We start from the raw sequence: 111,903 nt of genomic DNA on the forward strand, positions 1-111,903 counted from the left end.
GCAATCACTGAGCGGGGTCCTGTTGCCAGCTTTCTGGCGACGACACCTGAGTCGGGCAGATTTCCCATACGCAATGAGATATCAATACCTTCAGCAATCAGGTCGATCACTCGGTCATCCAGGATCACGTCCACATCCAGTTCCGGATGCTCATCAAGGAACGCCGGAAGGCGGGGAATGATATGCAGCCGTGCAAAAGTGGTTGCGGCTGAAATCCGCAGCTTTCCGGACAGGCCTTTTCCTGCTCCCCGGGCGGCCAGTTCAGCCTCTTCGGCTTCCTGCAGGGCGGCCCACGCACGCTCATAATAGCGCTGCCCGGCCTCGGTGGGCGTCAGGCCGTGGGTCGATCGGGTCAGCAAACGGGTCTGTAATCGCGACTCCAGCTGAGCAACAATTTTGGAGACCGCAGGCTGGCCCACGTTTAGCTGTCTGGCAGCTGCAGAGAAGGAGCCTGTATCCACAACACGAATGAAAGTGGCCATTGCCTGAAAGCGATCCATTTTATTCCTCTGAAGAATAGATGTTATCCGTTGAGCATATCTACCATTCCTGTCTCATGCCAGCCATTATCATTTCCAGCTTGCCGGGGCTGGCCCGGCAAACCTCTCAGCAGGAAATGATCATGATTGATATTCATGCTTTCGCCACGCCTAACAGCATCAAGGTGCCTGTCGCTCTCGAAGAACTCGGTTTTGAATATGTTTTACACCCGGTGAACGTCCGTAAAGGGGAACAGAAGTCAGCTGAATTTCTGGCCTTAAACCCCAACGGCAAAGTCCCTGTGCTTGTTGATACTGATGCCTTATCTGAGCCGCTGGTACTGACGGAGTCGGCCGCCATCCTTATCTATCTTGCTGAAAAAACGGGGAAGCTTTTACCGGCGTCAGGCCCGGCCAGGTCACGGGTATTTGAGCAGCTGTTCTTTCATGCTTCAGGACTGGGACCGGCTTTCGGTCAGGCAGGTTTTTTCCAGCGTCAGGCATCCGAACCACAGCCGCTGGCAATTCAGCGTTTCACTACTGAAGCAGACCGCACCCTTAAGGTGCTGGATACCCTTCTGGCTGACCGCCAGTTTGTTGCCGGAAAGGAATACAGCATTGCTGATATTGCGCACTTCGGCTGGCTGTGGCGTCGGGAGTTTGCCGGGGTGAGTTTTGAAAACACACCCAATGTGGCTCGCTGGTTTGATGAAATGATTAACCGGCCCGCCGTACAGCGCGCCACAGAACGCATTAACGCGCTTGTCCCCCGGTAAGTGACTGTTGTAAAGCCGCCCGGAAATTAAGAGATCACCCTAAATAACTTTTCAGAGAAAACATCATTATGCTGCAGGCAAAGCTTGACGCTTTTAAGGCGGATTTTGAAGCAGGTAAGCCCCCCTATAATATCCCTCAACCGGTGGCGGAAATCATGCGCCGCGCGACGGATGAACTGATTCAGTCCGGCGCCGCTACGCATGCGCTTAAGGCGGGAGATAAGGCGCCTCTGTTTACGTTAAACGATCCGCAGGGCCATGCCGTTTCCTCTGCCGGATTGCTGTCAAAAGGTCCACTTGTGCTGAGTTTCTACCGTGGCATCTGGTGCCCTTATTGCAATATGGAACTGCAGGCGCTCAATGAAGCGCTTCCCGCATTTCAGGCGCTGGGCGCAGCGCTTGTCGCCCTCTCCCCCCAGACGACGGCTAACAGCCGTAAATCCATGCGTCACAATAACCTCAGCTTTCCGATTCTGTCTGACCCACACAACAGCGTGGCGGATGCCTTTGGGCTGCGTTTTAACCTGCCGGATTATCTGATTGAACTGTACAAAGGACTGAAGAACGACCTGCCTCTATTTAACGGAGATGAGAGCTGGACGCTTCCTATGCCTGCCCGCTATGTCATCGATCAGGAAGGCACGATTATTTATGCTGAAGTGAATCCCGACTATACGCGCCGGCCGGAGCCGGAAGAGATGCTGCCCTCACTGCGTCGCATCCGCAGCATGTGAAATCATCGTGACCTCTCGCAAAAAAATGCCGGGGCGAATTAACAGGAGTCAAAAATGAAGAGAACATTTTTAATCACAGGCGCCAGCAAAGGCATCGGGCTGGCGCTTGCCCGCCGTCTCGCCGGGGCAGGTCATGAGGTGGTCGGTATAGCACGAGGTTCCCGGGACGATTTCCCTGGCACCTTAATCAGCGCAGATCTTTCCAACGCCAGGCAGACACAACAGACTTTCAAAGAGTTAAGTCAGCGATTCGCATTTGACGGGATCGTCAACAATGTGGGTCTGGTTAAACCTCAGCGTCTCGGCGATATAGATTTAGCGACTTTCGAAGAGGTTATACGCGTCAATCTCTATCCCGCTGTACAGGGAACACAGGCCATTCTCGCCGGCATGAAAGACCGGGGCTGGGGGCGAATCATCAATATTTCCAGCCTGACGGTGCTTGGCAGTGTTGAACGGACAGCTTATGCCGCTGCAAAAGCGTCTCTAATCAGCTTCACCCGTAACTGGGCACTGGAACTCGCTCAGACAGGTATTACGGTGAACGCGGTGGCGCCGGGGCCGACTGAAACAGAGCTTTTTCGGGCGAATAACCCGCCAGGCAGCGCAGGTGAAGAGCGCTATCTCAGGGGAGTGCCAATGAGGCGATTTGGCAAGCCAGACGAAATTGCGGCTACTGTTGCTTTTCTGATGTCACAGGACGCCGGCTTTATAACCGGCCAGACCCTCTTTGTCGATGGCGGGGCGTCAGTGGGTCAGCAGCTTTTTTAACGCGACAGTCATCGCGGATTTACTTTCCTGTGGCTCCTGTAGCGGCAGTTAAATGTCCGCGCCTGAAAACCAGGCGTCTCAGCCCTGGCTCAGGTGGGAAGCGGACATTTATGCCTGTTTTCACTGTTTAACCATGCGCGACATGCATTCGGGTAACCCCACAATGCGCAGGGATGACAAAACATGTTCCGGTCAGGAACAGAGCGCGGTGCAACAGACGATCTGATGAAAGACTGCCGTTGAAAGTGCCCCGGCGTTTACACATCAGGCAGCTTGCGTCATTCACCAGCGCTCAAACTTACCATGGCAGCGTTTTGCCCTGGTAATTGAGGAAAGCAATACCTCGCTGATTAAAGCGTGTCATGAGCATGTCTGTCACGCCGCGAGTGCTGGTTTCGACATCCAGTAGCGCATCCGGACCGCCCATTTCAGTCCGAACCCACCCCGGCGCGACCGCCGTGAGTGACCAGGGCACCTGCGGATTTTCAGCGATAAAACTTCGCATTGACTGATTCAGTGCTGATTTACTGGATCGATAAGGCTCCCATCCTCCCTGCACATTATCCGCAATACTAGCCAGTTCTGATGACATGACAGCAACCACCCCGTCTGCCCGAACCAGAGGTGAAAAAATACGTAATGCCGACATGGCCCCCGCTACATTGGTAAGCATGACAGTGAGTAAACGCTGAGCGAATGATTCATCGGGCGACCCGGCCGTTCCGGCATTCACCAAAAGTAGATCCAGTGTTCTTCCCGTCAGCCTGCCGCTCAGGGTTTTTAGAGACTCATCGCTGGTCATGTCGAGCGTTTCAACTGATAACAGAGAATTACGCCCGGCGAGCTCGCGAAGGTGGGAGCGGGAAGCGCCGTTGCGCTCAGTAGCAATCACCTGCCAGCTACGTTCCATAAACCGTTCTGTCATTCCCAGCCCCAGACCGCGACTGGCACCAATAATTAACGCGGTAGATTTATTTTCCAGCATGGTTTTACCTCGGGTTGTGCAGTAATCATTGCTTTCTCAGGCCAGCCTGGCTCTGCCACCTGTATTACATGCCTGTTAAAGCCGGGTATTAAATGCTTTAAAACCCTCATGTCCTGAGCAGGCCTGACCTGCAGGATATTCATGAAAGTGAACATTTACCGGAAGGCTTGAGAGGATGAAAAAAAGTTTATGGCCTCTTGATTCATTAATCCATATCATGAACGTCATAACTCAAGTGACAAAAAGTCATTAAACGATGGCGTTCAGGCTGCTAACCTGTTTGAACGAGAAGAGAGGGGAAAATGCTCAGCCTTCGAGGCAAAAACTTCTCTTTCTGAATTTGTGTAGAGGTGCAAGCATGGCATTTGACGAGCGGATGCTAAAGGGTATGGGGGTATTAACCGCTGTGGTGAAAGGGGGAAGTTTCGCCACAGCAGCGGAAGCATTGGATATGTCACCTTCAGGTGTCAGCCGGGCAATTGTCAGGCTGGAAAATCGTCTGGGTATCCGGCTGTTTGAGCGAACCACCCGATCTATCGCGTTAACGGACGAGGGGCAGCGATTTTACACGCAAATCGTCCCCTTACTGGCGGGGCTTGAGGAAGCTACTGCGTGTGCGATTGATGGTCGCAATTCCGTTCGTGGTCGTCTGCGGGTCAATGTTCATCCGTTTTTTTCGAGGCTGATACTTGGCCCACGGTTAGGACAGTTTTTGAAGCAACATCCTGACTTACAGGTTGAACTCTCCACGCGTGAAGAGTTGGGCGATTTAGTTGCAGAGGGGTTTGACCTGGCCATTCGCTTTGGCGAACATCGGTCGTCAACGCTGGTTGCACGTAAGCTTCTGGACACCCGTATTCTCACAGTTGCTTCGCCAGCATATATCACAGAGCATGGCAAACCCAGGTCACCAGACGAACTTTCCTCACCTCGACATACATGCATTCAGTTTCGTTCACCTGAAACGGGCAAGCTTTTCACCTGGGAATTCCAGCGCGGAAATGAGATCAAATCGCTAAATTTACAGGGACAGCTAATTGTAAACAATGTCGGTACCCTGCACGGCACCTGTCTTGCGGGATATGGCATAGCGCAGATTATGGAACTGGGTGCTGAGCAGTTATTAGCTGAGGGTAAACTGATTGATTTGTTTCCGGAGTGGCCCGACGAAAGGTTTCCGCTTTATGCGCTCTATCCTTCACGCACCTATCTGCCGGCAAAAATATCTGCTTTTCTGAATTTTGTTTCAGCGATTGTCACCGAACCTGATGCACGTCTATAACGACGTGACGACAGCGCAATAGTCCGGTCACGGGAAGAAGGCGAAAGATTAAAGGGAAATTTAGCGACGTCCACAGGCGGCTTGCCTTACATAGAAAGAAACAATGAATTTTCCGCGCAGCAGCGATCCTGCCTGTAAGCAGGAAACTGAATAAAAGTGTCTCCTTAGAGCGAGGAACGGACATTGAGACATCCGTTCATAATCAGGAAAAAAAGATAATGCGTATAATGACCAACCTCGGTTTAGGTCAATATTATTATTAGTTAATACTAAAGAAACAAATCTCCAACTTCCTGCCAATTATTAACACGTTTATATCCTTCCACATAGATATTATGTGGAGCGGTAAAAATGATGCCCTCGCCACAAAACGCATGGAAGTGTCGACTATTATCATCAATAAGATAATCTGCATTAAGTATGCTTTTGCTGCTACAGAAGACGATGTTCATTGGGCTAATAAAAGGAAAATGCTGTTTTAGCCATTCAAACTTGGCAGTAAATGAAAGAGGAAACTCCATAGCTGCCGTAGTGATGAAAACTTCATGTTTTTTAGCCATAGGTAGCAGAACATCCTGGCTTCCTGGCATTACTGGAAGGTCAGAAAAGAAATCGTTTTCACCAATCATGGTATCGATGTCATGGGCCAACTCTGGCCAACGTTTCTGAGCAGAAAATCCCTGTAAATCAGTTAATTTGACATTCATTTCGAAAAGTTTATTGAATGATTTGATGAATTTTTTATTGAAATCCGCGATAACCTCATCCATGTCTACTGCAATTCTGGCCAAATTACTCTCCGGTAAAGATCAAAGGTTATGGAAAACATAAGCTTATGTAGTAGGTTGTTTTATCAGTTCCTGCCACTGTACTTCGAGTGAGGAGGGAAAGCTCATCTTTTCATAAATTTATGATGTCCGCTCTTGGCACAGGGCTGCTGTTGCAGCCCTCACAAATTAAACTTCAATAGACTCAGCTATCTCCAGAGCATCATCCACTTCATTACCGAGATAACGGACTGTACTTTCGAGGTTTTTGTGACCTAACAGTAACTGGATCACTCGAAGATTCTTCGTTTTTTTATAGATCAGATATGGCTTGGTTCTTCGCATAGAATGCGTACTGTACAGAGTCTCGTCGAGACCCAGCTTATCAATCCATCCATGAAAAATACGGTTATATTGCCTGGTTGAGATATGTCGTGAAGAACCGACGCGGGACTGGAACAGATAGTCGCTACTAAGTAGATGAGCCATTTTGATCCACGCTGCCACAGCCTCTCTGGTTCCCTTAGTCAGTTCAAACTGAACGGGGCTTCCCGTTTTTTGCTGCAGCACTGTCGCTCTGCCCGAAACAGAGTGCCCATAGGCCACATCAGAAACCTTCAGCTTTACCAGGTCACAGCCCCGAAGTTTACTGTCCAGAGCCATGTTAAACAGAGCTAAATCGCGTACTTTTCCTTCCAGCTCAAATCTGATACGGATTCCCCAGATATGAGAGATCTGGAGAGGCCGTTTCTGGCCAATAATACGGCCCCTGTTCCATGGGAATGTTGTCATGCTTAATCTCCATTAGATCAGGAGATGTGATTATGGATGTCCTATATGAGCGAGAAGCGGGCTTCAAATGATGGCCACGGGGAAGCTCTGCCATATTAAACATAACAACCCCGACACGTAGTGCCGCTGAGCCGTCAGAATGGGATTTAGGAATGTGCGCACTGTATAACAAACGCCGCTAAATTCTGATGTTCTAATCTGAAATATTGCTTTTCTTCGACCATAGAAGCCCCAAGCGACAAGTAAAATTCGGCAGCTTTCGGGTTGGTTGTTTCAGCAGTCCAGTCAAAACGTGTGCAGCCATGCTCAACTGCGAAAGTCGCGATAAATCGCATTAGTGATTTACCGACTCCCAGGCCTCTCACCGCCGCTAAAGTGAAGAGATCTTTCATGTACGCCTGCCCGGAGCACTTTGGCGCAGGAAACATCAGCGTGAACGTAGCAAATCCGACGAGCTTCCCATCTTTCCATGCCCCCAGGACGGTCACACCCGAATAGGCGGAGAAAACACGGTTGGTCAGATAAGAGAGCATTTCGTTATAGCTGGCAGCCTCACTCCCAAAGTAATACGATTCCATTTTGACAAAAACTCTCGCCAGCTCCGGAATGCCCGCATCCCCGCAGATCTCGATTTTCATACGTTTCCCTTTATTTTTACAGTCGGCGCATCGCACCTATTTACCATAACACTACTGTTGAACCCTTCGTTGGCGTTATAGCAGCGTTACCTTAAAGGAGCTCTTTGCGCATAAAAACACTTAACGAATCTGGTTTGTACGGGGGGAATGCATCGCATATCTCGTACCCGCATCTGCGATAAAGCGCTATAGCCGGTTGCTGGAGAATACCTGTTTCAAGCTGCAATAGCCGCGAATTCCTTTCTAAAGCAATCCCCTCGATTGCACTGACTATCTGCTCTCCGAGCTTCCTGCCCCGGTATTCCGGTCGAATATAAACCCGCTTAACCTCTGCTGAGCCATCTTCGTGAAAGAGCAAAGCACCACAACCTGCAGGTGCATCCTCTTCATCACGTACTATCACGCACCGGAGCTGCTCGTCACTAACTGTTGAAAGATCCAGGCAGTGGTTACTTTCTGCAGGGTACAGTTCGCTCTGAAAGGCATCGAGCTCGCTGATCAACCGCGCCAGGTCAGAATCCCCTTTATCAACTTCTGAAATGTTGAACATTCACTATCCTCAATCCAGTTTTAGCGACTGAATCTACCATACCTGTTCCGACTATGACGTCTATCCATATTTAATATAAGACTACCTTCGTGCCCATCTAACGAGCGCTTGAGCGTGGTCCTGTCGCGAGCGGCTCGTTTCAAGCACCTTTTACTCTTCATATCACTGAAAAATGCCCCTGATGATTCCGGCGAGACTGCATGGCTACGCAGTAAGAACTGTTATCCACCGGTTAGTGCATGCCGATGGTGGAAATGTCCGCTTCTGGAATAGAGCAGGCGGACGTCAGGCTAATGTCCGCTATGAGCGAGGAGCGGACCTTACGATCCTGTCTTTAAACTCCTGAGCCCATTAATCCATGGCTATCCAGTATATTGAAACAGGCAACTCAGCGTACTAATGCACTAACTCATAAAAAAGATATTTACAATTAATGTGATACCCGAGTAAAAATTTATTAAATTATTGGAAAAGTCGCATAAATAGGAGAGGTATGAAGATTTCAAAAGAAAATGCAGAGCATTATGTCTGGGGCGAGGATTGCGACGGTTGGTATCTGGTAAACCGACAAGACATGTTGGTCATTCATGAAAAAATGCCGTCGGGTACTGCTGAAAACCGACACTGGCACTCCATCTCAAGACAGTTTTTCTTTGTCCTCAATGGTGTTTTATCTATGGAGTTAGAGGGTGAAATGCACGATATTAAGCCCCTGCAAGGATTAGAGATTCCCCCGGGGGCAAAACATCAAGCCAGAAACGACACGGAGTCTCCCGTGGAATTTATTGTGATTTCGCATCCCACGACACGAGGGGATCGCACTGACCTTCTTTAATCCTGCTGCGAACTCACGAAAAATGGCTACGGCTTGTCATAACGTAGGTGACGCGAACGTATCTGGGTATTGGCAACGTCCACTTCTGGGACAAAGCGAACATTCTGCCTGAGTTTTCCTGAATGAGCTTTAACGTCAGGCCATCAATGCGTAAGCAAGCTGACACTCTGCGCTTCCCTCACTTTCTCCTCACTTTATCCCTCACTTTTTGCTCCTCACTTTTTCCGCACCTGTTTTTCGGGAAAATCGCTCCGAAGCCAGTCATATCAGGGGTTTCCACACCTTCCCTCACTTTTTCCGTATATATACATGAAAAGTGAGGAGCGGAGGTTAACTTCCGCACTCCCTCCTCACCGCTCCTCACTTTATCCCTCACTTTTCCGGCAGCTGATGATTGTTATTTCTTCATCGTTGACTGTTACCATCCCGTGGCTTTCAAGCTTGGCCAGCCAGCGACTGAAGTTTTTGCTGACATCGATACCCATGGCTTTCATGTCATCACGCAGTAATGTACGGGTACAGGCATCCCCGTTTTCAGTCCGGCTGCGGATAAGCGCCCAAAGAGTGGCATGGTTTTCACTCAGGTTCGGGATACTGGATAAATGCGGGTCATGCTCATCAGCCTCCCGGGCGACATCCCGCACGGCCAGTGAATGGATTTCCTCTCCCTCTTCGTCCGTGAACAGCCTGACCGGCTGCAGGTCGTACGCCCGGCGCTTCGGCTCCTCAGCGTCCTTCATTTTGGTGCAGGTCAGAATCAGGGCGATGTTCTCATCCTCGCGCCTCACCTGAAACTCAGCGTCCAGCGCCGCGCGGAACGCGCTGGAGCCCCGCGCCCCTTTGGCCTCGTCTTTTCCTGAATGGTGAACCACCAGCACCGTGGCGCCGGTCTTACGCTTAATGTCGTCACAGCCCTCAATGAACGCTCCCATATCGCGGGCGTCGTTCTCATCGTTGCCGCCAAAGCAGCGCGCCAGGGTGTCGATGACAATCAGCCGCACCGGCAGACCGCCCTCTGACGCAATCTGCTTCGCCGCCAGGATGACCTCCTGCACCTCTGACTGACGCACCGGAAAGACGGGGCGGTTTACCAGCCAGACGTTTTCCACGCGCTGCTGATAAACCTGCTCCCAGGCGCGGATGCGGCGCGGCACGCCGATGCCGCCCTCACCCACGATATACAGCACCGCGCCGCGGTTAACCCTGTGGCCTGCCCAGGGGAGGCCCGCCGAAATATGGCAGGCCCAGGAGACGGCGAGAAAGCTTTTGAATGAGCCGCTGGGGCCGTAGATGCTGCACAGCGCCTGCGCGGGCAGGATGTGCTTCATCACATAGTCCTGCCGGGCGTCGAAGCCCTCAGAGCCGCGCGACAGCGGCAGCCGGGTCCTCGTCGCGTCTGCCGCAGGGAAGACGCGCTGAATGCGCCCGTTGTCGCGCAGGCAGGCATCCAGCGCCTCCGTGCCGAGGATTTCCGCCACGACCGAGCGGCGGAGCGCCTTCACCTGCTCAGCGTCCGTGCCCAGATAGCCGGCGTCGCACAGGTCTTCGTAGGTCATGCCGTGCAGCTGCATCAGCCGCACCACCAGCTTTCCGCAGCGGGTTGCCGGGTCGTGATGCTGGCGGGCGGCCTTTTCCAGCTCAAAGCGGCTGCAGGGGCGTCCGTGCGCCCACAGATAGACGCAGGCAAAGAGCGCGTCGGAAAGCGGCTCGGTAAGCCGCAGGGGATGGCTCATTTCGGCAGGCCTCCGCTCATCTGGAATTTGCCAATCAGCGGGTGGTACCAGTACGCCGAGCCGTACTTCCGTTTGGCCGCACGCAGCACCAGACGGGCCGCCTCACGGAATTTCCCGTCCGGCACCAGATAGCCTCCGGCCCTGTGCCGCACCAGCATCACGCCGGCGTTTTTTGCCAGCTCCTCCGCCTTTTTGGTCGAGATGCCAAACTCCGCCGCCAGCGTGCTGACCGGCGCTATGCCGGGCGGAATGGTGCCGCCCTGCGAATCCACCAGCGCGTTCAGGCTGGCCTCCAGGTCCCCGACGCGCGCAGTGAGCGCCTCCACCCGGCCGGCCAGCTCGTTAAACTTCACGTTACTGATCATGGTGCTTTCCTCCGTCAGCCCTGAGCGCGCGGTAAATCTCAAAGTTGATGTCGCAGGCCAGGCTGATGAGGTGCCGCAGCTGGGGCGAACACTCCTGGCAGGCCTTGTCCATAATCACCTCAAACAGCGAGGTGGCCATCTCGGCCTGGAATTCAGCCTGATCCAGGTCCATGGGCTCACGCATTTTGGACCTCCTGAACGGGCAGCGGGCCCGCGGGAGAGAGGGGAAGGCAGCGGATATCCTGCTCTGAGCCGGCGCCGGTGCAGAGACGGGACGGGGGTACAGACCGGTCCTGACGGGAAATGGTCAGGAAGCGGTGCTGATATTTGGGACGAGTTTGGGTATGCTTGTTCATAGCCATAACTGTTACTCCTGTTAACGGTTTGGTTAGACGCCTCGGTAGTGGGTCCAAGCACTGCTGAGGCGTTGCCTTTTTTACCAACTGTATGTAATGTGTCACTACACATAAACACAGTACAACCGGTGTAATTAACGTGTCAACACACAAAAATGAAAGACGTGGTAATCCTCCTTTCCAGTTTCGGCTTGATCCCGAATTGAGAGACATGATGGAGCAGGCGCAGCAGAAAGATGGCGACGAATCTTTAGCTGCCTGGATAAAGCGCATCATTCGCAAAGAGCTCCAGTCCAGAGATATTGAACCCAAAGGCTGACCCTGACAGCAAACACCAGCAAGTGCGTATATCCCGAAGCCATAACAAACTTATCCTGGATCATCTCAACGTTTGCTGAGACAGCTCTGGTACATTCACGCGGTTTGAGTAAGGCGAAGACGTCAGAATTGCATCTAAACCTGACTGAACAGGTAAGGTTTCGCCAGACATAATGTCGGAGTATGCGAAAAGATTTGTATATTCACTGCACACATCCATTTCTCTGCCGAAAATAGCTTTAAAGATAGGAGTGCGCAGATGAAGCATAATGAGAACGACAGTGAATTACCTGGAAAACCCGTAAACACCGATAACAGTAACAGAACAGGCCCGCAGCACGTCGAACAGGATAATGACTGGCTTTCAGAGCTGGAACACGAGATGAAGGAGATGGCAAAAAAATGGCCTGGATCAGGCCAGGCTTAATGATCTGCAGACGTAAAAGCCGGTCGTTTTGAGTTGCAGAACACATAATCTCACGCGTTGAAAAACAGAGTAATATTCCCTAAGACGAGCAGCCTTGTGTGGTCAGAAAAATACGCGGTTTCACCACCTCGGTTGCCTGTGAACGCGCTCTGCCCCTACCCCACAGTGCCGGAATGCCAGGCTTCTACCAAAGTGCCACGAAATGGACATGCATTATGTGAAAGTTTCGATAATACATGTCCAATGGTATGGCTGATCTGAACGGGAACGTTTTGTCTGACAATAAGGTATGTTACCGTTAAAAGTCTGGCTAATCAGGCACACCGCCCCCCTTTATTGAAGGGTTTCAACATGGCCTTTTTGACATCACTGAGACTTAAGCCACGACGCTGGGATATATACCAGACGATCAGTTCATTATTATTTTTTGCACCGAGCTTTCGCATGATTCTGCGCTTTAAATAACTTACCGATTGATGTCTCATACCGACGCGGTACGCGATATACTCCAGCTTTAAGCCCGTCATGATAAACCAGATGACGATAGTTTCTACGTCACTAAGTACCACGCTTTTTCCATGAATCCCTTTTACGATAAGCAAAACACCCTCACTTAAACTGAAAGTTTCTTAAATATTTATTTATAACAACGCCTATAATATGACTTTGTTGCTTTTTAACTGATAGTTGTAGTCGCTGACGCTCACTATATTGAGATGCATGCCATGAAGTAACTGACCGGAGGACGCAGAACACATTTCTTCACCCGGTAATACGTAGGATTTCTTAAACGTCACGGTGATGTGTTTTTCATCCGAATTCATCGTCGGAACAAAACGAAAAACTTTGGCACTGGGATTTTGTATACATAGCTTCCCCTCATCGAGACGGTACTTCACGATCTGCCACATATCTTTTTGTTCAATGTTTTTTCTCAGGTTGACCACAACCGGAAGATCCTGCCCGATAAGAATTTTTATCTTACCTTCACTGACCTCATCCTGAGGGGGCAGACCGGTGAAAACGACCCGGGCAATATGCTCATGACTGTCAGGGGAGTTGGTCCGGTAAATGATGCGAATACTTTGTGTATCACCCGGCGCCACAAGAATAGCCTGCGGTTCGGTAAACAGGGTGCCATACGCCAGATCATCATCGGGTAGCTTTCTGATTTTACTGTAAAGCAGTACACTTTTATTACCGTTATTTTTTATATCGATAGAGGCTTCATTCTTACCCGCTTCAATAATCACAGCGGAGGATGAAGGTGTAATTTCAGCCAGGGCGGAATGGGACAGAACCGCTGCCGTTAACGCCGACGCAGCAAGGCTACGCGCCATTACAATTGAAGATAACATCATTGATACTTTCCTGTTTTTTCAGATTAAATCTTGTTAGTCTGCACTGCACATTTATTCTGGCTGGTGAATACATACCTGACTTCTGAAGCTCGTTGACATCATTTTCATTAATCAGAAGAATGTCCTTATCAATAAACCGGGCTATCAGTTTTCCGGCAGCATCGTAAAATAGATCGTCCTGTTGTATCCATGCAGGTTTACTTTTCCAGCGCATTAATAAGGAACGGTTGTTTACCACATGAAAATCAAAAAAAGGTACTGCCCCCCGCTCAGCAGAAAATTCCCTGACGTTATTTTTAATAATAACGCCAGGCGGCAATCCTTCCGGATATACGCGTATAAAGTCAGCACTGCCTGCCGCCACAGAAGTAATGATTGCTTTTCCGTCATGATTCGTCACAACACTGTTTCGGAGCGACGACACTTTCAGATATCGATGCACACCAGTATCCACCACGGCCCAGGTGTCACTGATTCGCCCCGGAGAAAAGATAACGCCTTTCCTGCTCATTGCGATGGATCCCGACAGAGATACCGCGGTCATCCGGGATGAGTTCCCACTGTCGTTGCCCTGTGACAGTGAAACATCCGCTGCGGTATAGGGCGTACTGACGTTATTGTCCAGCATGTAAGACTCGGATCGCGTCCTCCCGGATACCCGCTGGTGGCTGGCAGTGACGGTATATCGGTCCGTAACCTGTGCACTCAGTGAGTTCGAGAATCGGCTTCTTTTCGCGTAGCTGTAATACTGGCTACGCCAGTTTGCACTGTGTTTTTTAAAACTAAACGGAATACTGAGTGACAAATTCGTACTGACTTTATTCCTGACAGAACGGCCTGCCACAGGGGACATATACGACAGCCCTATTCCCAGTGAAGCCATACCAGCGGAGTAGTTCAGACTGGCCGAAACTGCATCATTGCTGTGTGCACGATAAAATCGATAATGCGTAAGTGAGACACTCCCCGTTATCCTGTCTGATAAGGGCTGAGTTTGTGTAAGGCTGATGCTGCTCCGCCCGGAACGGTAATGTGCCTGTTGCGCCTCTCCCACATAGCTGAAGTGACGACTGTTAACGCTATAGCTCAGACTGGTATTTTTATGGTTGGTTGTAACGTTCAGACTCAGACTGCGCTGCCCTCTTTCATTCTGTACTCCCGTCAGCCACATCGTGGAGAACAATCCCTTGTAAAAAGTTGTGTTGCTGACTGCCAGGCCCCGGTACTTTCCCGATGTAACCATGGCCACAGAGGGAGCCATATTTTTTCCCAGTGCCTTGCTGAACCCCACGCCATTCACTATCCGTCGGGACCCACTCACTGCACGCCCTGAAAAGGCGTAGTAGCCGGTCATGCCGTATCTGTTTGTGGTAATCTGGCCGCGGGAAATTATCTGTGAATAGATAACCTGATCCTGACGCTTAACCAGCACCGTAACATCACTGCTGAACCCGGCAACCGGAATATTACGCAGTTCAGCGTGCCCCTTCTGAATGATTTGTTTCCAGAGAAGCAAATTGTTTTGCCAGAACTCCACCGTGAGGACTTCAGGGGCATCATAGGAAAAATTAATATATGCAGACGCGTTTCCCTCGGCAGAAGAAACGATTGCACCATCAACGTAACCTGTTCCGAATCCACCGTCATTGACTATTGTACGTCCAGCACGAATTCTCACACGGTTAAAATCCCGTTCAATATAGCCATCACGCACCTGGTTGACTGAAGACGATACGTTTTTACTCCGGTACTGACTGTAGTTTCCATGCACCCGAATTATCGCATTATTCACGTTGCCTCCTGCCTCATAGTCGGCATTAAGACTGCTGAACATTCCGGAAACGCTGGAATAGCGATAGGCGTAGGTATTGTAGTTGATGAAAGCGCCGCGCCCTCCACGAAATCTCGCTTTATCAGCAGGCTCTTCAAGCAAATCAGCCGGCACAATGAGGCGCAAAGCGTTATCAGAGCGGTCGAATTTATAGCGAACCCTCTCATCCAAAAAATAACCAGCCTCGCGCTTACCCCTGACGTATTTCCTCCATGCACTATCTTTAATCCTCAGCTTTGATTTCACTGCGCGTGTAAATATCAACAACCCGCTCGTCGAATGAATTCCTCCTGAAGCGATGTAAAATCCATTTATGTAAACCTCAACCTTCCTGTAACCTTCAGGTAAAACATAGCGATTTAACGCGTCATTTAGTTGCTCAGAGGATATGCCGTTTGCAGCAATAAGATTTTCGTCAAAATGTAAAACGTCACCCCAGGCGTTGGCATCCCAAAGAAAGCAGGCACAAATATAAATAGATAGAAATTTATTAGGCATTTTAATATAAGGCATCCCTTGAAGAGATGCCTGCGTTCTTTAATTCGACCAGTCAGAAGTAACGCACGTTAACCTGCGCTGTTCCCTGCCACTCTATCTTCTGCGCATTGCTAATCAGCTCACCTTTATTCAGTTGTGGCTCGATGTCCAGCAACCACGAAATTGACTTACCCACCGCAGGCTTATTAGCCGCTTCATCCCATGGCGTCCAGTCCTCAGCTTTACTGTAACTCCATTGTGAACTCAGAATTCTTGAGAAAATAGAATTATTGTGTGAACCGCTGACCTGATATCCGACTGAGGTGGAGTTAGTCACACCGTCGACTGTCGAAGAAACCGGAGAAAGGGTGAAGTTTCCTATCTTATTTTGGGTTACAGGATCCAGGCCCAGCCCAAAAACACGCAATTTGGCGATGTGACCTACCTTTCCAGAAGTATCCATTCCCTCCAAGGCGCTATTTTCGTTAGGATCTGTAGCCCAGAAAGCGACACTCTGCGCTGATGGACAGCTTACCTGCAACGTAACCTGCTTTTTTGGCAAAGTATTAAAATCATGCTGTTTAAGATTCTCATGCTGAGTCGTTGCCCAGTCCAGAGAATCACCGCCAATGATACTGGCTGTACAGGCATTTGGCGAAATAGCACCATGAACATTGATATCCATGGCGGCAAAAGACGAATTAGCAAATAAGAAGCTACCTGTAACACTAAAAGCAACGAACCGTTTTAAACACATAATGACAATGACCCCCTGTATTTTCCTGCAAGTGTATTCCTGCAAGTTGATTTCAGGGAGGACTTTAACCGGCTGGGAGAACTGAGAGTAGTTATAATATATTCATAAAAATTAAATAAAATAAAACAATTAAATTCAATAGGTTACAACCAATTTCTCTGTTAAAAAATGTAGTTTTCAGAACGTGATGAAGTTATTTAAGAGGCGCCCCATGACTGTACGAGAAAATTTTTCTGTCAGGGGCCCCTTCGTTAATCAATGTATCTTTTCGCAAACAAAAAGCGGTGTTGTACTGGTAAAGATTAGTGAGCTATGGTGAGTGACAGGACGAGAAGTCCAGACAAGCGTTTGCCCCACATCATAAAAGAAAGAGGGGAACCATTCCTTTTCCACTTCCCGGCTAAGCGACATCTGAGGTGAAACGGAAATGACCCTGGATGTAGCAAGATAAACATTATCTTTTTTTTCATAGGAAAAACTGATTGTCTTGCTGATGTAGCCCACCGTTTTTCCCCTTTTAGACAAAACCCCCGAAACAGATACTGTGCCAACCCCGGAAAAGAGATGCTGAAATGTCACCAGGTTGAGTTTGTCGTCACCTCTTATGAAAGAAAATTCCGCATGACATTTTTCCGGTACAAAATGGCTTCCACCATACGACATACAAAAGAAGGTCGCCACTCCCGAAACCACGAAGAAAATTATCTTTTTCATTTCCGCATATCCTCAATGTAGTATAAGGAGTAGCATTCTGAGGGTATTTTATCATTTAAGGGATTTCGGCAGATAACCAGTGAAACTCTATCGGAAAACCTGTAACTGGTGAGGTAAGCATAACGGTTATTTTCACACCTGAGATTGAGGTCATCAACAAGCCTGAACATTTCACCCCCTTCGAAATCATTTTTATTATTAGAGTAAATGACACACCCTTTGTAATAAACCGGATTTTCAGAGAATACAGGAGCAACGTGCATGTTTAAATCTGTATAATAGGTGATTCCCCCGATAACCATCCCTGACAGACACGCTAACATCCACCCCACTTTACTGTTCCTGCACATTACAACATGACTTTCGCTCTTCAATGGCAGAACAGTTTTCGATGGTTCCATTTCAGCGACAACATTAAAATTTATAAAATCATCCTTTTCTTTTTTATCTTCTATGGTCATTTCTTTAGCATTAACATCATCAACCACAATCCATTCTGGTTCTGTCCGGTTAATTTTCGTCAGGGGAGATAAAAGAAATCCTCTTCGCGGCATCGTTCTGATTATATCCTGCTGCAGACCGGCCTTAATGAGCGACTTACGCAGTGCTGAAATATTCTGATAAAGAGATGTTGAGGTTGGTTCCATACCAAATCGTCGCCAGGCATAATCATAGAACTGATCGTGCGTTACCAGTTCCCCGACATTATTAATAAGAAGTTCAAAACATAGTGCAGCCGAGGCGCTCAGACTGGATGTTCCCTTTTTACCCGAAATTCTTTTTTTCTCCGGCTCGAAATCCACCACACTATTAATAATGATTTTCCTGCTCATCCCTCCTCCTCTGGAAAAAAACCTCACTAAGCTTTAACTCCCACGCTGCAGGTTGCGTCAGTTTCTGATGACGAATCCTTACGTCTCCCGCAGGCATATCAACGTGGCCATAGCGTCATTATTTTCTCATAGAACAACATCACATAAAATAAAAAGGAGTATCTAAATAAGTCAGAATTATGCTACCTATAAGAAACGAATTTTATATTCATCCTAAAGACACAGGTAATATCGTGACTACATAGTGGTTCAATCATTAATTTAAGGTCGCCCCACCCCCTTCATCATGCGTATGTCCATTACGTCAGGCTGTATACCATGCGCAGAGAAGTAAATTTTCCAAAAATTGAATTGGCAGGCGTCATTAACGATGAAGTAAAGGGCTGGCAGGCGGCGATTTTACTGCTCTGAGCAGGCATCAATGCCTAAACGGAACGGAAGATACAGACCGATCGTTTCGGGATGTCGCCACCACAAATGATAATGACTGACTTACAGAAACTGAAAAGCAGAGGGAGGAGAGAGAAAAATGCCCTGAATCAGGAAATGTTCACCGAATCGAAGATGCATAAGCCGGTAGGATTGCACTGCTCATCACGCAACGCAGTAGGCCAGAAACACGGTGACACGAAAAAAATAGCAGAGTCAGCCTAATTATTACAGGAGATACAAGTGGCACCGCCACGCCTGTTTCACTGATGCATTATGCTGCACCACCTGATCCTTCAGGCGCGGTTTTGCAGCAGCTGAGTTTTTCCTTTTCTTTATCCGGTCGCTCCTGAAATCATTATGTATACCTGACGCACCACCTTAAGGTCGTGCAGGAAATGGATGACAAATCAGGAATTCATGGACTTACACATTTCCCCTTCATCTGCAGGCTGCTGCCCCAACAAAGAAAGGATAAAGTAGGGGGCCAGAATGCGGCGGGCTTCCTGTTCTGAATCCGCCACAATACAAAGACGGAACGGGAGAGCGGACCGGTCCTCGCGTGAAGCAGCCAGAAAGCGATACTGGTACTTAGGGTGCGTCTGGGTAGGTTTGTTCATAACCACAACGGTTGCTCCGGTTAACGGTCGGACAATTGGCCTGATGGCGATGGCCATACCTGCAAGCGTCACTGTTTTGAATCACATGAACTGCGTTTATGGTAGCGACTCCCTGGCATAAAATCATCCCAGTTATCACCCCCCCGCGGAAGTCAAAAAAAATCAGACGCACGTTGCTGATTCGGACAGGACTGAAACAATGCGGTCTGATGATGCCATGGGTGCAAATCGATGCGGGTTTCCAAGGCATTGCTAACATCAGGCGCTAGCACAGGGGTAATAGTGATGACGGTATCGCACAGATCCTATGGAATGTAACAGATCCTGCCAACAGTTATGTTAAAGGGATCCGTCTCTTCACGCGGGCACCCAACTGATGCGTGCTCGCTTATCAACGGGGCTTAAGAACAGCGCCTTGACAGTGCAGCCAGCCAATCATTCACGAATTAGCCAGATATTGTACGACGATCACCCAAATGATAATTAACCATAGGGGTGAATATCTATCTCCTGAGAGTCCGGTTATAGTTTACGGTCGTGCCGTTAAAGGTTGTTTCCACATGCGCCGATAATGTAAGTCACATCACCTGAACGTATAGCGTGCTACAACTCACTCTCACTCATCACTGCGGGTAGAAAGTACGGCTGCAAGAGTGAGTAAACAGAATGCAGAATACGCCATTGCTCCTGCCGGAGCGTCACATAACGAAAACCCCTCCCGCTCTTCCCATCTGGTTTTCGGGGCAGCAATGCGGGTTACCGACGGCGGCACTGACGGAGATTGAGCGCGTTTAGTTTCGTCAACAAACATCGGAGACGATCACCTTGGACACTGTTATTACATCAACTTTTTCCGCTGTTTGGACCACGGACGACCAGGGCGTTTGCATTACCAGCCAGGAATACCCTGAAGGTTTGATACCTGCATTGAAAGGAGTCACCCTCAGCGCATGGCTGAAGTTTGCGCAGGCAGACGATGATGCAAAAATTGCACAGCAATTGACGGCTGCGCTTGAAGGCGTAACCCCGTTTCATATTGAAGTACCGATCCGTTGTCTCGATGGAAAAATGCGACGGGTGATTTTTTCTGGCCTGCCACATTGTCAGCCTCCGCCTGATTGCTCTCATTATCAGGGGTTTATTCTGGATATCAGCGGTCAGCGTAAAGCGCTTGAGGACGCACTGCGCACGGCAGCGGAATACCGCCTGTTAATTGAAAACAGCACTGACCTTATCGCCCATTGTGATGCCAGCGGCAGGTACGTATCCGTCTCACCGTCATACAGCGCAATGATGGGCTGGTCAGCAGATGAAATGACCGGGCAGCGGGTAATTGATTTTCTGCATCCTGACGATCGGGGCCCCGCGACAGAAGCGCTGGAGCACATCTTCAGTGGAGGTATCCTGCCAGACGTGGTGGAAGTCAGAAAACGGCATCGGGATGGTTATTATCTTACCCTTGGCACCAAAGCCTGCGGTGTCAGTAACCCTTCGACGGGCAAGAACATCGGCGCAGTGCTGGTTTCACGTGATATCACTCGCGATAAAGAGCGGATGGAAAGGCTGGAGAAAATGGCAACCCGCGACATGCTGACCGGGTTACCCAATCGTGCGTGGATCAATACCCGAATTGAGCAGATGCTCGCACAGCATGAAGATGCAGACTACACAACCGTCCTTTTTCTTGATCTCAATGGATTCAAGGCAGTCAATGACACCATGGGGCACGCCGCGGGCGATACGTTATTGCAACAGGTCAGTAAGCGACTCGATCAATGCATGCGTCCGGGCGACACTGTGGCGCGCCTGGGCGGCGATGAGTTTGTCATAGCCGCGAGGTGCACTAACCGCAAGGCGGCATCCTCCATTGCCCAGCGTATTAGTGAGAGCCTGGCAGAACCTTTCACTATCAATAAAATGGAAGTGCGCGTGGGTGCCGCAATTGGCATCAGCCTTGCGCAATTCGGCACGGCATCCGCCAAAACGTTACTGGATAACGCCGATGTCGCGATGTACCAGGCGAAAGCACGCCGTGATGGGTCTTATCAGTTTTTTGATGCTGCGCCACAGATTACGAATGTGCTGAAGTCAGACTGACATCCCTGATTCATACCTGCCACTCAGCTCCTCTGCAGAAGAGCCCTTTCGCAACGTACAAGCAACAAGACGGCGAGAAAACGCGTTGATTTAACTACGGGGGGCACGGTGACCTCCCGCCTCCTGTCTTAACAATGGTGGTTAACACACTCTTAATGCACAGACAAAACCAGGATAACCCACCAGCCGGGCCTGCCATAGCTGGCCCTTAATTATCACAGCATCACGTTGATACGGGGAAACGTCTGACTGAATGAACGGCATAACAGGTGAATGTTGCGATAATCATCCGCCCCCCTGTCCGGGCTGGGGCGAATAGTAGGCGTTTAATGTGGCAGGTGGGAGTGAAAATCTTCAGCGTAAAAACAGGCAGCGCAAAAAAAACCCGCGCTGAGCGGGCTGTAAAGAGAGTACTGAAGGTCCATCATGCTTATCACTGCGGCATGGTATCTGAATAATAGTTCATGCATGAAAACTGTCCAGTGTTGTCCCCCGAATGCCGCCATACCAGTACTCGCCGGGCGCGCTCGCTTATTCACGATTTTTCATACGTCCTGCTTTTTTTCTGGGACAGAACACCTAAAAAAGTGCCGGATTTTAAGCGGTAACGCAGGTTCAGACATTCGCTGTGTGCCGGACCAGTAGTATGTCCGTTATCTGGCCATCGCGATGACATCATTTATGCTCATGTCCCTCTCAGCTTTGATGATTCCTCTCCTCCGCCATAATAACCCGCCTGCCGTAATGGACGCATTTTTTGCTCGCCTGACGCATCAGCCACTGGGGGATGAAAACGCAGATTCAGGGCGAATTGCGGTAAGTGGGGGATTGTCAGAAATCAAATTTTCTCTAGCTTTCAGTTTTTACTTTCATGAACTGATGGCAGGCCAGTGGCCCTGACCTTCCGGGACAACGGCTTTATGGCCGGTATGCTCCTGAATCTGGCAACGTGTATTACGCCTTGCAGTGAGGGGGACTGGAGGCAAAAAAGGCCCGCCAGGGGCCGAAGTGGGGTGAAACATATTTTTTTTTGCCTTCACCGTTCATTCTTGCTGAGTTATTTATTATGACAAGCGTAAGCGGTAAAAAAATGCGATTCAACGTTCACTTTGTCATGCTGAGCGCCGTCAGTTATGTTCAGCCCAGGTCAACATCGCATAACTCTTTCCTGTGGTGCCTAATGCCGGTTCATTACATTTGCAAGCTTAATCAGCGCAGATCTTTCCAACGCCAGGCAGACACAACAGACTTTCGAAGACGTTATACGCGTCAATCTCTATCCCGCTGTACAGGGAACACAGGCCATTCTCGCCGGCATGAAAGACCGGGGCTGGGGGCGAATCATCAATATTTCCAGCCTGACGGTGCTTGGCAGTGTTGAACGGACAGCTTATGCCGCTGCAAAAGCGTCTCTGATCAGCTTCACCCGTAACTGGGTACTGGAACTCGCTCAGACAGGTATTACGGTGAACGCGGTGGCACCGGGGCCGACTGAAACAGAGCTTTTTCGGGCGAATAACCCGCCAGGCAGCGCAGGTGAAGAGCGCTATCTCAGGGGAGTACCAATGAGGCGATTTGGCAAGCCAGACGAAATTGCGGCTACTGTTGCTTTTCTGATGTCACAGGATGCCGGCTTTATAACCGGCCAGCCCCTCTTTGTCGATGGCGGGGCATCAGTGGGCCATCAGTTCTTTTAACGCGACAGTCATAAGGATTGAGTTTACTAAAACGCTTAAGGTGAGAAATGGCACCTGAAACTTTAGACGTTGCCGTTTACATCAGTCTCTAAGCTGGCTGACACCTAAGGCCTCTGATATTCGTAAAATTCAGAGCAGCAACGTTTTCAAACGCACGAAAAAAAAGAATAGTGGTTTAAGTGTTCACCTGTTCACCTTTGCTGTTTTTATATTGCTTATCAATAAATTAAATGGTGAATGCTTTGAGTAATAGTATTCACCGAGTGTTCACCCTGGTGGTCACCCTGGAAGGCATAAAGGTGAACAGGTGAATACCTGGTGAACACTTAAAGAAAAAGTATTCACCCTTTAATATTATGATAAATAAATATTTTTCTACAGAGTGAACACTGGTGAACACTTTTTTAATTAATTTAATTTTTCTCCTGTTTTACCAGTACAATGAGGCAACCATTCTTCAGCCTCGGGGGTAAGCGTAAGGTTTGAGCGCATGCCCTGCTTTGTCCTTTTCTTCTCATACAGTTTTCCATGTTCGGCAAGGGCGCCAGGCATGTCTGTGCCAAACCGCATGAGCGATACCGGCTTGCTCAGCGCGTTCGCCCGCATGTAAGCCATGTAGGCATGATAGAGATAGCGACGCGGGCTGAACGGAACAATTTCTGCGTTGCCGATAAACATGCCGTCACACTGCGGTGAAGCGGTCAGGTAACCGCAGAAATCCACCAGCGAATCGCACTCGCGCTTGATGGTCAGGGCCTCCTCAGACGTCTGCTGTTCAGACAGCAGCTGACGCGCCTCCTGCTGGTCCGTAAAGCGGGTAAGAAGGTGGCGGATGATGACCGGCAGCTCAGCCTCTATCTTTGCCGTCATCAGCGGATCGCGTTCGTCTTCCGGGATGACCCGTGAAAAGTTAAAAATGACCCGGCGCCGCGATATGCCCCCGCTGCGATCGCTGAAGGTCATGGCATTATTGTTGACGGCCAGAATGACGGCCGGGATGCGCGTGGAGTACGGCGGCTTGTGCTTGGGGTCGATCGCCACCTTGTCCCCGCCCGTAATGGCCTTGATGCCGGCACCGTCGCCGGCATAGCGGGTCATGTCCGGCATGATGATGAGCGAGTACCCCACGATGAGCGCGCGCTCGCGCGGGTTCTCCAGCGCGGCCATGCTGGCTGAGACGGTGTTGCCCTTCCCCGCCAGCATGGTGCAGATTTCGGCCATCACGCTTTTCCCGCTTCCCCCCGCCCCCGTGACCTCAAGGAACAGCTGCCAGTCGTAGCGGTTGGCCATCACCATATAGAGGGCGGCCAGTATCCGGTCGGCCTTGCGCGGATGATGCCCGGCGCACCCGTTCAGCCACTGCTGAAAAACAGGCGCGTGCCCGGCCAGCGTCTCGTTCTGCACCGCCGCCGTGAAGGTGACGTCGCTGGCGATAAGCAGCCAGTCACCGGGGTCGTGCGGGCGGAAAATCCCCTGCCGGGTGTCGAACACTCCGTTACGGAAACCGACAAGATGGCGGGACGGCGCTCCCATCACCGGCAGGCTCAGCTTCATGGCGTCGACGGCATTCTTCATGGCCGGCATGGAATAGGCCGTTTCGCTGTCGATAAAAATGGCCGCCATCTGGCGCGCCAGCGCCCGGTCGCTCAGCGGCTGCCAGACGATGCCGTTATAGTGATGCACCACGTCTGAATCAGCATCCAGCGCCAGCTGCCCGCTGTAATGCTCAAGAAGCACCCCGCCGCGCTGGCTGGGCCCCATCTGGGAAAGGGACAGCCCCGCCTGGCGGGGAGCTGCCGGCTGCTCTTTACCGGCGGGAAAAAGGCGGTTGATACGTTCTGAATCACACAGCAGCGCCTTGACGGCCTCCCCGCCGGTGTAACCGGCAATCAGGTTCATCCGCGTCTGACGCTGCTTCCTTTCGTCTGTCTGGCAGAAGCCTGCCTCACACAGGGCTTCATAGCTCATGCCGCTGCCCGGCACAAAGTCCTTCATTTTCTGCGCCAGCCGGCCGTAGCAGGAATGTTTATCGCGGTGCCGTGAGGCGGCCTCACGGGCCGCTTTTTTATCAACGGGATGACCATTCACCCACAGGTAGATGCAGGTGAACAGCGCGTCAGACAGGGTTTCCGTCTCCGTTTCCGTCACGCTCATTTCGGTATCCCTCCGCTCATCTGGAATTTGCCAATCAGCGGATGGTACCAGTACGCCGAGCCGTACTTCCGTTTGGCCGCACGCAGCACCAGACGGGCCGCCTCACGGAATTTTTCGTCCGGCACCAGATAGCCTCCGGCCCTGTGCCGCACCAGCATCACGCCGGCGTTTTTTGCCAGCTCCTCCGCCTTTTTGGTCGAGATGCCAAACTCCGCCGCCAGCGTGCTGACCGGCGCCATGCCGGGCGGAATGGTGCCGCCCTGTGAATCCACCAGCGCGTTCAGGCTGGCCTCCAGGTCCCCGACGCGCGCAGTGAGCGCCTCCACCCGGCCGGCCAGCTCGTTAAACTTCACGTTACTGATCATGGTGCTTTCCTCCGTCAGCCCTGAGCGCGCGGTAAATCTCAAAGTTGATGTCGCAGGCCAGGCTGATGAGATGCCGCAGCTGGGGGGAACATTCCTGACAGGCCTTGTCCATAATCACCTCAAACAGCGAGGTGGCCATCTCGGCCTGAAATTCCGCCTGATCTAAATCCATGGGCTCACGCATTTTGGGCCTCCTGAACGGGCAGCGGGTCCGCGGGAAAGAGGGCAAGGCAGCGGATATCCTGCTCTGAGCCGGCGCCGGCGCAGAGACGGAGCGGGGATACAGACCGGTCCTGACGCGAAACGGTCAGGAAGCGATACTGATATTTGGGGCGAGTTTGGGTATGCTTGTTCACAGCCATAACTGTTACTCCAACTAACGGTTTGGTCAGACGCCCTGACAGTGGTTCCAAGCACTGTCGGGGCGTTGTCTTTTGGTATGCACGTGTCATACACTTACTAACACTTAAAAAGTAACCAGGTGTCAGACAAGTGTCAACCAAAGATATTAAAGCCAAGGGTAACAAGCAGATCGCGCTACGTGTTGAACCCAATTTAGAAGATGGGATCAAACAGGCAATCAAATTGGATGGCGATGCGTCTGTATCTGCATGGATAAAGCGCATCATTCGCAAAGAGCTCCAGTCCAGAGGTATAGAAACCAAAGGCTGACCAGTTATGGCAATGGCCGCCTTGATAACTGCAATGTTCTCTGCTCTGTCCCCCGGAGCCGCCTTATGGCTGGATGAAGGGTGAGTCTGGGCACTGCCAGTTAAGGCAGTCATTTTTTTACCAATCATTTCTGTTACTCCGAATCAGTCTTTAATCAGAGCCGCCGCGACAGCGAGGGTGATAGTGCAATTAATCCATCGCAAGAGCGCGCAAGTTATTTTCATTCTGATTTAGAAGAGGCTTTGTATGCATTTGCGCTCCCGTTGTGTTGGGTTTTATCGGCGTTTAAAGATGGTGTAGCTGAGCGTGACGCATTGATGCGTTCTTCAATCCACGCATCGATCTCGCTTTCGATAAACGCAATCGCGCGGGCGCCAATTTTGACTGGCAAAGGGAAACGTTTTTCACTCATCAGGCGATACAGCCAGGCTTTGCTGTAGCCCGTGCGACGCTGAACTTCTGACAGGCGGATAAGTGATTCAGACATAGTGACCTCCTGATTCCTCGTGTGGTTTACAGGACTATTTCAGCAAGAAAAAAGAGGGAGATGTGGAAGCAGAGGTGAAATAACTGGAAGTGTAAACAAACTAACTGGAAGTGTTTTGCTGGCATTCCCGAAGTGAAAGCCGATTTGGAAGTCTGCAGAAACAGTTTTGGAAGTCTCTCCGGCTTGATGGGCCGAAACTGGAAGTGTTCAGGGTTCTGTTTTAACAATATGGCTTTTCAGCGCCGCTCTGAGTAAATCTGTCATCGCTTTACTGGTTATCTCTGTCCCCTTTCCATACTCATTGATCGCCTTTCTCGCGGCTTCAACGACTGCACTCTTGTTCAGTCTGGCCCCTCTCAAATAACGACCGCCGGATTGTTCAAGAGCTACAGCCAGACCAGCAATCATCATCAGCGCCGTTTCCTTACCAGCGAAACGCCCCCATTTCACAGGCTCAGCGGCCAGAGCAGTTATAGCTTCGTCAGCCGACAGGGGATCGGCTGATGCATTATCCGCCCCTTTACGACTCAGTTTCTTATATTGCTCGTAGAGCTTAATCGCAGCAGAGAGACCGTCGGAGAATTCGACGGGAACAGCCATGTCATTATGGAGCAGAAAAAGGATCAGCTCTGTTTTTTTGAAATAGAACCCTTCGTATATCTGGAACCCCTCCACCAGATAAATATCGGAACCAACCCCAGCGGATGCCTGAGGAAACTTACACCCGCTCGCAATTTTGCTGAGAAATTTTAAACTTTTATTTTCCAGGTCTTTATCGGATGTAAAGCCCTGGTCACGCGAATAGCGGTAAAAGCGAAACTCACACAGGTTATGAGGATATTCACCTTTAAAGGCTCGCATAGCCCGCACCATCAACAGTGCACCCTCACACATTGTGCGTTTGCTGGCTTCAGCAATAACCTCAATGGCATCCGTGAAATGCACGGCTTCAGCGTGTTCTTTATCCAGTTCTTCGAAGTTAATCTTTTGCATATGACGCACAGCATTCGTCAGCGATAGTGAGTAGATGAGGAGGCAGATGTTCAAACGTTTTCTGATTTCAGCCACCACACTCGCTGGCTGTTTTTTGTTCTTATAAAGTCTACTATCGTCTACTCAATGGGTCTACGGGTTCGTTCAGAGCCAGCCATCCGTACTCTGAGGCATGCCTGCCGGAATTCGGGCTGTTGCCTTTTCCTGCGATTCGAGAAAGTCGGCATACCACTGAAGCATCGCCCGGCGCCCCTCCAGATACTGGGCATGGTTATAGACCCCCCGGATAGTATTTTTATCAGCATGAGCCAGCTGCGTTTCAATCCACGCCGTGTTGTAGCCCCGCTCATGAAGAATCGTGCTCATGGTGTGACGGAAGCCGTGCCCGGTGACTTTTCCGTCATAACCGATGCGCTTGATCACCTGATTGATACTGGCTTCGCTCATTGTTTTTCCTGCGTCGTTACGCCCGGGAAAAACAAAGCGACCGCGCCCGGTCAGCTGTTTTAGCTCTTCAAGCAAAGCCAGCGCCTGACTGGACAGCGGAACGATATGCGGGCGACGCATCTTCATTCGCGCCGCCGGAATCTGCCACAGGGCTTTATCCGGATCGAATTCAGCCCATTCAGCCGCCCGTAATTCAATCGTGCGCGTGCCGGTCAGCATCAGCAGCCTTGTGGCATACTGCGTCACTCTGCTGCCTGTATAGCCGCTGAGCGCGCGCAGGAAGTCACCCAGCTGGTCAGCGGTGAGATGAGGGAAATGCTTTTGCTTTGGCGCTTTCAGTGCGCCGGCGAGATCGGTAACCGGATTCTGTTCTGCCCTGCCGGTAATCACTGCATAGGTGAAAATCTGTCGGCATGCCTGCCGGGTTTTCTTCAGCTTATCCAGAACGCCACGCTGTTCCATCTTACGCAGTACGGAAAGCATGTCGGTCGTTTTGATGTCAGTAATGGCACGCCTGCCAATCCAGGGGAAAACATCTTTGCGCAGATATTCGAGAATGTCGTCCGCATAGCCCTTAGACCAGCCCTCACGCTTGTGCGCATGCCACTCCTGAGCCAGCTCTTCGAAACTGTTGGTGACGGCTACACGCTGTGCCTGCTTTTCAGCCTGCTTTACCTCACCCGGATCCTGTCCTGCAGCGAGCAGGCGCTTCGCCTCGTCACGTTTTGCCCGGGCATCAGCAAGAGGGACCTCAGGATATACCCCCAGTGATAACAGTTTTTCTTTGCCTGAGAATCGGTACTTCAGTCGCCAGTAACATGAGCCACCGGGATGAACGAGCAAATATAACCCACCGCCATCGGACAGTTTGTAGGGTTTATCTTTGGATCTGGCAGCGCTGACCTGACGGGCGTTTAGCTTCATTTTGGGGGTATCTCATTTCATTGAACGGGAGATACCCCCAAATGTACCCCCAGAATGATGTAGATTCCAGCAGATAAGGCTGTGCCTCAGCAGACGCTGATTTAGATAAAATGCTTGTTTTTAAGGGATTTTGTAGACTTCAGGAGAGGTTAAAAGAAGAGAGAATGGCACGCCCTACAGGATTCGAACCTGTGACCTACGGCTTAGAAGGCCGGTGCTCTATCCAGCTGAGCTAAGGGCGCATAGAAGATGCGTCGGATTATACGTCGGCACGCTGGCGCGTCAACGTTTTTGCCGCCAACGGGCAGCAGAGTGTCGAGGGAATGAACAATTCGCCTTAATGACGCTGACGCCACTCGCTCAGCGAGACCAGATTACTCACCTCCGCGGATTCCCCTTCCAGTTCAATCCCCTGCGGCGTAAAGCGCGCATTATACTGCTCGCGTAACGCATTCAGCTCCTGGCTGTCCGGCTCCAGCTGGCGCAGGAACCCCAGCGCCAGCAACAGCTGCTGCCGTGAAATCAGAGCGGAGAAGCCCGCTTTCGTCAGGATGTTGTGCCAGCGCTGGGCGTTCTCATCGCTGCCATCGACAATCAGCACCTGCCAAATCAGCAGCACTGCCGCGCCATTATTGAGGTGCGCTTCGTTGTCGCCGCGAATGTAATCGGTGAACTCGTTTGCCGCCTCTTTGCCCATCTGCGCAAGCAGCGATTCAACATGCACCGGCGGCAGCTGCAGCCGCTTGCTGAGCGCCTGCGCGGCGTGGCGCGAACCGGCGGTCAGCAGCTGAAATCCCACAACAAACACTATCGCCAGCGTGGCGAGCATCAACCAAATCATCACGTGTTCCACATCATTGCCTGGCGGGCATAATACGCGCTAAGCATTGCGCGCGCCACGGCGAAAAATCGGGAAACCGGTCGCGTAAACGAATCTGTGACTGACAGCCGCACGCGCTTCTGACAGAATAGGCGCCATCCCCGATTTAACTCTCTACAGATGGATTTCCTCTCTGATGGCAGCAAAAATTATTGACGGTAAAACGATTGCGCAGCAGGTGCGCCTTGAGGTTGCCGAAAAAGTGCAGCAGCGTCTCGCTGCCGGCAAACGCGCCCCTGGCCTGGCCGTGGTGCTGGTCGGTGAAAACCCGGCATCGCAGATCTATGTTGCTAACAAACGCCGCGCCTGCGAAGAGGTCGGTTTTGTGTCGCGCGCTTATAACCTGCCCGCCAACACCAGCGAAGCTGAACTGCTGGAGGTGATCGATGAGCTGAACAATGACGACGCTATCGATGGCATTCTGGTGCAGTTGCCGCTGCCGGCCGGGATCGATAATGTCAAAGTGCTGGAGCGCATCACGCCGGATAAAGACGTTGATGGCTTCCATCCTTATAACGTCGGTCGTTTGTGCCAGCGCGCCCCTAAGCTGCGTCCGTGTACGCCACGCGGCATCGTGACGCTGCTGGAGCGCTATAACATCGATACCTACGGCCTGAACGCCGTGGTGGTTGGCGCATCGAATATCGTTGGTCGCCCGATGAGCATGGAGCTGCTGCTGGCCGGCTGCACCACCACCGTCACTCACCGTTTCACTAAAGATCTGCGCCATCACGTCGAGCATGCCGACCTGCTGGTAGTGGCAGTCGGTAAGCCGGGCTTTATCCCGGGCGACTGGATTAAACCGGGTGCGATTGTGATTGATGTCGGCATTAACCGGCTGGAAAGCGGCAAAGTGGTCGGCGATGTGGATTTTGCGTCAGCCTCTGAGCGCGCGGCTTACATCACTCCCGTACCGGGTGGCGTTGGCCCGATGACGGTCGCCACGCTGATCGAGAACACGCTGCTGGCGTGCGAGCAGTATCACGACGTGGAGCAGGCATAATGGCGAGTTTTTCACTGGGTAAACATGCGCACGTTGATTTATGCGATCTGCTGAAGCTGGAAGGCTGGGTGGAGAGCGGCGCGCAGGCCAAAGCGGTGATCGACGAAGGCGAAGTGCGCGTCGATGGTGCTATTGAGACGCGTAAGCGCTGCAAGATTTTTCCCGGTCAGACGGTTGAGTTTGCCGGTCAGCGCGTAACGGTTGTGGCCTGATTTTTACCAGGCAAATCCGGACCTGTAGCGGCGCAATTTATTGCGCAATGAATTGCGCCGCTACGATAAGTGCATCAGGTTAATTACCCATAAACAATAGGTTATAGTTAGCCGTATAAAAAGGGCGAACCGCAGTTCGCCCTTTTTGTTATTTACGGCGCCAGCTTGACCCCTGCGGGCCATCTTCCACGATGACGCCCAGCTCGTTCAGCTTGTCACGCGCGATGTCCGCCTGCGCCCAGTCTTTCGCGGCGCGCGCATCGGCGCGGGTTTTCACCCAGTGTTCAATCTCCGCCACTTCATCGGCATTGACCTGTGCGCCACTCTGCAGGAATTGCTCCGGATCCTGCTGCAGAATGCCCAGCACATCGGCCAGCTGACGCAGTTTCGCGGCCAGCGCATCGGCAGCGGCTTTATCTTCACCCTTCAGACGATTCACTTCACGCGCCATATCAAACAACACCGAGTAAGCTTCCGGCGTATTGAAATCATCGTCCATGGCGGTGCGGAAGCGAGCTTCAAACGCCTCACCGCCGGCTGGCGTCGCGCTGGCATCGGTATGGCGCAGTGCGGTGTACAGGCGCTCCAGCGCCGCGCGTGCCTGATTCAGGTTATCTTCGCCGTAGTTGAGCTGGCTGCGATAGTGGCCGGACATCAGGAAGTAGCGCACGGTTTCCGCATCGTAGTGCTGCAGCACATCGCGCACGGTAAAGAAGTTGCCGAGCGATTTCGACATCTTTTCCCGGTCAACCATCACCATGCCGGAGTGCATCCAGTAGTTCACGTACGGGCCATCATGTGCACAGGTCGACTGCGCCACTTCGTTTTCATGGTGCGGGAACATCAGGTCTGAACCGCCGCCGTGGATGTCGAAATGGGTGCCAAGCTGTTTGCAGTTCATCGCCGAGCACTCAATGTGCCAGCCCGGACGGCCATTGCCCCACGGTGAGTTCCACGCCGGCTCATCGGCTTTGGACATTTTCCACAGCACAAAGTCCATCGGGTTGCGCTTCACTTCCGCCACTTCCACGCGCGCCCCGGCCTGCAGCTGTTCGAGATCCTGACGCGACAGCGCGCCGTAATCTTTATCGCTCAGCACATCAAACATCACGTCGCCGTTATCCGCCACGTAGGCATGGCCGCGATCGATCAGCTTGCCGACCAGTTCGATGATCTCCGCGATGTGGCGCGTGGCGCGCGGCTCGAGATCCGGCGGCAGAATACCCAACGCGGCAAAATCTTTGTGCATTTCGGCGATCATCCGGTTGGTCAGCGTTTCGATGCTTTCCCCGTTTTCGTTGGCACGTTTAATGATCTTGTCATCGATGTCAGTGATATTACGCACGTATTTCAGCTTATAGCCCACGTAACGCAGGTAACGCGCGACCACGTCGAATGCCACAAAGGTACGCCCATGGCCGATATGACAGAGGTCGTAAACCGTGATTCCACACACGTACATACCGATTTCACCGGCATGAATGGGTTTAAATTCCTCTTTCTGGCGACTCAGGGTGTTATAGATCTTTAGCATTGAACGATTCCGTTGTTTACGTGTGCGGGATACGCCTTCTTGATGTAGCCGGTTATTGTGCCGTATTTTTCCGACTTGTGCATCGCTCGCTTCGCAACTGCCGTTGCCTTACTGACGCGTTATTGGAAATTGTGATATAAGAGGCGTCTACAAAAATGCCCCGCCGCCTTGCCGGTGCGGCAGTTGATACTGACGACAACCTCCACAGGACGAATATAATGGTCACTTTCCAGACGAACCATGGCGATATCGTAATCAAAACCTTCGATGACAAAGCGCCGGCTACCGTACAGAACTTCCTGGACTACTGCCGTGAAGGTTTCTACGACAACACCATTTTTCACCGCGTGATCAACGGTTTCATGATTCAGGGCGGCGGTTTCGAGCCGGGCATGAAGCAGAAAGCCACCAAAGCAGACATCCGCAACGAAGCCAATAACGGCCTGAAAAACACCAAAGGCACGCTGGCGATGGCGCGTACCCAGGCACCTCACTCGGCTACCGCACAGTTCTTCATCAACGTTGCCGATAACGACTTCCTGAACTTCCGTGACGAAAGCCTGCAGGGCTGGGGTTACTGCGTGTTTGCTGAAGTGGTTGAAGGCATGGACGTGGTCGAAAAAATCAAAGCAGTGAAAACCGGCCGCAGCGGCATGCACCAGGACGTGCCGGTTGATGACGTGATCATCCAGAAAGTGACCGTCAGCGAGTAATGTCGCGCACGCTGTTTATCGCAGATTTACATCTGTGTCAGGAAGAACCGGCAATCACTGCCGGTTTTCTGCATTTTTTGCAGGGGGAAGCGCAGCAGTGTGATGCGCTTTACATCCTTGGCGATCTGTTTGAAGCCTGGATTGGCGATGACGATCCTAATCCGCTGCATCAGCAGATCGCCGACGCCCTGCGTGCCCTGCCGGTGCCAAAATTCTTCATTCACGGCAATCGCGACTTCCTGTTAGGTCAACAGTTCGCCCGCGCCAGCGGCATGACGCTGCTGCCCGAAGAGCAGGTGCTGGAGCGCTATGGTCAGCGCGTGCTGATGATGCATGGCGACACGCTGTGTACGGACGATCACGGTTATCAGCGTTTTCGCGCCAAAGTCCATCAGCGCTGGCTGCAGCGGCTGTTTCTCGCGCTGCCGTTGCGTCTGCGCATGCGCATTGCTGCGCGGATGCGGGCCGACAGCAAGCAGGCCAACCAGCACAAGTCACTGAGCATCATGGACGTCAACCCGCAGGCAGTAGCCGCGGCGATGACGCGCCAGCAGGTGTCGATCCTGGTTCACGGCCACACCCATCGCCCGGCGATTCATCAGTTCGAGCTCGCCGGCACGCCAGCGCAACGCGCGGTGCTGGGCGCGTGGCATGAGCGCGGATCGATGATTCAGCTGGACGCACAGGGCGTGCAGTTGATCGAATTTCCTTTCTGATTGTTTGCGGCGGAAATGCCGGTTTTCCGCCCACGCAACCGTTTTCCTTGCCGCTGTCTCGTGCTATTCTCTGTGCCCTTCTTTACCTGCCCGCCCGGCCAGGTTCGTTTGATTATTCACAGGAGTTGACCGCATGTCATCCAACGCCGCCCCGGCCCGTATCGCCATCGTCATGGGTTCCAAAAGTGACTGGGCTACCATGCAGTTCGCCGAGGAAATCCTTAACAGCCTGGATGTCCCGTTCCACGTTGAAGTGGTCTCTGCGCACCGTACGCCAGATAAGCTGTTCAGCTTTGCAGAGCGCGCAGCCGACAACGGTTTTCAGGTGATCATCGCCGGTGCCGGCGGTGCGGCGCACCTGCCAGGCATGCTGGCGGCGAAAACCCTGCTGCCGGTGCTGGGCGTACCGGTACAGAGCGCAGCGCTGAGCGGCGTGGACAGCCTCTACTCCATCGTACAAATGCCGCGCGGGATTCCAGTCGGTACGCTGGCCATCGGTAAAGCCGGTGCCGCCAACGCCGCACTGCTGGCGGCGCAGATCCTGGCGATTCACGATCGCGATCTGGCTGCACGCCTGGCCGCCTGGCGTCAGAGCCAGACCGATGAGGTGCTGAATAATCCGGATCCGCGGGAGGACGCATGAAGCCAGTTTGCGTACTCGGCAACGGTCAGCTGGGCCGCATGCTGCGCCAGGCCGGCGAGCCGCTGGGCATCGCCGTGTATCCGGTCGGGCTGGACGCGGAGCCGTCGGCACTGCCGATCGCGCAAAGCGTAATCACCGCGGAAATCGAGCGCTGGCCGGAAACCGCGCTGACGCGCGAGCTGGCTAACCATCCGGCGTTCGTCAACCGCGATATTTTTCCGCGCCTCGCCGATCGCCTGACGCAAAAGCAGCTGCTCGACCAGCTCAACCTGGCAACCGCGCCGTGGCAGTTACTGGCTGAGAAAAGCGAGTGGCCGGCGGTATTCAGCACGCTGGGCGAGCTGGCGATCGTCAAGCGCCGCACCGGCGGCTACGACGGCCGCGGCCAGTGGCGCCTGCGCGCCGACGAAACCGTAACGCTGCCGGATGAGTGCTACGGCGAGTGCATCGTTGAGCAGGGTATTAACTTCAGCGGTGAAGTCTCGCTGGTGGGCGCGCGCGGGCACGATGGCCGCACGGTGTTTTATCCGCTGACGCACAACCTGCATCAGGACGGCATTCTGCGTACCAGCGTTGCCTTCCCGCAGGCTGATGCCGCGCAACAGCAGCAGGCAGAAGCGATGCTGAGCGCGATCATGCATGAGCTGAAGTATGTGGGCGTGATGGCGATGGAGTGTTTCGTCACACCGCAGGGCTTGCTGATCAATGAGCTGGCACCGCGCGTGCACAACAGCGGCCACTGGACGCAGAATGGCGCCTCAATCAGCCAGTTTGAACTGCACCTGCGTGCGGTGCTCGGTCTGCCGCTGCCGCAGCCGGTGGTGTTTGCGCCGTCGGTGATGGTCAACCTGATTGGCACCGACCTCAATACCGACTGGCTGCAGCAGCCGCTGGTGCATCTGCACTGGTACGACAAAGAAGTCCGCGCCGGACGCAAGGTCGGGCACCTGAATCTGACCGACAGCGATCCGGCACGCCTCACCGCCGCACTCAATGCGCTGGTACCGCTGCTGCCTGACGCCTATGCGAGCGGCATTGCGTGGGCCATGGCGAAGCTGTAGTTCTGCGGTGTTCCCCTCACCCTTGCCCTCTCCCACAGGGAGAGGGGATTATACGGTGCGATTTTTCCGTTTGACGCTCACCTGAACGTTCTGAAGTGCAGAATCACGCATACAGGCTCGATCGGCCCCCTCTCCCGTGGGAGAGGGAATCATGCGCTGCGATTTTTCCGTTTGACGCTCACCTGAACGTTCTGAAGTGCAGAATCACGCATACGGGCTCGATCGGCTCCCTCTCCCGTGGGAGAGGGCCGGGGTGAGGGCATCAGGCAGCATCAAACCGCCTGAACAGCGCTTTCCCCTTCAGTAAGCGGACACCCAGCCAGCCGCCGCACAGCGACAGCAATGCCGCGCCACACAGCGGCAGCGCCAGCCACAGCGTCCAGTCCGGCTGCCACGGGAAATCAAAAATCTTACGCTGAAGTCCCCACAGTGCCGCTTCCGCCCCCAGCGCCGCCGCGATTCCGGCGACCACGCCAAGCAGCGCAAACTCACACCACAGCGTGCCGCGCAGCAGGCGCTGGCTGGCACCGAGCGTGCGATACACCACCAGCTCCTGCCGGCGCTGGCGCATGCCGACCTGGATCTGCGCCAGCAGCAGCAATACACCGCAAACCGTCACCAGGATCACCATGATCTCCAGCGCCTGGCTCACCTGCGCCAGCACCTGTCCAATCTGCTTCAGCATGCTGCCGACATCCAGCAGGCTCAGCGTCGGGAACGCGCGGTTGAGCTGCGCCAGCAGCGCGGGATCGTTCGCCATACGGAAGCTGGTCAGCCAGGTTTGTGGCTGCTGATCGAGCGCGCCCGGCGGGAAGATAAAGAAGAAGTTTGGCCGCAGGCTCTCCCAGTCGACTTTGCGCAGACTGGTGATGGTCGCGCTGAACTGCTGCGTATCGCCGCTAAAGGTCAGCCTGTCGCCCAGTTTTACGCCCAGACGATCGGCCAGCTCGACCTCCATCGAGACTTCACCGGCTTTCGGCGGCCAGCTGCCGGCCACCAGCGGATTGTGATCCGGACGCTCAGCCTGCCACGTCAGATTCAGCTCACGATTCAGCGCATTATCCAGGTTAGGATCGGCCGGCTTGCCGTTCAGTTCCGTGAGTCGCGCCCGTACGATCGGATAGAACGTGCCAGCGTTGACCTGATGCTGATGCAGGAAATCGCGCACCTGCGGCACCTGCTGCTGGCTCAGATTGAGCAGAAAATAGTTAGGCGCATCCGCCGGCAACTGCTGCTGCCAGCGATCGAGCAGATCGCCGCGCATCACCAGCAATAACGCCAGCAGCATAAAGGAGAGCGAAAACGCCGCCAGCTGGCTGAGCGTCATGGCTGGCTGACGCAGCAGACGGTTGATCGCCAGGCGCAGCGCCAGATTACGCACCACCAGTCTGCGCAGCAGCAGGAGCGTGCCCCAGCCGAGCAGCGCCAGCAGCAGTGCCAGCATCACCACACCAGCCAGCAGCGCCCACAGCATTTTGCTGCCGCCCATCAGCAGCGCAAGGAGTGCCACTACCACCAGCGCCATCACCGGCAGATAAATGCGCAGCGGCCACAGCGTGGCTATCGCGTCACGACGCAGCACGCGCAGCGGCTGTGTGGCCATCAGCAGACGGTACGGACGCAACCCAACCAGCAGCGAGATCACCACCAGCGCGCCAGTCGCCCACAGCCACGGCCAGACGCTGGCGGCCGGTAAGCTGGCAGGCAGCACCGGTTTCAGCATCATCAGCAGCGCGATTTCAATGCCCTGCCCCAGCGCACTACCGGCGATGGCCGCCAGCAGCAGCACGGCCAGCCACTGACCGATAATCAGCCGCTGCAGCGATTTTCGTGTAGCGCCCAGCGTTTTCAGCACCGCCACCAGATCGTAACGGCTGCGGCAGTAATGACTCATGGCGACGGCCACTGCGGCAATCGCCAGCAACAGGGTTAACAGCGCCGACAGCAGCAGGAACTGCTGCGCCCGCTGCATTGAGCGGCCCAGCGCATCCTCGGAATTTTCCACGCTGATCCAGCGCTCGCCGGCCTGCAGCTGCGGCTGAATCCAGCGGTCATAGCGCGCCAGCGCTGCCGACTCGCCGGAGAATTTGTAGCGCCAGCTCAGACGGCTCCCCGGCTGGATGGCGCCGGTTTTCTCCACGTCAGCAAGGTTCATCAGCAAACGTGGCGCCGTCTGAAACGGATTAAATCCGCCGTCCGGCTCCTGAATCACTTCGCCGGCAATGCGCAGCGTGGTATCACCCACGTCAATGCGGTCACCGACCTTCAGGTTAAGCAGCGCCAGCAGACGCGGTGCGGCCAGCACCGTTCCGGCCACCGGACGCAGGCCGGGCGGATCCGTCTGCAGGGTGCCGAACATCGGGTACGCATCATCGACCGCTTTGACATCGGCCAGCTGCGGTGTCTCCTGCGCAAAGGTCATGGTCATAAAGCTGAGCTGCCGGCTAACCGCCAGCCCCTCTTCGCGCGCTTTGTCCAGCCACGCATCCGGTGCCGGTTTACTGCTGCGCAGCGTGCGGTCGCCGGCCATAAAGTCACGGCTCTGCTGGCTCAGCCCTTTCTCCATGCGATCGCTGATGGAGCCCAGCGCCAGCACGCAGGCCACCGCCAGCGTCAGCGCCAGCCAGACAATCAGCAGCGAGGGCGAACGCCACTCACGCCAGAACCAGCGCCAGATCATGCTTCCTCCCACAACTTGCCGTCGCGCAGCCGCAGGCGACGATCGCAGCGTGCCGCCAGCTGCTCATCGTGCGTCACCAGAATCAGCGTGGTGGCGAAATCGCGGTTGAGCGAAAACAGCAGATCGGCGATGCGATCGCCGGTTTTGCGATCGAGGTTACCGGTCGGCTCATCGGCAAACAGCAGGCCGGGACGGCCGCTGAAGGCGCGTGCCAGCGCCACGCGCTGCTGTTCGCCGCCGGAGAGCTGGGCCGGCAGATGGTGCAGACGATCTTTTAGTCCGAGCTGCGTCAGTAATTCAGTGGCCTGCGCGCGACTGTCGCGATCGCTGTCTCCGCGCAGCAGTGCCGGAAGCTGCACGTTCTCCAGCGCGTTGAGCGTGGGCACCAGCATAAAGGACTGAAACACAAAGCCGACCTCACGCGCGCGCAGCGCGGCGCGCTGATCTTCGTTCATCTGATGAAGCGGCTGGCCCAGCAGATGCACTTCGCCGCTGCTGCCATCATCCAGTCCGGCGAGAATGCCCAGCAGGGTGGATTTCCCGGATCCCGACTCGCCGATCAGCGCCAGCGTCTCGGCTGGTTTGACAACCAGCTCAACTCCGGTAAGGATGGTCAGCTGATGCTCTCCCTGACCGACGGACTTAGTAAGATGATGAACTGCAACAATGTTTTCCGCTGGCATTATTCCTTCCTGTTGTTATTGCTGCTGCTGGTGTCGCGCATCGCCGCCGCCGATACCCTGCTGATTCTCGGCGATAGCCTGAGTGCCGGCTATCGCATGTCCGCCACCGCCGCCTGGCCGAGCCTGCTCGACAAAACCTGGCAACAGCAGCCCAAAGTGGTTAACGCCAGCATCAGCGGTGATACCGCCGGTCAGGGGCTGGCGCGGTTGCCGGGCCTATTAAAACAGCATCAGCCGCAGTGGGTGTTAATCGAATTGGGCGGTAACGATGGGCTGCGCGGCTTCCCGCCGCAAAACATCGCGCAGGATCTGAGTAAAATTATCGATCAGGTCAAAGCCGCTAACGCCCAGCCGCTGCTGATGCAAATTCGTCTGCCGGCTAATTATGGCCGACGCTACACCGACGCGTTCAGCGCGCTCTATCCGCGCCTCGCGCAGCAGTATCATATTCCGCTGGTACCGTTCTTTATGGAGCAGGTTTATCTGAAGCCGGAGTGGATGCAGCAGGACGGTATTCACCCCAATCCGGATGCGCAGCCGTTCATCGCCAACCTGATGGCTGAACAACTGGCTCCGCTAGTTAAGCATGATTAACGCCGCGACGTGCCCAATGACAGGTAAAGATATGCAAAAGTCTGTATTAATTACCGGCTGCTCCAGCGGCATCGGTCTGGTGGCGGCCAACGATCTGCTGGCGCGCGGCTATCGCGTGCTGGCCGCCTGTCGCCGCGCTGACGATGTGGCGCGCATGGATGAGCTCGGCTTCACCGGCATCCAGCTGGATCTTGACGATCCGGCCAGCGTGGATGCCGCCGCCGATCGCGTGCTGGCCCTCACCGATCACTGCCTGCACGGGCTGTTCAATAACGGCGGCTTCGGCCAGTACGGTCCGCTGACCAGCGTGTCGCGTCAGCAGCTGGAGCAGCAATTCTCCACCAACTTTTTTGGCACCCACCAGCTGACGCTGCGCCTGTTGCCGGCGCTGCAAAATAGCGGCGACGGGCGGATTATCAACACCAGCTCGGTGCTCGGCCTGATTTCCACGCCGGGCCGCGGCGCTTATGCCGCCAGTAAATGGGCGCTGGAGGCGTGGAGCGATGCGCTGCGCATGGAAGTGCGCCACAGCGGCGTGCGCGTCAGCCTGATTGAGCCGGGCCCGATTACCACCCGGTTTACCGAAAACGTGCAGCAGGGCGAACGCGACAAGCCCGTGCGCAACCCCGGTATCGCCGCGCGCTTTAGCCTGCCACCGGAGGCGATTCTGCCGAAACTGCGGCATGCGCTGGAGAGTAAACATCCGCGCCTGCGCTATCCGGTGACGCTGGTCGCCTGGGCGATGAGTCTGCTCAAACGACTGCTGCCGGGCTGGATGCTGGATCGCATTTTACGCAGTAACTAAACTGCAAGCCGGAATTGAACTTGAAGCCGGGGCGTTTGCCCCCATATCCTCAACACACTTTCTGCCAAGAGACGTATTCATGTCACACGCTTTGATTATCGACATCAACGAATCCAACCTGCAGCAGACGCTGGAGCAATCAATGCAGCTGCCGGTACTGTTCTACTTCTGGTCGGAGCGCAGCCAGCACTGCCAGCAGCTGACGCCGGTGCTGGAACGTCTGGCACAGGAGTACGCCGGCCAGTTTATTCTGGCGAAGCTGGATTGCGATAAAGAGCAGCTGGTGGCATCGCAGTTTGGTCTGCGCTCTCTGCCGACCGTCTACCTGTTCCAGAACGGCCAGCCGGTCGATGGCTTCCAGGGCCCGCAGCCGGAAGAGGCAATTCGCGCGCTGCTGGAGAAAGTCCTGCCGCGTGAAGAGGAGTTAAAGGCGCAGCAGGCGATGCAGCTGATGCAGGAAGGCAAGCCGCTGGATGCGCTACCGCTGCTGAAAGACGCCTGGCAGCTGAGCAATCAGAACAGTGAAATCGGTTTTCTGCTGGCAGAAGTCCTGATTACCCTGAACCGCAGCGAAGAAGCCGAAGCGGTGCTGGCTGTGGTGCCATTGCAGGATCAGGATACGCGCTATCAGAGCCTGATTTCGCAAATCGACCTGCTGAAACAGGCCGCCGACACGCCGGAGATCCAGCAGCTGCAGGAGCAGATGGCAAGCGAACCGGACAATGCCGGTCTGGCTGCTAAACTTGCGTTACAGCTGCATCAGGTGGGCCGCAATGAAGAAGCGCTGGAGCTGTTGTTAGGTTTTCTGAAGCGCGATCTCAGCGCCGGTGACGGCGAAGTGCGCAAAATGTTCCAGGAGATTCTGGCGGCCCTCGGCACCGGCGATGCCCTCGCCTCGCGCTATCGTCGCCAGCTCTACTCGCTGCTGTACTGACCGGTACCGCGCGGTAAACGGGCCGAAGCGACTCGGCCCGACAATCTGACAGCCAGGAGGTTATATGTTAACAGTGATTCCCGTCATCATCGTGCTCGCGCTGGTTACCGTGTGGGCCGGTGTCAAAATTGTGCCACAGGGCTACCAGTGGACGGTGGAGCGCTTTGGCCGCTACACCAAAACGTTGCCGCCCGGCCTGAATTTAGTCGTGCCGTTCATGGATCGTATTGGTCGCCGGATCAATATGATGGAGCAGGTTCTCGATATTCCCTCGCAGGAGATCATCTCCAAAGATAACGCCAACGTCACCATCGATGCAGTGTGCTTTATTCAGGTGGTAGATTCGGCGCGCGCCGCTTATGAAGTCAGCAATCTTGAGCTGGCCATCATCAACCTTACCATGACCAATATCCGCACCGTGCTCGGCGGCATGGAGCTGGATGAGATGCTGTCGCAGCGCGATAACATTAATACCCGCCTGCTGCACATTGTTGATGAAGCGACCAATCCGTGGGGGGTAAAAATCACCCGTATTGAAATCCGCGACGTGCGCCCGCCGCAGGAACTGATAGCGGCCATGAACGCGCAGATGAAAGCTGAGCGTACCAAACGCGCCGATATCCTCGCCGCCGAAGGCGTTCGCCAGGCGGCCATCCTGCGCGCCGAGGGCGATAAGCAGTCGCAAATCCTTAAAGCGGAAGGCGAACGTACCTCCGCTTTTTTGCAGGCGGAAGCGCGCGAGCGTCAGGCCGAAGCCGAGGCCAACGCCACGCGGATGGTGTCAGAAGCCATCTCTGCCGGGGATATCCAGGCGATTAATTACTTTGTGGCGCAGAAATACACCGATGCCCTGCAAAAAATTGGCGAAGCGAATAACAGCAAAGTGGTGATGATGCCGCTCGATGCCAGCAGCCTGCTCGGCTCGGTGGCCGGTATCAGCGAGCTGCTGAAAGAGAGCCGTCAGGAGCGCAAACCGTGATGCTGATGGAGCTGATTGCGCATCCGCACTGGTTCTGGCTCACGCTGGGCGGTTTACTGCTGGCTACGGAGATGCTCGGCACCAGCGGTTACCTGCTGTGGAGCGGCGTGGCGGCGGTGCTGGTCGGGATCATTGAGTGGCTGTTTCCGTTCTCGTGGACCAGCCAGGGCATGTTGTTCGCCGCCCTGACGCTGCTGTGCGTGTTTTTCTGGTATCGCTGGATGCGCTTTCGCGAAAGTGCGCAGCAGCCCAATACGCTCAATCAGCGCGGCAGCCAGCTGATTGGCCAGCACCTGACGTTAGACAGCGCGCTAAAAGACGGCGTCGGTCATGTGCGCATTGGTGACAGCAGCTGGCGCGTGCAGGCGCAGGAAGATTTGCCAGCGGGCACGCCGGTGATCGTGACCGGCGTGTCAGGCATCACGCTGCTGATTCAGCCGCGTTTGCCGCCCTCCTGATGACCGCAGCCCGCCAGGTGATTGATGATAGGACATTCGGCACCGTCATCGCCCGGGCAGGCTGCAGCCAGTTCCAGCAGACGCGCGCGCATCGCGTGCAGCTCTTCAATGTGCGCCGCGATCTCATCCGCCTTCTGCAGGGTGCGCGCTTTAACATCGGCACTGTGGCGCGCCGGGTTATTAAACAGCGCGACCAGTTCGCGACACTCCTCGAGCGTGAAGCCCACCTGCCGCGCCTGGCGCAGAAAATTGAGCTCATCCAGATGGTGCGCGGCGTAACTGCGATAGCCGTTGTCACTGCGTAACGGCGGCGTAACCACCCCTTTCTGTTCGTAAAAACGAATCGCTTTGCTGGTCAGCCCGGTTTTTTTTGCTACATCGCTGATGTTCATCTCTGCCCCTTGACCTTCCCCTGAATGGAAGGTTTAGGCTTTATAACTAATGCAAACCTTGCAGCGAGTCAAACCTGATAAACGAGGAGTTGATGATGTCACACACACAATTACTGGCTCTGGACGGCTTGTCCTGTGGCCACTGTGTTAAACGCGTTAAAGAGGCGCTGGAGCAGCGCAGCGATGTGGAACAGGCCGAGGTAACGCAGCAGGAAGCGCGCGTCACCGGCGCAGCCAGCGCCAGCGATCTGATTGCCACCGTTGAGCAGGCTGGTTATCACGCCACGCTGAAAAATGAGGCGTCCAGCCCAAAGCCTGATCCGTTGCCAGCTCAGGAGCCGCAGCCGGAGGCGCTGACAACGGAGTCGCAGCCGGCAGAAGAGAATCTTGCGGTGCACCATCTGCTGATAGGCGGAATGAGCTGCGCCAGCTGTGTCAGCCGCGTCGAGCAGGCGTTACAGAAAGTGCCCGGCGTGAGCCAGGCGCGCGTCAATCTGGGTGAGCGCAGCGCGCTGGTGCTGGGCGATGCCTTACCCTCAGCGCTGGTCAGCGCCGTAGACGAGGCGGGTTATTCTGCGGAAGTGATCGAAGATGAACAAACCCGGCGCGAGCGCCAGCAGGTCAGCGCACGGCAGGCGATGCGCCGCTTTAGCTGGCAGGCGGCGCTGGCGCTGATCGTCGGCGTGCCGATGATGGTCTGGGGCATGGTCGGTGATCACATGATGCTAAACGACAGCAATCAGACGCTCTGGCGCGTGCTCGGTGCCGTCACGCTGGCGGTGATGGTGCTTGCCGGCGGCCACTTCTATCGCAGCGCGTGGCGCAGCCTGCGTCATGCTACCGCCACCATGGACACGCTGGTCGCGCTCGGTACCGGTGCGGCCTGGATCTACTCGATGAGCGTCGCGCTGTGGCCGGCATTTTTCCCGCCGCAGGCGCGCCACCTTTATTTTGAAGCCAGCGTGATGATCATCGGCCTGATTAACCTCGGCCATGCGCTGGAACAGCGCGCGCGCCAGCGCGCCTCACAGGCGCTGGAGCGGCTGCTGGATTTAACCCCGGCGCAGGCCTGCGTGATCACCGCCGAAGGGGAAAAGCAACTGCCGCTGAGCGAAATCGCACCGGGCATGACGCTGAAGCTGGTGACCGGCGATCGCGTACCGGTGGACGGCGAAGTCAGCCGCGGCGAAGCCTGGCTTGATGAAGCGATGCTCACCGGCGAAGCGCTGCCGCAGTCGCGCCGTCCTGGCGATAAGATTTATGCCGGGACGCTGGTGCAGGACGGATCGCTACAGTTCACCGCCCGCGCCACCGGCAGCCATACCACGCTGGCCCGTATTATCAACTTGGTGCGTCAGGCGCAGAGCAGCAAGCCGGAAATGGGCCGGCTGGCCGATCGCATCTCGGCGGTGTTTGTGCCGGTGGTGGTGGCGATTGCCCTGCTCAGCGGAGCGGTCTGGTATGTTGTCGGGCCGCAGCCGCAGCTGGCCTATACGCTGGTGATTGTCACTACGGTGCTGATTATCGCCTGCCCATGTGCGCTGGGCTTAGCCACGCCGATGTCGGTGATCGCGGGCGTCGGCCGCGCTGCCGAGCTGGGCGTGCTGGTGCGCGATGCCGATGCGCTGCAGCGGGCCAGCGAAGTTGACACCATTGTGTTTGATAAAACCGGCACCCTGACCCAGGGTACGCCGCAGGTCAGCGAGGTGCTGCTGTACGGCGACTGGGATCGTCAGCAGGTACTGCAGGCGGCCGCCCAGCTGGAGCTGGGATCGGGGCATCCGCTGGCGAAGGCCATCGTCGCCGCCGCACCGGCCGTCAGCGACGCCCGCGTTGCGCAATTTCGTACAATACGTGGCAAAGGCGTGAGTGCTACTGTCGCTGACAGAACGCTGCTGCTGGGCAATGCGGCGCTGCTGGAAGAGCAGCACATCGACCTGCGCGCCGCACAGCAGGATACCGCGCGGCTCGCCGCGCAGGGCGCCACGCCGGTGCTGCTGGCGGATCAACAGCAGCTGCTGGGCCTGATCGCCCTGCGTGACCAGCTGCGTCCGGAGAGCCGTGCGGCGCTACAGCGGCTGCATCAGTTGGGCTATCGTCTGATCATGCTGACCGGTGACCATCAGACCACTGCCGAAGCCATCGCTGCCGAAGCGGGTATCGATGAGGTGATCGCCGGCGTGCTGCCGGACGGTAAAGCGCAGGCGATTGCGCAGCTGCAACAGCAGGGGTGCAGCGTGGTGATGGTGGGCGATGGCATCAACGACGCCCCGGCGCTGGCGCAGGCGGATGTGGGGATCGCCATGGGCGGCGGCAGCGATGTGGCGGTTGAAACCGCGGCGATGGCGCTGATGCGCAACGATCTGCACTGCGTGGCCGACGCGCTGGCGATGGCCAACGCCACGCTGCGCAATATGCGGCAGAATCTGCTGGGTGCCTTTGTCTATAACAGCCTGGGCATTCCGATTGCTGCCGGCGTACTCTATCCGTTTACCGGCGTGCTGCTCAGCCCCATCGTCGCCGGTGCCGCCATGGCGCTGTCGTCGATCACCGTGGTGAGCAATGCTAACCGTTTGCTGCGCTTTAAACCGGCGCAGCGGCAATAGCAACCTCTGCCCTGTCTTTCGCTGAGCGAAATCGCTAGCATGGATTTTTGACTTAAAAAGGACAAGGCATGAGACGCAGTGTGTGGCACCGCCTGCAACAGCTGGCCAGCAGCCTGTTCCCCGCCAGCTACAGCTGGCCCGCCATGGATATCAGACTCGGAGACCGCCGTCTGCATCTGGCTGGCAGTATTCATATGGGCACGCGCGATATGCAACCGCTGCCGGCCGGCTTGCTGCGCCAGCTGCAGAAAGCCGATGCGCTGGTGGTGGAAGCGGATATTACCCGCGGCAGTTCACCGTTTAGTGAGGGTGAAGCGTATCCGCCGCTGGCAACGCGGCTGACGCCAGAGACGCTGCAGCAGCTGACGGCGCTGTGCGATGAGCTGTCACTGAACATCGCGCTGTTTGATAGCCTGCCGTTCTGGCAAATTGCGCTGATGCTGCAGGCGCAGCAGGCGCAGCGGCTGGGGCTGCGACCGCAGTACGGTATCGACTATCAGCTGCTGCAGGCAGCGCAGGCGGCAGGAAAACGCATTATTGAGCTGGAAGGGCCGGAAACGCAGATCGCGTTGCTGAAATCACTACCGCAGGATGGCCTGGCGCTGCTGCTGGATACGCTGGAACACTGGCACACCAACGCGCGACTGCTGCAAACCATGATCAGCTGGTGGCTGGATGCGCCGCCCGCCAGTCAGCCGGTGGCGCTGCCGACTACGTTCAGCAGTGAACTGAACGATACCCTGATGCGCAACCGTAATCAGCACTGGCGCGAGCTGCTGCTGGCGCTGCCGCGCGGGCGCTATGTGGTGGCGGTCGGTGCACTGCATCTCTACGGCGAAGACAATTTGCCGCAGCTGCTGAAGGCATAAAAAAAGAAGGCCAATATTGCTATCGGCCCGTCAAAGAGGAATTTGTTTATGATTTTGGTTATCGCCAGGGTGACTGGCGCCGGCCAATTTTCGCGCAAAGTTCAGATTTTCGCCAGTACTTTCACGCAAACCGAGATAAGAATTTTCGTAGCAAGGATTGAATATGACACCCGCCGTAAAACTGCTGGAAAAACAACAGGTCGCTTTTACCCTGCATCCCTACGAGCATGACAGCCATGAAACCCACTTCGGTGACGAGGCGGTGCGCAAGCTCAACCTGGATGCCCGCCAGGTGTTTAAAACCCTGCTGGTGGCGCTTAACGGCGATGGCAAAGCGCTGGCAGTGGCGGTGACGCCGGCCTCTTCACAGCTGGATTTGAAAAAAGTTGCCAAAGCGCTGGGGGCAAAAAAAGCCGACATGGCCGATCCGCAACTGGCGCAGCGCGTCACCGGCTATCTGGTGGGTGGCATCAGTCCGCTGGGGCAGAAAAAGCGGCTGCCGACGGTGATCGATCAGCAGGCCAGCGAATTCCCGACCATCTTTATTTCCGGCGGCAAGCGCGGGCTGGATATCGAACTGGCCGCGCAGGATCTGGCACGTCTGCTGGATGCCACGCTGGCTGACGTGGCGCGCCGCGATTAATCAGGCTGCTGCGCGCACAGTTGGTCGATCATCCAGCGCCCGGCCGGGCCCGGCGGATTGCGCCGCGACCAGATGACATCCACCGCAATATGCTGCGGCCAGCCCGGCACCGGCAGCTCGCGCAAGACCTGATGACCAAACTGCTGCACCAGCCAGCGCGGCAGTACGCTCCAGCCAAACCCCTGCTCCGCCATCTCCAGCAATAAAAGATAGGTTGGGGCCGACCAGGTGCGGCCCGCCGGCAGCGGCTGGCGGGTTTCCACCCAGGTATTGAGCCGCAGCTGACGCAATTCGCCCAGCTGCGCCTCGCTCACCTGCGAACGGGCTGCCAGCGGGTGATCCTGATGCAGGAAAATCGCCATTTGCGCTTCAACCTGCAGTCGCGCCACCGCCAGATCCGGCGGCAAACGCGGCTGGGCGCGCACCACGCCAAGATGTACGCGCCCGGCCTGCAGTAAATCCAGCACATCCTCATCTTCCGCAATCATGCATTCAAACTCGATATCCGGATAGCGTGCCTCAAAGCGCGTCAGCAGATTTTCATGGTGATCGGCCTGCCAGAAGTCGGAAATGGCCAGGCTGAGGCGCGGCTCAACGCCCTGCGACAGCCGCACCGCCAGTTCATCCAGCCGCTGGCTGGCAGCAAGAATTTGCTGCACCTGCGCCAGCGCGCGCTGGCCCTGAGCGGTCAGCACCGGCTGGCGACCGCTGCGATCAAACAGCGCAAAGCCTAAGTCATCTTCGAGATTGGCCACCGCGCTACTGATGGTGGACTGACTTTTTGCCAGCGCACGCGCCGCTGCAGAAAACGAGCCGCTGGCGACGGTCTGGACAAATGCCTCAAGGGATTCTGGTGAGTACTTCATGCTGAACCATCGCTTTTATCGATAGGTAATCATTTTATCTTAGCATTGTGCAGTGAGAAAATGCGTGGCGTTACTCAAAAGGAGGTTTATATGCGTACCCGTTCACTGAAAGAACGTTTTTGTCATGCCGCAGGCTTTGAAGGGTTAGCGATCGTCACGGTTGCGCCGCTGGCCGCCTGGGTCATGGATAAACCGCTGTTTCAGATGGGCGCGCTGGCGATTATGCTGTCGACCGTCGCCATGCTGTGGAACATCATTTATAACAGCGGTTTTGACCGTCTCTGTCCGCCGCAGCGCCAGCGCGGTCTCGGCCTGCGCGCGCTGCATGCGCTCGGCTTTGAGGGCGGCTTTATCCTTATTGGCCTGCCGATTGCCGCGTGGATGTTGCACATTTCGCTGCTGGAGGCTTTCCTGCTGGAAGTGGCGTTCTTTCTGTTCTTTCTGCCCTACACTATGGCTTACAACTGGGCATGGGATAAGCTGCGCCAGCGCTGGGTGAGCCAGAAATCCTGCCGCGCCTGAAAAACTACGGGCGGCTGAAGTGCCGCCCGTTTTGTCACTCGTGCGCCGCGCGCGGCCAGATCCACGCCAGGATCATCTGCGGATAGCTGCGCTTCTTTTGCTTCTCCAGCGCTTTGTCGCGCTCCTCAACCTGCTGCGGTGTCAGGTGCACAATCTGCGGTGGCGCATAATCGGCGACGCGCAGCGGTGAGTGCTGACTGACATAGCTGCGCAGCACCTCGGCATCACGCAGGCCGCTGTTGCGGAAACCAGCATGGCCATCAATCACCGGGTAGCCGTCGCCGCCGCTGGCGTTAAAGCTGTTGGTGGCCATGCGATAGGTTTTATCCAGCTGCAGCGGCTCGCCATTGATTTTCACTGCGCTGACGCTTTTGCCATCGGCCACCAGGCTGATGTTGCTGAACTGCGCGAAACCACCGGAATCGGCTTTGATATTCGCCACCGTCGCCAGGTAGTTCAGCAGCTCTTTGCCCGGCAGCGTCACGGACACCACCTGATTGCCAAACGGCTGGATCTGCAACAGATCGCGCCAGCTGATCTCGCCCTGCGCCAGCGAGGTACGAATACCGCCGCCGCTGATAACAGCAAAGTCGGCCTGAGTGGCCGCCATCTGCGCACGCAGAATCAGCTGAGCCAGCGGCATTTGTTCAAAGCGCACCTTGCTGCGGTCGCCATCAAACACGCTGTCGCTGCTGCCCACCTTGACCGCCAGCTGCTTGCCGGCACGCAGCTGATACGGCGTCAGCAGCTTCATCATCGCGCCGTTCTGCGCTATCGCTTCCTGATACGGCAGCCACGTTTCGCTGCCATCAAGGTTTTTCACCTTGTGCTTAAGGTTGACCGGAATCAGCTGATAGTTATCCAGCGTCAGCTCACCGTTGCGGAAGGTGAAATCGCCGCGACCGACAAATTTCCCCCACTCTTTTGCCTGCACGATCCACACGCCGTTCTGGCGATCCGGCTGGCACGGCTGTCCGGGCTGATAATCCGCTACGCTGACGTTCTCTTTTGCCATGCACACTGCATCGTGCGAATGGCCGCCGACGATCACGTTAACCGTGCCCGGCGGCAGGCTGCGCGCCAGCTCCACATCGCCCGGTGCGTTGCTGCCATGCTGCCCGTCGTCGTAGTGGCCCATGTGCGTCAGCGCGATAATTACATCCGGCTTGTCGCTGGCGCGCAGTTCCGCCACCGCTTTTTCCGTCTCTTTCACCGGATCGCGAATCTCTATCTGCGCTACGTTCTGCGGATTGGCGATGCGCAGCGTGTCAGTGGTGGTCAGGCCGATCACCGCAATTTTCAGCCCCATACGATTGAATATCGCCCATGGCTTAAACAGGCGCTTATCGCTGCCTTTGGCATAAATGTTGGCGGCAAGAAAAGGAAACTTCGCCCATTTCTGCTGCTTCTGCAGCACGCTGAGCGGTTTGTCGAATTCGTGGTTACCGAGTGCCATCGCGTCATAGCCGATGAGGTTCATGCCGCGAATGTCCGGCTCGGCGTTCAGCACATCCGATTCCGGCACGCCGGTGTTGACGTCGCCCGCCGACAGAATTAGCGCGCCGCCGCCCTTCGCCTGCACATCATACCGCTGCTGATCCATTAGCGTTTTTTGCGCGGCCAGACCATATTCACCCTGCGCATTGGCCCAGAAGTGGCCGTGATGATCGTTGGTGTGCAAAATGCTGAAACGGTAGCTGCGGTCCGGCTGCCACGCCTGCGCCAGCAGCGGCAACAGCAGCATAATCAGCGCCAGCCAGCGCCCTCTGTGCGGTGATAACAACAAAGCCGATCTCCTTATTCTGCGTTTTTTACCGGGCGGTGCGCCGGATGTGCTTTTTCGCCCTTCTGTGTCGCACAGTTCGCCCTTTAACTCAAGGCCAAAGGCGAATACAGTCATGCATGACGTAACAATCTGATAACGAAATTCCCACCCCTTCAGGATCTTTATGGCAAGTGAACAGACGTTAACCCCGACGCGGCGCACCGGGCGTACCGCTTTTGGCATTCTTGGTGCGATCAGTCTCGCGCATCTGCTGAACGATATGCTGCAATCGCTGTTACTGGCGATCTACCCGCTGCTGCAGAAAGATTTCAGCCTCAGCTTTGTGCAAATTGGTTTGATTACGCTGACGTATCAGGTTACGGCCTCATTATTACAACCGCTGATTGGCTATTACACCGACAAATATCCGAAACCCTGGTCACTGCCGGTCGGGATGGGCTTTACCCTGTTCGGTCTGGTGCTGCTGACCTTTGCCAGCACTTATCCGCAGGTGCTGCTGGCCGCGGCGCTGGTTGGCTGCGGCTCATCGGTGTTCCATCCGGAATCGTCGCGCGTGGCGCGCATGGCCTCCGGCGGCCGCCACGGGCTGGCTCAGTCGCTGTTTCAGGTCGGTGGTAACTTTGGCAGCGCACTCGGGCCGCTGCTGGCCGCCATCATCGTCGCGCCCTATGGCAAAGGCCATCTCAGCTGGTTCATGCTGGCCGCGCTGCTCGGCATCATTGTGCTGCTGCAGGTGAGCCGCTGGTACAGCCACCAGCAGCGCGCCACGCAGGCCAGCGCTGCCAGCAGGCCGCGCAACCCCCTGCCGCGCAATAAAGTGGCGCTGGCCATCGGCATTCTGCTGCTGCTGATTTTCTCCAAGTACTTTTACCTCACCAGCCTGAGCAGCTATTACACCTTCTATCTGATGCACAAATTCGGGCTGTCCGTGCAGGCCTCGCAGTTCCATCTGTTTGCCTTTTTGGGTGCGGTCGCCGCCGGCACCATTATCGGTGGGCCGATAGGCGATAAAATCGGGCGGAAATATGTCATCTGGGGATCGATTCTCGGCGTGGCGCCATTTACCCTGCTGTTACCGCACGCCAGCCTGATGTGGACCAGCGTGCTGAGCGTAATTATTGGCCTGATCCTGGCCTCGGCGTTTTCCGCCATTCTGGTCTATGCCCAGGAGCTGCTGCCCGGGCGTATCGGCATGGTTTCCGGGCTGTTTTTCGGTTTTGCTTTTGGCATGGGCGGCCTCGGCGCGGCGGTCCTGGGCGTAGTAGCCGACCACACCAGTATTGAATGGGTGTATCAAATCTGCGCCTGGCTGCCACTTATTGGCCTGTTGACCGCTTTCTTACCTGATCAGCAGCAGCGCTGAGCCCTTTCGGGGGGCAACTATTTTTCTCTGCCCCCCTCCATTCTGCATAAATCCTGCCGATATGCTGAGATAACTGAGGAAAATAGCGCTTCGGCTGCGTTTTTGTCTCATTTTTTCAATTTTTTCGTCTTTCACCGCTCAAATGTTTAAACGCGGCGAACGATTGTGCATTACACTAGGTTGTTACAAGCGGATACATTTGCACACAAGGAGACAGGCATGCATCACACTACCCCGTTGATCACCACCATTGTCGGAGGTCTGGTCCTCGCATTTCTCCTTGGTATGCTGGCGAATCGCCTGCGCATCTCGCCGCTGGTCGGCTATCTGCTGGCCGGCGTGCTGGCGGGTCCTTTTACCCCGGGCTTCGTCGCGGATACCAATCTGGCCCCCGAACTGGCTGAACTCGGCGTTATTCTGCTGATGTTCGGCGTCGGTCTGCACTTCTCGCTAAAGGATTTGATGTCGGTAAAGTCGATTGCCATTCCCGGTGCCATCGCGCAGATCGCGGTCGCCACGCTGCTGGGAATGGGTCTGTCATGGGCGATGGGCTGGTCATGGATGACCGGTCTGGTGTTTGGCCTGTGTCTCTCTACCGCCAGTACCGTGGTGCTGCTGCGCGCGCTGGAAGAGCGTCAACTGATTGATAGCCAGCGCGGGCAAATCGCCATCGGCTGGCTGATCGTCGAAGACCTGGTGATGGTGCTGACGCTGGTGCTGCTGCCGGCCATCGCCGGCATGCTGGAGCAGGGAAATGCCAGCCCGACGCTGCTGGCGTGGGACCTGTTACTGACCATCGGCAAAGTCGCTGCCTTTATGGTGCTGATGATGGTGGTCGGCCGCCGCGTGGTGCCGTGGATTCTGGCCAAAAGCGCCGCCACCGGTTCACGCGAGCTGTTTACGCTGTCGGTACTGGCGCTGGCGCTGGGTATCGCGTTTGGCGCGGTGGAATTCTTTGATGTTTCCTTTGCCCTCGGCGCCTTTTTTGCCGGCATGGTGCTGAATGAATCAGAGCTCAGCCACCGGGCGGCACACGACACGCTGCCGCTGCGCGATGCGTTTGCCGTGCTGTTTTTTGTCTCGGTCGGCATGCTTTTCGACCCGATGATCCTGCTGGAGCAGCCGCTGGCGGTGCTGGGTGCGCTGGCCATTATCGTGCTGGGTAAATCGATTGCCGCCTGGCTGCTGGTCACGCTGCTCGGCCACTCACGGCGCACCGCGCTGACCATCTCCGTCAGCCTGGCGCAGATTGGCGAATTCGCTTTTATCCTCGCCGGACTGGGGATTTCGCTCGGTATGCTGAGCGATGAAGGTCGCAACCTGGTGCTGGCGGCGGCGATTCTCTCCATCATGCTTAACCCGATTCTGTTTACCGTGCTGGAGCGCTACCTCGATAAAACCGAGACCATGGAAGAGCAGACGCTGGAAGAGGCAATTGAAGAAGAGAAGCAGATTCCGGTGGATATCTGCAATCATGCGGTGATTGTGGGTTATGGCCGCGTCGGCAGCCTGCTGGGACAGCAGCTGATGGAAGCTGATGTGCCGCTGGTGGTGGTGGAGAATTCGCGCCCGCGCGTCGAAGCGCTGCGCGAACAGGGCATCAAAGCCGTGCTGGGCAACGCGGCGCGAGTCGATACCATGGATTTAGCGCGTCTTGACTGCGCGCGCTGGCTGCTCCTGACCATCCCCAACGGCTATGAAGCCGGGGAAATTGTTACCGCCGCGCGCGAAAAGCGGGCAGATATTGAGATTATCGCCCGGGCGCATTACGACGACGAAGTGGCCTATATCATGGAGCGTGGCGCCAATCGCGTGGTAATGGGCGAGCGGGAGATTGCCAACAGTATGTTGCATGTATTGCAGGAAGAGATCGCGCAAAACCCGATTGTGCGCGAGTGCCCGATTTAAGACGTTATTAATTTGCCAGGTCGCCATGAATGGCGACCCTACCATAGGATGCGCCGCCATGGAGACCCATGTAGGGTGCGCATTCATGCGCACCGTTTCGCAAAGCGCAGATATCCATCACGCATTCATGCGCATCGTTTCGCACAGCGCAGATATCCATCACACATTCATGCGCACCGCTTTACACAGCGCAGTCATCCATGACGGATCGCTGGTCAACCCGCCGTTATTACCTGTCCCAGTAAGACTCTTCTAAACTGTCTTCCCGCTCCGGCAGTCCGCGCGTCAGACGCGGGGAGTGCTGGTTCAGCACCTGATAACTGACGCGGTTGGCATATTTGCACACCTGCGCCAGCGACGAGTAGGTCAGGTATTCGCGGGCGTGTTTGCTGGAGTTTGGCACTTTCTGACGGTGGAAATTGTTGGCGGTAATATCGTGCAGCAGCGCCGCCAGCGCGCCATCACCGGCACCGTTGGTGTTCATGATCTTCTCCGGACCGCCCATGTAAGGCGCAATGTGCGAGAAGATCCGCAGCGGCTGCTGGCAATCCTGATGACGCATGGCGCGGCTGAACTCAAACTGGTTGAACTCGGCAATCGCCCCCGGCAACAGCGGATGATTGGTTTTGCGCTTAAAGGCGTCTTCGGTGAACCCGGCCATATACAGCCCGGTCGGTCCGGCGGTGCACAGCACCAGATCGACCCAGTCCAGCGCCATGTTGGAGGCCAGCAGCGGATCCGCTTCGCCGGTCAGCGCGAACGCTTCCTCTTCATTCATCGCCACAATCGAGACGTGTTCGCGCAGGAAATCGCGCCAGAACTGCGGGTTATCCTGAATCACATATTTGGTACCGAGCGTCAGCACCACCGGTACATTGTGCTTTTTGGCGAACTCAATGGCCCGCAGCGTCGCTTCCGGCATCGGTTCGCCCGGCTGACAGCGCACCAGGTAGGATGTCAGCACCAGCGCCGACGCACCGGCAATCACCTCTTCCGGAATACTGGCGGCCTGCAGCTGGTTCATCAGGCCAGGGCTGATAGCAAAAGTCCGCTCGCCCTGCTCACCGATCAGGGTAAAGCAGCGGCCAATGGCGCCATCGACGCCCTGCAGGAAGTTAAGGTCCATGCGGCTGGAGGTATTGCACAGGTAGCGATAGGCGTAACCGCCAATCTGGATGTTGTTACACATCACGCCGAGCAGCACCGAACGGTCATCAGCCAGCACCGAGTAGTTGTGCAGCGTATTACCGATGGTACCGCCGGCAAACTGGTGGCTGATCAGCTGCTCGCGCATCAGCTCGTTATACAGCGCTTCGGCGGTCGCATCGTCGATGACCAGCGAATGACCGGCGCTCAGGCCATAGCGCTGCAGGAAGTCGTCATCGACTTTGGCTTCGATATCCACCAGCGTCTGGTCGATACCCACCACCCAGCTGCCCTCTTCCTGCTCCTGCTGGGAAGCCTGCAGCAGCGGATCGCGCGCGTTGACGGGAAAATAGTGTTTGGATTTGCGTTTGCCGGGAAATTTCATGAAAGCTGCCGTCAGGGAAAATCAGGCAGAGAATGATATCACATTCTCTGCCGCACCCTTAGCGGCGCGCTTGTACCAGCTGCACCATCATCTCGATGTGCTCATCATCCGCATTAAGCGCCGGAATGTATTCAAATTTCTCGCCGCCAGCGTGCAGGAAGATTTCGCAGTTTTCGCCGCTGATCTCCTCCAGCGTCTCGAGGCAGTCCGCCGCAAAGCCCGGACTCATCACCTGCACATGTTTGATCCCTTTGGCCGGCAGGCTTTTCATGGTCTCATCCGTGTACGGCATCAGCCATGGCTCGCGGCCAAAGCGCGACTGGAAGGTCATCATGATTTTATGCGGCGCAATGCCGAGCGCGGCGGCCAGGGCGTCGGTGGTGTCTTTGCAGCGCAGCGGATAGTCGTCGCCTTCATTGGCGAAGCGTTGCGGAATGCCGTGGTAAGAGAGCACCAGCAGATCCGGCTCGCCGTGTTGGGCAAACGAGCGCTCCACCGAGGCCTTCAGCGCGGCGATATAGGCCGGATGTTCGGCGTAATCGCGGATAAACGCTACTTCCGGCAGGGAACGCAGCGGTTTAAAGCTGGCCGCCAGGCCATCCCACACTGCCGCCACCGTGGAGCAGGAGAACTGCGGATAGAGCGGCAGCACGATGAATTTGGTGACACCCTGCGCCAGCAGACGCTCAACCGCACCGTTGAGGCTCGGCTGGCCGTAACTCATGCCCAGCTCTACCGGCATATCCAGCCGCTGCGCCAGCGCGGCACGCTGCCGCTTGCTGAACACCATCAGCGGGGAACCTTCGTCCATCCACACCGATGCGTACAGCTTCGAGACGCGCGGCGAGCGGAACGGCAGAATGATGAAATTGAGAATCGGCCACCACAGCCAGCGCGGCGTATCCACCACGCGCGGATCGCCGAGGAACTGTTTCAGATAGCGTTTCACCGCCGCGGTGGTCGGTGCGTCTGGTGTACCTAAGTTAACCAGTAAAACCCCAGGCTTATCTTGCCTCATTGTATTTCCTTGATGTCGCAGACAATGGTTCTGAATCGGGGGAAATTGTAGCGGAAAAAGCGGAGGGGGAAAGCAATTGCTGCAAAAGGGCCGGACAACCGGCCCTGGTCACCACTTAGCCGAGGATATCGGCCAGCTGTGCACTCACTTCGGTCACCTGGCGGGTGCCGTCGATTTTGTGGTATTCGGTGTTACCGGCTTCGGCTTCTTTGCTGTAGTAAGCAATCAGCGGCGCGGTCAGCTGATGGTATTCCACCAGACGCTTACGCACGGTCTCTTCCTGGTCATCTTTACGCGTGGTCAGCTCTTCGCCGGTCACGTCATCTTTACCTTCCACTTTTGGCGGATTGTATTTGATGTGGTAAACGCGGCCTGACGGCGCATGCACGCGACGGCCGACAATGCGATCGACAATCAGTTCGTCCGGTACGGCGAACTCGAGCACGTAATCCACCTTGATGCCCGCCTCTTTCATGGCGTCAGCCTGCGGAATGGTGCGTGGGAAACCATCGAGCAGGAAGCCGTTTTTGCAGTCTTCCTGCGCGATACGCTCTTTAACCAGCGCAATCACCAGCTCGTCCGTTACCAGTTTACCGGCATCCATGATGGCTTTCGCCTGCTGGCCCAATTCGGTGCCGGCTTTAACAGCCGCACGCAACATGTCGCCCGTGGAGATCTGCGGAATACCGTATTTCTCCATGATGAATTGAGCCTGAGTGCCCTTACCTGCGCCCGGTGCCCCGAGCAGAATAATACGCATTGCGTAATTCCCCTTGCGAATCGCATTGATCAATCTGAGAAGGCCAAGAACATACCATTATGACCCGCACACCACAAGGCAACGGGCCCCCGGGCGCTGAAAGGCTTACTTTGACCTGCTTTAGCGCGGTGCGCCAGTAGCAGGCGTGTTTTTAAGAATTTCGGCTGTCTCTGAGCACCTCGCGCAGCCGTTTTTTTAGCGCAGCGGTGACGTTCTGCGGCTTATTGCCGTTGCCGCGTACGCTGACCGGCAAAAACAGGCGATGCGGCGCGGGCAGCAGCTGCATATCCGCGGGCAACGCTGGCAGCGCACTGCCGGGCGGCAAGGGCAGCAGCGCAAACGGCAGGCCGGGCTGGTGAATCGACTGCAGCGTGAACGGCGTATCCAGCGTCAGGCTATCGACACTGGCAACGTTGAAGGGTTGCCATTCGTCCTGCGCCATGCACTCCAGCGCGCGTTCCGGCGCGTCACCCAGCGCCAGTCCCTGTTCGAACAGCCGCAGTTCGCTGCGCACCAGCGTACTAAAATCATGAGTACGCAGCGCAATCAGCACCAGATCGTCGCTCAGCATCGCATGCTGATTCAGCTGGGTGACAAACAGTCGTGCCTCGCTGATGAGTCGTTTATGCAATACGCTGGCGAAGGAGCCGGACGCGTGCGTCACGCCCTGGCTCTGGCAGGCGTTCAGATTGCGCACCCGGCCCTGCTGCATATCGACGTGATCGACCAGCGCGATATTGCCCGCCATCATCGGCAGGGCCGGCAGCACGCTGAGTTCGCTGACCGGATATTGCGCGGCGTAGCGCGTCTGATTGCGCGCCTGCTCCTGGCGCAGAAACAGTTGCGAGAGCAGCACGCGCGCGATGTGCAGTGAAGGGGCAAAAAACAGATCGTAATTTTCCAGCCGATAGTGACGGGACAGCAAGCCGCGCAGCCGATCGCGCGCCGCCGCCCTGGCAGTAGCCTGTTGTGAAGTCATCACGTGACATTTCTCTTGGTTATTCTGCTGTGTGAAGCTGGCGCTGGCAGCGGACATCGCCGCTGGTGTACACAGCGAAGCCGGTCCGTCAACCCGCCAGATTAAGCAGGAAAGGTTAGGTTAATGCGGCTGGACATTAAAATGATATAAACTGACAATCCCTGTTAGGTTTTTACACAGGGGATGAGTATGACCGCGCTTCCGTCGTTACGTGCACTGCACTATTTTCATCAGGCGGCGCTGCATTGCAGCTTTAGCGTCGCGGCCGAATGTCTCCATGTCACCCACAGCGCCATCAGCCATCAGATTCGCCAGCTGGAGAGCTGGATGGGCAAACCCCTGTTCATCCGCACTAACGGGCGCGTGCGCTTAACCTCTCACGGCGAACGTCTGCTGGTGAGCTGCCAGAAAGCCTTTAGCGAACTCTCTACCACCTGCGTAAGTATTCGCACCGGGATGCGCAATCATCTGAGCGTCGCCTGTACCCCAAGTTTTTTATCCCAGTGGCTGATTCCGCGCATCAGCAGCTTTTACCAGCGCTATCCCGATATTGAAGTGCAATTTCAGCCGCAGGGCGAGATTGCTCAGCTGCGCAGCGAACACACCGATGTGCTGATCCTCAGTTATGAACAGGCGCCGGACGACGACATAGATGCCTCGCTCATCAGCGATGATTACGTTGGCCCGCTGTGCGCCCCACAGTACGCGGCGCGTTTTCACAGCGAGCAGGATCTGGCGTCGCTGCCGCTTTTGCACGCCGATACCCGCCTGCAGGCCTGGGCCGAATGGGCGAAGATCAGCGGCGTGCGCGGTAATTTTTGGCTGGGCAAACATTTCGATAATCTGACGCTGGCGATTCAGGCCGCGAGAAACGGGCTGGGCGTGATTGTGGCGCCGCGCCTGCTGGTGCGTCAGGAGCTGAACGACGGCACGCTGATTGCGCCGCTGGGGTTTGTGCGCGCCGACCGTGCCACCTGGATGATGACCAAGCGGTCACGCCAGCACGATGCGGAGATTACGTTGTTCCGGGATTGGCTGCGGGATGAAGCGCTGAAGTAAGCAAGGGCGGCATAAATAAAAAAGGTCGTCATTAATGACGACCCTACAGAGAGTGGACAGTTGTCGAATCGGTGACAGGTAACCTGTAGGGTCGGCATTTAGGTACAAACCGGCCACATGGGTAACACTTTAGACCGGGCACATGGGTAACAGTTATAAACGGCATAGCAGAGGAGACTCACTATGCCCTGGACTGAGACTGTTACCATGCAACGCCTTGAATTCATCCTCGCCTGCCAGGCAGGCGGGGAATCCATGACGCAGCTGTGTCACCGCCACGGCATCAGCCGCAAAACCGGCTACAAGTGGCTCAGCCGCTTTAACCCCGGCGAGCTCTCCTCGCTTGAAAATCTCTCCCGCGCCCGCCATCTCCAGCCCGATAAAATCGCCCCCGACATCGCCGCGCGCCTTGTTCAGTTCCGCCAGCAGCACCCCGACTGGGGGCCAAAAAAAATCCGCCACTGGTTCCTCAGCAACGGCGCTGACTTCATCGTGCCCGCCGCCAGCACCATCGGCGACCTGCTGAAGGCGGCGGGAATGGTGCAGCCGCGGACGCCGCGTAAGCGAACGCCGGGCAACCTGCGCAGTCTCACGACACCCGTGAGGAATAACCACGTCTGGAGCGCTGATTTTAAAGGGCGCTTCCGCCTGAAAGACGGCAGCTGGTGCCGCCCCTTCACGCTCACCGATAACCACAGCCGCTACCTGCTGTCCTGCGAGCCGGGCACGTCGGAGACCACGGTGTTCGTGCGCGGCTGCATGGAAAAGGCCTTCCTGGAAGGCGGGCTGCCCGACGTTATCCGCACCGACAACGGCTCGCCCTTCGTTGCGCCGGGCATCCTCGCGCTGACGCAGCTGAGCGTGTGGCTGATAAAACTGGGGATACAGCCGGAAAGAACCGCGCCGGGCTGTCCGGGGCAGAACGCCCGCCACGAGCGGATGCACCGGTCGCTGAAGGTCGCCATGAGCCATCACGACGTCTTTGGCTCGCTGCCAGAGCAGCAGGCGTGGTGCAGCGGATGGCGGAACGAGTTCAATCAGGAAAAGCCGCATGAGGCGCACGGGCAGCAGCCGCCCGCAAAAATATGGACGCCTTCACCGCGGAAATGGAACGGAAAAGTGCCGGAGGTGGGTTATCCGGAGGGGGCGAAGCTGTACAAAGTCGGTGAAAAAGGCGACCTGAGGCTGAACGGGCGGACCTTCCTGAGCGCAGCGTTACGGGGCGAGTACGTGCGGTTCCTGGAAGTGGACGACGGCATTGACGTCATCCTCTTCGACAGGCTCATCCTTGCGTATTATGACCGGGCAGAAAAGCGTATTATCCGGATCGACTGACCACAAAAAGTGTTACCTGTGTGCCCGGTCTGATCTGTTACCCATGTGCCCGGTCGTACCTTTATGCCGACCGTTTCGATTACCGCACCGCGTTACGCCGTCAGCAACTGATTCATGCGGCGGATAAACTGGTTAGGATCGTCCAGCGTGCCGCGCTCAGCCAGCAGCGCCTGATCCAGCAACAGTTCAACCCACTCCGCAAAGCGCGCTTCATCCTGCGTATCAGCCACGCGTTTCACCAGCGTATGCTCCGGGTTGATCTCAAAGATGTACTTCACTTCCGGCACATCCTGACCGGCTGCAGCGAACAGCTTCGCCATCTGCGTGGTCATTTCGTTGGCGTCGGTGGTGACAATCGCCGGCGTGTCGGTGAGGCGATGGGTCAGGCGCACCTCTTTGACGCGCTCGCCCAGCAAGGTTTTCACGCGATCGACGAACGGCTCCAGCGCTTTTTCCGCTTCCTTCTGCGCTTCCGTCTCTTCGTCCGCCAGCTTGCTCAGCGACTCATCCGCTTTGCTCACCGACTGGAACGCTTTGCCATCGAACTCAGTGAGGTAGCTCATCATCCACTCGTCGATACGATCGGACAGCAGCAGGACCTCGATGCCTTTCTTACGGAACAGCTCCAGATGCGGGCTGCTTTTCGCGGCGGCATAGCTGTCGGCAGTGATGTAGTAAATCTTCTCCTGCCCTTCAACCATGCGGCTAACGTAATCTTCCAGCGAAACGGTTTGCGCCGCGCCTTCGCTCTGGGTGGTGGCGAAACGCAGCAGTTTAGCAATCGCCTCCTGGTTGGCATGATCTTCCGCCGGGCCCTCTTTCAGCACCAGACCGAACTCTTTCCAGAACTGCTGATATTTCTCTGCGTCGTCTTTGGCCAGTTTTTCCAGCATTTGCAAGCTGCGTTTGGTCAGCGCGGCGCGCAGGCTCTGCGTGACGCGGCTGTCCTGCAGGATCTCACGGGAAACGTTGAGCGGCAGATCGCTGGAATCAATCAGGCCACGCACAAAGCGCAGGTAGTTGGGCATGAACTGTTCCGCGTCATCCATGATGAAGACACGCTGCACGTACAGTTTCAGACCGTGCTTGCTGTCGCGGTTCCACATGTCGAACGGCGCACGCGACGGGATGTACAGCAGGCTGGTGTACTCCTGCTTACCTTCGACGCGGTTGTGGCTCCAGATGGCCGGATCGCTGAAATCATGGGCGATGTGTTTGTAGAACTCGTTGTACTCTTCGTCGCTGATTTCGCCTTTGTTGCGCGTCCACAGCGCCTGGGCTTTGTTGATCTTCTCCCAGGTGACGGTATCGTTCTCTTCGTCTTTGGTCTCGATCTCCACCGGCAGCGCGATGTGATCGGAATATTTGCTGATCACGTTGCGCACGCGCCACGCGTCGAGGAAGTCATCTTCGCCTTCACGGAAGTGCAGCGTAATTTCGGTGCCGCGATCGGCTTTCTCAATCTCCGCCAGCGTATACTCGCCTTCGCCGGCGGATTCCCAGAACACGCCTTCGTCGGCTTTGGCGCCCGCAGCACGGGTGCGTACCGTCACTTTGTCAGCCACGATAAACGCCGAGTAGAAACCGACGCCGAACTGGCCGATCAGTTGGCTGTCTTTTGCCTGATCGGAACCCATCGATTCCAGAAACGCTTTGGTGCCGGATTTCGCGATGGTGCCGAGGTTTTCAATCACCTCATCACGGCGCATCCCGATGCCGTTATCGCTCAGCGTCAGCGTGCGTTTTTCCTTGTCGACCGAGATACGCACGCGCAGGTCGCCATCGCCTTCATACAGATCCGGCGTCGACAGTGCGCGGAAGCGCAGCTTGTCAGCCGCATCGGAGGCGTTGGAGATCAGTTCACGCAGGAAAATCTCTTTGTTTGAATAGAGGGAATGGATCATCAGGTGCAGAAGTTGTTTTACCTCTGACTGGAAGCCACGCGTCTCTTGTCCTTTCATGGTCATTGCTACCTCAACAGAATCGGGGTTGATCAATTGTTGAGAGTGAAATGGGGATGGTGGGAAGAATTTCAAGCCGGTATCGCAGCAGGATACCGGCAAGTGGTCAGAATTTAATCTTGTGCCGTCCGGCAAGCGAGTGCGACAGCGTTGTGCCGTCGACCATTTCCAGTTCACCGCCGACCGGAACCCCGTGCGCAATGCGGCTGGCGTCAACGCCATACTGGCCGCACAGCTCGGCGATATAGTTAGCCGTGGCTTCGCCTTCCACCGTGGGGTTGGTGGCGAGGATCACCTCCTGCAGCGTCTCACGTTCAAGGCGCTGCTCCAGCCGATCCAGGCCAATATCCTGCGGGCCGATGCCGTCCAGCGGCGACAGATGGCCCATCAGCACAAAATAGCGACCGCCAAACTGGCCGGTCTGCTCGATGGCGTGGATATCCGCCGGGCTCTCCACCACGCAAATCTGGCCGTTTTGCTGACGGCGGGGATTGGCGCAGATGGTGCAGATCTCCTGCTCGGTGAAGGTGCGGCAGTCGGAACAGTGGCCGATCTCTGCCATGGCGCGGGTCAGCGCCTGCGCCAGACGCATGCCACCGCTGCGATCGCGCTGCAACAGATGAAACGCCATGCGCTGCGCCGATTTCGGGCCAACGCCCGGCAAACAGCGCAGCGACTCCATCAAAGCTTCAAGCAGTGGACTGGTTTGCATCAGAACGGCATCTTGAAGCCAGGCGGCAGCTGCATACCGGCAGAGACGGACGCCATCTTCTCTTTCTGCGTTTCATCAATACGGCGCGCCGCATCGTTGAACGCCGCAGCGATCAGATCTTCCAGCATCTCTTTGTCATCTTCCAGCAGGCTGGGATCGACTTCCACGCGGCGGCAGTTGTGCGCACCGTTGATGGTCACTTTGACCAGGCCAGCCCCTGATTCGCCGGTGACTTCCAGTGCGGCGATCTCTTCCTGAACTTTGGCCATTTTATCCTGCATCTGCTGGGCCTGTTTCATCAGGTTGCCCAATCCGCCTTTACCAAACATAGTTTTCTCTCTCTGCTGGGGCTGCGCGCAACGCTGCGCGACAGCGTGATCATACGGGTCGGATACTCTCTTCATCCAGGTCCGCATCAAAGAAGCGACGCAGCGTCTGAATGTGGGTATCGCTTTCGATCGACTGACGCGCCTGCGCCAGTTTCTCTTCATAAATGGCCTGACGCCACTCCAGCGGCGTCAATACCGCCGGATTATCGTCTTCCACGATGGTCAGTTCAACCGTCTGGCCGGCCGCCTGGCTCAGCGCGTCCTGAATCGCCTGGCGCGCCGGGGCAGAGTTGAGATGACGCTGGCTGCTGCGCAAATGCAGCGTCACGCCCTGCTCATTCACCTCTTTCCACGCGTTCAGCGCGACCTGCTGGACCAGCTTCGGCAGCGTCAACGTGGCGATTTCCGCCGCCCAGGCATCGCGCTGCAGCGCCTCTTCCGCCAGTTTGAGCGCCAGCTCTGGCGTTTTCTCATGCTCCAGCGCAGAACGCAAGGCTTTTGGCGTCGCCACCGGCTCCGGCTTGATCTCCTCCTGCTGCTGGGCTTTCCAGCGATACGCTTCCGGTTTCGCCGGCGCTTTTACCGCCGGCTCAGACGCGCGCTGTTGCACGCGCTCGGTGACGCTTGCCAGACGTTCCAGCGCCGGGTTTGCCGGCCGCGCGGAACGCGCTGCCGGCTCACTCTTTTTTGCTTTGCCGGCTCCCTGACGCAGCAGCTGCGTCCGCGCCTGTAACAGCTGACTGGTGGCGTCGGGCAAGTTATCCGGGGCCGGTGCCATATCGGGATAATCATCGGCCGGCGGTGGCGACTCATCCATCGGCGGTGCCATCTGCGGCTGCGCGGCCACAGCGGGTGCGGCTTTGGTCTGAGGCGCTGGCGCGGCAACGGCCGGCGCGGCCTGCGGCGTCAGCGACGGGCGCGCCACCGGTTCAGCAATGGTGGCCTGCGGATGAAACGCCAGCGCACGCAGCAGCGTCATTTCCACGCCCAGCCGACGATCCGGCGCCAGCGGCAAATCTTTGCGCCCCATCAGCAGCGTCTGATAATAGAGCTGAACGTCAGCAGGCGGCAGCACGCGCGCCAGTTCGCGCAGGCGCTGCGCCTGGCTGGCATCATCTTCGCCAAGCGAGCTGGGCAGCAGCTGGACCATCGCGATACGGTGCAGCAGACGCAGCATCTCCACCAGCAGCGCCTCCCACTCCACGCCGCGCGATGCGGCCTGATTCAGCAGCGCCATCACCTGTTCGCCGTTGCCTTCCACCAGCGCTTCAATCAGCGCCAGCGGCTGTTCATCATCCAGCGTGCCCAGCATTTGCGCCACGCTGTCGCGCGTGACGCTGCCCTGCCCCATGGCAATCGCCTGATCGGTGAGGCTGAGCGCATCGCGCATACTGCCGTCGGCGGCGCGCGCCAGCAGATGCAGCGCGCGCGGCTCGGCGTCAATCTGCTCCTGCTGCAGCACGTGCGCCAGCTGCTGCTGAATCTGTTCGACGTCGAGGGCTTTCAGGTGGAACTGCAGGCAGCGCGACAGAATGGTTACCGGCAGCTTCTGCGGATCGGTGGTCGCCAGCAGGAATTTCACGTGTGACGGCGGCTCTTCCAGCGTTTTCAGCAGCGCATTAAAGCTGTGGCGCGACAGCATGTGCACTTCATCGATCAGATAGACCTTAAAGCGCCCGCGTGCGGGCGCATACTGCACGTTATCCAGCAGGTCGCGCGTGTCTTCCACTTTGGTGCGCGAGGCGGCATCGATTTCGATCAGATCGACAAAGCGCCCCTGTTCAATCTCGCGACAGTTATCGCACTGTCCACACGGCGTGGCCGTGATACCGGTTTCGCAGTTGAGGCCTTTGGCCAGCAGACGCGCAATCGAGGTTTTCCCCACGCCGCGCGTGCCGGAAAACAGATAGGCATGATGGATGCGTCCCAGTGACAACCCGTTAGCCAGCGCCGTCAGCACATGTTCCTGACCGACTACGTCGGCGAAAGCCTGGGGACGCCATTTTCGCGCAAGTACCTGATAGCTCATGTGGATTCAATCACTGGAGTTGTTTAACCTGGCACAGCAGCACGCTCAGTTGCGCCGATTCTGCCGTGGGACTTAGGGGAAAAATGCGGTGACGCAAACCCTGTTTATTTTGACAGGAGTGTAACAGCCACAGCCGGATATGCCTATACCCGTGATACGTCGCGCGCTGCGCTTCAGGGCGGAATACGCCTGTCAGGGAGTGCGAAGAGAGGCGCCGCCGGGCATCAAGGCGGGCGGCGCGATGGCCTTAGTGGCCGGGGAAGTTGACCAGGCTGTAGCAGTCGATACCCAGCGCGTTCAGGCGCGCTTCGCCGCTTAAATCAAACAGGTTGATCACGAACGCGGCATCTTTAACTTCACCGCCCGCACGACGAATCAGTTTCACCGTGGCTTCAAGGGTGCCGCCGGTAGCCAGCAGATCGTCCACCACCAGCACCACATCGCCGGGTTTGATGGCGTCTTTGTGCAGTTCCAGCGCGTCTGAACCGTACTCCAGTTCATAGCTTTCGCTGAAAGTTTCACGCGGCAGTTTGCCCGGCTTGCGCACCGGCACAAATCCCACGCCCAGACCCAGCGCAACCGGCGCCCCGAACAGGAAGCCACGCGCTTCGGTGCCCACCACTTTGGTGATGCCTTTATTACGATAACGCTCCACCAGAATGGCGATCGCTGCGGCATACGCCTGCGGATCTTCCATCAGACTGGTGACGTCACGGAACAGGATGCCCGGCTTCGGATAGTCAGGAATGCTTTTGATGCTGTTTTTGATCAGTTCAAGCTGCTGCGCAGTTGCGGTCATAAAGGTTACGCCTGGAAAAATATCTAAAACGCGCAGCTTCAACAGCGCCAATACCCGGAAACCGGGTTAAGCGAAGTCGTTTCTCAAAGGGAAGCCACGCACGAAGATGCCCAAATCTAAGCAAACAGCCGGCTAAATGCAACCCTGATGCTACGGTTCGTGCGGGTTCGCACTTTCTGCTACAACCGGGATGCGCCACAGCATGAGCAACAATAGCGCCAGCATCACACCGAGCAGGATGCGCAGCCACAGCAGCTTCACCAGCCAGATTGAAACCGCAAAGGTGATGACAATCAGCAACATGGCGCGGCTTTTGGCACCGGGCGGCATGGCGCGATGCTGCTGCCAGTGACGCAGATAGCGGCCAAACGGCGAGCGCCACAGCAGCCAGTGATGAAAGCGCGGCGACGAGCGGGCAAAACACCAGGCGGCCAGCAACACGAATGGCGTGGTCGGTAGTAAAGGTAATACAATGCCCAGCGTGCCCAGCACAATCGCCAGCCAGCCAAGGCTTAACAGTAAAATGCGCTGCATGCCAGATGCCTGAAAAATGTCACAACAGCGCTACGTTAACACAGACGGAATCGAAGTGATGCCTCAACTGCCCGCCCAACAGCGTCTTCACGCTATGATTGACACGCTGCGCCAGCAGATTGCGCAGCAGCCGGACGGTAGCTGCCGTCAGCCGCGCTTTGACGCGCAGCTGTTTCGCTGTAAAGGCACGCGGCTGGCTGACTATCTGCAAGAGCTGCAGCACAATGCGGCGCAGCTCGCGGCGTCCGACAGTGATGCGTCGCGCAGCCAGTGGCTGGCGCAGAAGGTGCTGGACCAGATTGCCGCGCTGCAGCGCGAGTGCAGTAGCCAGCAACTGCGCGTGGTGCGTGAACAGCCGCGTCGCGATCCGCTGCAGCCGAAGCGTGATGAGTACCGCGGCTACGAAACGCGATTGCTGGCCATGCTGCAGCAGCGCGAACAGCACCTGGCGCGCGCTGAAACGCTGAGCGTGCAGCAGCAGCTGATGCGCGAGGTGGAGATTCTGCAGGAGCGGCTGGCGCGCTGCCGCGCCGCACTGCATAAACTGGAGATCGCGGCGCAGCAGTAAGCCGTTCGCTTTCCTCTATACTGGAAACAGCGCTGACGGGAGGAGAAGCATGACCCTTATCATCTGGATTATTATTGGCCTGGCTGCCGGCTGGCTGAAGCGGAGGGTGTTTCCCGGCCGTCCCGGCGGACTGGTGCCGACGCTGGTGCTGGCGGTGATCGGCGCGCTGATTGGCGGCTACATCGCCACGTATTTCACCACGGGTGACCTTGGTACGCTTCATCCGATGGGCTTTGCCGTGGCGCTGGCCGGTGCCCTGCTGATGCTGCTGGTCGCCGCTAAACTACGTATTTAGGAGACACTATGACGCTGGATACCGCGCCGGATGACATCAAGCTGGCGGTCGATTTAATTCAGCTGCTGGAGGAAAACCAGGTGCCCACGGTCACGGTGCTGGCTGCGCTGGCGATTGTCCAGCGCGATTATGAGCAGAAGCTGGCGGCCGAGCGCACCGCTTAGCGCGTGCCGGCGAGCGTCGGGCTCAGGCGCAGCATATCTATAAAGGCCTCGACCACCTGCGGCGCTTCACTCACCAGATCAAAACTTTGCGGATTGAACAACCAGCTCTCCATCATGCCGCTGATGTAGCCGCGCATCAGCAGCGCCGCCTGACGGGTGTTGAGGCTGGCCGGGAGCTGCCCGGCCTCGATACAGCTGCGCAGCACCTCTTCGATGCGGTCATAACACGCCTGCAGCAGCCCCTGCTGCATCGCCATTAACGTCGACATTTCGCCAACGAACTCACATTTATGGAAGATAATCTCCATTAATGCGCGTCTTTGTGGATCCTTTGCTGTGGCTTCAAGGATATAGATCAGCATCGAACGCATTACAGAAAGTGGATCGCCAGGGTATTTTGTCTGATACTCAAGTTCCACATCGTCGAGCCCGGCGTCGCAGCGCAGCCAGATCTCCTGTAACAGATCGGCTTTATTTTTAAAATGCCAGTAGATAGCGCCACGCGTGACGCCAGCGGCCGCGGCGATATCCGCCAGTGAAGTGGCGGCCACACCGTGTTCAGAAAAGTGAGCTAAAGCGGCATCCAGAATTTGATGTCGCGTTTCAAGTGCTTGCGCTTTGGTTTTTCGTGCCATAGAGGACTGTTTTTACAAACTGGCAAGTTTACATACATTTGTGAATGTATGTACCATAGCACGACCCGTGTTTTAACGCAGCAATGGGTTTAAAGGTTTGTGATCCATTGATCATTTGATATCGGACACTAGAGGTTTATTTATGAATAAAAACAGAGGATTAGCGCCTCTGGCGGCCGCCGTGATGCTTACAGGCAGCTTTTTGTTAACAGGATGTGATGATAATAAATCCCAGCAAGCCGCCCAGCAGCAGCCCCCGGAAGTGGGTGTTGTCACGTTAAAAAACGAGCCCCTGAAAATCACCACCGAACTGCCAGGCCGTACTTCGGCGTTCCGCGTGGCTGAAGTGCGTCCGCAGGTGTCAGGTATCATTCTCAAGCGTAATTTTGTTGAAGGCAGTGATGTTAAAGCCGGCGATTCGCTGTACCAGATCGATCCCGCCACCTATCAGGCCGCATACGACAGCGCAAAAGGCGATTTAGCCCAGGCTCAGGCCAACGCGCGCGTTGCCCAGCTGACGGTGAATCGTTACAAGCCACTGCTGGGTACCAAATATATCAGCCAGCAGGACTACGATAACGCCGCGGCCACCGCCGCGCAGACCGCCGCAGCCGTACAGGCGGCGCAGGCCAATGTGGAAACCGCCCGCATTAACCTGGCGTATACCAAAGTGACCTCGCCAATCAGCGGCCGCATTGGTAAATCCTCGGTGACGGAAGGTGCGCTGGTGTCGAACGGCCAGACCACCGCGCTGGCGACCGTGCAGCAACTCGACCCGATGTACGTCGATGTGACCCAGTCCAGCGATGATTTCCTGCGCCTGCGCGGCGAGCTGGAGTCTGGTCAGCTGAAACAGAACGACGGCAAAGCTAACGTTACCCTGCTGATGCAGAACGGTAGCGCATACAGCCAGCCGGGCACACTGGAATTCTCTGATGTTACCGTGGATGAAACCACTGGCTCGATTACCCTGCGCGCGATTTTCCCGAATCCGGATCATCGTTTGCTGCCGGGCATGTTCGTGCGTGCACGTCTGGATGAGGGCACTAACCCGACGGCGCTGCTGGTACCGCAGACCGGCGTAACCCGCACGCCAACCGGTGAAGCCACCGCGATGGTCGTGGGCGCGGATAATAAAGTCGAAGTGCGTAAGATTACCGCGAACCAGGCGTTTGGCGACAAATGGCTGGTGACCGATGGCCTGAAAGAGGGCGATCGCGTGATTACCGTCGGTATTCAGCGTGCTAAACCGGGTGCTCAGGTGACGCCGCAGGAAGTCAAAGATGATGCCAAAGCCGCACCGGAATCTCAGTCTGCTAAATCATCGTCATAAACAGGAGCCGTTGATACATGGCTAAGTTCTTTATCGATCGCCCCATTTTTGCCTGGGTGCTTGCCATCATTATTATGCTGGCGGGTGCGCTATCGATTATCAAACTGCCGATCGAGCAATATCCCAACGTTGCGCCGCCGGCAGTTGAAATCCAGGCATCTTATCCGGGTGCAGATGCGAAAACGCTACAGGATTCGGTAACGCAGGTTATCGAACAGAATATGAACGGCATCGACGGGCTGATGTATATGTCCTCGAGCAGTGACTCTTCTGGTACGCTGACGCTGACGCTGACCTTCCAGTCTGGCACTGATGCCGACATTGCTCAGGTGCAGGTGCAGAACAAACTGCAGCTGGCGATGCCACTGCTGCCGCAGGAAGTACAGCAGCAGGGGATTCAGGTGAAAAAATCCTCCAGCAGCTTCCTGATGGTCGCCGGTTTCGTCAGCGAAGATGGCAGCATGACGCAGAACGACATCTCAGACTACGTAGCGTCGAACATCAAAGATCCGATCAGCCGTACGCCTGGCGTCGGTGACACTCAGGTGTTTGGTGCGCAGTATGCGATGCGTATCTGGCTCGATCCGCACAAGCTTAACAACTACCAGCTGACGCCGGTGGATGTGATCAGCGCGCTGCAAACCCAGAACACCCAGGTGGCCGCTGGTCAGTTGGGCGGTACCCCACCGGTGCCAGGTCAGCAGCTTAACGCCTCGATCATTGCCCAGACGCGTCTGACCTCGACCGAAGAGTTCGGCAACATCATGCTGAAGGTCAATCAGGACGGCTCACAGGTGCGCCTGCGCGATGTCGCGAAGATTGAACTCGGCGGTGAAAACTACGAGATCATTGCCCGCTATAACGGCAAACCAGCCTCCGGTATCGGTGTCAAACTGGCGACCGGCGCCAACGCACTGGATACCGCCGACGCGGTGAAAGCGGAACTGGCTAAGCTGGAACCGTTCTTCCCGGCCGGCATGAAAACCGTTTACCCGTACGACACCACGCCATTCGTTAAGATCTCCATTTTCGAAGTGGTGAAAACGCTGTTCGAAGCCATCGTGCTGGTGTTCCTGGTAATGTATCTGTTCCTGCAGAACTTCCGCGCGACGCTGATTCCTACCATCGCCGTGCCGGTGGTGCTGCTGGGCACCTTTGCCATCATCAGTGCCTTTGGCTACTCGATAAACACCCTGACGATGTTCGGCATGGTGCTCGCCATCGGCCTGTTGGTGGATGACGCCATCGTGGTGGTGGAAAACGTTGAGCGCGTCATGGCGGAAGAAGGATTACCGCCGAAAGAAGCCACCAAACGCTCGATGGAACAGATTCAGGGCGCGCTGGTTGGCATCGCGCTGGTGCTGTCAGCGGTATTTATCCCGATGGCGTTCTTCGGCGGCTCAACCGGGGTGATTTATCGTCAGTTCTCGATCACCATCGTTTCGGCGATGGCGCTGTCGGTGCTGGTGGCGTTGATTCTGACGCCAGCGCTGTGTGCCACCATGCTGAAGCCCATCAAAAAAGGCGAACACGGCAAAACCACCGGTTTCTTCGGCTGGTTTAACCGCCTGTTTGATAAGAGCACCAACCATTACGTCGACAGCGTCGGTCACATTGTGCGCAGCACCGGTCGCTATCTGCTGATTTATCTGCTGATTGTGGTCGGCATGGCTTACCTGTTCCTGAAACTGCCTACCTCGTTCCTGCCGGAAGAGGATCAGGGGCTGTTACTGGCGCAGGCGCAGCTGCCTGCCGGTGCGACTCAGGAACGGACGCAGAAAGTGCTGGATCAGGTTACGGATTACTTCCTGACCAAAGAGAAAGACAGCGTGAATTCGGTGTTTACCGTTAACGGCTTTGGCTTCGCCGGTCGTGGACAGAACACCGGTATCGCCTTCGTCAGCCTGAAGCCATGGGATGAGCGTGGTGATGCCAGCCTGAAAGTGCCGGCGATTGCCGGACGTGCAATGCAGGCGCTGGGTCAGATTAAAGATGCCATGGTGTTCCCGTTCAACCTGCCGGCCATTATCGAACTGGGTAACGCCACCGGTTTCGACTTCCAGCTGATCGATCAGGGTAACCTCGGCCATGAGAAGCTGACCGCCGCGCGTAACCAGCTGTTTGGCATGATCGCCCAGCATCCGGATACGCTGGTGGGCGTGCGTCCAAACGGGCTGGAAGATACGCCGCAGTACAAACTGATTATCGATCAGGAAAAAGCGCAGGCGCTTGGTGTGTCACTGTCCGACATCAACACCACGCTGGGTGCGGCCTGGGGTGGTTCTTACGTCAACGACTTCATCGACCGTGGTCGCGTGAAGAAAGTGTACGTGATGGGTCAGGCCGACTCGCGCATGCTGCCGGATGACATCAGCAAATGGTACGTGCGCAATAGCGCCGGGACCATGGTGCCATTCTCTGCCTTCTCTTCGGCGAAGTGGCAGTATGGTTCACCGCGTCTGGAGCGTTACAACGGTCTGCCATCAATGGAGATCCTGGGTCAGGCAGCACCGGGCAAGAGCTCGGGTGATGCCATGAACCTGATGGAGAGCCTCGCCTCGAAGCTGCCTGCGGGTATCGGCTACGACTGGACCGGCATGTCCTATCAGGAACGCCTGTCCGGCAACCAGGCGCCTGCACTGTACGCCATTTCGCTGATTGTGGTGTTCCTGTGTCTGGCCGCGCTGTATGAGAGCTGGTCGATTCCGTTCGCGGTCATGCTGGTGGTGCCGCTGGGTGTGATTGGCGCCCTGCTCTTCACCACGCTGCGCGGTCTGAGTAACGACGTGTACTTTGTGGTGGGCCTGTTGACCACCATTGGTCTCTCGGCGAAGAACGCCATCCTGATCGTCGAATTCGCCAAGGATTTGATGGAGAAGGAAGGCAAAGGGCTGGTCGAGTCAACGCTGGAAGCCTCACGTATGCGTCTGCGTCCGATTCTGATGACGTCGCTGGCGTTCATCCTCGGCGTACTGCCGCTGGCGATCAGCAGCGGTGCCGGCTCCGGCGCACAGAACGCCGTCGGTACCGGCGTAATGGGCGGGATGGTGACGGCCACCGCGCTGGCGATCTTCTTCGTGCCGGTGTTCTTCGTGGTGGTGCGCCGCCGTTTCAGCAAGAATAAGTCTGAGCTGGAACAGGGCCATCCGGTCGATCACCCTCACTGATAGTTTCTCTCTGCTAAAAGGCCGCGCAAGCGGCCTTTTTTATTGCGCACTCCCCCTGCCCGCACGTTCCATGACAAACCCGCACCGGACGCGTGGTTGCAATCCTGCGGCGTGAGGTTCATAATATTGTTATATTATAACATTACACGAGAGCGCTATTATGAAACCAAACATTCATCCGCACTACCGTCCTGTGGTGTTCCACGACACCACCGTCGACGAATACTTCAAAGTCGGCTCAACGATTCAGACCGACCGTACCATCCAGTTTGAGGGCGAAGAGCTGCCGTACGTCACGCTCGATGTGTCGTCGAAGTCGCACGTTTACTACACCGGTAAACAGAAAGAGTTTGCCAAAGAGGGCAGCGCCGCACGCTTCAACAAGCGTTTTGGCAGCTTCCTGACGCGCAGCAAATAACCGGAGTTCAGCCACATGCAAGTTGTCAGTTCATTGCGGTCTGCCAAGACCCGTCACAAAGATTGCAAAGTCGTGCGGCGTAAAGGTCGTATTTATGTGATTTGCAAAACCAACCCGCGCTTTAAGGCGGTGCAGGGAAGAAAGAAAAAACGTTAGGAATGTGTCGTGATAATTGGCCGGGATGCTCCCCGGCCTTTTTTTTACTTCATGCTGTGCAGCAGAGTTTCCACGTTGTGCTTAAACGCCGCCTCATAGGTAGGCGCCGGCCCGCTGGCCGCTGACAGCGCTTCCGGATAGAGCTCGCCACCGGGTTGCGCACCGGTTTCACTGGCGATCTGTTTCACCAGACGCGGATCGGTCTGATTCTCCATAAAGTAGGTGGTGATGTGCTCGGCCCGGAGCTGTTTGATGATAGCGGCGACATCGCTGGCGCTGGCTTCCGCTTCGGTTGAGAAGCCCACCGGCGCGAGGAATGTCACGCCGTAGCGCTGGCCGAAATAGCCAAAGGCATCATGGCTGGTGAGTACCTTGCGTTTACTTTGCGCCACGCCGGCAAATTCACTTTTGGCCCAGCTATCCAGCTTCTGCAACTGCTGAATATAGCGTTCACCGCTGTGACGGATGTCGGCGGCATCGTCCGGATCGGCTTTGATCAGCGCGTTCATCACGTTGGTGGCGTAGATCACGCCGTTGTGCATGCTGTTCCACGCGTGTGGATCGGTGATGGTTTTGCCATCCTCCTCCATTTTGCGCGTATTGACGCCGTTCGAGGCGACCACCACCGTGCCCTTGTAGCCGGACGCGCTAATCAGCCGGTCCATCCAGCCTTCCATGCCCAGCCCGCTGACGAACACCACATCGGCCTGCGCCAGCGCCTGACTATCCTGCGGCGTCGGCTCAAAGGTGTGCGGATCGCCATCCGGCCCCACCAGCGATTTCACCTTAACGTGATCGCCGCCGACCTGTTTAACGATGTCAGCCAGCACGGTAAAACTGGCTACGGCATCAACGGTTTTTGCCAGCGTCAGCGGGCTAATCAGCATCGCGCCAATCGCCAGACTCAACGGTAACTTCTTCATACCTATCCCCTTGTCATCTTATTATCGACGGCGCAGCAGGCCGCCACATGGTCCTGTCAACACAGACAGCAAAAACAGTACGGCCGCACTCAGTACTACCGCCGGTCCGGCAGGCAGTGCATAGTGCCAGGAGAGCAACAGGCCGATAAAGGCGGCGATCAGCGCCAGCAGCATGGCAATCGCCAGCATGCGAGTAAGGTGACGGCTCCAGAAGCGCGCGCTGGTGGCGGGCAGCATCATCAGCCCAACGGACATCAGCGTGCCGAGCACCTGAAAACCCGCCACCAGATTCAGCACCACCAGCGTGAGGAAAATGCCGTGCACCAGCGGTGCGCTCCATTTTCCCTGCGCACGCAGAAAATCAGGATCAAAGGCATCAATGACCAGCGGCCGGAAGATCACGGCCAGCATCAGCAGGGTGAACGCGGCGATGCTGCCAACCAGCACAATCGCGCCGTTATCCACCGCCAGCAGCGAGCCGAACAACACGTGCAGCAGATCGACACTGGAACCGCGCAGTGATACCAGCGTGACGCCGAGCGCCAGCGAACCCAGATAGAAGCCGGAAAAGCTGGCATCTTCCTTCAGGTGGGTATAACGGCTGACCGCACCGGACAGCAGCGCCACCGCCAGCCCGGCAATCAGGCCGCCAATGCCCATCGCCACCAGCGACAGGCCGGACACCAGATAGCCGATGGCAGCGCCCGGCAGTACCGCATGGGACAGCGCATCGCCCACCAGGCTCATACGGCGCAGCGAGAGAAAGACGCCGAGCGGCGTTGCACTGATCGCCAGCGCCATGCAGGCCACCAGCGCCCGGCGCATAAAACCAAACTCAATAAACGGCTGGAGTAACGTCATGACGCCACCCGACACAGCCGCGGTTGCTGCGCACTGTCACGCTCATCCAGCGACAGCACGTCACGAAAATGGCGCGCCACCAGCAGCTTGTCGTGCAGCACAACCAGCAGCGTGGTGCCCGCCCGCTGCTGCTGTTCGAGAATCGACATCAGTAAGGTTATCGTCGGCGTATCAATGCCGTTGAAGGGTTCGTCCAGCAGCCAGAGCTGGCTGCGCTGGAGCATCAGGCGCGCAAACAGCACGCGTTGCAACTGCCCGCCGGAGAGCATCGCGGGCTGCGCAGTGGCGAAGTCGCGCATCTGCACCGCCTCCAGCGCGGCATCAATCTCCTGCCTCAGCGCACGCGTGATGCCACCGAACCAGCCGCAGCGCGGCCAGCAGCCCATTGCTACCAGCTCATAGACGGTGAGCGGGAAGCGGGTGTCCAGCTCGCTGCGCTGCGGCAACCAGCCCAGCGCTTTTCGCGGCAGCTGCAGTTCACAGCGTCCCGCCACTGGCGGCAGCAGTCCGGCGATAGTTTTGAGCAAGGTTGATTTGCCCGTTCCGTTGGCCCCGATCAGTGCCGTCATACTGCCGGCCGCCAGTTCGCCATTCACCACCGGCGTCACCGCCCTGCCCTGATAGCCGCCCTGCAGACGATGAAAACGCATCATTGGTGCAGGCCCCAGACGATGGCTAAAGCCAGCAGGCTACTCAGCAGTAGCGCTACCAGCAGGCGCCCGCCGAGCGAGAGAAGTAATCCACTGTGATTCATGATACGCCACCAAAATGTTATAACATAACAATATACTACCTGATGGCGTCATCGTGACGCGCGGACGAAAGTGTTTCAAAAGTTGATCAGCGGCGATACGCCTGGGCGATTTGTGCCATCAAGCCAGCGCCCATCGCAGCAATCGCCCTTTCTGTTTACCAATGGCTTGCAATGTCAGAGCTGAAAGCCAATGATAGAACTCTCCTTGCTTTTTACGGGATGCAGAATGCAGTCTATTATTCATAGTGATATTGACGTGAATGAGGATGATTGCGGCAAGTTACGCCAGATTATCCAGGGGAATATTCTCAAAATAGCCCAGGACCTTGCCGGCGATTTACAGTGGTATTCTCAAAACGCGCAATTAGTTCCGGACAGTTTTACCATTATTTCCATTCAGCCCGTCGGCCACAAACGATTTAAAATGCTTTACGATTTCACGTGGGATTTATTTAATCCCTGCCTTGATTTAAATGAAACCTTTACCCAACGTGAAGAAGTTATGTTCCAGACAACGCCCGGTGCACTGGTGTTTGAGGTGATAGACAATACCCGCCCGTCACCGTGCGACGAATTGTAATATTTAGTAATTGGGTGAGCAAAACTAATGATTGTGGATTATATTTAAAAGGTCGCTGATTTCTTTTTATTCGTGATCGCTCCCTGGTAGCTTTTCCAAATCTCGCCGCGTCGCGGTAACTGTGCTCGCTATGGAGGGGAAAAAGATGGACGAATACTCACCGAAACGGCATGATATTGCCCAGCTTAAATTTCTGTGTGAGAACCTGTTTGACGAAAGTATGGCGACGCTAACCGACAGCCATCACGGCTGGGTTAATGATCCCACTTCGCCAGGCAATTTACAGCTCAACGATTTGATTGAGCATATCGCCTCTTTCACGATGAATTACAAAATTAAGCATGTTGAAGATGAAGCGCTGATTACGCAAATCGATGAATATCTTGATGATACCTTTATGCTGTTTAGCAGCTATGGAATCAATACCCAGGATCTTCAACGGTGGCAACGTTCAGCAAAACGCTTATTTAATCTGTTTGCCGAAGAGTGCGCTTATCTCCAGCAACCCAGCCATTCCTTTTAGCATCAGAGTGAGACCGGTTTATTTATGAGCAACCCAGCCTTAACCAAAACAGACTATTTGATGCGACTGCGTCGTTGTCGCTCAATTGACACCCTTGAACGGGTGATTGAAAAGAACAAGTATGAATTACCCGATGATGAGTTAGCGGTATTCTACTCCGCAGCCGATCACCGTCTGGCCGAGCTGACCATGAACAAGCTCTATGACAAAGTGCCCGGATCTGTCTGGAAGTACGTCCGCTAAGTTTTCTCCCCGCAGGTCGTTTCGTTACTCACCTTTATTTCCACGGATGACAGGCAGGCAAAGGAGTGCCGACAGGGTGCTGTGCCGCATTGCGCGCAGGGATTTTGCATGGGCAGAAATGGTGGAGGCCCTGCCAGCTACATCCCGGCACACGCGTCGCCTGCTGCGGCTGCTTCCTTCCGGACCTGACCGAGTTCACAAGTTAGCGTTGCGGGAGAACCAACAGGGCCCCCATTGACGAGCTCTCATGTTGAGAGCGCTGGCATTATCGGGGAAGCCCCTGGCAATTGCAAGCGCAGGCCGGGCAACCGTTGGTTTCTTGAACAGGCCGGCGGCAAAACCCTGCTGATAGCCGCAATCGCATGCTAAAGTGGCGCTTTTCCCGCAGACGAGGTGCGTCAGTGAGTGAACAGAGCAATTTTTCCGAGCGCGTCTGGCAAATTGTTGCCGCTATTCCTGCCGGTAAAGTGACGACCTACGGCGATGTCGCGCTGCTGGCCGGTTCACCGCGCGCCGCACGTCAGGTGGGCGGCGTGCTGCGGCGCCTGCCGCCAGGCAGCAAACTGCCGTGGTTCCGCGTGATTAATCGTCATGGTCGTATTTCGCTGCAGGGCGATGATCTTTTTCGTCAGCGCGATGCGCTGGAAGCTGAAGGTATTGAAGTGAGTGATGCGGGAGAAATTGAACTGGCGAAGTATCGCTGGGAGTATTAATGCTGACAGGCCGCACTCCCTTTAAAGCGCGGGAATGACACTGCAGAAAGTAAAGCGTCACACGCCAGGGATGGCGTGTGCCGAGCGATCAGGGACGAGACAGCGCCTTTACTTTCTGCAGTGCCATTCTGGCGCAGCTTCCGTAACGCGCTGTCTCCCGTTTCAACTTACAGACTGGTTGGTGCCGGCACGGAGGCTGACGGCGTAACCTGAGTTGGCGACGTCGAAGGCACGGTGGTAGCAGCGCCCGGCTGGGTTGGCATCGCCATATTGGTCACCGGTACCAGCAGCAGTTCCGCTTTCGTTCCACCCTGATTAATCACCGGTTTCACCGTATCGGTGATAAACGCCAGCTTGCCGTCGATGGTGATCGCTGCGCTCAGCAAAATGCGCGCGTTCGGCTGGATATCGGCCGGGTTAAAGGGCAGCACAAACTGGAACGGTGCCTGTTTGCCCTCGGTGCGAACCACACGCTGTGACAGCACTTTGGACGGCGCATCCGCCAGTGACGCATCAGCCAGCGTCACGGTCAGCACCGCATCCGGCGGCAGCGCAATACGCTGGCGAATATAGACGGAACCGCTTACGTTTGGCTGGGCAATCGCCGACGGCTGCCCGGCCACGCTGGCGCCTAAAGTTGGCGTCGGCACGGGTTTACTGTGATCGGCACAGCCTGTGATTACCACCGCCAGTGTCATACCGCTAATTACATGCCAGAGTTTCATCGATGTCGTCTCCTTATGAACACTATGATTGTCGGCGGTAAATTTATTGGCTGGGTTTTCCACCGCCGATTGCTGTTAATTCTGGCACAAAAATCCCCTTTGCGCCTGAAGCCCCGCCATGCTGCTGAAAACCGGGTAAAAGCGTTGCGCAAACTGGTCGGATCTTTCACACTGACGCCATTGGCATCACTGAGGAATCCGTTATGAGCCAGGCACTGCACAACCTGCTTAATTTATTGAATCTGGAAAAACTGGAAGAGGGTCTGTTTCGCGGCCAGAGTGAAGATCTCGGCCTGCGCCAGGTGTTTGGCGGCCAGGTGGTGGGACAGGCGCTGTATGCGGCAAAACAAACCGTGCCGGAAGCCCGTATCATTCACTCCTTCCACAGCTACTTTCTGCGCCCGGGCGACAGCCAGAAAGCCATTATTTACGATGTGGAAACCCTGCGCGACGGCAAAAGCTTCAGCGCCCGCCGCGTCAGCGCCGTACAAAACGGTCAGCCGATCTTCTACATGACCGCCTCCTTTCAGGCACCGGAAGATGGCTTCGAGCATCAGAACAGCATGCCGCAGGTGCCGGGACCCGATAACCTGCCCTCCGAGCAGGATCTCGCCCACCGACTGGCTGCGCACCTGCCGCTCAAGCTGAAAGAAAAATTCCTCGCCGAGCGCCCGCTGGATATCCGTCCGGTGCAGATCCACAATCCGCTGAAAGGCCACGTTGATGAGCCGCTGCGCCAGGTCTGGGTGCGTGCCAATGGCCAGCTGCCGGACGATCGCCGCATTCATCAATATCTGCTGGGCTACGCTTCCGATCTCAACTTTCTGCCGGTCGCGCTGCAGCCGCATGGCAAAGGCTTCCTTGAGCCGGATATGCAGGTGGCGACGATTGACCACTCCATGTGGTTCCACCGTCCATTCGATCTCACCGAGTGGCTCCTGTACAGCGTGGTAAGCACTTCAGCGTCCGGCGCGCGCGGCTTCGTGCGCGGTGAGTTCTTCAGCCAGGACGGCACGCTGGTGGCGACGACGGTGCAGGAAGGGGTGATGCGTCAGCGCGAAGCATAAAAAAAGGGGCGATTATCTCGCCCCTTTCTCATCATTATAGTTATAGCGCACTGCTCTTCTGCCAGCCGGCACTTACTGGTTGTAAGCGTTCTCGCCGTGGCTGTTCACATCCAGACCTTCACGTTCCTGTTCTTCCGGTACGCGCAGGCCAACAATCATATCTGCCAGCTTGAAGCCGATGAAGGCAACCACGCCAGACCAGACGATGGTCAGGCCACAGCTGAACAGCTGAACCCAAACCTGATGGCCCATAGTCACGCCTTCTGCGTAGCCCACGCCGCCCAGTGACGAGGAGGCAAACACGCCGGTCAGGACACAACCGAGGATACCGCACACGCCGTGCACACCAAACACATCGCACGGGTCATCCACGCGCAGCCATTTCTTCAGCGTGGTCACACCCCAGATACCTGCCAGGCCACCGGCCAGACCGATAATCAGTGCGCCGCCGACGCCGACATAACCACAGGCTGGCGTGATGGCAACCAGACCGGCGATGAAGCCAGAAGACGCACCCAGCAGTGAAGGCTTACCGCGCAGCGCCCACTCACCGAACACCCACGACAGCACGGCACCCGCAGTGGCCACCACGGTATTCAGGAAGGCCAGCGCCGCGATTTCGTTAGCGGAAGACGCAGAGCCGGCGTTGAAACCGAACCAGCCAACGTACAGAATCGCGGTACCGGTAAACACCATCGGCAGGTTATGCGGCTTGAACGCTTCTTTACCGAAGCCAGCACGCTTGCCTACCAGGTAAGCACCAACCAGACCCGCAACGGCGGCGTTGATGTGCACCACGGTACCGCCAGCGAAGTCCAGCGCGCCATCCTGTGCCAGGAAGCCGCCAGCCCACACCATATGTGCGATAGGCAGATAGGCCAGCGTCAGCCACACCAGTACGAAAATCAGTACCGCCGAGAAGCGAATACGCTCAGCCAGCGAACCAACAATCAGCCCCACGGTAATACAGGCAAAGGAAGCCTGGAACGCCACGTGAATGTACTGATAGAAGCTGCCCATCACCGCTTTCAGCTCGATATTTTTCAGCATCGCCCACTGGAAGTTACCGAAGAAGGCGTTGCCTTCGCTGAACGCCAGCGAGTAGCCGTAGACGATCCACAGTACGCATACTAACGCGAACGTCACCGCGACCTGAGTCAGCATCGACAGCACGTTTTTGCCGCGAATCAGGCCGCCGTAAAACAGGGCAATGCCGGGAATTGTCATGAACAGTACCAGCGCGGTACAAATCATCATAAACGCGTTATCGGCTTTATCCGCTACGGCAGGCGCAGCTGCCATCGCAAGAGAGGGTAACAGCGCCAGGCTGGTGAGGCCCAACTTAGTCATTACTTTATTCATTTCTTTCCATCCCATCACAATTCAGAGCCCCAGTTACAGTGCTGCTTCGTCGGTCTCGCCGGTACGAATACGAATCACGCGCTGCAGTTCCGCGACGAAAATTTTGCCGTCGCCAATTTTGCCGGTGTACGCGGCTTTGCTGATCACATCCACCACTTCATCCAGCTGATCGTCCGCAATCGCAATATCGATTTTTACTTTTGGCAGGAAGTTAACGCTGTACTCGGCACCGCGGTACAGTTCTGCATGGCCTTTCTGACGACCGAAGCCTTTCACTTCGGTCACGGTCAGGCCCTGAATGCCAATGGAGGATAAGGCTTCACGCACGTCCTCCAGCTTAAATGGTTTGATTACCACGGTAACCAGCTTCATACGTTCCCCTCCGGATATAAAAATAGGTGAGTCTTCGCGGACACGCAGAGAGTTAAGCAAAGGCTGTGCCACAAATGGCAAAAGTGGGCGCTAAGGCTGCCGGGCGCAGAGTATCGCGCTCCGGTATGGCGTAACGGGCAAGGTTTTCATTCGGAAAAACAGAAAGGTGGGACTTTACTGCACTCCTTTGGTGCTTGCGGCCTCAAAGGAGTGCATCAATACAGAACATTCCGATAAATCTGCGCAAAAAAGGTGCAAATCACCCCTCTGCCGTTGCGGGTATGCCCGCCGCGAGTTCATCGCCAGCCTGCTGCAGCTGGTACATCTGCCAGTAACGGCCCTGCTGCGCCAGCAGTTCGGTGTGTGTGCCGCGTTCGACCACCTGACCACGGTGCAGCACCAGAATCTGATCCGCTTCGGTGATGGTGGAAAGACGGTGAGCAATCACCACCAGCGTGCTGTGCTGGCGCAGCGTGCGCAGCGCCTGCTGAATCGCCTGCTCGGTGCCTGAGTCGATATTGGCAGTAGCCTCATCGAGGATCAGAATCTGCGGCAGCGACACCAGCACGCGCGCCAGCGCCAGCAGCTGCTTCTGCCCGACCGACAGCGTGTTCCCCTGCTCACCGAGCCGGGTATGAATGCCGTCGCGCATCGCGCGGGCCAGCGGTGCCAGCTGCACCTTCTCCAGCGCGCGCCACACGTCCTCTTCGCTGATATCGCGTCCAAGGCGCACGTTGGCCAGCAGCGTATCGGCCAGTACCACCGGATCCTGTTGCACCATCGCCACGCTGCCGCGCAGCGCATCGTGCGTCAGCTGGCGCAGCGGGCGGCCATCCAGCTCAATGCTGCCACGCGTCACCGGATAGTAGCCCATCAGCAGATTGGCTAAGGTGCTTTTGCCGCTGCCGGTGTGGCCGACCAGTGCCACGAAGCCGCGCACCGGCACCTCGAGATCGATATGGCTGAGCACGTCGCGGTTGTCGCGGTAGGCAAAGCTGACATCGCGCAGGGTGATACGCCCGGAAGCCAGCGGCTGAGCGTCACTGCCGTAGCCCTGCTGCGCCGCATCCATCAGTTCAAAAATACGCTCGCCCGACACCACCGCCTGCTGCAGCATTGACTGCTGCGTGGTGAGTTCGATCAGTGGCTCGTTAAGGCGGCCAAGGTAAGTGATAAAGGCGTAAAGCACGCCAACCTCAAACACGCCCGGCGTAGCAAAGCTGAACAGCATCAGCAGACCGCACAAAATCAGTGCAGAAAACAGGCTGAGCAGCGGACGCAGCAGAAAGCCGTCCAGCCGCAGCGTCTCCATCCGCGCCAGATAGTGCGAGCGGCTGGCTTCGCCCATGCGCTCACCGAAGCGCGCCTGCTGGCGAAACTGCTGGATTACACTCATGCCGTTAATCACTTCGTTGAAGCCATTATTGATCTCGGCAAGATAGCTACGTACGCGGCGCGCAATCGGCGTGCTGTAGCGCTGATAGATCAGCATCACCGTAAACACCAGCGGGAAAATCACCAGCGCCACCAGCGCCATACGCCAGTCGAGTGCAAACATCGCCACCAGCATCGCGCCAATCAGCGCAGCGCTGCGCAGCACAGTGGCCACCACCGTGACGTAAAGATCTTTGATCACTTCGGTGTCGTTGGTGACGCGCGAGATAATCTGCCCCACCGGCTGGGTGTCGAAGGCACTGAGCGGCTGACGCAGCGCCGCATTCATCACGTCGACACGCAGTTGCTGCACAACGCCAATCGCCGCGCGGTTAAACAGCAGCGCCTGGAAATAGTGCAGACCCGCGGCCAGCAGCTGCAGCAGCACAAAGCCCACCAGCAACCCGGCCACGATGCCCCACGGCATCTGGTGTTTTGCCACCAGGTTATCGATAAAATAACTCACCAGCACCGGACCGGTGACTTCGGCAGCGGCAGCGATCCACAGCATGCCGACGGCCAGCCACAGCGATTTGCGCCACGGTTTACCGTAGGCCAGCAGGCGTTTCAGCGTTGGCCATAAGCGTTGCGATTTAGCCATGGTCGGCTCCCTGTTCTGACTCGTCCTCATCCAGCGCGGCTTCCAGCTGCTGATAGCGATACATATCGCGATACCAGCCCGGCTGCGCCGCCAGCGTATCGTGATCGCCACGCTGTGCCACTGCGCCCTGCTGCAATACCAGAATCTCGCTGGCTTCGGTCAGCGCCGACAGCCGATGCGCGCTGATGATCAGCGTACGCCCTTTTCCCCACTGGCGCAGGTTATGCAGGATTTCATGTTCGGTACGGCCATCAACCGCCGACAACGCATCGTCGAGGATCAGAATCTCCGCGTTGAGCAACAGCGCACGCGCAATGGCGATGCGCTGTTTCTGCCCGCCAGAGAGCATGACGCCACGCTCGCCTACTTCGGTAGCGTAACCCTGCGGCAGACGCAGAATGTCATCGTGCACGCAGGCCATCTGCGCCACGCGCTCGATCTCTTCCTGCGTTGCCTCCGGGCGACCCAGCGCCAGGTTATTCGCAACGGTATCGGAAAACAGGAACGGCGTCTGGCTGACCACCGCCAGCCGGCTGCGCCAGCTGTCCAGCCGCAGCTGCGGCAGCGGAATGGCGTGATAGCAAATCTCGCCCTGATCGATATCAAAATGGCGCTGAATCAGGCTCAGCAGCGTGCTTTTGCCGCAGCCGGTAGGCCCGCAGAGTCCAAGCATCTGCCCGGGCTGTAACTGGAAATGCACGTCGCTCAGCACCGGCGCGCTGCTCGCCGGATAGTGGAAGGCGCGGATCGCCACCTGCAGCACGCCCGCATCCGCCTGCAGTGGCTGCTGCCCATCCTCAACCGCAGGCGCTTCCGCCAGCAGCGCACCAATACGGCTCCATGCCGCGCTGCCGCGCTCGACGATGTTAATCATCCACGCCAGCGCCAGCATCGGCCAAATCATCAGCCCTAAGTACATGACGAAGCTGGTTAGCTGCCCGAGCGTCAGTGAACCGTGCCACACCATCCAGCCGCCACCGCCAATCGCCAGCAGATTCGAAAAGCCCACGGCGATATAAATGATGGGATCGAAGCGCGCATCGACGCGCGCCACGTGCAGATTTTTGCGGCCGGTGTCGCTGGCGATATCCGCAAACTGGCTCGACTGATGATCTTCCAGGCCAAAGGCTTTGATCATGCGGATGCTGGTCAGGCTCTCCTGCGTTTGATCGTTCAGGCTGGAGAACGCCGCCTGCGCCACTTTGAAGCGCTGATGCAGGCGCGCGCCGTCTTTCTGGATCACCAGCGCCATAATCGGCATAGGAATCAGCGCCAGCAGCGTCAGCTCCCAGCTGATCTGCACGCTCATTACCGCCAGCACGACCAGCCCCATCACCAGCGAATCCACCAGCGTCAGCACCCCTTCACCCGCGGCAAACACCACGCGATCGACATCGTTGGTCGCGCGCGCAATCAGATCGCCGGTACGGTGGCGCAGGTAAAACGCCGGATGCTGGCGGCTAAGCTGGCGGTAAAAATCTTCGCGCAGCTCCACTGCCAGCTGGTAAGAGGCGCCGAACAGCAGCACGCGCCAGACGTAGCGCAGCAAATAGACAATCACTGCGGTCACCAGCATCACGCCGATCCACAGAAAAATTTCGCCGCGCGTCAGGCTGTGCTGGGTCACGCCGTCGACAATCACGCCGACCAGATGCGGAGGCAGCAGCTGCAGCAGCGCAATGATAATCAGCAAGCTGATGGCGCCCAGATAGCGCCGCCACTCGCGCAAAAAATACCAACTTAACTGGCTGAATAATCGCACAAAACAATCTCTTGTGATGCCCGTTCAGGGCGCTACCGGCAAGGCGGTGGTGTATTTAATCTCTTCCATAGCGAAGCTGGAGGTGACGTCAATCAGTCCCGGCACGCCGTTAACCAGACGCTTGTAAAACGCGTCGTAGCTCTTCATATCGGCCACCTGAATGCGCAGCAGGTAGTCGTACTCGCCCGCCATGCGGTAAAAGGCCATCACTTCCGGCATCTGCTGTACCACCGCGACAAACTGCTGAAACCAGTCGCTGCTGTGCTGCTGGGTTTTGATCAGCATAAAGGCGGTGAGCGACAGGCCGAGCTTTTCACCATCCAGCAACGCGACGCGCGCCCGAATAATGCCATCATCTTCCAGCTTTTTCAGGCGTTTCCAGCACGGCGTGGTGGTGAGATTCACCGCATCGGCCAGCGCCTGCAGCGACAGCGTGCAGTCTTTTTGCAGCAGCGCCAGCAATGTGCGGTCAGTTTTATCTAGCATTCGCCACCTCAGGAGAAAAATTTTCTCTTATTTGCCAATTATAACCAAATTTTAGCAACCTCTTTTTCCTGCCAGTGCCTTACACTGAGCGCAATCTCGCTGCCGGAATCGCACCATGCAAACGCCCTGGGTTCGCCACGCTATCAATGAAATTAACGCCGACTTTCAGCGCTCCGCTGATACGCACCTGATCCGTTTTACGCTGGACGATTTCCCCGGCATTCGCTTTTATCTTAAGGATGAAAGCACCCATCCAAGCGGCAGCCTGAAACATCGCCTGGCGCGTTCGCTGTTTCTCTATGGTCTGGCCAATGGCTGGATTGGAGAAAACACGCCAATCATCGAAGCCTCCTCCGGCAGCACCGCGGTGTCGGAAGCCTATTTTGCCCGTCTGCTCGGCCTGCCGTTTATCGCCGTGATGCCAGCCAGCACTGCGCGGCGCAAAATCGAGCTGATCCGCTTTTACGGCGGGGAGTGCCACTTCGTCGCCGATCCGTGCCAGCTGTACAGCGAATCCGAGCGTCTGGCGCGTGAACTCAACGGCCATTTTATGGACCAGTTTACCTATGCCGAACGCGCTACCGACTGGCGCGGCAACAACAATATTGCCGAAAGCATTTTCCGCCAGATGGCGCATGAACCCTTCCCGGTGCCGCACACCCTGATCATGAGCGCCGGCACCGGCGGCACCTCGGCTACGCTGGGGCGCTACATCCGCTATCAGGGCCACGACACGCGCCTGCTGGTGGTCGATCCGCAGCACTCGGTGTTTTTCGATTACTGGCACAGCCGCGATCGCACGCTGCGCAGCGAGCGTGGCAGCCTGATTGAGGGGATTGGTCGCCCGCGCGTTGAGCCGTCGTTTTTACCGGACGTGATTGACGAAATGATGAAAGTGCCGGATGGCGCCACCGTGGCGGCGATGTTAAGGCTGGAGCAGATTCTCGGCCGGCGTCCGGGCGCCTCTACCGGCACTAATTTCTGGGGCATGCTGCAGGTGGCAAAACGGCTGCGCGCGCAGGGGCAATCCGCCGCGCTGGTAACGCTGCTGTGTGACAGCGGCGAGCGCTATCCGGATACCTATTACAATCCGCAGTGGGTCGCTGAGCAGATCGGCGATATTCAGGCGTGGCAGCGCGAGCTGCAATAAAAAACCGGACATCCTGTCCGGTTCACTGTAAGCCTCAGCATTCGGGGGAATAATCGAGGTGTGGTGTGGTCATCCAGTGATTTAAGTAGTGAGACACCGCCTGTGTCTCGCAATGGCCAATAATCGGTAAATGGGGCAGCGAGGTTTTCAGCTGGTGCATGGCGTTGCCCATGATAAAACCACGTCCGACGCGCTCCAGCATTTCGCGGTCGTTCATCGCATCGCCAAATGCCATGCAATCCGCCAGCGACAGCGACAGATGCTGGCACAGCCGCGCCAGCGCGGCGCCTTTGTGGCAATCCACCGGTAAAACTTCCAGACACTCCCTGGCGGAGAAGCACAGGCTGGCGCGATCGCCGAGCGCCTGTTGCAGTTCAATCTTCAGCGCCAGCAGCATCTCATACGGCGCGATAAAGCAGATCTTGGTGACTTCATGTGCCGGCATGCGGCGCAAATCACGCAGCTGATAGTGAAACCCGCTCATCGCATGCGCTTCCAGCAATCCCGGGAGCGGTTTATCGGTAAACCAGCCTTCGTCATTGAAGATGTGGATCGACGCGGGGGTTTGCCAGTGACTGTGCAACACCTCTTCCGCCACCGACGGCGCCAGATCACAGCCGTACAGCTGCCTGCCCTCGACATCGTGAATGCGCGTGCCGTTACCGGTGATCAGCCAGGCGGGCAAGGTGATCTGCTGGCGTACTGCCTGCATATCCAGCAGGTGACGCCCCGTGGCAAACGCCAGCGTAACGCCACGCTGGTGTAAGGCGTTGAGGCTCTGCAGCGTCTCCGCACCTAAACGGTGGGTAGGTAGCAGCAGTGTACCGTCCATATCAAATGCCGCGAGGCGGGCCATAGCAACTCTCCGGTCTGAATGAGGGGTTTACTATCGCCTGGTAATTACGGAACTAATAGTGAATACTTTCAAAAAACTGTTCCGGGTTTAATCATGCGACAGCTTCATCGGGTTAATCAGTTTCAGCGCCTGTGGCAGCTTAGCCAGGGCGAAGCGCAGCGCATCAGCGTTGCGGCCATGGCGCAGCACTGCTTTTGCAGCGAGCGCCACGTGCGTACCCTGTTGCGGCAGTGGCAGCAGGCGGGCTGGCTGCAGTGGCACGGTGCGGCGGGACGCGGTAAACAGGGCGAACTGCGCTTTCTGCTCTCTCCCGAACAGCTGCGTCAGCAATTGCTCAGCCAGCAGCTGGCAGCCGGTGAAGCGGTACAGGCGCTGCAGGTGCTGGATGTCGCGCCTGAACGGCTGGTGAAAATGCTGCGCCCACTGATGGGCGGCCAGTGGCAGAATCAGGCGCCGGTGCTGCGCATTCCCTATTATCGCGCGATGGAGGCGCTGGATCCGCTGCAGCTCACCGGACGCGCCGAGCAGCATCTGGTACGCCAGATTTTTTCCGGACTGACGCGCTTTAACGCGGATGATGTCGAGGGCGATCTGGCACATCACTGGCAGCACGATGCGCAGGGCCGCGAATGGTATTTCTGGCTGCGGCCGCTGCTCAGCTGGCACAACGACGAACCGGTGCAGGCGGCACAGCTGGTCCAGCAGTTGCAACGTATCATGCAGACGCCGCAGGGCGGCCGTCTGCTGGCGGCGGTGGAACACATCGATGCGCCACATCCGCTGGCGCTGCGTATCCGGCTGCGCACCAGCGATTACTGGCTACCGCAGCGGCTGGCGCATCAGTTTTGCCTGCTGCCGCATCCGGAGCATGCCGATACCGGCAGCGGACCGTGGCGCCTGACGCACTTTACCCGCGAGCTGGTGCGGCTGGAGAGCCATGCGCGCTGGCACCATCAGCGTCCGCTGATTCAGGTGGTGGAATACTGGATTACGCCGCAGCTGTTCGATCGCGGGCTGGGCACCAGCTGTCGCCATCCGGTGCAGATCGCCATTGGCGATCCCGACGAGCTGGACACGCTGCGGCCGGTGGATCGCAGCATCAGTCTCGGTTTCTGTTATCTGGCGCCGCGTTTCTCGGCTCGCTTCAGCCAGGCGCAGGCCAAAACGCTGCTCGCGCTGATTCAGCGCAGCGGCGTCATTCAGCAGTTGCCGCTGGATGAAGGCTTAATTACGCCGACCGCAGAGCTGCTGCCCGGCTGGCCGCTGCCCGCCCCGCACCGCCCGGATGGCGCACTGCCCGCAACGCTGACGTTGCATTATCACCTGCCCATCGAACTGCACGTCATGGCGCAGGCGCTGGTGCCGCTGCTGGCGGCACAGGGCTGTACCCTCACCTGCGTATTTCACGACGTCAAAAGCTGGCGCGACGACATCGATCTGAGTGACGCCGATATCATCATGGGCGACCGTCTGATTGGTGATGCACCGCAGTTTACCCTGGTGAACTGGCTGGAAAATGATGCGGCCTGGCAACCGCTGCGTCCGGCGGTACTGCAGGCACCGCTGCACGCTATCGCCCGTCAGGCCAGCCCGGCACTGCGCAGCGCCGCGATTCATCAGCTGTTTCAGCAGCTGATGCGCGACGGCCATCTGCTGCCGCTGTTTAACTATCGCTACCAGGTGTTTGCTCCGCCAGGCGTCGAAGGTATTCAGCTTAACAGCATGGGCTGGTTCGATTTCACCCGCGCCTGGATCCCGCCGCCTGCCGCAGGCGGTGCTGTTCAGCCCGCGCCGGAGCCAGTACCATAGGCGCACTGATTTATGGGGAAGAAAACATGAAACGAGCCGTTGTCGTATTCAGTGGCGGACAAGACTCCACCACCTGTCTGATTCAGGCGCTGCAGCAGTATGATGAAGTGCACTGTGTGACCTTTGATTATGGTCAGCGCCATCGCGAAGAGATCAGCGTCGCCGCAGAGCTGGCGCACCAGCTGGGCGCGCGGGCGCACAAAGTGCTGGACGTAACGCTGCTCAATGAACTGGCGGTCAGCAGCCTGACGCGCGATAACATCCCGGTGCCGGCCTACAATCCACAGGCCAGCGGCCTGCCCAGCACCTTTGTCCCGGGGCGTAACATCCTGTTTCTGACGCTGGCCTCAATTTATGCTTATCAGGTGGAAGCTGAAGCGGTGATCACCGGCGTGTGTGAAACCGATTTTTCCGGCTACCCGGATTGCCGTGACGAGTTTGTCAAAGCGCTGAACAACGCCGTCACTCTCGGCATGGCGCGCGACGTGCGTTTTGAAACGCCGCTGATGTGGCTGAATAAAGCGGAAACCTGGGCGCTAGCGGACTACTGGCAGCAGTTGCCGCTGGTCCGCTCGGAGACGCTAACCTGCTACAACGGCGTTAAAGGCGACGGCTGTGGTGAGTGCGCGGCCTGCCACCTGCGCGCACGCGGTCTGGCCGATTACCAGGCCAATGCGGCCAGCGTGATGGCGGCGATGAAACAGAAAAGCGGCCTGCACTGATTGCGGCCGCGCTGCGGGCTGGCGTGCTTTCTGGGCATGCCAGCTCAGGAAGGCGCGGTCATCAATGCCGCCAGGCGTTCACGTAACTCCCCTTCCAGCGGCACGGTTTTTTGCGTGCGCAAATCGATGCAGACGAAGGTCAGCGCCGCATCCGCTACCAGCGTGTTATCACCCGCCAGCACCACCCGCTGTAAAATAATGCCGCTTTTGCCGTTGAGCTGCGAGACCTCGCTCTCAATGTGCAGCACGTCGCCCAGCACCGCCGGACGACGATAGTTAATGTTGATATTCACCACCACAAATGCCAGCTGCTGCTCCAGCAGCCAGTGAAAGGCATCGGCATCTTCCAGCCACTGCCAGCGCGCCTCTTCCAGAAATTCCAGGTAGCGCGCATTGTTCACATGCTGATAGACGTCAAGATGATAGCCGCGCACTTTGATGGTGGTTTGCATGATTGCTCCTGTTCAGGCTGTGAATGACAACTGGTTGGACCTGTTGAGCATAGCACAGCCTGATGGGCCGCTTTAGCAATCCTTCAGAGTCGCGAGCCGCTTCACAATTTCAGCCGCGCGCTGTTCCGCTCCACCAGCGCACTGCCAATGCCCGGCACTTCTTTCAGCTGCTCGATGGCGCTGAAGGGCCCGTACTGCTCACGATAGCTGACAATCGCCTGCGCTTTTTTCAGTCCAATACCGTTCATGGCGGCGGCCAGCTGCTCGGCCGTGGCCTGATTGATGCTGACCTGTTCCGGCTGCGGCGTGGACACCTGCGTCGCCTGCGTTTCACTGGGGCTTTCCGCCGCCGCCAGTCCGCTGGTCCAGAGCGCGCCGCCCAGCGCCAGCGTGAAGCAAAAGGCACGAAATGTTGATTTAACCATGCTGTGTTTCTCCTTGTGTTTGACAGCCACTGCAGGGTGGCACAAGCGAGAAACCCACTCAAAAGGCGATGATCAGAAATGGAAAAGGCCGCAGAAGCGGCCTTTCGGTATTGCAGCAGTTTACCTTTTTTTGTGAGGCTTACTGGTTTTGTGCGGCGGCGCCGTACTTAATCTTCGCCTCTTTGCGCAGGTTTTCCAGCAGCGCTTCAAAGGCAATCTGCGCGTTGTTTTGCGTCACGCCTTTCACCATTTCGTCGATCTGCGCCTGCGGCATGTTGCCCGCGCTGACCTTATCCAGCGCGACCAGCACCACGTTGCCCTGCATATCTTCGCTGACACCCCAAGACGGCTTGTTATCCGCTGGCTGTGGCAGGTTGAATGCGGCCTGAGCCACCGGATCCTGCGCGTTGCGATCGACGGTTTTGCTGGCGCTCAGCGTCAGGCCAGCCGCCTGCAGCGCGTCCTGTTTGCCCGCTTTCAGCTCGGTCAGCAGTTTGTCTGCCTGCGCTTTGGCCTGCTGCGTCGCTTTGTCATGCTTCAGGCTGTCGGCAATCTGCGCTTTGACCTGATCCAGCGGTTTAACCGCTTCCGGTTTGTGCTCGCTGATGCGCAACACAAACGCCCGATCGCCATCAACGCTGATGATGTCGGAGTTGTTGCCCGGCGCGCCGTTCTGACCGGTCAGGCCACCGTTGAAGATCGCCTGTTTAACCGCATCGAAATCGAGATCGGCCGGCACGTTATCGCGGGTGATCCAGCCCGTTTCCACCACTTTCAGGCCAGATGCCTGTGCGGCGCCCGCCAGGGATTCGTTGTCGTTGCTGGCGGCTTCGCTCACCTTCTGCTGCATCTTATAGAAGGCGTCGACGGCTTTTTCCTGCTTCACTTTATCCGCCACCGCATCGTGCACGTCCGCCAGCGGTTTAACCTGCTCTGGCTGGATATCGTCCAGACGCACCACCAGGAAACCTACTGAGGACTTGATCACGCCAGACAGCTGGCCTTTCTGCGTCAGGTTGGCGTTTTTCAGCTCATCCGGCGTGGTGTTCGGCTCCAGCCAGCCCATGTCGCCGCCTTTACGCGCAGAGATTGGGTCGATGGATTTGCTCTTCGCCAGCGTGGCGAAATCCTCGCCCTTTTTCAGCGCATCCAGCACTGCGTTGGCATCGGCTTCGGTTTTGGTCTGAATGATGCTGTAACGGTTGCGCTGCGGCTGTGAATAATCGGCTTTGTGCTGATCGTACCAGCTCTGAATATCCGCTTCGCTGGCGTTCTCCTGCAGGCTGGCCGCATCCATTTTGATGTAGCTGACGCGGAACTGCTCAGGTGCCATAAAGCTGCTCTGATGCTGCTGGTAGTACTGATTGATCTCGTCGTCGCTGGCGGTTTGTTTCGTGGCCAGCGCGTTAACGTCAATCACCGCCTGACGAATCTCGCGCTGCTGCGAGACCAGATCCACCAGCTTGCTGGTTTCACCCTTCAGCATGAAGTCGGTATTGGCGATGGCGTTAATCAGCTGCTGCGTCGCCAGCTGCTTGCGCAGCGCTTCGGCGTACTGATCGGCACTGAAGCCCATGCTGGCGATCAGGCCGTTGTATTTCGCGTTGTCGAACTTACCGTTGGTCTGGAAAGCCTGCTGATTGAAAATAGCCTGCTTCACCTGATCGTCGCTGATGCCAATGTGCAGATCTTTGATGTACTGATCGAGCAGCGCCTGATCGATCAGCTGTGACAGCGCCTGCTGGCGCATCTGCTGCATGTAGCCGTCGTTGCTGGCCAGCTGCGAGAACTGGTCGCCCAGCATCTGCTGCTGACGGTTGCGCTCGTTGTTAAACGCCTGTTCCAGCTCACCGCGGCTAATTTCATGGCCGTTCACTTTGGCAGCGTAATCGCTGTTACCGCCAATCAGGTAGTTGCCCACCCCGGTCAGTACGAATGACAGGATGATCAATCCCAGAATGATCTTGAGCACGACATGGTTCGACGCCGCGCGTAAATTGTCCATCATGGTATGACAACACTCCGCTGTAGTGTGGATGTAAAGCTCTGACACGATGTCATCATCGTGCAGCTGCGGTTCAGGCTGGCAGCTGGCAACCATGCGGAGACTGAAGCCAGCGGCTAAAGTCGCGCATCAAGATAAAAAAAGGCACATCAAAAATGATGTGCCCGTATGTTACATGAGAACGCCTTTTTCGTCCTCAATCCATGGAAGAAAATGCTTCGATGGACAGGTCAGCGGTCATTAATTGACGGCGTCTTTCAGTGCTTTACCTGCACGGAAGCCCGGTACTTTACCAGCCGGGATGGTGATTTCTTTACCGGTTTGTGGGTTACGGCCGGTGCGGGCAGCACGCTCGCGTACAGAGAAGGTACCGAAACCGACCAGTGCCACTTCGTCACCGCCTTTCAGCGCGTCAGAAACGGAGCCCATGAATGCATCTAACACACGTCCCGCTGCCGCTTTAGAAATGTCAGCGTCTGCAGCAATTTTGTCGATCAACTGTGACTTATTCACTCTCTTCATCCCCTCTTTTATTATTCACTCGCACCCGCGCTTCCCGCCCGGTGCGAACGCGCAGCCAGTTATATCAAGCCTGTGGAGCTGAAACAACGGTATTCATCTTAATCGTTGATCCAGCAGCCCCCTAAATTAGCGGCACAAAAAAAAGCTGGCAAGCCCGATTTGGCCTGCCAGCTTCGCTTTTTAGCGCTTTTTGTCGCTAATCACTATTTTGCCGTGGCAACCTGCATCCCGTACGGGGCATTTTCCAGCGCCAGGCTCAGCACTTCTTCAATGCGCTTCACCGGATGGATCGACAGATCGGCAATCACGTTCTGTGGAATCTCTTCCAGATCGCGCTTGTTTTCGTCCGGGATCAGCACGGTTTTGATGCCGCCGCGATGCGCCGCCAGCAGTTTCTCTTTCAGGCCACCAATCGGCAGTACCTGACCGCGCAGTGTGATCTCGCCGGTCATCGCCACGTCCGAACGCACCGGGTTACCGGTCAGACAGGAGACCAGCGCGGTACACATCGCGATACCGGCGCTTGGACCATCTTTCGGCGTCGCCCCTTCCGGTACGTGTACGTGGATGTCACGCTTCTCGTAGAAGTCGCCGTTGATGCCGAGTTTCTCCGCACGGGCGCGGACTACCGTCAGCGCCGCCTGGATGGACTCCTGCATCACCTCACCGAGTGAACCGGTGTAGGTCAGCTTGCCTTTGCCCGGCACGCAGGCGGTTTCGATGGTCAGCAGATCGCCGCCCACTTCGGTCCACGCCAGGCCGGTGACCTGACCAACACGGTTTTCGCTGTCAGCGCGGCCGTAATCAAAGCGCTGCACGCCCAGGAAATCCTTGAGGTTTTCACCGTTGATTTTGATGCTCTTTTTCGCTTTGTCCATCAGCAGCGCTTTTACCGCTTTACGGCACAGCTTGGAGAGTTCGCGCTCCAGGCTACGCACGCCCGCTTCACGGGTGTAATAGCGGATAATGCCGATAATGGCGCTATCGTCAACGCTGATCTCTTTCTCTTTCAGCGCATTACGCTCGATCTGCTTCGGCAGCAGGTGCTGTTTAGCGATGTTGAGCTTCTCATCTTCGGTGTAACCGGAGAGACGAATCACTTCCATACGATCCAGCAGCGGAGCCGGAATGTTCATGGAGTTAGAGGTAGCCACAAACATCACATCTGACAGATCGTAATCCACTTCCAGATAGTGATCGTTGAATGCAATGTTCTGCTCTGGATCCAGTACCTCCAGCAGCGCTGAAGCCGGATCGCCGCGCATGTCGGATGACATTTTGTCGATCTCATCCAGCAGGAACAGCGGGTTTTTCACGCCGACTTTGGCCATTTTCTGGATCAGTTTGCCCGGCATCGACCCGATATAGGTACGACGGTGGCCGCGGATTTCCGCTTCGTCACGCACGCCGCCCAGCGCCATACGCACATATTTACGGCCAGTGGCTTTGGCGATTGACTGTCCCAGCGAGGTTTTACCCACGCCCGGCGGTCCGACCAGGCACAGAATCGGCCCTTTGATTTTGCTGACGCGACTCTGCACCGCAAGATACTCAAGGATGCGGTCTTTCACGCGCTCCAGACCATAATGGTCGGTATCCAGCGTCTCCTGCGCTTTCCGCAGGTCTTTTTTCACCTTGCTGCGCGCGTTCCACGGTACCTGCACCATCCAGTCGATGTAGCCACGTACCACGGTGGCTTCCGCTGACATCGGTGACATCATCTTCAGCTTCTGCAGTTCGGCTTCGGCCTTCTCGCGCGCCTCGACCGGCATTTTCGCCGCGTCGATTTTGCGTTTCAGCGCTTCGTATTCATCCGGCGCATCGTCCATCTCGCCCAGCTCTTTCTGAATCGCTTTCATTTGCTCATTCAGATAGTACTCGCGCTGGCTTTTCTCCATCTGCTTTTTAACGCGGTTGCGAATACGCTTCTCAACCTGCAGCAGATCGATTTCCGATTCCATCATCGCCATGAGATATTCCAGACGCTCATTGATGTCGGACATCTCCAGCACTGACTGTTTGTCAGCCAGCTTAAGCGGCATGTGCGCCGCCACGGTGTCGGCGAGACGCGCCGCGTCGTCGATGCTGTTGAGTGAAGTCAGCACCTCCGGCGGGATTTTTTTGTTCAGCTTGATGTAGCCTTCAAACTGATTGATGGCGGTACGCACCAGCACTTCCTGCTCGCGCTCTTCAATTTCCGGCGAGATCAGGTATTCGGCCTGGGCAACAAAGTGGTCGCCATTGTCCGCTAAAGTGGTGATGTGTGCGCGCTGAAGACCTTCCACCAGCACCTTAACGGTGCCGTCTGGCAGTTTCAGCATCTGCAGTACGGAAGCAACGGTCCCTACCGCGAAGAGATCGTTAATACCAGGTTCATCCGTTGAAGCCTCTTTCTGGGCAACCAGCATGATCTTCTTGTCATGATCCATCGCCGCTTCGAGGCAACGAATCGATTTTTCCCGACCAACAAACAACGGAATTACCATGTGCGGATAAACCACCACGTCGCGCAACGGCAACACGGGGATTTCAATGCGTTCAGAACGCTCAGGATTCATAGAGCTCTCTCTTAGTTTAATGTCCGCCAGGTGATGGGAACCGCGTGATACAGGCTGTATGCAGTTAGACCCACAGGATTATGAGTATATGGGGATGCTTGCACGACATTCAATGTCACAGAGGTGAGAAAAATAAAAGGGGAAACATTTTCCCCTTTTTTAAGATAACAACGTGGTGTAATTGATTATTTATTCGCCAGAAGCCTGGGCTTCATGCTTACCGTAAATCAGCATCGGGTCAGATTGCCCCTCGATTACTGACTCATCGATCACCACTTTCTCTACGCCTTCCATTGATGGCAGGTCGTACATGGTTTCGAGCAGCGCCGCTTCTACGATAGAACGCAGACCACGTGCCCCGGTTTTACGCGAGTTGGCTTTCTTCGCAATCGCCGTCAGCGCTTCGTCACGGAACTCCAGCTCCACGCCTTCCAGGTTAAACAGCGCCTGATACTGCTTGGTCAGCGCGTTTTTCGGTTCACGCAGGATCTGGATCAGCGCTTCTTCGCTCAGCTCGTTGAGCGTCGCCACCACCGGCAGACGACCAATGAACTCCGGAATCAGACCAAATTTGATCAGATCTTCCGGCTCAACCTGTGACAGCAACTCGCCTTCGCTGGCTTTCTGCGATTTACCTTTAACGGTCGCGCCAAAGCCAATACCGGAGCCGGTTTCAACACGCTGTGAAATCACTTTATCGAGGCCGGCAAACGCACCGCCACAGATAAACAGGATTTTCGAGGTGTCGACCTGCAGAAACTCCTGCTGCGGATGCTTACGTCCACCCTGCGGCGGCACGGCAGCCACTGTGCCTTCAATCAGTTTCAGCAGCGCCTGCTGTACGCCTTCACCTGACACATCACGGGTGATAGACGGGTTGTCTGATTTACGGGAAATCTTATCGATTTCATCGATGTACACGATGCCGCGCTGCGCTTTCTGTACGTCGTAGTCGCACTTCTGCAGCAGTTTCTGGATGATGTTTTCCACATCCTCGCCCACATAACCGGCTTCGGTCAGCGTGGTGGCATCCGCCATGGTGAAAGGCACATCCAGCAGGCGCGCCAGCGTTTCCGCCAGCAGGGTCTTACCGCTACCGGTTGGACCGATCAGCAGAATGTTACTTTTGCCCAGTTCAATCCCGTTGCTGGTGTCGCCGTTACGCAGACGTTTGTAGTGGTTGTACACCGCCACCGCCAGCACTTTTTTCGCCTTCTCCTGACCGATAACATAATCGTCAAGGTGATGGCGGATCTCATGCGGCGTCGGGAGCGCGCTGCGCTCGCGGTGCGGGGCCACTTCTTTAATCTCTTCACGAATGATGTCGTTACACAGATCGACACACTCGTCGCAAATATACACTGACGGCCCGGCAATCAGCTTACGGACTTCATGCTGGCTTTTGCCGCAGAAAGAGCAGTACAGCAACTTACCTGAACCGTCTTTGCGCTTATCTGTCATCAGCTAACCTCTTTTCGTTCTCAGACCTAATTGGTGTACGGCAATGGCCGCACAGCAACGGCCGATATGCATGCAACTCACCTGTCTGCACCCGTTAACTATAGCGTAAGGGGCAGACAGATGTGTCTTATTGGCGATGCGTCAGGATGGAGTCGACCAGGCCATACTCTACCGCTTCGCTGGCAGAGAGGAAACGATCGCGCTCGGTGTCGCGTTCAATCTGCTCCAGCGATTTGCCGGTATGTTCCGCCATCAGCTCATTCATACGCTGCTTCACTTTCAGGATTTCACGCGCGTGGATCTCAATGTCCGTGGCCTGGCCCTGATAACCGCCCAGCGGCTGGTGAATCATCACGCGTGAGTTTGGCAGACAGAAGCGCTTGCCTTTAGTCCCCGCCGTCAGCAGGAATGCGCCCATCGAACAGGCCTGGCCCATACAGATGGTGCTCACGTCCGGCTTGATGAACTTCATTGTGTCATAAATCGACATACCGGCGGTAATTACACCACCTGGCGAGTTAATGTAGAGGTAAATGTCTTTTTCAGGATTCTCAGCTTCCAGAAACAGCATCTGCGCCACAATCAGGTTCGCCATGTGATCCTCAACCTGACCGGTCAGGAAGATCACGCGCTCTTTAAGCAGGCGGGAGTAGATGTCGTAAGAACGCTCGCCGCGCGAGGTTTGTTCGACCACCATTGGCACCAGCGCATTGGTTGGTGCAGTAAATTCACGATCGCCACTGTATGACATTACCGTCTCCTGATAAATTTCATTGGCAACATTCTGTACCGATTTTACGCGAGGCGCGCGGCGAAAACTATGCGCAGCGGTCTCGTTCCGACATAACAGGACGGTTAATCAGCCAGTCTTACTGTTTTCACGCATTCTCCCTGTATCTGGGGATGCAGCCCAGTTGTTTCAAGCATAACAACCTTTTCCCCATTCGCTAACACGGAAAAACAGCTTAGCGAAGAATTTGCCGATTAATTAGTCAAATAGCGCACAAATGTGGTTGGTTTCCGCCAGAAACGAAAAAGCCCGCGACACAGCGGTCGCGGGCTTTAGCACTCAGGGTTAACTCACGAATCAGGCCGCAGAGGTCTGGTTCATCAGCTCCTGGAAGTTAGTGGCTTTGTCAGTCACTTTGGCTTTCGCCAGTACCGCTTCAACCGCCTGCTCTTCCAGCGCAACGTTGCGCATGTTGTTCATCAGCTCGCTGTTTTTGCTGTAGAACTCGATCACTTCCTGCGGATCTTCGTACGCAGAAGCCATCTCTTCGATCAGCGCTTTAACGCGATCTTCATCGGCTTTCAGCTCGTTGATGCGAATCACTTCGCCCAGCAGCAGACCGACCACAACGCGACGTTTTGCCTGCTCTTCGAACAGTTCACGTGGCAGTTCCAGCGCCTGCTTCTCGTTGCCGCCGAAACGCTGTGCAGCCTGACGACGCAGAACGTCGATTTCGCTGTCGATCAGTGCCACTGGCACGTCGATTTCGTTCGCGTTAACCAGACCGTCAATCGCCTGCGTCTTCACGCGGTTACGGATAGCGCCTTTCAGTTCGCGCTCCATGTTCTTACGCACTTCAGCGCGCAGACCTTCAATGGAGCCATCTTCCACGCCGAAACGCTTGATGAATTCAGCGGTCAGCTCCGGCAGTTCGCGGGTTTCCACTTTCTTCAGCACGATGTCGAACTTCGCATCTTTGCCTTTCAGGTTTTCCGCGTGGTAGTCATCCGGGAATTTCACGTCGATGGTGAAGGTGTCGCCGGCTTTCTTGCCAGTGATGCCTTCTTCGAAGCCTGGGATCATACGACCCTGACCCATTGCCAGCACGAAGTCAGACGCTTTGCCGCCTTCGAACTCTTCGCCGTCTACAGAGCCGGTGAAATCGATGGTCGCGCGATCTTCTGCTGATGCCGCTGCATCGGTCTCTTTCCAGGTCGCCTGCTGCTTCTGCAGGGTTTCCAGCATGGTGTCGACGTCAGCGTCGGTCACTTCAACCACCGGTTTTTCGACTTCGATTGCATCCAGGCCTTTCAGCTCAACTTCCGGATACACTTCGAACTCAACCGCGTAGGTGAAATCTTCACCTTCTTTATACTCACCCGGCACGTAGTTCGGTGCGCCAGCTGGGTTGATCTTCTCTTTGATGATGGCGTCAACGAAGTTACGCGTCATCAGCTCGCTCAGGACGTCCTGACGAACAGAGGCACCGTAGCGCTGATTAATGATGGTAGCCGGCACTTTGCCTTTACGGAAACCGTCGATACGGACTTTCTTAGCCACTTCCACCAGTTCTTTCTTCACTGCGCTTTCGATGCTGTCCTTAGGAACAGTAATCGAAATGCGACGGCCCAGACCCTGAGTGGTTTCTACTGAAACTGTCATCTTGTTACCTCAAAAAATCACGTGCTCGGTCAACTTCAGACACCACACAATTAATGCGCCGTATCCAACAACCGGGACGGCCTCTGCAGGCAGAACCTAATCCCTGTCACCAGAAGCGTCCCGAAGACATTCCGGAAAAATAGACGCCGCATTATAGCGGCATCCCCGGAATGAGTCGAGGCTGCAAACTCACCACTTTTTAACGGTTTTGCTGCTTTTTTGCGCCGCAGATCGCGTTTGTGCATCATTGAGGGAAGAAAAAACGGCCCGCAGGCCGTTTTGGAGGAAGCTGGAAAGGAAAACTCAGGCCAGCGTACCGGCACCGCGACAGTTCGGTGAGGCGAGTACGGTATCCTGCAGTCCATCCCACTCTTTGCGCGTGTAGGTATGCAGCGCCAGCGCATGGACGCTGCCTGCCAGCTCGGTCGCCAGCTCGCCATAAATGGCGCGGTGACGCTGCAGGAAGCGCTGTCCGGTGAAAAGGTCGCTGACGATCACCACTTTGAAGTGACTTTCAGAACCGGCAGGCACGTTATGACGATAGCTTTCGTCATGCACTTCGAGATGTGCAGGCTCAAAAGCGTTACGCAGCTTTTCTTCTATTTGTTCGCGAATCATTGTTAACACTCCTCTACGGCGAGCGCTGTGCCCCATCTGTTTAAATATTAGTAGGTTTTTTACCTTTCCCGCAGTCCGGCAGGAAATAAATCCTGCTGCGCTGCGCATCTTAGCCTGCTGAGGCTGTCGGTCAATCGGTTACCGCGTCCGGCTGTCCGAAAAAATCCTTTACAATCAATTTCCCCTGGTGCGGGGCTTTTTTCGCCGTGCCGCAATGCTATGATGGCCGCAGTTTTGCAAACCAACCCATATGCTAACGAGAATGAGTATGTTGAAAAAACTGTTATTCCCTCTGCTGGCTGCCTTTATTTTGGCCGGCTGCGCCAGCAATAACACCACGCTGAACATCCAGCCAAAAATCCAGCTGCCACAGCAGGATCCGAGCCTGATGGGCGTTACCGTCAGCGTTAACGGTGCCGATCAGCGCAGCGATCAGGCGCTGGCCAAAGTGAACCGCGACGGCCAGCTGATCACCCTGACCCCATCACGTGACCTGCGTTTCCTGCTGCAGGAAGTGCTGGAGAAGCAGATGACCTCGCGCGGCTACATGATTGGCCCGAACGGCGCGGTAGACCTGCAGATCGTGGTTAATGGCCTGTACGCAGATGTTACGCAGGGCAACGTGCGTTACAGCATCACCACCAAAGCGGATATCTCTATTATCGCTACCGCGAAAAACGGCAACAAGCAGGTGAAAAACTACCGTCAGACCTACAGCGTTGAGGGTGCCTTCAGCGCCACTAACGATAAGATCACCAACGCGGTTAACTCGACCCTGAGCGACGTGATTGCCGATATGGCGCAGGACACCAGCGTCAATAACTTCATCAAGCAAAACGCGCGTTAATTTTCCGCAGTAACCTGCCCGGTCCCCGCTGACCGGGCTTCATTTCAGGCTGGCTATGACATCTCATTATCTGCGTATTTTTACCCAACGTAACGCTGCGGTCCTGCTGCTGCTCGGTTTCGCTTCCGGTCTGCCGCTGGCGCTGACCGCCGGTACGCTCCAGGCGTGGATGACGGTAGAGAATGTCGACCTGAAAACCATTGGTTTCTTCTCCCTCGTCGGTCAGGCTTACGTGTTTAAGTTCCTGTGGTCGCCGATGATGGATCGCTATACCCCGCCCTTTCTTGGCCGGCGGCGCGGCTGGCTGCTGGTCACGCAGTTAGCGCTGATTGCCGGCATTGTGGCGATGGGCTTTATGCAGCCGTCACGCGACCTTACCCTGCTGGCGGCGCTGGCGGTGCTGGTGGCTTTCTGCTCAGCCTCGCAGGATATTGTGTTTGATGCGTGGAAAACCGATGTGCTGCCGCCGGAAGAGCGCGGCAGCGGCGCGGCGATTACCGTGCTTGGTTACCGGCTGGCGATGCTGATTTCTGGCGGCCTGGCGTTGTGGCTGGCGGATCGCTATCTCGGCTGGCAGGCCACCTACTGGCTGATGGCGCTGCTGATGGTGCCCGGACTGATCGCCACGCTGCTGGCGCGTGAACCTGAGGCACCGGTGCGCGAGCCGCACTCGCTGCGTCAGGCCGTCGCGTTTCCGCTGAAGGATTTCTTTCAGCGCAACAACGCCTGGCTGCTGATCACCTTAATCATTCTCTACAAGCTGGGCGATGCGTTCGCCGCTTCGCTCACCACCACCTTCCTGATTCGCGGCGTGGGCTTCAGCGCCGGTGATGTCGGTCTGGTGAATAAAACGCTCGGCCTGCTGGCGACCATTATTGGTGCGCTGTACGGCGGCGTGCTGATGCAGCGCCTGAGCCTGTTCCGCGCGCTGATGATCTTCGGCGTGCTGCAGGCGGTATCTAATTTCGCTTACTGGCTGCTGGCGGTAACGCCACCGCATCTGTGGAGCATGGCCAGCGCAGTATTTATCGAAAACCTGTGCGGTGGCATGGGCACCGCCGCCTTTGTGGCGTTGCTGATGACGCTGTGCAACAAATCGTTCTCGGCCACGCAGTTCGCGCTGCTGTCAGCGCTGTCAGCGGTTGGACGCGTGTATGTCGGTCCGGCGGCTGGCTGGCTGGTCGAACTGTGGGGCTGGCCGGTATTTTATGCCTTTACCGTGGTGGCCGCCGTACCGGGCCTGCTGCTGCTGTGGGCGTGTCGCGGCACGCTACAGGCAATGCAGCACAGCGGTGAATTCATGAAGCGCAGCCTGTGGCCACAGGGTTATCGCTGGACGGTACGCCTGTTCGCGGCGGGCTGTACGCTGCTGGCGCTCTGGCTGCTGACGTTGGCACTGCGTGCGGCGGACATCTGGCACAGCGCGACGCTGCCAACCCATCTGTTTGAGGCAGGGATGGCGCTGGCGCTGCTGGCGGTGCTGCTCGGTGTGATGCTGGACTGGCTGGCATTAAGAAAAACAGCGTCAAATCGTGCACATTAACGCTGCGCTATTTGCCAGACGGGGATAAATCGCTTAAAAATAGCCCCCGGCGAATTTTAAGCGATAGCATTTTTTTTAACGCGAAATAGAAACATTAAATTAACAATCCTGCGTAATATTTAAATCCGGTGAGCAATTAATTTGTAGAAATTTCATCGCCAAAATGATGCAGAATTGTTAAATAAATGAGTATTAAAACTCCGGTTTATGCTTTCCCTGTTTTCTCTGCGGTTAATGTCATTGGTTTTTGTTATATTGCCGCCAACTGCTTGTCGCAGTTAATAATTTGTCACCCTGCGCAACATCTGTGACACCCTTAGCAAAAGGTGTCAACAGCCTTCTGACACATCCTTAAGCTGGTTTACACTGCATAAACCTTCCCGTAAAATGCGCGCACACTTAAACGACAATAGAGCCCTTTGTCATTGAGGTCGTTAAATGAGACTCAGGAAATACAATAAAAGTTTGGGGATTTTGTCATTAATTGCAGGCGCTGTATTACTCAGCGGCTGCGATAGTGCGTTGTTAAATCCCAAGGGACAGATTGCACTGGAGCAACGTTCACTGATTCTGACAGCTTTCGGCTTGATGATGATCGTCGTTATTCCGGCAGTCTTAATGGCTGTTGTGTTCGCCTGGAAATATCGGGCAACCAATACCAACGCGAAGTATAGCCCTAACTGGTCACACTCTAACAAAGTGGAAGCCGTGGTCTGGACCATTCCGATCCTGATCATTCTCTTCCTCGGTGTGCTGACCTGGAAATCAACCCACGCGCTGGAGCCGAGCAAACCGCTGGCCTCTGACGTGAAACCGGTTGAGATCGACGTAGTGGCACTGGACTGGAAATGGCTGTTCATCTACCCGGAACAGGGTATTGCAACCGTCAACCAGATTGCCTTCCCGGCAAATACTCCGGTGAACTTCAAGATCACCTCGAACTCCGTCATGAACTCCTTCTTTATTCCTACGCTCGGCAGCCAGATCTACGCCATGGCGGGTATGCAGACCAAACTGCACCTGATCGCCAACGAGCCAGGTACGTTCGACGGTATCTCTGCTAACTTCAGCGGTCGCGGTTTCTCTGGCATGAAGTTCAAAGCCATTGCCACCAAAGACGATGCGGAATTCCAGCAGTGGGTTGCCAAAGTTAAAGCGGCACCTAACACGCTGACCACCATGGATGATTTCGAAAAACTGGCTGCGCCAAGCGAAAATCACCCGGTGGAATATTTCTCAACTGCTAATCCGGAACTGTTCAAGCAGGTTATTGATAAGTTCATGATGAGCCACGGGAAAATGGACATGTCGCACGAAGGCATGGACATGAATCACGCCGCAGCTGCGGGAGCCGAGGAATAATACGATGTTCGGAAAATTAACACTGGATGCAGTGCCCTACCATGAACCCATTATCATGGTTACGGTCGCCGGTATCATCATTGGTGGTCTGGCGCTGATCGCTGCTATTACCTATTTCGGTAAATGGCAGTATCTGTGGTCTGAATGGTTAACCTCCATCGACCACAAAAAACTGGGTATCATGTACATCATCATGGCCTTTGTCATGCTGCTGCGCGGCTTTGCCGATGCGGTAATGATGCGTACCCAACAGGTTATGGCTTCCGCCGGGGAAGCAGGCATACTGCCACCGCACCACTACGACCAGATCTTCACCGCTCACGGCGTGATCATGATCTTCTTCGTGGCGATGCCTTTCGTGGTCGGTCTGATGAACATCGCGGTTCCGCTGCAAATCGGTGCCCGTGACGTTGCCTTCCCGTTCCTGAACAACCTGAGCTTCTGGTTCACCGCTATCGGTGTGATCCTGGTTAACCTGTCACTGGGTGTGGGCGAATTCGCACAGACCGGCTGGCTGGCTTATCCACCGCTATCGGGGGCAGAATACAGTCCTGGCGTCGGGGTCGATTACTGGATCTGGAGTCTCCAGCTCTCCGGTATTGGTACCACGCTGACCGGTATCAACTTCTTCGTGACCATTCTGAAGATGCGTGCACCGGGCATGGACCTGTTCAAGATGCCGGTATTCACCTGGGCAGCACTGTGTACTAACGTCCTGATTATCGCTGCGTTCCCGGTACTGACCGTGACGCTGGCACTGTTGACGCTTGATCGTTACCTCGACTTCCATTTCTTTACCAATGATATGGGCGGTAACATGATGATGTACGTCAACCTGATCTGGGTCTGGGGTCACCCGGAAGTGTACATCCTCGTTCTGCCGGTGTTTGGTGTCTTCTCTGAAGTCACGGCCACCTTCTCGAAAAAGCGTCTGTTTGGTTACACCTCGCTGGTGTGGGCAACCATTGCCATTACCGTTCTGTCGTTCATCGTTTGGCTGCACCACTTCTTCACCATGGGTGCCGGTGCGAACGTTAACGCCTTCTTCGGTATCATGACGATGATCATCGCGATTCCGACCGGGGTGAAAATCTTTAACTGGCTGTTCACCATGTATCAGGGTCGTATCGAGTTCAACTCGGCGATGCTGTGGACCATCGGCTTCCTGGTCACCTTCTCCGTTGGTGGGATGACCGGCGTACTGCTGGCGGTGCCAGGCGCAGACTTTGTGCTGCACAACAGCCTGTTCCTGATTGCACACTTCCACAACGTTATCATCGGTGGTGTGGTGTTCGGTTGTATGGCTGGCGTGACCTACTGGTTCCCGAAAGCCTTCGGCTTCACCCTGAACGAAACCTGGGGCAAACGTGCTTTCTGGTTCTGGATCATCGGCTTCTTCGTTGCCTTTATGCCGCTGTACGCGCTGGGCTTCATGGGGATGACCCGTCGTCTGAGCCAGGACATCGATCCGCAGTTCCACTCTCTGCTGGTGGTTGCAGCAGGCGGTGCGGCGCTGATCGCCTGCGGTATCCTGTGCCAGCTTATCCAGTTCTGGGTATCGGTACGTGACCGTGAGCAGAACCGCGATCTGACCGGTGACCCGTGGGGCGGCCGTACGCTGGAGTGGGCAACCTCTTCACCTCCGCCGTTCTACAACTTTGCTGTGATCCCACATATCCACGAGCGTGATGCGTTCTGGGAAATGAAAGAGAAAGGCGAAGCGTACAAGCAGCCAGAAAAATATGAAGAAATTCATATGCCGAAAAACAGCGGCGCGGCCATTGTTATCGCTGCCTTCATGACAGTCTTCGGTTTTGCCCTGATCTGGCACATCTGGTGGCTGGCAGGTCTTACTTTCCTTGGCACCATCGTGACCTGGATTGTGAAGAGCTTCGATGAAGACGTGGATTACTACGTACCGGTTGCTGAAATCGAGCAGATCGAGAAGAAGCACTTTGATGACATCAGCAAAGCAGGTCTGAAATAATGTCAACTGAAACCGTTAAACACCACCACGACGCCCATGCGGAGCATGGGCATCACGATGCGGGAGCCAATAAAGTCTTTGGCTTCTGGATCTACCTGATGAGTGACTGCATTATCTTCGCAACCCTGTTTGCGACCTATGCGGTCATGGTTAACAACACTGCCGGTGGCCCGGCAGGTAAAGATATCTTCGAACTGCCGTTTGTGCTGGTTGAAACCGCGCTGCTGCTGCTGAGCTCCATCACGTATGGTATGGCAGTGATTGCGATGAACAACCAGAACAAAGGTTCGGTCATCAGCTGGCTGGCGTTGACCTTCCTGTTCGGTGCCGGATTTATCGGGATGGAAATCTATGAATTCCATCACCTGATCAAGGAAGGTTTCGGTCCTGACCGCAGCGGCTTCCTGTCTGGCTTCTTTACTCTGGTCGGTACGCACGGTCTGCACGTGACCTCTGGTCTGATCTGGATGGCCGTGCTGATGTTCCAGATCGCTAAACGCGGTCTGAGCGCCACCAACCGCACCCGTATCATGTGTCTGAGCCTGTTCTGGCACTTCCTGGATGTGGTGTGGATCTGCGTATTCACCGTTGTCTATCTGATGGGGGCCATGTAATGAGTCATTCTGTAAACGAACATGGTGCATCTCACGGTAGCGTGAAGTCCTACATGATCGGCTTCATCCTCTCGATCATCCTGACGGCGATCCCGTTCTGGATGGTGATGGATGGCAGTGCTTCTCACGGTACCATTCTGGGTGTGGTTCTGGTGTGTGCAGTGGTTCAGGTGCTGGTGCACCTGGTCTACTTCCTGCATCTGGACAGCAAATCCGAGGGTGGCTGGAACATGGTGGCCATTGTCTTCTCCGCAGTCATTATCCTGATTGTGGTGATTGGCTCACTGTGGATTATGTGGAACCTCAACTACAACATGATGGCCCACTAAAGAGTCACGCGTAATGATTAAGCAATACCTGCAAGTAACAAAACCAGGAATTATTTTCGGCAATTTAATTTCTGTGATCGGTGGATTCCTGCTGGCTTCAAAAGGCAGCATTGATTACCCCCTGTTTCTCGTCGCTTTGGTGGGCGTTTCGCTGGTGGTCGCATCCGGTTGTGTATTCAACAATGTGATTGACCGCGACATCGACATCAAAATGGAGAGAACGCGGAACCGTGTTCTGGTCAAAGGCCTGATCTCGGCGAAAGTAAGCCTGGTTTATGCAACCGCATTGGGTATTGCTGGCTTTGCGTTGCTGTATTTTGGCGCTAACCCGCTGGCCATGTGGCTGGCGGTGATGGGCTTCGTCGTCTATGTCGGCATTTACAGCCTCTACATGAAGCGTCATTCGGTCTATGGCACGCTGATTGGCAGCCTCTCTGGCGCCGCGCCGCCAGTAATTGGCTACTGCGCGGTGACCAACCAGTTTGATGCTGGCGCGTTAATCTTACTGGCTATCTTTAGCCTGTGGCAGATGCCGCACTCCTACGCGATTGCCATCTTCCGCTTCAAAGATTATCAGGCCGCCAATATTCCGGTTCTGCCGGTGGTGAAAGGCATCTCCGTGGCGAAAAATCATATTACGCTGTACATCCTGGCGTTCATGATTGCCACGCTGATGCTGTCGCTGGGCGGTTATGCTGGCTATAAATACCTGGTGGTGGCTGCCGCCGTCAGCGTGTGGTGGCTGGGTATGGCACTGTCAGGTTACAAAACCTCAAACGATAAAGTTTGGGCTCGTAAACTGTTCGTGTTCTCCATTGTCGCCATCACTGCGCTGAGCGTGATGATGTCGGTGGACTTTATGGCCCCGGCCTCTAAGGACCTGCTGACTTACGTCTGGTAAGTCAGACCGTTACTCCGGACAAGGGCGCGAATTTCGCGCCCTTTCTTTTTGTTACCACTGCTTAAAAACAATTGTTTTACCCGCCCTGCCCTGCTTTCTAAAATAAGCGCTGCATGTCCCGGTGAGCCGGGTCGCAGATAAGGGCGCGCAACCTGTGCCGCTGCAACCTGAAGTCCCAGGGGCATAAACTTACAGAGGTTGGAATGAACGATAATAGAATGACACCAGTTGAGCTTCGGGCAACATGGGGTTTAGGCACAGTTTTTTCCCTGCGCATGCTGGGAATGTTTATGGTCCTGCCGGTACTGACCACTTACGGTATGGCTTTACAGGGCGCCAGCGAAACGTTAATCGGTCTGGCAATTGGTATTTATGGTCTGGCGCAGGCCGTGTTTCAGATCCCCTTTGGTCTGCTGTCCGACCGTATCGGCCGCAAGCCGCTGATTGTCGGTGGCCTGCTGCTGTTTGTGCTTGGTAGCCTTATTGCCGCCACCAGCACCTCCATCTGGGGCATTATCCTTGGTCGCGCGCTGCAAGGATCCGGTGCCATTGCCGCGGCGGTGATGGCGCTGCTGTCAGACCTGACCCGTGAACAGAACCGCACCAAAGCGATGGCGTTTATCGGCATCAGCTTCGGCGTTACCTTTGCGATTGCCATGGTGGTCGGCCCGATTGTCACGCACGCGCTGGGTCTGCACGCGCTGTTCTGGATGATTGCCCTGCTCGCCAGCCTGGGTATCGTGATCACCCTGCTGGTAGTGCCCAATGCGCCGGGCCACGTGCTGAACCGCGAATCCGGCATGGTCAAAGGCAGCATTCGCGCAGTGCTGGCCAATCCCAAATTGCTGAAGCTGAATATCGGCATTCTCTGTCTGCACATTTTGCTGATGTCGAGCTTCGTCGCGCTGCCGGGCCAGTTTGAACAGGCGGGCTTCCCGGCGGCTGAACACTGGAAAGTGTATCTGGTGACCATGCTGGTGGCGTTTGTCGCCGTGGTGCCGTTTATTATCTATGCCGAGGTAAAGCGCCGCATGAAGCGGGTGTTTGTCGGCTGCGTGGCGCTGATCATCATCGCGGAAATTGTACTGTGGGGCGCCGCGGGCCATTTCTGGACGCTGGTGATTGGCGTGCAGCTGTTTTTCCTCGCCTTTAACCTGATGGAAGCGATTCTGCCGTCGCTGATCAGCAAAGAGTCGCCGGCGGGCTACAAAGGTACGGCCATGGGAATTTATTCCACCAGCCAGTTTATTGGCGTCGCGATTGGCGGCAGCCTGGGCGGCTGGATTTTCGGCCACTTCGATGCGCAAACGGTGTTTCTGGTCGGCGCGATAGTGGCTGCGGCGTGGCTGTTTGTCGCCATGTCGATGCAGGAGCCGCCGTACGTCAGCAGCCTGCGCCTGGTGCTGAGTGATGCGGTGCTGGCAGTACCGAATCTGGAGAAGCGGCTGCGCGCGCAGCCCGGCGTGGCGTCAGTGTTTATCGTGCCGGAAGAGAAAAGCGCCTACATTAAAATTGACAGCAAAGTGACGAGCCGCGTGGAGCTGGAGGCGCTGCTCGCCAGCAGTTAATGATTTAGCCTCAGCGGACCGCGATGATCTGGCTCCACGCGGTCCGCTCAGCGACGTTACAGCGACATATCCACCACAATACGCCCTTCAATTTTGCCGGCGTGCATGCGCGCAAAGATATCGTTGATGTTAGTCAGCGGCTCAACCGCGACATTCGCTTTCACCTTATGGCGACCGGCAAAATCCAGCGCCTCCTGCAGATCTTTACGCGTGCCGACAATTGAGCCGCGCACCGTAATGCCATCCAGCACCATGTCGAAGATCGAGAGATCGAATTTCCCCGGCGGCAGGCCGTTAAGCACCATGGTGCCGCCGCGACGCAGCGTGCCGATCGCCTGTTCAAACGCTTTTGGCGAAACCGCCGTCACCAGCACGCCGTGCGCACCGCCAAAACTCTCCTGGAACACTTTCGCCGGATCGACCTGCTTCGCATTGGCAACCACGCTGGCACCGAGCCGTTTGGCAAATGCCAGCTTATCGTCGTCGATGTCGACCGCCGCCACGTTGAGCCCCATCGCCACCGCATACTGAATAGCCATGTGCCCCAGGCCGCCGATGCCGGAAACCACCACCCAGTCACCCGGTTTGGTATCGGTCATCTTCAGGCCTTTATAGACGGTTACGCCAGCACACAGAATCGGTGCCACTTCATTAAACTCAACGTTATCCGGAATGATGCCGACGTAGTTGGCATCCGCCAGGCAGTACTCGGCAAAGCTGCCGTTGACCGAATAGCCGGCATTCTGCTGCGACAGACACAGCGTTTCCCAGCTGTCGAGGCAGTGCTCGCAGTGACCACACGCCGAGTAGAGCCACGGTACCCCGACGCGATCGCCCAGTTTGAGATGTTTCACCCCTTCGCCAATGGCCACCACCTGCCCGACGCCTTCATGGCCGGGAATAAACGGCGGATTGGGCTTGATCGGCCAGTCGCCTTCGGCGGCGTGCAGGTCGGTGTGGCACACGCCGGTGGCGGCGATTTTCACCAGAATCTGTCCTGGCCCAACGGACGGCACCGGCACCTGCTCAATCACCAGCGGTTCACCAAACGCCTTCACAATCGCGGCTTTCATGGTGGTTTTGATTTGCATATTCATCTTTCACTCTCCATTTGAACGGATGCAGACTCAGAACAGCCCCAGTGGCGCTGTGCCATAGCTGACCAGCAGATTTTTGGTTTGCTGATAGGCGCTGAGCGCCATTTTGTGGGTTTCACGCCCGACGCCCGACTGCTTGTAGCCACCGAATGCCGCATGAGCGGGATAGATGTGATAGCAGTTGGTCCAGACGCGACCGGCTTTAATGCCGCGACCCATGCGATACGCCAGATTGGTATCGCGCGTCCACACGCCCGCGCCCAGACCAAACTGGGTTTCATTGGCGATCGCGAGCGCCTCTGCCTCATCGTGGAATGTGGTGACGCCAATCACTGGCCCAAAAATCTCCTCCTGGAAACAGCGCATCTGGTTGCTGCCCTTGATCAGGGTGGGCTGGATATAGAATCCGTTATCCAGCTCCGCGGCGATATGCGCACGCTCGCCCCCTGTCAGAATCTGACCGCCTTCTTCACGGGCGATGTTGATATAGGACAGGATTTTATCGAATTGCTGGCGCGAAGCCTGAGCCCCGATCATGGTGTCGGTATCGAGCGGATCGCCACGGCGAATGGTGGCAACCTTGGCCAGCACCCGCTCCATAAAGGGCTGGTAGATCGATTCATGAATCAACGCGCGCGAAGGACAGGTACAGACTTCACCCTGATTAAAGAAGCCCAGCACCAGCCCCTCAACCGCTTTCTCGATGAACGCCTCTTCGCCCGACATCACATCCGCGAAGTAGATGTTGGGTGATTTGCCGCCCAGCTCGACGGTGCAGGGAATGATGTTCTCCGCCGCACAGGCCATGATATGCCGCCCGACCGGTGTGGATCCGGTAAAGGCAATTTTAGCGATGCGCTTGCTGGTGGCCAGCGCTTCGCCGGCTTCGCGGCCAAAGCCCTGCACTACATTCAGCACGCCCGGTGGGAACAGATCGCCAATCAGCTCCATCAGCAGCGTAATACCAAGCGGCGTCTGCTC

113 protein-coding genes, 1 tRNA gene, 1 other RNA gene, 1 pseudogene and 1 other annotated feature (2 of these 117 only partly in view) are annotated in these 111,903 nt (G+C 56.2%); of the genes and pseudogenes, 53 read left to right on the forward strand and 63 right to left on the reverse strand.

The genetic code is table 11. The features are described from left to right. A protein-coding gene (locus tag C1N60_RS14665; RefSeq protein ID WP_394521023.1) for a LysR family transcriptional regulator crosses the window boundary here: on the reverse strand, positions 1-500 show its 5' portion. The gene continues 388 nt to the left of window position 1, outside the view; 500 of the gene's 888 nt are visible here — the first part of the coding sequence; its start codon is at positions 498-500; its stop codon lies beyond the left edge, outside the window. 122 nt (positions 501-622) lie between these two features. On the opposite strand from C1N60_RS14665, the gene C1N60_RS14670 reads away from it, so the two are divergent. The 3 genes from C1N60_RS14670 (at position 623) to C1N60_RS14680 (ending at position 2,760) form a co-directional block, all read left to right on the forward strand. Beyond that, the gene (locus tag C1N60_RS14670; RefSeq protein ID WP_346818304.1) at positions 623-1,255 is read left to right on the forward strand and encodes a glutathione S-transferase family protein; all 633 of its coding nucleotides are present in this window, start codon (positions 623-625) and stop codon (positions 1,253-1,255) included. 68 nt (positions 1,256-1,323) lie between these two features. After that, positions 1,324-1,989: a peroxiredoxin-like family protein gene (locus C1N60_RS14675; RefSeq protein WP_394521024.1), complete on the forward strand. Its 666-nt coding sequence runs from the start codon at positions 1,324-1,326 to the stop codon at positions 1,987-1,989. A 54-nt stretch (positions 1,990-2,043) separates the two neighbouring features. Beyond that, the gene (locus C1N60_RS14680) at positions 2,044-2,760 is read left to right on the forward strand and encodes an SDR family oxidoreductase (protein WP_394521025.1); all 717 of its coding nucleotides are present in this window, start codon (positions 2,044-2,046) and stop codon (positions 2,758-2,760) included. 298 nt (positions 2,761-3,058) lie between these two features. Here C1N60_RS14680 and C1N60_RS14685 read toward each other — a convergent pair whose 3' ends face one another. Then, positions 3,059-3,745, reverse strand: a complete 687-nt coding sequence (locus C1N60_RS14685) for an SDR family NAD(P)-dependent oxidoreductase (protein ID WP_394521026.1) — start codon at positions 3,743-3,745, stop codon at positions 3,059-3,061. 358 nt (positions 3,746-4,103) lie between these two features. Between C1N60_RS14685 and C1N60_RS14690 the strand changes: the two genes are divergently transcribed. Continuing rightward, on the forward strand, positions 4,104-5,027 hold the full coding sequence (locus C1N60_RS14690; protein ID WP_394521027.1) for a LysR family transcriptional regulator: 924 nt from the start codon (positions 4,104-4,106) through the stop codon (positions 5,025-5,027). A gap of 269 nt (positions 5,028-5,296) precedes the next feature. Here the strand turns inward: C1N60_RS14690 and C1N60_RS14695 are convergent, their stop codons facing one another. The 4 genes from C1N60_RS14695 to C1N60_RS14710 all read right to left on the reverse strand — a co-directional run bounded on the left by C1N60_RS14695 (position 5,297) and on the right by C1N60_RS14710 (position 7,774). Further along, the gene (locus tag C1N60_RS14695) at positions 5,297-5,818 is read right to left on the reverse strand and encodes a 5' nucleotidase, NT5C type (protein WP_394521028.1); all 522 of its coding nucleotides are present in this window, start codon (positions 5,816-5,818) and stop codon (positions 5,297-5,299) included. A 165-nt stretch (positions 5,819-5,983) separates the two neighbouring features. Further along, positions 5,984-6,586, reverse strand: coding sequence for a site-specific integrase (locus C1N60_RS14700; RefSeq protein ID WP_394521029.1), 603 nt, complete (start codon positions 6,584-6,586; stop codon positions 5,984-5,986). Between the two features lie 146 nt (positions 6,587-6,732). Further along, positions 6,733-7,224 (reverse strand): GNAT family N-acetyltransferase, encoded by a 492-nt coding sequence (locus C1N60_RS14705; RefSeq protein WP_394521030.1) that lies wholly within the window; start codon positions 7,222-7,224, stop codon positions 6,733-6,735. Positions 7,225-7,315: 91 nt separating this feature from the next. Then, positions 7,316-7,774: a GNAT family N-acetyltransferase gene (locus C1N60_RS14710; RefSeq protein ID WP_394521031.1), complete on the reverse strand. Its 459-nt coding sequence runs from the start codon at positions 7,772-7,774 to the stop codon at positions 7,316-7,318. Positions 7,775-8,267: 493 nt separating this feature from the next. Between C1N60_RS14710 and C1N60_RS14715 the strand changes: the two genes are divergently transcribed. Continuing rightward, positions 8,268-8,609: a cupin domain-containing protein gene (locus C1N60_RS14715; protein WP_394521032.1), complete on the forward strand. Its 342-nt coding sequence runs from the start codon at positions 8,268-8,270 to the stop codon at positions 8,607-8,609. Between the two features lie 365 nt (positions 8,610-8,974). Here the strand turns inward: C1N60_RS14715 and C1N60_RS14720 are convergent, their stop codons facing one another. From C1N60_RS14720 to C1N60_RS14730, 3 genes are read right to left on the reverse strand one after another with little or no spacing between them, the layout of a single operon-like run. Beyond that, positions 8,975-10,342 carry a helicase RepA family protein gene (locus tag C1N60_RS14720; RefSeq protein WP_394521033.1) on the reverse strand — a complete coding sequence of 456 codons (1,368 nt, stop codon included), beginning with the start codon at positions 10,340-10,342 and terminating at the stop codon, positions 8,975-8,977. After that, positions 10,339-10,707, reverse strand: coding sequence for a hypothetical protein (locus tag C1N60_RS14725; RefSeq protein ID WP_394521034.1), 369 nt, complete (start codon positions 10,705-10,707; stop codon positions 10,339-10,341). Before C1N60_RS14725 ends, C1N60_RS14720 begins: the two co-directional genes overlap by 4 nt. Then, the gene (locus C1N60_RS14730; RefSeq protein WP_021509672.1) at positions 10,697-10,891 is read right to left on the reverse strand and encodes a hypothetical protein; all 195 of its coding nucleotides are present in this window, start codon (positions 10,889-10,891) and stop codon (positions 10,697-10,699) included. The genes C1N60_RS14725 and C1N60_RS14730 overlap by 11 nt, the downstream gene beginning before the upstream one ends. Positions 10,892-11,202: 311 nt before the next feature. Between C1N60_RS14730 and C1N60_RS14735 the strand changes: the two genes are divergently transcribed. Next, positions 11,203-11,382 carry a hypothetical protein gene (locus tag C1N60_RS14735; RefSeq protein WP_394521035.1) on the forward strand — a complete coding sequence of 60 codons (180 nt, stop codon included), beginning with the start codon at positions 11,203-11,205 and terminating at the stop codon, positions 11,380-11,382. Between the two features lie 258 nt (positions 11,383-11,640). Beyond that, positions 11,641-11,808, forward strand: coding sequence for a hypothetical protein (locus tag C1N60_RS14740; protein WP_394521036.1), 168 nt, complete (start codon positions 11,641-11,643; stop codon positions 11,806-11,808). 314 nt (positions 11,809-12,122) lie between these two features. On the opposite strand, the gene C1N60_RS14745 is transcribed toward C1N60_RS14740, so the two are convergent. The 7 genes from C1N60_RS14745 to C1N60_RS14775 form a co-directional block, all read right to left on the reverse strand. Further along, the gene (locus tag C1N60_RS14745; RefSeq protein WP_394521037.1) at positions 12,123-12,410 is read right to left on the reverse strand and encodes a helix-turn-helix transcriptional regulator; all 288 of its coding nucleotides are present in this window, start codon (positions 12,408-12,410) and stop codon (positions 12,123-12,125) included. A 51-nt stretch (positions 12,411-12,461) separates the two neighbouring features. Continuing rightward, complete coding sequence (locus C1N60_RS14750; RefSeq protein ID WP_394521038.1) at positions 12,462-13,169, reverse strand: fimbria/pilus periplasmic chaperone; 708 nt, start codon at positions 13,167-13,169, stop codon at positions 12,462-12,464. Beyond that, positions 13,138-15,513 (reverse strand): fimbria/pilus outer membrane usher protein, encoded by a 2,376-nt coding sequence (locus tag C1N60_RS14755; protein WP_394521039.1) that lies wholly within the window; start codon positions 15,511-15,513, stop codon positions 13,138-13,140. The genes C1N60_RS14750 and C1N60_RS14755 overlap by 32 nt, the downstream gene beginning before the upstream one ends. A 37-nt stretch (positions 15,514-15,550) precedes the next feature. Further along, positions 15,551-16,279 carry a DUF1120 domain-containing protein gene (locus C1N60_RS14760; protein ID WP_394516789.1) on the reverse strand — a complete coding sequence of 243 codons (729 nt, stop codon included), beginning with the start codon at positions 16,277-16,279 and terminating at the stop codon, positions 15,551-15,553. Between the two features lie 210 nt (positions 16,280-16,489). Continuing rightward, a complete protein-coding gene (locus C1N60_RS14765) occupies positions 16,490-16,948 on the reverse strand; it encodes a hypothetical protein (RefSeq protein WP_394516790.1) in 459 nt (152 codons plus the stop codon). Beyond that, positions 16,945-17,781 (reverse strand): winged helix-turn-helix domain-containing protein, encoded by an 837-nt coding sequence (locus C1N60_RS14770; protein WP_394521040.1) that lies wholly within the window; start codon positions 17,779-17,781, stop codon positions 16,945-16,947. The genes C1N60_RS14765 and C1N60_RS14770 overlap by 4 nt, the downstream gene beginning before the upstream one ends. Positions 17,782-18,620: 839 nt before the next feature. Continuing rightward, positions 18,621-18,887 (reverse strand): host cell division inhibitor Icd-like protein, encoded by a 267-nt coding sequence (locus C1N60_RS14775; protein ID WP_394521041.1) that lies wholly within the window; start codon positions 18,885-18,887, stop codon positions 18,621-18,623. Positions 18,888-19,655: 768 nt separating this feature from the next. On the opposite strand from C1N60_RS14775, the gene C1N60_RS14780 reads away from it, so the two are divergent. Together C1N60_RS14780 and C1N60_RS14785 are read left to right on the forward strand one after the other, a co-directional pair. Further along, a complete protein-coding gene (locus C1N60_RS14780) occupies positions 19,656-20,927 on the forward strand; it encodes a diguanylate cyclase domain-containing protein (RefSeq protein ID WP_394521042.1) in 1,272 nt (423 codons plus the stop codon). A 1,262-nt stretch (positions 20,928-22,189) separates the two neighbouring features. Next, a complete protein-coding gene (locus tag C1N60_RS14785; RefSeq protein ID WP_394521757.1) occupies positions 22,190-22,624 on the forward strand; it encodes an SDR family oxidoreductase in 435 nt (144 codons plus the stop codon). 408 nt (positions 22,625-23,032) lie between these two features. Here the strand turns inward: C1N60_RS14785 and C1N60_RS14790 are convergent, their stop codons facing one another. From C1N60_RS14790 to C1N60_RS14800, 3 genes are read right to left on the reverse strand one after another with little or no spacing between them, the layout of a single operon-like run. After that, positions 23,033-24,778 carry a DNA primase family protein gene (locus tag C1N60_RS14790; protein ID WP_394521043.1) on the reverse strand — a complete coding sequence of 582 codons (1,746 nt, stop codon included), beginning with the start codon at positions 24,776-24,778 and terminating at the stop codon, positions 23,033-23,035. After that, on the reverse strand, positions 24,775-25,143 hold the full coding sequence (locus tag C1N60_RS14795; protein WP_275027875.1) for a hypothetical protein: 369 nt from the start codon (positions 25,141-25,143) through the stop codon (positions 24,775-24,777). Before C1N60_RS14795 ends, C1N60_RS14790 begins: the two co-directional genes overlap by 4 nt. Beyond that, positions 25,133-25,327: a hypothetical protein gene (locus tag C1N60_RS14800; RefSeq protein WP_021509672.1), complete on the reverse strand. Its 195-nt coding sequence runs from the start codon at positions 25,325-25,327 to the stop codon at positions 25,133-25,135. Before C1N60_RS14800 ends, C1N60_RS14795 begins: the two co-directional genes overlap by 11 nt. A 308-nt stretch (positions 25,328-25,635) precedes the next feature. On the opposite strand from C1N60_RS14800, the gene C1N60_RS14805 reads away from it, so the two are divergent. Next, entirely contained in the window at positions 25,636-25,815 is a 180-nt protein-coding gene (locus C1N60_RS14805) for a hypothetical protein (RefSeq protein WP_264249170.1), read from the forward strand. A 304-nt stretch (positions 25,816-26,119) separates the two neighbouring features. Here the strand turns inward: C1N60_RS14805 and C1N60_RS14810 are convergent. From C1N60_RS14810 to C1N60_RS14830, 5 genes and pseudogenes are all read right to left on the reverse strand, one after another. Continuing rightward, positions 26,120-26,302: pseudogene (locus tag C1N60_RS14810) on the reverse strand (helix-turn-helix transcriptional regulator); the annotation flags it as partial. 207 nt (positions 26,303-26,509) lie between these two features. After that, positions 26,510-27,295 carry a hypothetical protein gene (locus C1N60_RS14815; protein ID WP_394521044.1) on the reverse strand — a complete coding sequence of 262 codons (786 nt, stop codon included), beginning with the start codon at positions 27,293-27,295 and terminating at the stop codon, positions 26,510-26,512. A gap of 144 nt (positions 27,296-27,439) precedes the next feature. Then, on the reverse strand, positions 27,440-28,666 hold the full coding sequence (locus C1N60_RS14820; RefSeq protein ID WP_394521045.1) for a tyrosine-type recombinase/integrase: 1,227 nt from the start codon (positions 28,664-28,666) through the stop codon (positions 27,440-27,442). A gap of 165 nt (positions 28,667-28,831) precedes the next feature. Next, positions 28,832-28,908 (reverse strand) — tRNA-Arg (locus C1N60_RS14825). 95 nt (positions 28,909-29,003) lie between these two features. Further along, positions 29,004-29,507, reverse strand: a complete 504-nt coding sequence (locus C1N60_RS14830; protein WP_262264315.1) for a DUF1198 domain-containing protein — start codon at positions 29,505-29,507, stop codon at positions 29,004-29,006. 175 nt (positions 29,508-29,682) lie between these two features. Here C1N60_RS14830 and folD point away from each other — a divergent pair, with 175 nt between their 5' ends. Together folD and ybcJ are read left to right on the forward strand one after the other, a co-directional pair. Continuing rightward, a complete protein-coding gene (gene folD, locus C1N60_RS14835; RefSeq protein ID WP_394521046.1) occupies positions 29,683-30,549 on the forward strand; it encodes a bifunctional methylenetetrahydrofolate dehydrogenase/methenyltetrahydrofolate cyclohydrolase FolD in 867 nt (288 codons plus the stop codon). After that, entirely contained in the window at positions 30,549-30,761 is a 213-nt protein-coding gene (gene ybcJ / locus C1N60_RS14840; RefSeq protein WP_010618497.1) for a ribosome-associated protein YbcJ, read from the forward strand. The genes folD and ybcJ overlap by 1 nt, the downstream gene beginning before the upstream one ends. A 148-nt stretch (positions 30,762-30,909) precedes the next feature. Here ybcJ and cysS read toward each other — a convergent pair whose 3' ends face one another. After that, positions 30,910-32,295: a cysteine--tRNA ligase gene (cysS, locus tag C1N60_RS14845; RefSeq protein ID WP_021508630.1), complete on the reverse strand. Its 1,386-nt coding sequence runs from the start codon at positions 32,293-32,295 to the stop codon at positions 30,910-30,912. Positions 32,296-32,513: 218 nt separating this feature from the next. Here cysS and ppiB point away from each other — a divergent pair, with 218 nt between their 5' ends. From ppiB to purK, 4 genes are all read left to right on the forward strand, one after another. Further along, positions 32,514-33,008 (forward strand): peptidylprolyl isomerase B, encoded by a 495-nt coding sequence (gene ppiB / locus C1N60_RS14850; protein ID WP_021508631.1) that lies wholly within the window; start codon positions 32,514-32,516, stop codon positions 33,006-33,008. Then, a complete protein-coding gene (locus C1N60_RS14855) occupies positions 33,008-33,724 on the forward strand; it encodes a UDP-2,3-diacylglucosamine diphosphatase (RefSeq protein ID WP_058781235.1) in 717 nt (238 codons plus the stop codon). Before ppiB ends, C1N60_RS14855 begins: the two co-directional genes overlap by 1 nt. A 133-nt stretch (positions 33,725-33,857) precedes the next feature. Next, positions 33,858-34,367 (forward strand): 5-(carboxyamino)imidazole ribonucleotide mutase, encoded by a 510-nt coding sequence (gene purE / locus C1N60_RS14860; protein WP_021508633.1) that lies wholly within the window; start codon positions 33,858-33,860, stop codon positions 34,365-34,367. Then, on the forward strand, positions 34,364-35,428 hold the full coding sequence (gene purK / locus C1N60_RS14865) for a 5-(carboxyamino)imidazole ribonucleotide synthase (RefSeq protein ID WP_394521047.1): 1,065 nt from the start codon (positions 34,364-34,366) through the stop codon (positions 35,426-35,428). The genes purE and purK overlap by 4 nt, the downstream gene beginning before the upstream one ends. Positions 35,429-35,690: 262 nt before the next feature. On the opposite strand, the gene ybbP is transcribed toward purK, so the two are convergent. Next, positions 35,691-38,108 carry a putative ABC transporter permease subunit YbbP gene (ybbP, locus tag C1N60_RS14870; RefSeq protein WP_394521048.1) on the reverse strand — a complete coding sequence of 806 codons (2,418 nt, stop codon included), beginning with the start codon at positions 38,106-38,108 and terminating at the stop codon, positions 35,691-35,693. Then, a complete protein-coding gene (ybbA, locus tag C1N60_RS14875) occupies positions 38,105-38,791 on the reverse strand; it encodes a putative ABC transporter ATP-binding protein YbbA (protein WP_394521049.1) in 687 nt (228 codons plus the stop codon). The genes ybbP and ybbA overlap by 4 nt, the downstream gene beginning before the upstream one ends. Between ybbA and tesA the strand changes: the two genes are divergently transcribed. From tesA to C1N60_RS14900, 5 genes are all read left to right on the forward strand, one after another. After that, complete coding sequence (tesA, locus tag C1N60_RS14880) at positions 38,759-39,385, forward strand: multifunctional acyl-CoA thioesterase I/protease I/lysophospholipase L1 (RefSeq protein ID WP_021508637.1); 627 nt, start codon at positions 38,759-38,761, stop codon at positions 39,383-39,385. The genes ybbA and tesA overlap by 33 nt on opposite strands. A 31-nt stretch (positions 39,386-39,416) precedes the next feature. Continuing rightward, a complete protein-coding gene (locus C1N60_RS14885; RefSeq protein ID WP_058769408.1) occupies positions 39,417-40,190 on the forward strand; it encodes an SDR family oxidoreductase in 774 nt (257 codons plus the stop codon). Between the two features lie 79 nt (positions 40,191-40,269). Beyond that, positions 40,270-41,124 (forward strand): thioredoxin family protein, encoded by an 855-nt coding sequence (locus C1N60_RS14890; RefSeq protein ID WP_021508639.1) that lies wholly within the window; start codon positions 40,270-40,272, stop codon positions 41,122-41,124. A gap of 64 nt (positions 41,125-41,188) precedes the next feature. Further along, positions 41,189-42,103, forward strand: a complete 915-nt coding sequence (locus C1N60_RS14895) for an SPFH domain-containing protein (protein WP_021508640.1) — start codon at positions 41,189-41,191, stop codon at positions 42,101-42,103. Further along, on the forward strand, positions 42,103-42,561 hold the full coding sequence (locus C1N60_RS14900; protein WP_394521758.1) for an NfeD family protein: 459 nt from the start codon (positions 42,103-42,105) through the stop codon (positions 42,559-42,561). The genes C1N60_RS14895 and C1N60_RS14900 overlap by 1 nt, the downstream gene beginning before the upstream one ends. Here C1N60_RS14900 and cueR read toward each other — a convergent pair. Further along, positions 42,537-42,953 (reverse strand): Cu(I)-responsive transcriptional regulator, encoded by a 417-nt coding sequence (gene cueR, locus C1N60_RS14905; RefSeq protein WP_088516259.1) that lies wholly within the window; start codon positions 42,951-42,953, stop codon positions 42,537-42,539. The two genes, C1N60_RS14900 and cueR, sit on opposite strands and share 25 nt — an antisense overlap. A 95-nt stretch (positions 42,954-43,048) precedes the next feature. Between cueR and copA the strand changes: the two genes are divergently transcribed. From copA to ybaK, 3 genes are all read left to right on the forward strand, one after another. Then, positions 43,049-45,559, forward strand: a complete 2,511-nt coding sequence (copA, locus tag C1N60_RS14910; RefSeq protein WP_394521759.1) for a copper-exporting P-type ATPase CopA — start codon at positions 43,049-43,051, stop codon at positions 45,557-45,559. Between the two features lie 68 nt (positions 45,560-45,627). Further along, positions 45,628-46,428, forward strand: coding sequence for a TraB/GumN family protein (locus tag C1N60_RS14915; protein WP_021508644.1), 801 nt, complete (start codon positions 45,628-45,630; stop codon positions 46,426-46,428). Between the two features lie 163 nt (positions 46,429-46,591). Beyond that, positions 46,592-47,071 carry a Cys-tRNA(Pro)/Cys-tRNA(Cys) deacylase YbaK gene (ybaK, locus tag C1N60_RS14920; RefSeq protein ID WP_394521050.1) on the forward strand — a complete coding sequence of 160 codons (480 nt, stop codon included), beginning with the start codon at positions 46,592-46,594 and terminating at the stop codon, positions 47,069-47,071. Here ybaK and C1N60_RS14925 read toward each other — a convergent pair. Beyond that, positions 47,068-47,937, reverse strand: a complete 870-nt coding sequence (locus C1N60_RS14925) for a LysR family transcriptional regulator (RefSeq protein WP_021508646.1) — start codon at positions 47,935-47,937, stop codon at positions 47,068-47,070. The two genes, ybaK and C1N60_RS14925, sit on opposite strands and share 4 nt — an antisense overlap. Before the next feature lie 90 nt (positions 47,938-48,027). On the opposite strand from C1N60_RS14925, the gene C1N60_RS14930 reads away from it, so the two are divergent. Further along, positions 48,028-48,459: a multidrug/biocide efflux PACE transporter gene (locus C1N60_RS14930; RefSeq protein WP_058781228.1), complete on the forward strand. Its 432-nt coding sequence runs from the start codon at positions 48,028-48,030 to the stop codon at positions 48,457-48,459. A 34-nt stretch (positions 48,460-48,493) separates the two neighbouring features. Here the strand turns inward: C1N60_RS14930 and ushA are convergent, their stop codons facing one another. Continuing rightward, positions 48,494-50,245 (reverse strand): bifunctional UDP-sugar hydrolase/5'-nucleotidase UshA, encoded by a 1,752-nt coding sequence (gene ushA / locus C1N60_RS14935; RefSeq protein WP_394521051.1) that lies wholly within the window; start codon positions 50,243-50,245, stop codon positions 48,494-48,496. 163 nt (positions 50,246-50,408) lie between these two features. Here ushA and C1N60_RS14940 point away from each other — a divergent pair, with 163 nt between their 5' ends. Further along, on the forward strand, positions 50,409-51,608 hold the full coding sequence (locus C1N60_RS14940; RefSeq protein WP_058769404.1) for an MFS transporter: 1,200 nt from the start codon (positions 50,409-50,411) through the stop codon (positions 51,606-51,608). 219 nt (positions 51,609-51,827) lie between these two features. Next, positions 51,828-53,516, forward strand: coding sequence for a YbaL family putative K(+) efflux transporter (ybaL, locus tag C1N60_RS14945; RefSeq protein WP_021508650.1), 1,689 nt, complete (start codon positions 51,828-51,830; stop codon positions 53,514-53,516). Between the two features lie 229 nt (positions 53,517-53,745). Here the strand turns inward: ybaL and C1N60_RS14950 are convergent, their stop codons facing one another. The 4 genes from C1N60_RS14950 to C1N60_RS14965 form a co-directional block, all read right to left on the reverse strand. Continuing rightward, the gene (locus C1N60_RS14950) at positions 53,746-55,047 is read right to left on the reverse strand and encodes an inosine/guanosine kinase (RefSeq protein ID WP_260641438.1); all 1,302 of its coding nucleotides are present in this window, start codon (positions 55,045-55,047) and stop codon (positions 53,746-53,748) included. Positions 55,048-55,105: 58 nt separating this feature from the next. Further along, a complete protein-coding gene (gene hemH, locus C1N60_RS14955; RefSeq protein WP_021507223.1) occupies positions 55,106-56,065 on the reverse strand; it encodes a ferrochelatase in 960 nt (319 codons plus the stop codon). Between the two features lie 115 nt (positions 56,066-56,180). Further along, on the reverse strand, positions 56,181-56,825 hold the full coding sequence (adk, locus tag C1N60_RS14960) for an adenylate kinase (RefSeq protein WP_021507222.1): 645 nt from the start codon (positions 56,823-56,825) through the stop codon (positions 56,181-56,183). 151 nt (positions 56,826-56,976) lie between these two features. Next, entirely contained in the window at positions 56,977-57,804 is an 828-nt protein-coding gene (locus C1N60_RS14965) for a DUF6024 family protein (RefSeq protein WP_150360930.1), read from the reverse strand. 189 nt (positions 57,805-57,993) lie between these two features. Here C1N60_RS14965 and C1N60_RS14970 point away from each other — a divergent pair, with 189 nt between their 5' ends. Both C1N60_RS14970 and C1N60_RS14975 read left to right on the forward strand, forming a co-directional pair. Next, positions 57,994-58,863: a LysR substrate-binding domain-containing protein gene (locus C1N60_RS14970; protein ID WP_058769402.1), complete on the forward strand. Its 870-nt coding sequence runs from the start codon at positions 57,994-57,996 to the stop codon at positions 58,861-58,863. Positions 58,864-59,070: 207 nt separating this feature from the next. Then, positions 59,071-60,198, forward strand: coding sequence for a DDE-type integrase/transposase/recombinase (locus tag C1N60_RS14975; RefSeq protein WP_196368259.1), 1,128 nt, complete (start codon positions 59,071-59,073; stop codon positions 60,196-60,198). A 92-nt stretch (positions 60,199-60,290) separates the two neighbouring features. Here the strand turns inward: C1N60_RS14975 and htpG are convergent, their stop codons facing one another. The 6 genes from htpG to C1N60_RS15005 all read right to left on the reverse strand — a co-directional run bounded on the left by htpG (position 60,291) and on the right by C1N60_RS15005 (position 66,562). After that, positions 60,291-62,159: a molecular chaperone HtpG gene (htpG, locus tag C1N60_RS14980; RefSeq protein WP_185749251.1), complete on the reverse strand. Its 1,869-nt coding sequence runs from the start codon at positions 62,157-62,159 to the stop codon at positions 60,291-60,293. Between the two features lie 106 nt (positions 62,160-62,265). Further along, positions 62,266-62,871 (reverse strand): recombination mediator RecR, encoded by a 606-nt coding sequence (recR, locus tag C1N60_RS14985; RefSeq protein WP_031279660.1) that lies wholly within the window; start codon positions 62,869-62,871, stop codon positions 62,266-62,268. Next, complete coding sequence (locus tag C1N60_RS14990; RefSeq protein WP_010616869.1) at positions 62,871-63,200, reverse strand: YbaB/EbfC family nucleoid-associated protein; 330 nt, start codon at positions 63,198-63,200, stop codon at positions 62,871-62,873. Before C1N60_RS14990 ends, recR begins: the two co-directional genes overlap by 1 nt. Positions 63,201-63,249: 49 nt before the next feature. Continuing rightward, on the reverse strand, positions 63,250-65,229 hold the full coding sequence (dnaX, locus tag C1N60_RS14995; RefSeq protein WP_394521052.1) for a DNA polymerase III subunit gamma/tau: 1,980 nt from the start codon (positions 65,227-65,229) through the stop codon (positions 63,250-63,252). Further along, positions 63,847-63,908: a sequence feature (DnaX frameshifting element), on the reverse strand. Its footprint overlaps the gene before it by 62 nt. Positions 65,230-65,476: 247 nt before the next feature. Further along, on the reverse strand, positions 65,477-66,028 hold the full coding sequence (gene apt, locus C1N60_RS15000; protein WP_031279659.1) for an adenine phosphoribosyltransferase: 552 nt from the start codon (positions 66,026-66,028) through the stop codon (positions 65,477-65,479). Positions 66,029-66,178: 150 nt separating this feature from the next. Next, the gene (locus C1N60_RS15005) at positions 66,179-66,562 is read right to left on the reverse strand and encodes a DUF454 family protein (RefSeq protein ID WP_058775241.1); all 384 of its coding nucleotides are present in this window, start codon (positions 66,560-66,562) and stop codon (positions 66,179-66,181) included. Between the two features lie 58 nt (positions 66,563-66,620). On the opposite strand from C1N60_RS15005, the gene priC reads away from it, so the two are divergent. The 3 genes from priC to rsmS are packed head-to-tail and all read left to right on the forward strand — an operon-like array spanning position 66,621 to position 67,589. Then, positions 66,621-67,130 (forward strand): primosomal replication protein PriC, encoded by a 510-nt coding sequence (priC, locus tag C1N60_RS15010; protein ID WP_394521760.1) that lies wholly within the window; start codon positions 66,621-66,623, stop codon positions 67,128-67,130. 49 nt (positions 67,131-67,179) lie between these two features. Further along, positions 67,180-67,425, forward strand: a complete 246-nt coding sequence (locus tag C1N60_RS15015; RefSeq protein ID WP_021507213.1) for a GlsB/YeaQ/YmgE family stress response membrane protein — start codon at positions 67,180-67,182, stop codon at positions 67,423-67,425. 8 nt (positions 67,426-67,433) lie between these two features. After that, complete coding sequence (gene rsmS, locus C1N60_RS15020) at positions 67,434-67,589, forward strand: pleiotropic regulatory protein RsmS (RefSeq protein ID WP_394521053.1); 156 nt, start codon at positions 67,434-67,436, stop codon at positions 67,587-67,589. On the opposite strand, the gene acrR is transcribed toward rsmS, so the two are convergent. Then, positions 67,586-68,224: a multidrug efflux transporter transcriptional repressor AcrR gene (gene acrR / locus C1N60_RS15025; protein ID WP_031279658.1), complete on the reverse strand. Its 639-nt coding sequence runs from the start codon at positions 68,222-68,224 to the stop codon at positions 67,586-67,588. The genes rsmS and acrR overlap by 4 nt on opposite strands. A gap of 142 nt (positions 68,225-68,366) precedes the next feature. On the opposite strand from acrR, the gene C1N60_RS15030 reads away from it, so the two are divergent. The 4 genes from C1N60_RS15030 (at position 68,367) to ykgO (ending at position 73,298) form a co-directional block, all read left to right on the forward strand. Next, complete coding sequence (locus C1N60_RS15030; protein WP_058757947.1) at positions 68,367-69,557, forward strand: efflux RND transporter periplasmic adaptor subunit; 1,191 nt, start codon at positions 68,367-68,369, stop codon at positions 69,555-69,557. 17 nt (positions 69,558-69,574) lie between these two features. Continuing rightward, entirely contained in the window at positions 69,575-72,724 is a 3,150-nt protein-coding gene (locus tag C1N60_RS15035) for a multidrug efflux RND transporter permease subunit AcrB (RefSeq protein WP_021507209.1), read from the forward strand. A 160-nt stretch (positions 72,725-72,884) separates the two neighbouring features. Then, positions 72,885-73,142, forward strand: coding sequence for a type B 50S ribosomal protein L31 (locus tag C1N60_RS15040; RefSeq protein ID WP_021507208.1), 258 nt, complete (start codon positions 72,885-72,887; stop codon positions 73,140-73,142). Positions 73,143-73,157: 15 nt separating this feature from the next. Then, on the forward strand, positions 73,158-73,298 hold the full coding sequence (ykgO, locus tag C1N60_RS15045; RefSeq protein ID WP_010616859.1) for a type B 50S ribosomal protein L36: 141 nt from the start codon (positions 73,158-73,160) through the stop codon (positions 73,296-73,298). A gap of 44 nt (positions 73,299-73,342) precedes the next feature. On the opposite strand, the gene C1N60_RS15050 is transcribed toward ykgO, so the two are convergent. From C1N60_RS15050 to C1N60_RS15060, 3 genes are read right to left on the reverse strand one after another with little or no spacing between them, the layout of a single operon-like run. Beyond that, positions 73,343-74,221 (reverse strand): metal ABC transporter substrate-binding protein, encoded by an 879-nt coding sequence (locus C1N60_RS15050; protein ID WP_058769397.1) that lies wholly within the window; start codon positions 74,219-74,221, stop codon positions 73,343-73,345. Positions 74,222-74,242: 21 nt separating this feature from the next. Further along, positions 74,243-75,082, reverse strand: coding sequence for a metal ABC transporter permease (locus tag C1N60_RS15055; protein WP_021507206.1), 840 nt, complete (start codon positions 75,080-75,082; stop codon positions 74,243-74,245). Then, positions 75,079-75,735, reverse strand: coding sequence for a metal ABC transporter ATP-binding protein (locus C1N60_RS15060; RefSeq protein ID WP_141496706.1), 657 nt, complete (start codon positions 75,733-75,735; stop codon positions 75,079-75,081). Before C1N60_RS15060 ends, C1N60_RS15055 begins: the two co-directional genes overlap by 4 nt. A 327-nt stretch (positions 75,736-76,062) precedes the next feature. On the opposite strand from C1N60_RS15060, the gene C1N60_RS15065 reads away from it, so the two are divergent. The 3 genes from C1N60_RS15065 to C1N60_RS15075 all read left to right on the forward strand — a co-directional run bounded on the left by C1N60_RS15065 (position 76,063) and on the right by C1N60_RS15075 (position 77,182). Further along, positions 76,063-76,416 (forward strand): hypothetical protein, encoded by a 354-nt coding sequence (locus C1N60_RS15065; protein WP_031279656.1) that lies wholly within the window; start codon positions 76,063-76,065, stop codon positions 76,414-76,416. A 145-nt stretch (positions 76,417-76,561) separates the two neighbouring features. Next, a complete protein-coding gene (tomB, locus tag C1N60_RS15070; RefSeq protein WP_021313568.1) occupies positions 76,562-76,939 on the forward strand; it encodes an Hha toxicity modulator TomB in 378 nt (125 codons plus the stop codon). Between the two features lie 24 nt (positions 76,940-76,963). Then, positions 76,964-77,182 (forward strand): HHA domain-containing protein, encoded by a 219-nt coding sequence (locus C1N60_RS15075; protein ID WP_021507203.1) that lies wholly within the window; start codon positions 76,964-76,966, stop codon positions 77,180-77,182. Between the two features lie 128 nt (positions 77,183-77,310). On the opposite strand, the gene ffs is transcribed toward C1N60_RS15075, so the two are convergent. Next, positions 77,311-77,407, reverse strand: an RNA gene (gene ffs / locus C1N60_RS15080) — signal recognition particle sRNA small type. A 176-nt stretch (positions 77,408-77,583) separates the two neighbouring features. On the opposite strand from ffs, the gene C1N60_RS15085 reads away from it, so the two are divergent. Further along, positions 77,584-77,895: an MGMT family protein gene (locus C1N60_RS15085; protein ID WP_021507202.1), complete on the forward strand. Its 312-nt coding sequence runs from the start codon at positions 77,584-77,586 to the stop codon at positions 77,893-77,895. A gap of 167 nt (positions 77,896-78,062) precedes the next feature. Here C1N60_RS15085 and C1N60_RS15090 read toward each other — a convergent pair whose 3' ends face one another. Further along, complete coding sequence (locus C1N60_RS15090; RefSeq protein WP_211726335.1) at positions 78,063-78,620, reverse strand: YbaY family lipoprotein; 558 nt, start codon at positions 78,618-78,620, stop codon at positions 78,063-78,065. A gap of 15 nt (positions 78,621-78,635) precedes the next feature. Here C1N60_RS15090 and C1N60_RS15095 point away from each other — a divergent pair, with 15 nt between their 5' ends. Next, on the forward strand, positions 78,636-78,827 hold the full coding sequence (locus tag C1N60_RS15095) for a hypothetical protein (protein WP_136547754.1): 192 nt from the start codon (positions 78,636-78,638) through the stop codon (positions 78,825-78,827). Then, positions 78,824-79,687, forward strand: coding sequence for an acyl-CoA thioesterase II (gene tesB / locus C1N60_RS15100; protein ID WP_394521054.1), 864 nt, complete (start codon positions 78,824-78,826; stop codon positions 79,685-79,687). The genes C1N60_RS15095 and tesB overlap by 4 nt, the downstream gene beginning before the upstream one ends. Before the next feature lie 72 nt (positions 79,688-79,759). Here the strand turns inward: tesB and amtB are convergent, their stop codons facing one another. The 5 genes from amtB to C1N60_RS15125 all read right to left on the reverse strand — a co-directional run bounded on the left by amtB (position 79,760) and on the right by C1N60_RS15125 (position 85,704). Beyond that, complete coding sequence (amtB, locus tag C1N60_RS15105; RefSeq protein WP_058757951.1) at positions 79,760-81,049, reverse strand: ammonium transporter AmtB; 1,290 nt, start codon at positions 81,047-81,049, stop codon at positions 79,760-79,762. 33 nt (positions 81,050-81,082) lie between these two features. Beyond that, positions 81,083-81,421, reverse strand: coding sequence for a P-II family nitrogen regulator (gene glnK / locus C1N60_RS15110; protein ID WP_007886947.1), 339 nt, complete (start codon positions 81,419-81,421; stop codon positions 81,083-81,085). A 259-nt stretch (positions 81,422-81,680) separates the two neighbouring features. After that, positions 81,681-83,456, reverse strand: coding sequence for a SmdB family multidrug efflux ABC transporter permease/ATP-binding protein (locus C1N60_RS15115; RefSeq protein WP_394521055.1), 1,776 nt, complete (start codon positions 83,454-83,456; stop codon positions 81,681-81,683). Further along, positions 83,449-85,218 (reverse strand): SmdA family multidrug ABC transporter permease/ATP-binding protein, encoded by a 1,770-nt coding sequence (locus C1N60_RS15120; protein ID WP_394521056.1) that lies wholly within the window; start codon positions 85,216-85,218, stop codon positions 83,449-83,451. The genes C1N60_RS15115 and C1N60_RS15120 overlap by 8 nt, the downstream gene beginning before the upstream one ends. Positions 85,219-85,242: 24 nt before the next feature. After that, a complete protein-coding gene (locus tag C1N60_RS15125) occupies positions 85,243-85,704 on the reverse strand; it encodes an Lrp/AsnC family transcriptional regulator (RefSeq protein WP_021507196.1) in 462 nt (153 codons plus the stop codon). A 115-nt stretch (positions 85,705-85,819) separates the two neighbouring features. Between C1N60_RS15125 and C1N60_RS15130 the strand changes: the two genes are divergently transcribed. Beyond that, entirely contained in the window at positions 85,820-86,854 is a 1,035-nt protein-coding gene (locus C1N60_RS15130; protein WP_021507195.1) for a PLP-dependent cysteine synthase family protein, read from the forward strand. Between the two features lie 34 nt (positions 86,855-86,888). Here C1N60_RS15130 and cof read toward each other — a convergent pair whose 3' ends face one another. After that, positions 86,889-87,710 (reverse strand): HMP-PP phosphatase, encoded by an 822-nt coding sequence (gene cof, locus C1N60_RS15135; protein ID WP_058757954.1) that lies wholly within the window; start codon positions 87,708-87,710, stop codon positions 86,889-86,891. 93 nt (positions 87,711-87,803) lie between these two features. On the opposite strand from cof, the gene C1N60_RS15140 reads away from it, so the two are divergent. Continuing rightward, entirely contained in the window at positions 87,804-89,519 is a 1,716-nt protein-coding gene (locus tag C1N60_RS15140) for an SgrR family transcriptional regulator (RefSeq protein ID WP_394521057.1), read from the forward strand. 26 nt (positions 89,520-89,545) lie between these two features. Beyond that, a complete protein-coding gene (gene queC / locus C1N60_RS15145; RefSeq protein ID WP_282996391.1) occupies positions 89,546-90,241 on the forward strand; it encodes a 7-cyano-7-deazaguanine synthase QueC in 696 nt (231 codons plus the stop codon). Between the two features lie 44 nt (positions 90,242-90,285). Here queC and C1N60_RS15150 read toward each other — a convergent pair whose 3' ends face one another. The 9 genes from C1N60_RS15150 to bolA form a co-directional block, all read right to left on the reverse strand. Then, complete coding sequence (locus C1N60_RS15150; RefSeq protein ID WP_058769390.1) at positions 90,286-90,693, reverse strand: acyl-CoA thioesterase; 408 nt, start codon at positions 90,691-90,693, stop codon at positions 90,286-90,288. A gap of 101 nt (positions 90,694-90,794) precedes the next feature. Beyond that, positions 90,795-91,118, reverse strand: coding sequence for a ComEA family DNA-binding protein (locus C1N60_RS15155; protein WP_394521058.1), 324 nt, complete (start codon positions 91,116-91,118; stop codon positions 90,795-90,797). A 139-nt stretch (positions 91,119-91,257) separates the two neighbouring features. Beyond that, positions 91,258-93,126: a peptidylprolyl isomerase gene (gene ppiD, locus C1N60_RS15160; protein WP_058769843.1), complete on the reverse strand. Its 1,869-nt coding sequence runs from the start codon at positions 93,124-93,126 to the stop codon at positions 91,258-91,260. Positions 93,127-93,363: 237 nt separating this feature from the next. Beyond that, positions 93,364-93,636: a nucleoid-associated protein HU-beta gene (hupB, locus tag C1N60_RS15165; protein ID WP_014606441.1), complete on the reverse strand. Its 273-nt coding sequence runs from the start codon at positions 93,634-93,636 to the stop codon at positions 93,364-93,366. A gap of 212 nt (positions 93,637-93,848) precedes the next feature. Next, on the reverse strand, positions 93,849-96,203 hold the full coding sequence (gene lon / locus C1N60_RS15170) for an endopeptidase La (RefSeq protein WP_058775228.1): 2,355 nt from the start codon (positions 96,201-96,203) through the stop codon (positions 93,849-93,851). Positions 96,204-96,392: 189 nt separating this feature from the next. Next, the gene (clpX, locus tag C1N60_RS15175; RefSeq protein WP_021507186.1) at positions 96,393-97,664 is read right to left on the reverse strand and encodes an ATP-dependent protease ATP-binding subunit ClpX; all 1,272 of its coding nucleotides are present in this window, start codon (positions 97,662-97,664) and stop codon (positions 96,393-96,395) included. Between the two features lie 127 nt (positions 97,665-97,791). After that, on the reverse strand, positions 97,792-98,415 hold the full coding sequence (gene clpP, locus C1N60_RS15180) for an ATP-dependent Clp endopeptidase proteolytic subunit ClpP (RefSeq protein ID WP_010616837.1): 624 nt from the start codon (positions 98,413-98,415) through the stop codon (positions 97,792-97,794). Positions 98,416-98,751: 336 nt separating this feature from the next. Then, complete coding sequence (tig, locus tag C1N60_RS15185) at positions 98,752-100,056, reverse strand: trigger factor (protein WP_021507185.1); 1,305 nt, start codon at positions 100,054-100,056, stop codon at positions 98,752-98,754. A 303-nt stretch (positions 100,057-100,359) separates the two neighbouring features. Beyond that, a complete protein-coding gene (bolA, locus tag C1N60_RS15190; RefSeq protein WP_058757958.1) occupies positions 100,360-100,674 on the reverse strand; it encodes a transcriptional regulator BolA in 315 nt (104 codons plus the stop codon). A gap of 268 nt (positions 100,675-100,942) precedes the next feature. Here bolA and C1N60_RS15195 point away from each other — a divergent pair, with 268 nt between their 5' ends. The 8 genes from C1N60_RS15195 (at position 100,943) to C1N60_RS15230 (ending at position 109,825) form a co-directional block, all read left to right on the forward strand. After that, positions 100,943-101,521 (forward strand): lipoprotein, encoded by a 579-nt coding sequence (locus C1N60_RS15195; RefSeq protein WP_021507183.1) that lies wholly within the window; start codon positions 100,943-100,945, stop codon positions 101,519-101,521. 55 nt (positions 101,522-101,576) lie between these two features. Next, complete coding sequence (ampG, locus tag C1N60_RS15200; RefSeq protein ID WP_104092650.1) at positions 101,577-103,064, forward strand: muropeptide MFS transporter AmpG; 1,488 nt, start codon at positions 101,577-101,579, stop codon at positions 103,062-103,064. 438 nt (positions 103,065-103,502) lie between these two features. After that, positions 103,503-104,426, forward strand: coding sequence for a cytochrome o ubiquinol oxidase subunit II (cyoA, locus tag C1N60_RS15205; protein WP_031279652.1), 924 nt, complete (start codon positions 103,503-103,505; stop codon positions 104,424-104,426). 4 nt (positions 104,427-104,430) lie between these two features. Further along, positions 104,431-106,413 carry a cytochrome o ubiquinol oxidase subunit I gene (gene cyoB / locus C1N60_RS15210; protein ID WP_021507180.1) on the forward strand — a complete coding sequence of 661 codons (1,983 nt, stop codon included), beginning with the start codon at positions 104,431-104,433 and terminating at the stop codon, positions 106,411-106,413. Then, complete coding sequence (locus C1N60_RS15215) at positions 106,413-107,027, forward strand: cytochrome o ubiquinol oxidase subunit III (RefSeq protein ID WP_021507179.1); 615 nt, start codon at positions 106,413-106,415, stop codon at positions 107,025-107,027. Before cyoB ends, C1N60_RS15215 begins: the two co-directional genes overlap by 1 nt. Further along, a complete protein-coding gene (locus C1N60_RS15220; protein WP_022549333.1) occupies positions 107,027-107,356 on the forward strand; it encodes a cytochrome o ubiquinol oxidase subunit IV in 330 nt (109 codons plus the stop codon). The genes C1N60_RS15215 and C1N60_RS15220 overlap by 1 nt, the downstream gene beginning before the upstream one ends. Positions 107,357-107,369: 13 nt before the next feature. After that, a complete protein-coding gene (gene cyoE / locus C1N60_RS15225; RefSeq protein WP_021507178.1) occupies positions 107,370-108,257 on the forward strand; it encodes a heme o synthase in 888 nt (295 codons plus the stop codon). Between the two features lie 203 nt (positions 108,258-108,460). After that, positions 108,461-109,825 carry an MFS transporter gene (locus tag C1N60_RS15230; RefSeq protein WP_031279651.1) on the forward strand — a complete coding sequence of 455 codons (1,365 nt, stop codon included), beginning with the start codon at positions 108,461-108,463 and terminating at the stop codon, positions 109,823-109,825. Between the two features lie 56 nt (positions 109,826-109,881). On the opposite strand, the gene adhP is transcribed toward C1N60_RS15230, so the two are convergent. Both adhP and C1N60_RS15240 read right to left on the reverse strand, forming a co-directional pair. Then, positions 109,882-110,922, reverse strand: a complete 1,041-nt coding sequence (gene adhP, locus C1N60_RS15235; protein ID WP_021507176.1) for an alcohol dehydrogenase AdhP — start codon at positions 110,920-110,922, stop codon at positions 109,882-109,884. A 30-nt stretch (positions 110,923-110,952) separates the two neighbouring features. Then, positions 110,953-111,903, reverse strand: the 3' portion of a protein-coding gene (locus C1N60_RS15240) for an acetaldehyde dehydrogenase ExaC (protein WP_262256359.1). Its footprint extends 570 nt past the window's final position; 951 of the gene's 1,521 nt are visible here — the last part of the coding sequence; its start codon lies off the right edge, out of view; it ends in the stop codon at positions 110,953-110,955.

This window comes from Pantoea sp. SGAir0184 (genome assembly GCF_043544755.1).

Excerpts from the sequence above, each read along its gene's own strand:
- htpG (WP_185749251.1), bottom strand. The coding sequence starts at position 62,159 with ATGAAAGGACAAGAGACGCGTGGCTTCCAGTCAGAGGTAAAACAACTT.
- C1N60_RS14895 (WP_021508640.1), top strand. The coding sequence starts at position 41,189 with ATGTTAACAGTGATTCCCGTCATCATCGTGCTCGCGCTGGTTACCGTG.
- C1N60_RS15040 (WP_021507208.1), top strand. The coding sequence starts at position 72,885 with ATGAAACCAAACATTCATCCGCACTACCGTCCTGTGGTGTTCCACGAC.
- ybaK (WP_394521050.1), top strand. The coding sequence starts at position 46,592 with ATGACACCCGCCGTAAAACTGCTGGAAAAACAACAGGTCGCTTTTACC.
- ybbP (WP_394521048.1), bottom strand. The coding sequence starts at position 38,108 with ATGATCTGGCGCTGGTTCTGGCGTGAGTGGCGTTCGCCCTCGCTGCTG.
- C1N60_RS14730 (WP_021509672.1), bottom strand. The coding sequence starts at position 10,891 with ATGCGTGAGCCCATGGACCTGGATCAGGCTGAATTCCAGGCCGAGATG.
- C1N60_RS15030 (WP_058757947.1), top strand. The coding sequence starts at position 68,367 with ATGAATAAAAACAGAGGATTAGCGCCTCTGGCGGCCGCCGTGATGCTT.
- C1N60_RS14775 (WP_394521041.1), bottom strand. The coding sequence starts at position 18,887 with ATGGCCATCGCCATCAGGCCAATTGTCCGACCGTTAACCGGAGCAACC.
- C1N60_RS14690 (WP_394521027.1), top strand. The coding sequence starts at position 4,104 with ATGGCATTTGACGAGCGGATGCTAAAGGGTATGGGGGTATTAACCGCT.
- C1N60_RS14670 (WP_346818304.1), top strand. The coding sequence starts at position 623 with ATGATTGATATTCATGCTTTCGCCACGCCTAACAGCATCAAGGTGCCT.
- C1N60_RS14930 (WP_058781228.1), top strand. The coding sequence starts at position 48,028 with ATGCGTACCCGTTCACTGAAAGAACGTTTTTGTCATGCCGCAGGCTTT.
- lon (WP_058775228.1), bottom strand. The coding sequence starts at position 96,203 with ATGAATCCTGAGCGTTCTGAACGCATTGAAATCCCCGTGTTGCCGTTG.
- C1N60_RS15090 (WP_211726335.1), bottom strand. The coding sequence starts at position 78,620 with ATGAAACTCTGGCATGTAATTAGCGGTATGACACTGGCGGTGGTAATC.
- C1N60_RS15050 (WP_058769397.1), bottom strand. The coding sequence starts at position 74,221 with ATGAAGAAGTTACCGTTGAGTCTGGCGATTGGCGCGATGCTGATTAGC.
- C1N60_RS15115 (WP_394521055.1), bottom strand. The coding sequence starts at position 83,456 with ATGGCTAAATCGCAACGCTTATGGCCAACGCTGAAACGCCTGCTGGCC.
- C1N60_RS14770 (WP_394521040.1), bottom strand. The coding sequence starts at position 17,781 with ATGAGCAGGAAAATCATTATTAATAGTGTGGTGGATTTCGAGCCGGAG.
- C1N60_RS14720 (WP_394521033.1), bottom strand. The coding sequence starts at position 10,342 with ATGAGCCATCCCCTGCGGCTTACCGAGCCGCTTTCCGACGCGCTCTTT.
- cysS (WP_021508630.1), bottom strand. The coding sequence starts at position 32,295 with ATGCTAAAGATCTATAACACCCTGAGTCGCCAGAAAGAGGAATTTAAA.
- C1N60_RS15195 (WP_021507183.1), top strand. The coding sequence starts at position 100,943 with ATGTTGAAAAAACTGTTATTCCCTCTGCTGGCTGCCTTTATTTTGGCC.
- C1N60_RS14970 (WP_058769402.1), top strand. The coding sequence starts at position 57,994 with ATGACCGCGCTTCCGTCGTTACGTGCACTGCACTATTTTCATCAGGCG.
- C1N60_RS14765 (WP_394516790.1), bottom strand. The coding sequence starts at position 16,948 with ATGAAAAAGATAATTTTCTTCGTGGTTTCGGGAGTGGCGACCTTCTTT.
- C1N60_RS14710 (WP_394521031.1), bottom strand. The coding sequence starts at position 7,774 with ATGTTCAACATTTCAGAAGTTGATAAAGGGGATTCTGACCTGGCGCGG.
- cueR (WP_088516259.1), bottom strand. The coding sequence starts at position 42,953 with ATGAACATCAGCGATGTAGCAAAAAAAACCGGGCTGACCAGCAAAGCG.
- C1N60_RS15130 (WP_021507195.1), top strand. The coding sequence starts at position 85,820 with ATGCAAACGCCCTGGGTTCGCCACGCTATCAATGAAATTAACGCCGAC.
- C1N60_RS14815 (WP_394521044.1), bottom strand. The coding sequence starts at position 27,295 with ATGCAAAAGATTAACTTCGAAGAACTGGATAAAGAACACGCTGAAGCC.
- C1N60_RS14700 (WP_394521029.1), bottom strand. The coding sequence starts at position 6,586 with ATGACAACATTCCCATGGAACAGGGGCCGTATTATTGGCCAGAAACGG.
- clpX (WP_021507186.1), bottom strand. The coding sequence starts at position 97,664 with ATGACAGATAAGCGCAAAGACGGTTCAGGTAAGTTGCTGTACTGCTCT.
- C1N60_RS14885 (WP_058769408.1), top strand. The coding sequence starts at position 39,417 with ATGCAAAAGTCTGTATTAATTACCGGCTGCTCCAGCGGCATCGGTCTG.
- C1N60_RS14685 (WP_394521026.1), bottom strand. The coding sequence starts at position 3,745 with ATGCTGGAAAATAAATCTACCGCGTTAATTATTGGTGCCAGTCGCGGT.
- C1N60_RS15215 (WP_021507179.1), top strand. The coding sequence starts at position 106,413 with ATGTCAACTGAAACCGTTAAACACCACCACGACGCCCATGCGGAGCAT.
- rsmS (WP_394521053.1), top strand. The coding sequence starts at position 67,434 with ATGACGCTGGATACCGCGCCGGATGACATCAAGCTGGCGGTCGATTTA.
- C1N60_RS14975 (WP_196368259.1), top strand. The coding sequence starts at position 59,071 with ATGCAACGCCTTGAATTCATCCTCGCCTGCCAGGCAGGCGGGGAATCC.
- C1N60_RS15035 (WP_021507209.1), top strand. The coding sequence starts at position 69,575 with ATGGCTAAGTTCTTTATCGATCGCCCCATTTTTGCCTGGGTGCTTGCC.
- tomB (WP_021313568.1), top strand. The coding sequence starts at position 76,562 with ATGGACGAATACTCACCGAAACGGCATGATATTGCCCAGCTTAAATTT.
- C1N60_RS15015 (WP_021507213.1), top strand. The coding sequence starts at position 67,180 with ATGACCCTTATCATCTGGATTATTATTGGCCTGGCTGCCGGCTGGCTG.
- C1N60_RS15095 (WP_136547754.1), top strand. The coding sequence starts at position 78,636 with ATGAACACTATGATTGTCGGCGGTAAATTTATTGGCTGGGTTTTCCAC.
- tesB (WP_394521054.1), top strand. The coding sequence starts at position 78,824 with ATGAGCCAGGCACTGCACAACCTGCTTAATTTATTGAATCTGGAAAAA.
- ampG (WP_104092650.1), top strand. The coding sequence starts at position 101,577 with ATGACATCTCATTATCTGCGTATTTTTACCCAACGTAACGCTGCGGTC.
- ybcJ (WP_010618497.1), top strand. The coding sequence starts at position 30,549 with ATGGCGAGTTTTTCACTGGGTAAACATGCGCACGTTGATTTATGCGAT.
- ykgO (WP_010616859.1), top strand. The coding sequence starts at position 73,158 with ATGCAAGTTGTCAGTTCATTGCGGTCTGCCAAGACCCGTCACAAAGAT.
- C1N60_RS15055 (WP_021507206.1), bottom strand. The coding sequence starts at position 75,082 with ATGACGTTACTCCAGCCGTTTATTGAGTTTGGTTTTATGCGCCGGGCG.
- cof (WP_058757954.1), bottom strand. The coding sequence starts at position 87,710 with ATGGCCCGCCTCGCGGCATTTGATATGGACGGTACACTGCTGCTACCT.
- tig (WP_021507185.1), bottom strand. The coding sequence starts at position 100,056 with ATGACAGTTTCAGTAGAAACCACTCAGGGTCTGGGCCGTCGCATTTCG.
- C1N60_RS15140 (WP_394521057.1), top strand. The coding sequence starts at position 87,804 with ATGCGACAGCTTCATCGGGTTAATCAGTTTCAGCGCCTGTGGCAGCTT.
- C1N60_RS14830 (WP_262264315.1), bottom strand. The coding sequence starts at position 29,507 with ATGATTTGGTTGATGCTCGCCACGCTGGCGATAGTGTTTGTTGTGGGA.
- cyoE (WP_021507178.1), top strand. The coding sequence starts at position 107,370 with ATGATTAAGCAATACCTGCAAGTAACAAAACCAGGAATTATTTTCGGC.
- amtB (WP_058757951.1), bottom strand. The coding sequence starts at position 81,049 with ATGAATAAAGTAATGACTAAGTTGGGCCTCACCAGCCTGGCGCTGTTA.
- tesA (WP_021508637.1), top strand. The coding sequence starts at position 38,759 with ATGATGAACTGCAACAATGTTTTCCGCTGGCATTATTCCTTCCTGTTG.
- C1N60_RS14750 (WP_394521038.1), bottom strand. The coding sequence starts at position 13,169 with ATGATGTTATCTTCAATTGTAATGGCGCGTAGCCTTGCTGCGTCGGCG.
- C1N60_RS14950 (WP_260641438.1), bottom strand. The coding sequence starts at position 55,047 with ATGAAATTTCCCGGCAAACGCAAATCCAAACACTATTTTCCCGTCAAC.
- C1N60_RS14890 (WP_021508639.1), top strand. The coding sequence starts at position 40,270 with ATGTCACACGCTTTGATTATCGACATCAACGAATCCAACCTGCAGCAG.
- acrR (WP_031279658.1), bottom strand. The coding sequence starts at position 68,224 with ATGGCACGAAAAACCAAAGCGCAAGCACTTGAAACGCGACATCAAATT.
- C1N60_RS14705 (WP_394521030.1), bottom strand. The coding sequence starts at position 7,224 with ATGAAAATCGAGATCTGCGGGGATGCGGGCATTCCGGAGCTGGCGAGA.
- C1N60_RS15125 (WP_021507196.1), bottom strand. The coding sequence starts at position 85,704 with ATGCTAGATAAAACTGACCGCACATTGCTGGCGCTGCTGCAAAAAGAC.
- cyoA (WP_031279652.1), top strand. The coding sequence starts at position 103,503 with ATGAGACTCAGGAAATACAATAAAAGTTTGGGGATTTTGTCATTAATT.
- purE (WP_021508633.1), top strand. The coding sequence starts at position 33,858 with ATGTCATCCAACGCCGCCCCGGCCCGTATCGCCATCGTCATGGGTTCC.
- copA (WP_394521759.1), top strand. The coding sequence starts at position 43,049 with ATGTCACACACACAATTACTGGCTCTGGACGGCTTGTCCTGTGGCCAC.
- ybbA (WP_394521049.1), bottom strand. The coding sequence starts at position 38,791 with ATGCCAGCGGAAAACATTGTTGCAGTTCATCATCTTACTAAGTCCGTC.
- ybaL (WP_021508650.1), top strand. The coding sequence starts at position 51,828 with ATGCATCACACTACCCCGTTGATCACCACCATTGTCGGAGGTCTGGTC.
- C1N60_RS14725 (WP_394521034.1), bottom strand. The coding sequence starts at position 10,707 with ATGATCAGTAACGTGAAGTTTAACGAGCTGGCCGGCCGGGTGGAGGCG.
- C1N60_RS14755 (WP_394521039.1), bottom strand. The coding sequence starts at position 15,513 with ATGCCTTATATTAAAATGCCTAATAAATTTCTATCTATTTATATTTGT.
- C1N60_RS14855 (WP_058781235.1), top strand. The coding sequence starts at position 33,008 with ATGTCGCGCACGCTGTTTATCGCAGATTTACATCTGTGTCAGGAAGAA.
- C1N60_RS14915 (WP_021508644.1), top strand. The coding sequence starts at position 45,628 with ATGAGACGCAGTGTGTGGCACCGCCTGCAACAGCTGGCCAGCAGCCTG.
- C1N60_RS15075 (WP_021507203.1), top strand. The coding sequence starts at position 76,964 with ATGAGCAACCCAGCCTTAACCAAAACAGACTATTTGATGCGACTGCGT.
- C1N60_RS14790 (WP_394521043.1), bottom strand. The coding sequence starts at position 24,778 with ATGAGCGTGACGGAAACGGAGACGGAAACCCTGTCTGACGCGCTGTTC.
- dnaX (WP_394521052.1), bottom strand. The coding sequence starts at position 65,229 with ATGAGCTATCAGGTACTTGCGCGAAAATGGCGTCCCCAGGCTTTCGCC.
- C1N60_RS14990 (WP_010616869.1), bottom strand. The coding sequence starts at position 63,200 with ATGTTTGGTAAAGGCGGATTGGGCAACCTGATGAAACAGGCCCAGCAG.
- hemH (WP_021507223.1), bottom strand. The coding sequence starts at position 56,065 with ATGAGGCAAGATAAGCCTGGGGTTTTACTGGTTAACTTAGGTACACCA.
- C1N60_RS14795 (WP_275027875.1), bottom strand. The coding sequence starts at position 25,143 with ATGATCAGTAACGTGAAGTTTAACGAGCTGGCCGGCCGGGTGGAGGCG.
- glnK (WP_007886947.1), bottom strand. The coding sequence starts at position 81,421 with ATGAAGCTGGTTACCGTGGTAATCAAACCATTTAAGCTGGAGGACGTG.
- C1N60_RS14820 (WP_394521045.1), bottom strand. The coding sequence starts at position 28,666 with ATGAAGCTAAACGCCCGTCAGGTCAGCGCTGCCAGATCCAAAGATAAA.
- ppiD (WP_058769843.1), bottom strand. The coding sequence starts at position 93,126 with ATGATGGACAATTTACGCGCGGCGTCGAACCATGTCGTGCTCAAGATC.
- C1N60_RS14900 (WP_394521758.1), top strand. The coding sequence starts at position 42,103 with ATGCTGATGGAGCTGATTGCGCATCCGCACTGGTTCTGGCTCACGCTG.
- clpP (WP_010616837.1), bottom strand. The coding sequence starts at position 98,415 with ATGTCATACAGTGGCGATCGTGAATTTACTGCACCAACCAATGCGCTG.
- recR (WP_031279660.1), bottom strand. The coding sequence starts at position 62,871 with ATGCAAACCAGTCCACTGCTTGAAGCTTTGATGGAGTCGCTGCGCTGT.
- C1N60_RS14680 (WP_394521025.1), top strand. The coding sequence starts at position 2,044 with ATGAAGAGAACATTTTTAATCACAGGCGCCAGCAAAGGCATCGGGCTG.
- apt (WP_031279659.1), bottom strand. The coding sequence starts at position 66,028 with ATGACCGCAACTGCGCAGCAGCTTGAACTGATCAAAAACAGCATCAAA.
- folD (WP_394521046.1), top strand. The coding sequence starts at position 29,683 with ATGGCAGCAAAAATTATTGACGGTAAAACGATTGCGCAGCAGGTGCGC.
- C1N60_RS15005 (WP_058775241.1), bottom strand. The coding sequence starts at position 66,562 with ATGCAGCGCATTTTACTGTTAAGCCTTGGCTGGCTGGCGATTGTGCTG.
- C1N60_RS15065 (WP_031279656.1), top strand. The coding sequence starts at position 76,063 with ATGCAGTCTATTATTCATAGTGATATTGACGTGAATGAGGATGATTGC.
- C1N60_RS15150 (WP_058769390.1), bottom strand. The coding sequence starts at position 90,693 with ATGCAAACCACCATCAAAGTGCGCGGCTATCATCTTGACGTCTATCAG.
- C1N60_RS14940 (WP_058769404.1), top strand. The coding sequence starts at position 50,409 with ATGGCAAGTGAACAGACGTTAACCCCGACGCGGCGCACCGGGCGTACC.
- C1N60_RS14965 (WP_150360930.1), bottom strand. The coding sequence starts at position 57,804 with ATGACTTCACAACAGGCTACTGCCAGGGCGGCGGCGCGCGATCGGCTG.
- C1N60_RS14925 (WP_021508646.1), bottom strand. The coding sequence starts at position 47,937 with ATGAAGTACTCACCAGAATCCCTTGAGGCATTTGTCCAGACCGTCGCC.
- C1N60_RS15155 (WP_394521058.1), bottom strand. The coding sequence starts at position 91,118 with ATGGTTAAATCAACATTTCGTGCCTTTTGCTTCACGCTGGCGCTGGGC.
- C1N60_RS15230 (WP_031279651.1), top strand. The coding sequence starts at position 108,461 with ATGAACGATAATAGAATGACACCAGTTGAGCTTCGGGCAACATGGGGT.
- bolA (WP_058757958.1), bottom strand. The coding sequence starts at position 100,674 with ATGATTCGCGAACAAATAGAAGAAAAGCTGCGTAACGCTTTTGAGCCT.
- C1N60_RS14800 (WP_021509672.1), bottom strand. The coding sequence starts at position 25,327 with ATGCGTGAGCCCATGGATTTAGATCAGGCGGAATTTCAGGCCGAGATG.
- adk (WP_021507222.1), bottom strand. The coding sequence starts at position 56,825 with ATGCGTATTATTCTGCTCGGGGCACCGGGCGCAGGTAAGGGCACTCAG.
- C1N60_RS14715 (WP_394521032.1), top strand. The coding sequence starts at position 8,268 with ATGAAGATTTCAAAAGAAAATGCAGAGCATTATGTCTGGGGCGAGGAT.
- C1N60_RS14675 (WP_394521024.1), top strand. The coding sequence starts at position 1,324 with ATGCTGCAGGCAAAGCTTGACGCTTTTAAGGCGGATTTTGAAGCAGGT.
- C1N60_RS14740 (WP_394521036.1), top strand. The coding sequence starts at position 11,641 with ATGAAGCATAATGAGAACGACAGTGAATTACCTGGAAAACCCGTAAAC.
- adhP (WP_021507176.1), bottom strand. The coding sequence starts at position 110,922 with ATGAATATGCAAATCAAAACCACCATGAAAGCCGCGATTGTGAAGGCG.
- C1N60_RS15060 (WP_141496706.1), bottom strand. The coding sequence starts at position 75,735 with ATGATGCGTTTTCATCGTCTGCAGGGCGGCTATCAGGGCAGGGCGGTG.
- cyoB (WP_021507180.1), top strand. The coding sequence starts at position 104,431 with ATGTTCGGAAAATTAACACTGGATGCAGTGCCCTACCATGAACCCATT.
- queC (WP_282996391.1), top strand. The coding sequence starts at position 89,546 with ATGAAACGAGCCGTTGTCGTATTCAGTGGCGGACAAGACTCCACCACC.
- priC (WP_394521760.1), top strand. The coding sequence starts at position 66,621 with ATGCCTCAACTGCCCGCCCAACAGCGTCTTCACGCTATGATTGACACG.
- ppiB (WP_021508631.1), top strand. The coding sequence starts at position 32,514 with ATGGTCACTTTCCAGACGAACCATGGCGATATCGTAATCAAAACCTTC.
- C1N60_RS15220 (WP_022549333.1), top strand. The coding sequence starts at position 107,027 with ATGAGTCATTCTGTAAACGAACATGGTGCATCTCACGGTAGCGTGAAG.
- purK (WP_394521047.1), top strand. The coding sequence starts at position 34,364 with ATGAAGCCAGTTTGCGTACTCGGCAACGGTCAGCTGGGCCGCATGCTG.